This window comes from Pseudomonas sp. IT-P100 (genome assembly GCF_949767185.1).
In the GTDB taxonomy this organism is placed as follows: Bacteria; Pseudomonadota; Gammaproteobacteria; order Pseudomonadales; family Pseudomonadaceae; genus Aquipseudomonas; species Aquipseudomonas fluorescens_B.
The window spans coordinates 1-111700 of record NZ_CATKQK010000057.1; the positions used below are offsets into that span (position 1 = coordinate 1).

The window sequence follows — 111700 nt, forward strand, 5'->3', positions numbered from 1 at the left end:
TTTGTTTACCAAGGAGTTTTCCGTTTCGACTGCGCCGGAAGTGGGGCGAATTATAGACTTCCAGAATCTGCCGTCAACCCCTGATTTGGCTTTTCTATCAATAACTTGCAGAAAGCCAGGAAACAGCCTGTTTTCCTCTATATAGGAGAGGGAAACCACTCCCTCTATATAGAAGAAATCTTCAGAGCACCCCGGCTTCTTTGAAAGCAGCTACCGCACCAGCGTCCAGACCCAACACTCGCAGCAATACCTCCGACGTATGCTCACCCAGCAAAGGAGGAGCATTGCGGTACTCCACCGGCGTCTCGGACAGGCGAATCGGGCTTGCCACCTGCGGCACCATCCCTGCCAAGGAATGAGGCAGCTCGATCGCCAAACCGCGTGCTTTTACCTGAGGGTCGGCAAACACCTGCGCCAGATCATTGATAGGGCCACACGGCACGCCAGCCTGCTCCAGCTGCGACACCCACTCAGCCGTAGTCTTGAACACCGTAGCCTGGCGGATCAACGGAATCAGCACCGCCCGATTGGCGACCCGCAACGTATTGGTCGCAAAGCGCGGATCATCCGCCCACTGCGGCTGCCCGGCCACTTCAGCAAATTTGCGGAACTGCCCATCATTACCCACAGTGAGGATAAAATCGCCATCTGCCGTAGGAAAGTCCTGATAGGGCACGATGTTTGGATGCGCATTACCCAGCCGCTTCGGCGCGTTGCCCGTCGTCAGGTAATTCATCGCCTGGTTAGCCAGACAAGCCACCTGAACATCCAGCAGTGCCATATCAATATGCTGGCCGCCGCCGTCATGATCCCTGTGAGCCAGTGCCGCAAGGATTGCCACAGTCGAGTAGAGCCCGGTCAGAATATCCGTCAGCGCCACGCCGACTTTCACCGGCCCCGCCCCCTCATCTCCTTCCGGCCGACCTGTGAGGCTCATCAGGCCGCCCAAGCCCTGGATCATGAAGTCATAACCCGCGCGCTTGGCATATGGGCCGGTCTGACCAAACCCCGTGATCGAGCAGTAAATCAGATTCGGGTTCGCTGCCCTGAGCGACTCATAGTCCAGCCCATAAGCCGCCAGACCACCGACCTTGAAGTTCTCGATCAGGATGTCCGACTTGGCCGCCAGCTCACGCACCAGCTTCTGCCCCTCCGGGCGCGTAAAGTCGATGGTTACGGATTGCTTGTTGCGATTGGCCGACAAGTAATAGGCGGCCTCGCTGGTGTTCTCGCCATAGGCGTCTTTAAGAAACGGAGGACCCCAGGCGCGCGTATCATCGCCATTACCGGGACGCTCGACCTTGATCACCTCGGCGCCAAGGTCCGCCAGAATCTGCCCGGACCAGGGCCCGGCCAGCACCCGCGATAAATCCAGTACCCGTAGATGCGAAAGCGCGCCCATGGCCGTTCTCCTATTAATAGAACGCCTGGAGGCCGGTCTGCGCACGACCGAGGATCAGCGCGTGGACGTCATGCGTACCCTCATAGGTATTCACCACTTCCAGGTTGACCAGGTGACGGGCCACGCCGAATTCGTCGGAGATGCCGTTACCACCCAGCATGTCCCGCGCCATCCGGGCAATGTCCAGGGACTTGCCGCAGGAGTTGCGCTTCATCATCGAAGTGATCTCCACCGCAGCCGTACCTTCATCTTTCATGCGACCCAGACGCAGGCAGCCTTGCAGCGCCATGGTGATCTCTGTCTGCATGTCGGCCAGCTTCTTCTGGATCAGCTGAGTAGCGGCCAACGGACGACCGAATTGCTGACGATCCAGGGTGTACTGGCGTGCGGTGTGCCAGCAGAATTCCGCAGCACCCAGGGCGCCCCAGGAAATGCCGTAACGCGCAGAATTGAGGCAAGTGAAAGGGCCTTTCAAGCCACGGACGTCAGGGAAAATGTTCTCTTCAGGGACAAACACGTTGTCCATGACGATCTCCCCCGTGATGGACGCACGCAAGCCGACCTTGCCGTGGATCGCCGGAGCGCTCAGGCCTTTCCAGCCTTTTTCCAGAACGAAGCCACGGATGTCGCCCGCGTCGTCCTTGCCCCAGACCACGAACACGTCGGCGATCGGGCTGTTGGTGATCCACATCTTGCTGCCGGTCAGGCTGTAGCCGCCTTCCACTTTGCGTGCACGAGTAATCATCGAGCCGGGGTCGGAACCATGGTCAGGCTCGGTCAGGCCGAAGCAACCAATCCATTCACCCGTTGCGAGTTTTGGCAGGTACTTCTGCTTTTGGGCTTCAGTACCGAATTCATTGATCGGCACCATCACCAAAGAGGACTGCACGCTCATCATCGAGCGATAACCCGAATCGACGCGCTCGACTTCTCGGGCGATCAAGCCGTAGCTGACGTAGTTCAGGCCGCTGCCGCCATACTGCTCAGGAATGGTTGCACCCAGCAGGCCGACTTCACCCATCTCGCGGAAGATTGCCGGATCGGTTTTCTCATGGCGGAATGCTTCAAGAACACGCGGCGCGAGCTTTTGCTGAGCGAATTGCTCGGCGGTGTCGCGGATCATGCGTTCTTCTTCGGTGAGCTGTTGATCCAGCAGCAGGGGATCAATCCAGTTGAAGCTAGCTTTACCGCCCATGAGTGTGTCCTCTCGTATCGGGTCAAATAACGTGGACTGATCCTAGGCCCGCTTCGGCGTCACCGCAAACGAGGATTTTGCATACTGTTGTGCTAATTTCTCACTCCGAAACGTCGCGAAGCAGCTTTAATGCGATGTATTAGTGAGGTTGACGTACATGCGCAGAAAGATTCCCAGCACCACGGCCCTGATCAGCTTTGAAGCGGCTGCACGCCACGAGAGTTTTACCAAGGCAGCCCAGGAACTTTCACTCACCCAAGGAGCGATTTGCCGACAGATCGCCAGCCTGGAGGAGTTCCTAGGCGTGGAATTGTTCCGACGCTCCCGACGTGGGGTCAAGCTGACGGAAGCAGGACTTTCCTACAGCCGCAGGGTCGCCACCCAGCTGGATGCCGTTGAGCGTGACACGTTGTCGGTCATGGGCCAGCAAGGTGCCAACGTGATCGAGCTGGCGGTTGTGCCGACCTTCGGCACCCAATGGCTGTTGCCAAGACTCAAGGACTTCCAGCAAAAACATCCGGAAGTGACGGTCAACCTCACTAACCGCACCCGCCCCTTCCTGTTTGCCGACACCGATTTCGATGCGGCGATCTATTTTGGTGATGCGGACTGGTCAGGCACTGAATCCCACAGGCTGATGGGCGAAAATCCGATGCCCGTGTGCAGCCCCACCCTACTGGGTAAAAAGACAAACCTTACCCCCACTGAAATTGCCGAACTGCCCCTGCTGCAACAAACCACCCGCCCCTACGCCTGGCGCCAATGGTTCAACTCGCAGAACCTTAATATCCCGCGAGACATGACAGGACCGCGCTACGAGCTATTCTCCATGCTTGCCCAAGCGGCGATGCACGACATGGGGATCGCCTTGATCCCGCCGTTCCTGATTCAGCGCGAACTGGCGGAGAAGCGACTGGTGATTGCGAACACACAGGCACTGTCCAGCATCAAGGCGTATTACTTGATGATTCCTGAGCGAAAGGTCGAATCGGCGTCCTTGAAGGCATTTCGCGACTGGCTAGTTAATCAGGCACAGAGCTACAGCCTAGAGGAATAAAGGCTTATCGGCATTAGCTGACCTCGTAGTCAGCAATTTAAAAGCCCTACAGATGTAAATTTTTGTCGCATATTCGCAGACTGTACCTAGAAGCGGTACAAACGTCCCACAAGCGCCTGAAAACGTGGCCTTGAGCCGCTATTCAATGGCAATACCAACCCATTCACCGTGCCGATGTGTAAATTCTTGTATTTCGGCCAGAATCCTTACAAGGCACGGCCTGCAAGGGATTGAACCGGTTGGTTGCGACATTCGGTCACGGGGTGACTTGTAGTTAATTTTCCGTCACCCGTCATAATCCCTTGAAGGGCACAAAGTTCGCCTGCAAAATGCCGCGCCCCGCCCTGATTTGGCGGGATCGTGCTGATCGGCCGCCCCAGCTGCACCATCCGAAGTGCCTGGGTTTAATCAATAAGATCACGCAGGAGATTTGACGTGCACATTGGTGTTCCTCTCGAAACCCAGACGGGTGAAACACGGGTTGCTGCAACCCCGGAAACCATCAAGAAGCTGATCGGCCAAGGTCATAAGGTCACTGTGCAAAGCGGCGCCGGCATTAAGGCCAGTGTTGTCGACAGTGCTTATGAAGCGGCAGGCGCAATTATTGGCAGCGCCAACGATGCGTTTGGTGCCGAGCTGATTCTCAAGGTGGTCGCCCCCAGCGACAGCGAGCTGACGCTGATTAAAAGCGGCACCGTTGTGGTGGGCATGCTCAACCCGTTCAGCAATGAAACCATTGCCAAGCTGGCTGAGTGCGGCATTACCGCCTTCGCACTGGAAGCTGCGCCGCGCACCTCCCGCGCCCAGAGCCTGGATGTGCTGTCCTCACAGGCCAACATCGCCGGTTATAAATCCGTGTTGCTGGCCGCTCACCACTACCCACGCTTCATGCCGATGCTGATGACCGCTGCGGGCACCGTGAAAGCGGCGCGCGTGCTGATTCTCGGCGCGGGTGTAGCCGGCTTGCAGGCAATCGCTACGGCGAAACGTCTGGGTGCGGTGATCGAAGCGTCTGACGTGCGTCCTGCGGTTAAAGAGCAGATCGAATCCCTCGGCGCCAAGTTCGTCGACGTGCCTTACGAGACCGATGAAGAGCGTGAATGCGCCGTCGGTGTTGGCGGTTACGCACGCCCAATGCCTGCGAGCTGGATGCAGCGCCAGGCCCTGGCGGTGCACGAGCGCGCCAAACAGGCTGACATCGTCATCACCACCGCACTGATTCCGGGCCGCAAGGCACCGACGCTGTTGAGTGCGGAAACCGTGGCGCAAATGAAGCCAGGCTCCGTGGTCATCGACCTCGCCGCGGCCCAGGGCGGCAACTGCCCGCTGACCGTGGCGGATCAGGTGGTGGTCGAGAATGGCGTGACCATTTGCGGCCCGACCAACCTGGCCGGTGAAGTCGCGGCAGATGCTTCGGCACTGTATGCACGCAACCTGCTGGACTTCCTGAAGCTGGTCTTCAACAAAGAAGGCCAGTTCGAAGTGAACCTCGAAGACGACATCGTCGCCGCGTGCCTGATGTGCCGCGACGGCCAAGTCATCCGCAAAAACGCCTAAGCAGGGATTCAGACGATGGAAGAGCTTATCTCCCCCGGTATCTACAACCTGATCATCTTCGTGCTGGCGATTTATGTCGGTTATCACGTGGTCTGGAACGTTACGCCTGCACTGCACACGCCATTGATGGCCGTGACCAACGCCATCTCGGCGATCGTGATCGTCGGCGCCATGCTGGCAGCGGCGCTGACCGTCACGCCTCTGGGCAAGACCATGGGCACCCTGGCGGTGGCTCTGGCAGCGGTGAACGTTTTTGGTGGCTTCCTGGTGACTCGCCGGATGCTTGAGATGTTCAAGAAGAAAGCCCCGAAAGCGGTAAAAGAAGAGGCGTCCAAGTAATGAGCATGAACCTTGTAACGACGCTCTACTTGATCGCGTCCATCTGCTTCATCCAGGCCTTGAAAGGCCTGTCGCACCCGACCACGTCACGGCGCGGCAATCTGTACGGCATGCTCGGCATGGCATTGGCGATCCTCACCACCGTGGGTCTCATCTATAAGCTGGGCGCAGAGCTTGCCACCGCCGGCATCGGTTACGTCATCGTCGGCCTGCTGGTCGGCGGCACGGCCGGTTCGATCATGGCCAAGCGCGTTGAAATGACCAAGATGCCGGAACTGGTCGCCTTCATGCACAGCATGATCGGGATGGCCGCGGTATTCATCGCCATCGCGGCGGTGGTCGAGCCGCAATCGCTGGGCATCGTCAAGCAACTGGGCGATGCGATTCCTGCCGGTAACCGCCTGGAGCTGTTCCTCGGCGCGGCCATCGGTGCAATCACCTTCTCCGGTTCGGTGATCGCGTTCGGCAAGCTCTCGGGCAAGTACAAGTTCCGTCTGTTCCAAGGCGCACCAGTACAGTTCAGCGGCCAACACAAGCTGAACTTGCTGCTGGGTCTGGCAACGCTCGCACTGGGCATCACCTTCATGATGACCGGCAACCTCGGCGCTTTCGCGTTGATGCTGGCCCTGGCCTTCGTGATGGGCGTGCTGATCATCATCCCGATCGGCGGCGCAGACATGCCGGTGGTGGTATCGATGCTCAACAGCTATTCCGGCTGGGCAGCAGCGGGGATCGGTTTCTCGCTGAACAACTCGATGCTGATCATCGCCGGCTCGCTGGTGGGTTCGTCCGGTGCGATCCTCTCGTACATCATGTGCAAGGCGATGAACCGCTCCTTCTTTAATGTGCTGCTCGGTGGTTTCGGCAACACAGCCGAAGCCGGTCCTGCAGGCGCCAAGGAAGCCCGTCCGGTGAAATCCGGCTCGGCTGACGATGCGACCTTCCTGCTGACCAACGCCGATACGGTGATCATCGTTCCGGGCTACGGCCTGGCGGTAGCGCGGGCACAGCACGCACTGAAAGAACTGACCGAGAAGTTGACCCACCGCGGCGTGACCGTGAAGTACGCGATTCACCCGGTGGCCGGTCGGATGCCTGGCCACATGAACGTCTTGCTGGCCGAGGCCGAAGTGCCTTATGACCAGGTGTTCGAGATGGAGGACATCAACTCCGAGTTCGGTCAGGCCGACGTGGTGCTGGTGCTCGGCGCGAACGACGTGGTCAACCCGGCCGCGAAGAACGATCCGAAATCGCCGATTGCCGGCATGCCGATTCTTGAAGCGTTCAAAGCCAAGACCATCATCGTAAACAAGCGTTCGATGGCCAGCGGTTATGCCGGCCTGGACAACGAACTGTTCTACCTCGATAAAACCATGATGGTATTCGGCGACGCCAAAAAGGTCATCGAAGACATGGTCAAAGCCGTCGAGTAAAACCTGCTCCAACGCAATACCCAAAACCTCAGCCTTTAGTAGGCTGGGGTTTTTTTATTCCCCGTGAAACCCGACCAAAGGCTCTAAATCAGGGCTCGGCATTCGACCATGGTAGCGGGACGGATTTTTTTCAAGCCACTAGACTGCACACCTTGCTTCCGTTACCCGAGATAACAACCCATGTACCGTGATCGTATTCGCTTGCCTTCGTTGTTGGATAAGGTGATGAGCGCCGCCGATGCTGCCGCTCTGATTGAGGACGGCATGACCGTCGGCATGAGTGGTTTCACTCGCGCCGGTGAAGCCAAGGCCGTGCCTCACGCATTGGCCGAACGCGCCAAAGTCACCCCGCTGAAAATCACATTGATGACCGGTGCCAGCCTGGGCAACGACCTCGATAAACAGCTCACCGAAGCCGGCGTTCTGTCGCGACGCATGCCATTCCAGGTCGATAGCACTTTGCGCAAGGCAATCAACGCCGGCGAAGTCATGTTCATCGACCAGCACCTCTCGGAAACCGTGGAGCAATTGCGCAACCAGCAGCTGAAGCTGCCGGACATCGCCGTCATCGAGGCCGTGGCAATCACCGAGCAAGGCCACATCGTACCGACCACTTCCGTGGGCAACTCGGCCAGTTTCGCGATTTTTGCCAAACACGTGATCGTCGAGATCAACCTGGCGCACAACCCGAACCTCGAGGGTTTGCACGACATCTATATACCGACGTACCGCCCGACCCGTACGCCGATTCCATTAGTGAAGGTCGATGATCGTATTGGCAGCACCGCCATTCCGATCCCGCCGGAAAAGATCGTCGCGATCGTGATCACCAACCAGTCCGACTCGCCTTCGACCGTGCTGCCACCGGACGTCGACACTCAGGCCATTGCCGACCACCTGATCGACTTCTTCAAGCAGGAAGTGGCGGCCGGGCGAATGACCAACAAACTCGGCCCACTGCAGGCCGGCATTGGCACCATCGCCAACTCCGTGATGTGCGGCCTGATCGACTCGCCGTTCGAAGACCTGACCATGTACTCCGAAGTGTTGCAGGACTCGACCTTCGACCTGATCGACGCCGGCAAGCTGAGTTTTGCCTCAGGCAGTTCGATCACCTTGTCGAGCCGTCGTAATGCCGATGTGTTCGGTAACCTGGAGCGCTACAAGGACAAGCTGGTCCTGCGTCCGCAGGAAATTTCCAACCACCCGGAAGTGGTGCGCCGGCTCGGGATCATTGGCATCAACACCGCGCTGGAGTTTGATCTGTACGGCAACGTCAACTCCACCCACGTCTGTGGCACACGGATGATGAACGGCATTGGCGGTTCGGGCGACTTCGCGCGCAACGCGCACCTGGCGATCTTCGTGACCAAGTCGATCGCCAAGGGCGGCGCGATCTCCAGCGTGGTGCCAATGGTCAGCCATGTCGATCACACAGAGCATGACGTCGACATCCTCGTAACCGAGGTGGGTCTGGCGGACTTGCGTGGCTTGGCCCCAAGGGAACGGGCTCGCGTCATCATCGATAATTGCGTGCACCCGGACTATCGCCAAGCCCTGAATGATTACTTCACCGCCGCCTGTGCACTTGGCGGACACACCCCGCATATCCTGCGTGACGCACTGAGCTGGCACATGAATCTGGAAGAAACCGGGCGGATGCTCGCCGTGTAATTGATACAGATAGCGGCTGACGCAAACACAGTTTCGTCAGCTTGCTACTGTCAGGCAGATAAGTGTTTAAAACTGTACTGCTGTACCGGTCATTTCCTACCGTAATTGCCTACCTTTCCGACCAAAATCCCAATAAATGCACTATATAAGTGCAGATAGGTACAGTTGCCTCAATTTTGACCAGTACACCACTCTTTAACAGTTAACTGGTCCCTCACAATACAGGTGAACTGTATCTAGAGAGACTGGCCAAACGAGAGGATCATTGGCATCAGTTAAACCACTACCTAATCCCGCCACAAGCGGAAGGATGAAAACCATGGAACGTACACTCAGTTCCGATCTGTTCTTCGAAGACACCGCTGCAAAAACCCAGGCTTCCATGCCTCTTCGCGTTATCGCCAACCTGATGCTGTGGCAGCGCCGCATCTCCAGCCGCCACCAACTGGCCCGTCTGGATTCGCGTCTGCTGGCTGACGCCGGGATTAGCGAAGCACAACGCTACGAAGAGCTGAGCAAGCCGTTCTGGCGCTAAGTTAGCGTCGCTGGCTCTGATCCTTAAGATCAACCGCCAGCACCCGAATTGAACAAACAAAACCCGTCGTGGGAAACCGCGACGGGTTTTGTCGTTTTTGGGCCGGAAAATCCCCCCAAACAATAACCCTACCTTTCAACAGGTACAGTTAACACTACAATACAACTGAACCAGTACAATTTCACTTGAGTGAGTCTGTTCCGGGATATCCGGCGGGATCATCATGAAATCCCGACCTGCCCGCAAAAGGACTGCACCATGAATCATCTACTGGAACTTGCCGCTGACACCCCGCAATCGACGCCCCGATTTACCTGGACAAGAAGAATGTTCAGAAGCCTCGCCGACAGCATCGAGAGAGCCAGAACCCGGCGTTTACTGGCGCAACTCAATGGCAGGCAGCTGTCTGACCTGGGCATCAGTCATTCCGATCGTGTCAGGGAACTGGATAAACCGTTCTGGCGCTGAAGTCTCACCTGAACAGACGGGACTGTGCGAACCGCTGTCTACAGGCCTAATATCAATCCAGAACGTGGCGATGACTGCGCGACAGGCGTCTGACTCAACAGATACCGCGCCACCTCTCAATCGGTTCACCCAAAGGAGTTACACCATGTCCCGTCTTCGTCTGCTCAGCGCTGCAGCCCTGCTTGCCGTGGCTGCCAATTCCCACGCCACCAGCTTCATCGTCACCACCGATGCTGTCGTCGGTGCACTCAAGGCCACGTCCGACGCCACTTCCGATGTCACGTCGTCCTTTCGGGATGACAAGATCGTCCGTGCCGCCCGCGATGACGCGGCCAGTTTTGTCGCCAGCGAAGGCGCCATTCGCGGCGTGAAACTGGAAAGCGCACTCGACCACATTCGCCATCAGGCGCCGGGGTTGAATGCAACGGATGCTCAACTGGCTCAGGCTATTCTGACGATCTAAAACGTCATTTCTTCTTGGGACACGCCCAACGTGTCCCAATGTTTCGGCGCTGGCTCTAAACCGGGCGTTGCGCTAGCCTTTGGACTCGCTTTCAACTGTCGAGTCCCATGCGTTTTCCTACACATCTACTGATTACACCGGTTTTCATGGCGGCCTGCTGGGCAGGCACGGCCCATGCCTTTGACCTGACGACACAGGGTCTCGTGGCCACAGGCTACGCCACCAGCATGGTGACCTCCGCCCCTTTCGACCGTAAGCTGCTGCTGGCCGCCCGGGATGACGCCGCGTCATTCATTGCCAGTGACGGCCAATTGCGAGGAGCACAACTGGAATCCGCGTTGGTTTACCTGCGTCGGGTCCAGCCAAAACTTCATGCAAGCGATCTTGAACTGGCACAGGCTATTCTCGTCCAATAGTTATCCTTGTTCCTCCGGAGTCGTTCCATGCGTAGCCCGCTGATTGTCGCCACCCTTGGCCTGCTGTTATTGGCCGATCTGGCCCAGGCGCACACCCTGGTAGCCACCAGTAACATCATCATCAACGCCACCCAGCGAACACTCGATTTCACGTCCGACACCACGACGTCGATCCGTGATTCGAAAATCGTTCGTGAAGCCCACGACGATGCAGCCAGTTTCGTCGCCAGTGAGGGTGAAATCCGTGGTGCGCACCTTGAAGCGGCCTTCAACACATTGCGCACCCGCGTACCGGAAGCCCGGGACGCCAGTGACCAGGTACTCGCCGAAGCCATCCTCGCACTGTGAGGTCGATAAGTGCCTGGCTCCTGGCCGGGGTCGTGTTGCTGCTCGGCAATACGGCCCAGGCCGGCCTGCAATTACATCTCAAGACAGAAGGTTTGAGCCCTGCGGAACAACAGGCCAGCCAGGCGCTGCTTGATGAAGCCATGCAGGCGCTACCGCCGCGGTTCATCGAACAACTCGACCGGCGCATCGACGTCGGCTGGACCGATGACATGCCGAGCAACGCCTACGGCCAGGCATCGCTGGTGTCCGAGCTCGACCTCAACCGCAACCTGCTTGCCAGCCTCACCGATGGCAGCGCTGCAACCAAAAAGACTTATCGTCCTCACGGCACCGTCCGCCGCGAAATGCTGGCCACGGTGCTGCACGAACTCACCCACATTTATGACCGCTCGCGTTTTTGGCCAGCTGCCGAACGCACGCTGATCCAACGCTGCACCCGACGTAACAACAGTTCCGGACTGGTCGGCATTCCGGATGAATGCCGTGGCCAATCTTCCCGACGCTTTACCCTTAGCGATGACCCGCGTCTGCTCGACCTCGCGGGCTGGCCGCAATACGTCGGCCGTCGCGGCGAACGCGAACAGAACAATCGACAGATCGCCCGCAGCCCGGATATTTACGAAACGAGCAGTCCCAAAGAGTTCGTCGCGGTCAACATGGAGTACTTCCTCCTCGACCCGAGCTACGCTTGTCGCCGTCCTGCGCTGTACCGCTACTACAAAGAACATTTCGGCTGGGCACCTGCCGCCAAAGATACTTGCGGCAAATCCTTCGCCTTCCTCAACGCCGGCAACGATTTCGCAAAACAACCCCTGGGCCAGGTCGACCCGGAACGGGTGTATGCCGTGGACTATCTGCTGGCCGAAGCCAACCAGAACTGGGTCAGCCGCTGGGGCCACAGCATGTTGCGCCTGGTGATCTGCGCACCGGGCCGGCCACGCGGGCCGGATTGCCGGCTGGATCTGGATCAGCACCTGGTGTTGTCCTACCGGGCCTTCGTGGGTGACGTACAGCTGTCGAGCTGGGACGGATTGGTCGGCAAGTACCCGTCGCGCCTGTTCGTCCTGCCGCTGGCCCAAGTGATCGACGAGTACACCAAGACCGAATTGCGCAGCCTCGCCTCGGTGCCGCTGAATTTGTCGCGCAACGAGATTGAAGACGTGGTGGAACACGCCGCCGAGATGCACTGGAGCTACGACGGCAATTACTTCTTCCTGTCCAACAACTGTGCGGTGGAAGGCCTGAAGTTGCTACGCAGCGCCACCAACAACGCAAAGCTGGTCGGGCTGGACAACATCATGCCCAACGGCTTGCTGGAAGTGCTCAAGGGACGCGGACTGGCGGATACCAGCGTGCTGGATGATCCTCGCGAAGCGCTGCGGCTTGGCTATCGCTTCGACTCTTTCCGTGATCGTTATCAAGCGATGTTCGAAGTGCTGAAGAAGCACTTGCCGATCAAACAGGACAAGGTCGAAGACTGGCTGGCATTGAAGGCCGAAGAGCGCCGCAAATGGATTGATCAGGCTGACCTGCGCACCAGCGCGGCGTTGCTGTTACTGGAACAGGCCGCCTTCCGACAACAACTGGTGCTGGCTCAGGACGAAGTGAAACAACGCTACCTGGGCGCTAGGGAGTTGAAGAACGGCGGCATGGACAAAGCCAACGCGACGTTGCAGCAGATCCTCGCCAACAGCGGCTTCCTTAGCCGTCCGGCGGAGCTGCTCGGCACTGGCGGTTATGGATTGCCGCAGCCCAGCGAATGGCAACGCCTGGAGTCGGAAAGCAGCCTGCGGCAGAAACAGCTTCAGGCATTGACCGGCGATCTGGACAAAGAAGTGAGAGCGTTGCTCGAACCGAGCCGAGCCGCAGAGATGGCCGCCAACGAAGCCAACCTGAAACAGGTTGGCGAACATTTGCGGAAACTGCATAAAGCATCGGGTGGGTTGGAGTTGCCGTGAACTTCAAAAGATCTCATTCTTCGGCAGCTCCTACACGGGATTGCGATCCTGTGTAGGAGCTGCCAAAGGCTGCGATCTTTTTTGGCATTACGCAAAAGCGCGTCCCTCCAGCACTACAAAACCCCTTCCAGAATTTCATAGACGATGCCGGTACCCACCGCGATCAGCACAATGTCGCCACCCGCGCGCCGCCATTCGTAACCCGGGTAATACGGCAGTCGGCTCAACGCGCGATGATCCAGACGCTCTCCGTAATAACCGCGCGGCAAAGGCCGACCACGTACGAGATGAATGCCGGGAGGTGGCGGCGCGCCGCGTACGAAATAGCCATGATTGTCACGGATCGTCTGACGCACCGGGCCAAAGTCCCGTGGCGGAGGGCCGCCGCGATGGTTGTCCTGCGGGCCGCGATGATCATCGCCGTGGTTGTCGTAATGGCCTTGTTGCTGGCCGCCGCGGTCGTGATCGTCGCGCTGATCGGCGCTGGCGTGCAGCAAAGGGGTGGCACTGAGCATCAGTACGCCCAGGCTGGCAATCAGACGTTTCGGCATTTTCATCAGGTCTTTCCTCACTGCACCTACAGCAAAAAGGGCTTCAGAACGTAGTCCTGAAGCCCTCGGTCTTGCTGTTTAGTCTGTGCCGAGAGGCTCTAATTCCTCTGTATCAGGAACTTTACCTTCAGCTGACGCGGGCCTTACGCACGCCATCGGCCAGCGCCGAGCAAAGACTCAACACGCCATCAATCGCCTGTTCTGGCGTCGATGCATTAGCGATGTGATCGATCAACGCCGAACCCACCACGACACCGTCGGCCAGACGCGCGATAGACGCCGCTTGCTCGGGTGTACGAATACCGAAACCGATGCTGATCGGCAGATCAGTGTGGCGACGCAGACGCGCAACCGCTTCTTCAACGTGCTCCAGCGTCGCCGCGCCGGCACCGGTCACACCGGCCACAGACACGTAGTAGACGAAACCGGAGCTGCCGTTCAGGACTGTCGGCAGGCGTACATCGTCGGTTGTCGGGGTGGTCAGACGAATGAAGTCCAGACCAGCAGCCTGGGCGGGGTCGCACAGTTCACCGTTATGCTCGGGCGGCAGGTCGACCACGATCAGACCATCCACGCCGGCCTCTTTGGCGTCAGCGATGAAACGTGGCACGCCGTACATGTGGATCGGGTTGAAGTAACCCATCAGCACCAGTGGCGTATCACTGTTGCCTTCACGGAACTCGCGCACCATTTGCAGGGTTTTCGCCAGGTTCTGTTTGGCACCCAGGGCACGAATGTTGGCCAGCTGGATCGCCGGGCCGTCGGCCATAGGATCGGTGAAGGGCATGCCCAGCTCGATCACGTCGGCGCCAGCACCGGGCAAGCCTTTGAGGATCGCCAGGGACGTGTCATAGCTCGGGTCGCCGGCGGTGACGAAGGTCACCAGGGCGGCCCGGTTTTGTTCCTTGAGTTCGGCAAAACGCGTTTGCAGGCGGCTCATCAGTGTTTCTCCTGCTTTGATTGTTCCATGTGGTGCATCACGGTTTGCATGTCTTTGTCGCCACGGCCGGACAGATTGACCACCATCAGGTGATCTTTAGGCAGGGTCGGTGCACGTTTGAACACTTCGGCCAAGGCATGGGCGCTTTCCAGTGCCGGAATAATCCCTTCAAGACGGCAGCATTTATGGAATGCGTCGAGGGCCTCGTGATCGGTCACCGAGGTGTATTGAACGCGACCGATGTCATGCAACCAGGCGTGTTCCGGGCCGATGCCTGGATAGTCGAGGCCGGCGGAGATCGAATGCGCATCGATGATCTGGCCGTCGTCATCCTGCAGCAGGAAGGTACGGTTGCCGTGCAGTACGCCCGGTACGCCGCCATTCAGGCTGGCCGCGTGCTTGCCGGTTTCGATACCGTAACCGGCCGCTTCGACACCGATGATCTCGACGCTCTTGTCATCAAGGAACGGGTGGAACAGGCCCATGGCGTTGGAGCCACCGCCGATGCACGCCACCAGGCTGTCCGGCAGACGGCCTTCCTGGGCTTGCAGTTGATCACGGGTTTCCTTGCCGATAACGGACTGGAAGTCGCGGACCATGGCTGGGTAAGGGTGCGGACCGGCCACGGTGCCGATCAGGTAAAAAGTGCTGTCGACGTTGGTCACCCAGTCACGCAGCGCTTCGTTCATCGCATCTTTCAGGGTGCCGGTGCCGGCGACCACCGGAATCACTTCGGCGCCCAGCAGTTTCATGCGGAATACGTTGGCTTGCTGGCGCTCGATGTCGGTGGTGCCCATGTAGATCACGCAGTCGAGGCCAAAACGCGCGGCCACGGTGGCGGTCGCCACGCCGTGCATGCCGGCGCCGGTTTCGGCGATGATGCGTTTCTTGCCCATGCGCCGGGCCAGCAGGATCTGCCCGATGCAGTTGTTGATCTTGTGGGCGCCAGTGTGGTTCAGCTCTTCACGCTTCAGATAAATCTTCGCGCCACCGCAGAACTCGGTCAGGCGTTCGGCGTAATACAGCGGGCTCGGACGTCCGACGTAGTCGCGCTGGAAGTAGGCCAATTCCTCTTTGAATGCCGGATCTTCCTTGGCCGCTTCATATTCGCGAGCCAGATCGAGGATCAACGGCATCAGGGTTTCGGCGACGTAGCGGCCACCGAACGAGCCGAACAGGCCGTTGGCGTCGGGGCCGTTGCGCAGATTAGTCTGGGTCATGGGTCGCTCCAGTTGAATGCGTGAGATGACAATGGAGTCAACTCTACCCCTGACGCCTCAGCCTGAAAACCGATAAGATCGCCACAACCTGTCAGGAAAACTCACAGATCCCATGAGCCACGATCTTCCCCCGCTGAACGCGCTTCGCGCATTCGAAGCCACTGCCCGCCTGAACAGCGTCAGTCAGGCTGCCGAGCAACTGCACGTCACCCATGGCGCAGTCAGCCGACAATTGAAAGTGCTGGAAGCGCATCTCGGCGTGAGTCTGTTCATCAAGGATGGTCGCGGCCTTAAACTCACAGATGCCGGTGTGCGCTTACGCGATGCAAGCGCTGAAGCCTTCGAGCGATTGCGCACGGTCTGCGCTGAACTGACCCAAAGCACCGCCGACGCCCCGTTCGTGCTCGGCTGTTCGGGAAGTCTGCTCGCGCGCTGGTTTATCCCGCGGTTGGGCCGGTTGAATGTTGATCTACCGGACTTGCGCCTGCACCTGTCTGCCGGAGAAGGCGATCTCGATCCCCGTCGTCCGGGGCTGGACGCTTTGCTGGTGTTCGCCGAGCCGCCATGGCCTGCGGACATGCAGGTTTACGAATTGGCCAGCGAACGCATCGGCCCGGTCATGAGCCCACGCTTCGCCGGTTACCAACGGCTTCAACAGGCGCCGGCCAACGCATTGCTGAGCGAGCCGTTGCTGCACACCACTTCACGCCCGCAGGCATGGCCAAGCTGGGCGCAGCAAAGCGGCCTCGACGGCAAAGCGTTGAAGTACGGGCAGGGTTTCGAGCATTTGTATTATTTGCTGGAGGCGGCAGTGGCCGGGCTGGGCGTGGCGATTGCCCCTGAACCGCTGGTGGCCGAAGACTTGAAGGCCGGTCGCCTGGTTGCGCCCTGGGGCTTCAGTGAAACCCCGGCGCAACTGGCGTTGTGGCTACCCAAGCGCGCCGCGGACGGACGCGCTCGGCAACTGGCGCAGTGGCTCAAAAACGAACTGCGCCAAGCAGATTAATCGCCGCGTTTGCACAGCAGGTAAGCCGCGAGCAGACCCAGCGCACCTACAGCGACACCGGCTGTAGTCCAAGGATGTTCCTGGGCGTAGTCCCGAGTGGCAATCCCGGTTTCACGGGTTTTGACTTTGACTTCTTCGTACGCATCGCTGAGCAGATGACGCGAATGCTTCAGGGCGCTCTCGGCGTTGGCTTTCAAGGCCTTGAGGGTTTTACGCGACTCGTCCGAGGCGTCGTCCTTCAGGTTTTCCAAAGACTTCAGCAGACTCTCGATCTCGGCTTCCATGCTTTGCAATGAGGCTTTACGTAAAGAGGTGTTGGCCATGGTGGCTCTCCTGCATTGGTGATGAGTGGCGTGTGTTGGTTGGGACTCCAGGGGTTCGAGAAAGTGCAGTAAATCTGAACTTCTGCGTGGAAGTAGCCGACAGAAGTAATAGGAAAAATCACTGCTAGGCTGTATTTCATACCCCAAGGAGAACGCCCATGACTGACCATCACACTTACAAGAAAGTCGAGCTTGTCGGCTCATCCACCAGCAGCATTGAAGACGCCATCAACAACGCACTGGCCGAAGCCAACAAGAGCATCAAGCACCTGGAATGGTTTGAAGTGACCGAAACCCGCGGGCACATCAAGGACGGCAAGGCTGCACACTTCCAGGTAACGCTCAAAGTCGGGTTCCGGATTGCCAGCAGCTGAGTTTGAGCGAGTCTTCTGAACTTGCGCGCTGGCCGAGTGCCATACGGAATGGCAAAGCGCTACATGAGTGCATCCGGCTGATGGCTGGATGCTCCCTTTGATCCGACCAGAGAGTGCGACCGATGAAGATGTTTATGTTGGCGGTAGGTTTGTTGAGCCTCGCGGGTACAGCGTTTGCTGACGGCAAGCCATGTGAAGAGCTGAAAGCCGAAATTGCAGCGAAGCTCGATGCCCAAGGCGTTTCTGGCTACTCACTGGAAATCGTTGATAAAGGCACGTCCACTGACGGAAAAGTCGTCGGCACCTGTGAGAAAGGTTCCAAGGAAATCGTCTACAAGCGGTAGATGGATTCCGTCGATAACGAAAAAAGCCGACGCGATTGCGTCGGCTTTTTTGTGCGCTGCTTGCGTGTCAGCCTTTCATGACCTGCGCCAGCAGCTCGTAGGAATGCACGCGATCGGCATGTTCGTACAGGTCGCAGGTAAAAATCAGCTCGTCCGCCTGGGTCTGCTCAATCAACACGTCCAGTTTGGCGCGGATTTTCTGCGGGCTGCCGACCATCGCCAGCCCCAGGAAATCATGGACCGCGTCTTTCTCATGGGGCAGCCACAGGCCGTCCATGGTTTTCACCGGCGGACGTTGCACCAGGCTTTGGCCACGCATCAGTGCGAGGATGCGCTGATAGACCGACGTTGCCAGATATTCGGCCTGCTCGTCGGTGTCAGCCGCTACCAGCGGAACACCCAGCATCACATAAGGCTTATCCAATACCGCCGAAGGCTTGAAGTGATTGCGATAGACCCGAATCGCCTCATGCATGAAACGCGGTGCGAAATGGGAAGCGAAGGCGTAGGGCAAACCGCGCTCACCCGCCAGCTGTGCACTGAACAAGCTTGAGCCCAGCAACCAGACCGGGACATTGGTGCCCGTGCCCGGCATAGCAATGATCCGTTGATCCGGTGTGCGTGGGCCGAGGTAACGCACCAGCTCCGCCACATCTTCAGGGAAATCGTCCGCACTGCCGGAGCGCTCACGGCGCAAGGCGCGGGCGGTCATCTGATCGGAACCGGGGGCGCGGCCCAGACCGAGGTCGATCCGGCCCGGATACAGGCTTTCGAGCGTGCCGAACTGCTCGGCAATCACCAGCGGCGCGTGGTTGGGCAACATCACGCCACCGGAGCCGACCCGAATGGTGGACGTGCCGCCGGCCAGATACCCAAGCAGCACCGAGGTCGCCGAACTGGCGATGCCATCCATGTTGTGGTGCTCGGCGACCCAGAAACGGTTGTAGCCGAATTTTTCGACGTGCTGCGCCAGGTCCAGAGAGTTACGCAGGGACTGGGCTGCGCTGCCATTCTCGCGCACGGGCACAAGGTCAAGGGTCGAGAATTTGATATCGGACAGTCGTTTCATAAACCTGCTTCTCCAAATTGAGGACGCAGGTTTTTTCTTGTAAACGAAAACCTGCCGAATCCATAAGCGTGTTTCATGCAATGAGGGCATATACCCGAGTTTCAATAGCCAAGGCAAAAAATCCTACGTAAACGGTAGGATTTATGAGATCAGGTGAACTTTGCACCACCGTCTATCCTCAGAACCCTAGCAACCGAAAACCACGAAGGCGCGACGCTTCGCGCTGGATCCTGAGGAGGCAGACATGGCTATTACCAAGAAAGCATCGGCGCATTGGGAAGGTGATCTGAAAACCGGCATCGGCTCGATTTCCACGGAAACCGGTGTTCTCAGAGAAGCGCCCTACGGCTTCAAGGCTCGTTTCGAGGGCGGCAAGGGCACTAATCCGGAAGAGCTGATCGGCGCGGCCCACGCCGGTTGTTTCTCCATGGCATTTTCTATGATTCTCGGCGATGCCGGTCTCAAGGCTGACAGCATCGATACCAATGCCGAGGTCACGCTGGACCAAGTGGACGGCGGGTTCGCGATCACGGCGGTGAAATTGATCCTCAAGGCGAAAATTCCTGGCGCGACCCAGGAGCAGTTCGAGGAGCTGAGCAATAAAGCCAAAGAAGGCTGCCCGGTGTCCAAAGTGCTGAATGCGAAGATCAGTCTGGATGCCACACTGGTCAGCTAGATCCGCGTTGTCGCGATAAGTGATCGCAGCCTTCCACAGGCTGCGATTTTTTTGCGCTGAAACAAAACCCGGCTGGCGTGACTGTGGTCGAATAAATGACAGCAGCGAAAACGCATCAACCTGCGTGCTGCCTCAAAGGAGCTTCAACCATGAAACGTTTTGTCTTGGCAATTATCTGCGGTGTGCTTACGACCTCAGCGTTTGCAGCGCCCAAAGATTGCGAAGAACTCAAGAATGAGATCGAAGTGAAGATTCAGGCGAATGCCGTGCCCTCCTACACGCTGGAAATCGTGTCGAAGGAAGAAGCCGACAAGCATGACGCCGCGATGGTCGTCGGCACGTGCGACTACGGTAGAAAAGCCATCATCTACCAGAAAAACGAGCGCTGATACGCTTCACATGAGGCAATAGGATTCTCGGTCTTCAGCGACGATTTCGCGCTTGGCGTTATACAACCGAGCGCCGGGCGTGAACGCTATCGAGCGGCCTTCCAGCACATAACGCTGGCCTGCTTCGAAATGCTCGTAGTGGATGGTCAGGTAGCACAACCGCTCCGAAGGACCATTCATCACACCCAAGCCCCCGCCACCGGGCACTTCAAAGTCGAAACGAACGACCAGCTCATGGCTGCCGGGCGTCACCTGGAAGAAACGCCCATCGCGCAATCGCTGCTTGTCCAGTCGCTCCGCCATCAGCAACTTATCGTTGGGGAATGGCGTCGAGAATTCGACCCACGCCATCTGTGGATTGACCGCCGGCAACGGGCTCTGGCAACCGGCGATGGCGCCTGCCGCGAGCAATAGCAACAACCTGCGCATGATGAATGTCCAGAGGATTGGTCATTCAGCATAGCGCTGATCAAGTGCGTTGGCAGCCTGCGGGTGTGCCCTGGCCTATCACTTTTCGCTGTTGGTCGTAGAGCTTGGCCCACGGCCGAAAACCGATATTCCCTGCTTGCAGCTGATATTTCTCACCCGCATGGAAGCCGTTGAATTTCACATTCAGCTGGCAATCGCGCCACAGCGGCTCGGCGTCAGGCCCGATGTTGCTCGGCTCGACCGGGAATTGATAACGCACCGTCAACTCATGGCTGCCGGGTTGCACCTCAAAATAGCGCTTGTCGGTGGAGGCCTTGTCATCGACTTCCAGCGCTTGCAACGCGGTGTCTTGTTGCTGCGTATGGAGATCGATCCACGCTTGAGCGGGATCAGGGTGGGGTAATCCGAATCCTGCACAGCCTGTCAGCATCAACAGGCCTCCCGTCAGCATCATCTTGCGCATAGCGGAGCTCCAGTCAGGCGGGATAGTCTTGCGGGCAGACTCTCCAGGGATGATTTTATTTTGATCAGGCCGCTTCCAAGCCTTGGGTTACTTGATCGCGTTTTGCGCGTTTTGTTTCCGGGTGTGTTGTTTTTGTTGCTCAACGGCTGCGCCAGCTTCAGCTATTACGGCCAATTGGCCAGTGGTCAGCTGCAATTGCTGCGGGCTCGGGAACCGGTTACCGAGGTGATTGCCGACCCTGCTCGCGATCAGAAGCTGCGTGCGCATCTGGCCCAGTCGCAAAAGGCAAGAACGTTCGCCAGCCAGCATCTGCATCTGCCGGATAACCAGAGCTACCGCTTGTACGCTGACATTGGCCGCCCGTTCGTAGTCTGGAACGTGTTCGCCACGCCGGAATTTTCCCTCACACCGCAAAACCATTGTTTCCCCATCGCCGGTTGCGTGGCCTATCGCGGCTATTACAGCCAGAGCGCGGCCCGTGGCGAGGCAGCATTGCTGCGACTGCAAGGTATGGACGTGTCGATCGGCGGTGTCGAGGCCTATTCGACGCTCGGCTGGTTCAACGATCCGATCATCAGTTCGATGATGGGTTGGGGCGATGAGCGGTTGGCGACCTTGATCTTCCATGAGTTGGCGCATCAGCGTTTTTATGTGAAGGACGACACCGAGTTCAACGAGTCTTTCGCCACGTTCGTGGAACAGGAAGGCACTCGGCAGTGGCGTGCCCATCGCGGGTTGGCGCCGGACAATGGCGCCCTGGCGCAGCGGCGGGATCAGTTTATTCAGTTGGTGCTGGACACTCGTACGCGGCTTGAACAGCTATACGCACAGCCGCTGGCCAGCGAGCTGATGCGTCAACGCAAAGCAGCCGAGTTCGAGCGGTTGCGCACCGAATACCGGCAGTTACGCGATAGCCAATGGACGGGTGACAAACGCTACGACGCCTGGATCAACGCACCGATGAACAACGCCCGGTTGTTACCGTTTGGTTTGTACGACCAATGGGTACCGGCGTTTGCGGCGTTGTTCAGGCAAGTGGATGGGGATTGGGTGAAGTTTTATGCAGCGGTAGAGAAGCTGGGTGCATTGCCCGTTGGTGAGCGTAAGACAGCGCTAAAAAAACTGACGGGCACGTAATTCTGTGGCGAGGGAGCTTGCTCCCGTTCGGCGGCGAAGCCGTCGCAGTGGCGTTCTTGCCGATCTTGGGGCCGCTACGCGACCCAACGGGCGCAAGCACCCTCGCCACATTTGAGTGTCAGTGCCGCAAAAACGCCTGATGCATCTCATCCAGCGTTTCAAAGTGATACGTCGGCGCTTCTGCGCTCAACTCTTCCCGGCTGCCAAAACCATAACCCACCGCCGCGGCATCCAGTCCGTTGCTGCGCGCGCCGATGAGGTCGTGTTTGCGATCGCCGATCATCAGGGTGTTCGCCGGGTCCAGGTTTTCTTCGGCCATCAGGTGGGCAATCAGCTCGACCTTGTTGGTCCGCGTGCCATCCAGTTCGCTGCCGTAAATGACTTTGAAGTGTTTGGCGAAGTCGAAGTGCCGGGCGATTTCCCGGGCGAAGACCCACGGCTTGGAGGTCGCGATGTACAGCTGGCGCCCTTGCCCTCCGAGGGTTTCCAGCAGCGGCGTAACGCCATCGAATACGCGGTTTTCATACAGGCCGGTAACCTTGAAGCGCTCGCGATAGAAACTCACCGCCTCCCAGGCTTTGGGTTCGTCGAAGTCGTAGAACTGCATGAACGCCTGCAACAACGGCGGGCCGATGAAATGTTCGAGTCGGGTCAGGTCGGGCTCGTCAATTCCCAGCTTGCTCAGGGCAAACTGGATTGAGCGGGTGATGCCCTCCCGCGGATCGGTCAGGGTGCCATCAAGGTCGAACAAAATGGTTTGGTAATGCATGTTGAATCCTGAATATGGGCGTCGAGGTCAGATCTGGTCGTAGCCTTCAGCCAGATGCAGATCCTTGAGCTTCACGTAATTCGCCGCGCTGTAGGTGAAAAAGGCTCGTTCCTTGTCAGTCAGCGGACGGATCTGTTTCACCGGGCTGCCGACATACAGAAAGCCGCTGGCCAGGCGTTTGCCCGGCGGAACCAGGCTGCCGGCGCCGATGATCACATCGTCGTCGACCACAGCGCCGTCCATGACGATGCTGCCCATGCCAATCAGCACCCGACTGCCCACGCTGCATCCGTGAAGCATGACTTTGTGCGCGATGGTCACGTCATCACCGATCAAACACGCAAAGCCATCAGGGTTGAACGGCCCGGCGTGGGTGATGTGCAGCACGCAGCCGTCCTGCACGCTGGTGCGTGCGCCAATACGGATGCGGTGCATGTCGCCACGGATCACCGTCAGCGGCCAAACGGAGCTGTCATCGCCGATTTCGACGTCGCCGATCACCACCGCCGAACTGTCGACAAAAGCGCCTTTGCCCAGCAGTGGCGTGTGGTTCTGATACTTGCGAAGGGTCACGATAGGGTTTCTCTCTGTTGCCGATAGCTGCGGTGAGCGTCGATTGTAATTAAGATGGCGGCATGTTTCTTCCAGCCAAGGTGCCAACCGTGAGCGTGAACAACCCTCTTCTGCAGTCCTACGACCTGCCTCCGTTCTCGGCGATCCGTGCCGAACACGTGCAACCGGCCATTGAACAGATCCTGGCTGACAACCGCGCCGCGATTATCGAGATCCTCAAAACCCAGGGCAAACAACCGACCTGGGCCGGCCTGGTGCTGGCGATGGACGAACTCAACGATCGTCTGGGCGCTGCCTGGAGCCCGGTCAGCCACCTGAATGCCGTGTGCAACAGCGCCGAATTGCGCGAAGCCTACGAATCCTGCCTGCCCGCCCTGAGTGCCTACTCTACCGAGCTGGGCCAGAACCGCGAATTGTTCGAGGCCTTCGAAGCCTTGGCCAGCAGCCCGGAAGCCGCCGGTTTCGACGTGGCGCAAAAAACTATCCTGGAACACTCCCTGCGTGACTTCCGTCTGTCGGGTATTGATCTGCCAGAAGCCGAGCAACAGCGTTACGCCCAAGTGCAAAGCAAATTGTCAGAGCTGGGCAGCCGCTTCTCCAACCAGCTGCTCGATGCGACCCAAGCCTGGACCAAGCACGTTACCGACGAAGCGGCCCTCGCCGGCCTGACCGATTCGGCCAAGGCGCAAATGGCCGCCGCTGCCCAGGCCAAGGGGCTGGAAGGCTTCCTGATCACCCTGGAATTCCCGAGCTACTACGCGGTGATGACCTACGCACACGACCGAGCCCTGCGCGAAGAAGTCTACGCTGCCTACTGTACCCGTGCGTCGGACCAAGGCCCGAATGCCGGTCAGAACGATAACGGCCCGGTGATGGAAGAAATTCTCGACCTGCGTCAGGAGCTGGCAAAACTCTTGGGCTTCGCCAGCTTCTCGGAGCTGAGCCTGGCCACCAAAATGGCCGAATCCAGCGATCAGGTGCTGAGTTTCCTGCGCGACCTCGCCAAACGCAGCAAGCCGTTCGCCGTCCAGGATCTGGAACAGCTCAAGGCCTATGCTGCCGAACAAGGCTGCCCGGACCTGCAAAGCTGGGACAGCGGTTTCTACGGTGAAAAACTCCGCGAACAACGTTACAGCGTTGCCCAGGAAGCCCTGCGCGCCTACTTCCCGATTGATAAAGTGTTGAGCGGCCTGTTCGCCATCGTTCAACGTCTGTACGGCATCGAAATCGCCGAGCAAAAAGGCTTCGACACCTGGCACCCGGACGTTCGCCTGTTCGAGATCAAGGAAAATGGCCAGCATGTCGGCCGCTTCTTCTTCGACCTTTACGCCCGCGCCAACAAGCGCGGCGGCGCCTGGATGGACGGCGCCCGCGACCGTCGCCGCACCGCTGAAGGCGCACTGCAAAACCCGGTGGCCAATCTGGTGTGCAACTTCACACCGGCCGACAGCGGCAAGCCTGCGTTGCTGACCCACGACGAAGTGACCACCCTGTTCCACGAATTCGGTCACGGCCTGCATCACCTGTTGACCCGCGTCGAACACGCGGGCGTCTCCGGCATCAACGGCGTGGCGTGGGATGCGGTCGAGCTGCCAAGTCAGTTCATGGAAAACTGGTGCTGGGAGCCGGAAGGCCTGGCGCTGATTTCCGGTCATTACGAAACCGGTGAGCCACTGCCCCAGGATCTGCTGGAAAAAATGCTCGCGGCGAAGAACTTCCAGTCCGGCCTGATGATGGTGCGCCAGCTGGAATTCTCGTTGTTCGACTTCGAACTGCATGCCACCCACGGCGATGGCCGCAGCGTGCTGCAAGTGCTCGAAGGCGTGCGCGACGAGGTCTCGGTCATGCGCCCGCCGGCTTACAATCGCTTCCCGAACAGCTTCGCCCACATCTTCGCTGGCGGCTACGCGGCGGGTTACTACAGCTACAAATGGGCAGAAGTGCTGTCCGCCGACGCGTTCTCGAAGTTCGAAGAGGACGGCGTGCTCAATGCCGAAACCGGTCGCGCCTTCCGCGAAGCGATCCTGGCCCGCGGCGGTTCTCAGGAACCGATGGTGCTGTTCGTCGACTTCCGTGGCCGTGCGCCGTCGATTGACGCACTCTTGCGCCACAGCGGCCTGAGTGAGGACGCAGCAGCATGAGTGAGGCGCCTGTGAAGACGAAAAAACGCTTCATCGCCGGGGCGGTCTGCCCGGCGTGCAGCGAGCCGGACAAGTTGATGATGTGGAACGAAGACGACGTCCCGCACCGCGAGTGCGTGGCCTGCGGGTATTCAGACACGTTGAATGAACAAGGCCTGTCCGTCCCCAAGGAATTGGGAACGCGGGTCAATGTTTCGGCGCTGAAGGTACCGGACGCCAAGGTTCAGGCCGTACAGTTTTTCCCGAACCCGAAGCTGAAGAAAAAGCCTGACGAACAGCACTGAGTCCAGTGATCACCTCCCACAGCGCAATGCCGTGGGAGGTGCTGTTTACTCGACATGGGCGGACTTGAACCAGTTTTTCATCGAACACGCAGCGAACGGGCTCGTGCTGCACTCCCCGTTGGCCAGCGCTGTGCGCAGCTTCTCGGCATCGGCCTGCATCATGTAACGAACACCGTCCCTGAAGTGTGTGCTGTCACCAAAGCCGCCCTGAGTCATCTCGCTCAGGGCGTCCTCCTTGCTCCATCCCTGCACAACCACCCGGTACATGGCGGCCATCAGGCCAGTACGGTCCGAGCCGTGTTTGCAATGCATCAGCACCGGGCCTTTGGCTTCGGCGCTCTGAATGGCACGAAGGGCCGTGAGGACTTGCGCATCATCCACGTGATTGGTGCGGTAGGGCAGTTGCACCTGTTCGATACCGGGTGTGGCCAGCCAGCTTGAATCGGACTCGGGCAGGAAGTTGATCACCGTGGCGACCTTGAGTTTTGCCAACAAGGGAACGGCTCCGCGATCGGGTAATGCGCTGCGGTAGAGAGTCGGGGACATCTGGAAAAGGTTGTACTGAACCCCGACCGGTTGAGCCCACTCCGCAGGACGGGGCACGACTGTCTCATCAGCGTGAGCAAACGTCAGGTTGAACAGTGCAACCAGCGACAAACACATCGCAGGAATAAGGCGTGGGGACATGCTTGACGACCGTATTGGGAGGCGGGGTGACGACGCCACAATGAGCGTCGAGCGGTCAAAGGTCCGTGAGCCATCTGTCAAAGAATCGTGAATCCGCTCCCTTTGAATTTGTGCTTTCCAACAATACCTGCGACGGCTGATTCAACTCGCACTTCACAACTAAACCTGCGCGGCACTCTCACAGGTTTAGTGAGTAACCAGGCTTACGGATTGACGATACTGGAATAAGCTTTGGCCAGAGCCAGCAGTTTTTCCTTGTCGTCGCTGTCGATATCGCCGTCACCGTCCACATCACTTTTGACTTTTTTGATATCGAACGAACGACCGCCATCAACTGAAGTTGCAGTCATGTAGACAGAATCCACCAGGGCCTCGGTCTGCACTTCATTTTCGGCATCAAAACCCAATTCCATACGGGCAAGCTGTATTGAAACGAGCGTGTTTGGTTCCGAAGCACTTGGCTGCATAAGTTGTAAAAAGATACCGCGCTGATTAAAAATCGACATTAATGAAATCCATTTAATTAATTAAGACACGAAACTTCGTGCGAGACGGATACTACTTATTAATTTAGTCTCCAAGCTATTCGTCATATGTTTCCCGGAATGTCACCAGGTTGAACTCGCCGGCCAACTTCATTGCCAAGAAGTTTCCTGCCCTGTCGGAGTGCCGAACGGCACTGGCCGGCTCGTTCATCCTTCGATACTGTATGCACATACAGCAAAGAGTATTGATCGATGAGCACTCCCTTGCCTCCCCGCGGACGCGGCACCGCCACCAACCCGCACAACCGCTTCGCCCCGAACCACTCAGTGGCGGAGGACGATGGCTGGTATCAGGAAGCGCCGATGACCCAGGGCACCGAGGTGCGCATCGAGACCGCGAAAACCATCATTACCCGCAACAACTCGCCGGACCTGCCCTTCGATCGTTCGATCAATCCCTATCGCGGTTGCGAGCACGGCTGCATCTATTGCTATGCACGACCCAGCCACGCTTATTGGGACATGTCACCGGGGCTGGATTTCGAAACAAAACTGATTGCCAAGACCAATGCCGCCGATGTGCTGGAGGAGCAACTGTCCAAACGCGGCTATCAGTGCGCACCGATCAACCTGGGCTCCAACACCGATCCATACCAGCCCATCGAACGGGAACACAAGATCACCCGCAAAACCCTGGAAGTGCTGCTGCGTTACCGTCACCCGGTGACGATCATCACCAAGGGCTCGCTGATTCTGCGCGACCTGGACCTGCTGGCTGAACTCGCCGAACAACGGCTGGTAGCGGTGATGATCAGCCTGACCACCCTGGACGATGAACTCAAACGCATCCTCGAACCCCGCGCCGCTGCGCCCAAGGCCCGTCTGCGGGCGATCCGCGTAATGCGCGAGGCCGGGATTCCGGTGGGCGTTCTGTGTTCACCGATGATTCCAATGATCAACGACAGCGAGCTCGAAAGCCTGCTGACCGAGGCGCAGGCGGCCGGAGCACAAAGTGCGGCCTACATGATGTTGCGCCTGCCGCTGGAAGTGGCACCGTTGTTCGAGGAATGGCTGGCGGCCCACTATCCTCAAAGAGCAGCCCATGTGTTGAGTCTGATTCGCCAGAGCCGCGGCGGTGAACTGTATGACAGTCGGTTCGGCACCCGAATGCGTGGCGAAGGTCCGTTTGCCGATCTGTTGGCGCAGCGCTTTGCCAAAACCATCAAACGCCTGGGGCTCAATCGACGGGAAGGTTTCAATCTGGATTGCGACGCCTTTTGTCCGCCGGGTCGCCAGATGTCGTTGATTTGAGGACAATTGGCCTATGGTTGAGTAGTAGGAAACGTGCGACATAATTAGCCTGGTCACATTTTTTGTAACCTGTAACGCACGTTCTAGAGCAGTTGATTCAGTTTGAGTTAAGTTTCGGCAGCTACCTTGTTCATCGAGTGACTGACGGGTCGAGATTTCCGACCTGGATGTTTTTTAAACAGCCACTGGCTTCACACCGGACAAAACGGGAAAATTCCCTGACTCCGCCAATGAGGATGAATTCATGAGTGACAAGGATAAACAGCCGTTGGCTGCGTCGGCTTCAGCCCAACCCGAGGCGGAAACCGCCGATGCAGCGTTGAAGCATATCGTTGATGGTTTTTTGCATTTTCATCATGAGATCTTTCCGCAGCAGGAAGAGCTCTTCAAAAAACTCGCCACCGCCCAACAGCCAAGGGCGATGTTCATTACCTGCGCCGACTCGCGCATCGTGCCCGAACTGATCACCCACAGTTCGCCTGGCGATCTGTTCGTGACTCGCAACGTCGGCAACGTCGTACCGCCTTATGGCCAAATGAACGGTGGTGTTTCCACCGCCATCGAGTACGCGGTGCTGGCGCTGGGCGTGCAACACATCATCATCTGCGGCCACTCCGATTGTGGCGCGATGCGTGCCGTGCTCAATCCCGACAGCCTGGAAAAGATGCCCACGGTCAAAGCCTGGCTGCGGCATGCGGAAGTCGCGAAATCCATGGTGCACGACAACTGCAACTGCACCGACGAAAACGAAACAATGCACATCCTCACCGAAGAGAATGTCATCGCCCAACTGCAGCACCTGCGTACTCATCCCTCGGTAGCCTCGCGCATGGCGAACGGTCATCTGTTCATCCATGGCTGGGTCTATGACATCGAAACCAGCGCAATCAAAGCTTATGACGCCGATCAGGGGCGTTTCCTGCCGCTCGATGGCAGCCATCCGATTCCGGTGGCGACGCCCAAAGCGCGCTTCTAAATCTTCCTAAAAATCTGTGTGGTTTGACCCTGGCCGCTGTTTCAGCGGCCAGGCCACGCCATGCCTGAAGAAATCTTCGGGAGAATCACCATGCGTGCTGCGCAACTCAAAGCTGTTCTGCCACGGGAGCTGCTCGCTTCAGTGGTTGTGTTTCTGGTCGCCCTGCCCTTGTGCATGGGCATTGCCATCGCTTCGGGATTACCGCCGGCCAAAGGCCTGATCACCGGCATCATCGGTGGTCTGGTCGTGGGTTGGCTCGCGGGGTCGCCCCTGCAAGTCAGCGGTCCGGCGGCGGGTCTGGCTGTTCTGGTGTTCGAACTGGTGCGCCAGCACGGCATCGCCATGCTCGGGCCGATTCTGCTGCTGGCGGGGTTTCTGCAATTGGTGGCCGGACGTTTGAAACTGGGCTGCTGGTTTCGGGTAACAGCGCCGGCGGTGGTTTACGGCATGCTCGCCGGGATTGGCGTGCTGATCGTATTGTCACAGGTGCATGTGATGCTCGACGCCGTGCCCAAACCGTCGGGGCTGGATAACCTGGCGGCCTTTCCGGCTGCCGTGGCGCAAGCCTTGCCTTCTTTTGGTTGGCAGGCCGGCCTGCTCGGGCTCGCAACCATAGCGGTGATGTACCTGTGGGAAAAATTGCGCCCGCATTCCCTGCGCTTCATTCCGGGAGCGCTCCTGGGTGTAGGCCTGGCGACTGTCGCCAGCCTGATGCTCGCCTTGCAGGTCAAACGCGTGGAGGTCCCGGCCAATCTGGCGGAAGCCATCGACTGGCTGAAACCGGCGGACTTGCTCAATCTTGCTGATCCGACCTTGCTGATCGCGGCCTTTGCTGTCGCCTTCATCGCCAGTGCCGAAACCCTGCTGTCTGCCGCTGCGGTAGACCGCATGCACAGCGGTCAACGCTCGGACTTCGACCGGGAACTCTCGGCACAAGGCGTCGGCAACATGCTCTGCGGCCTGCTCGGTGCGTTGCCCATGACCGGCGTGATCGTGCGCAGCTCGGCCAATGTGCAGGCTGGCGCCACCACACGACTGTCGACGATATTCCATGGCCTATGGCTGCTGGCGTTCGTGTTGCTGCTGTCCAGCGTGCTGCAGAGCATTCCGGTGGCAAGTTTGGCGGGTGTGCTGGTTTACACCGGTTTCAAACTGGTCGACCTCAAGGCCTTCCGCAGTCTGGGCCGTTATGGCCGGATGCCGATGTTCACCTACGCCGCGACAGCGCTGGCGATTGTCTTCACCGACTTGTTGACCGGCGTCCTGATCGGCTTCGGCCTGACCCTGGCCAAACTGGCGTGGAAAGCCTCGCGGTTGAAGATCAGCCTGATCGATCTGCCCAAGGACGGTGAAATGGAGTTGCGCTTGATCGGGGCTGCGACCTTTCTCAAGGTGCCGGCGTTGACTCAGGTGCTGGGGACCATTCCCGCCGGTGCAACGGTGCATGTGCCGCTCAATAACCTGAGCTATATCGATCACTCGTGCCTGGAGTTGCTTGAAGAATGGGGTCGGGCCAATGCGGCCAAGGGTTCGACGCTGTTGATTGAAGCGCGGGGGTTGAAGCGCAGGCTTGAAGGGCGGTTGCGGACTACCACCGGAGTAGGTTCTACGGCCTGAACATAGACAATGTGGGAGCGGGCTTGCTCGCGAAGGCGCTGAGTCAGTCGACATTAATGTTGAATGACCCACCGCCTTCGCGAGCAAGCCCGCTCCCACAGGGGTTTGGTTTTTCAGTTGGATCAGGCGGCGGGCTGATCCAGCTCCAGCCCTACGCCCAACCGGCGTGACATGCACGGCCAGCGCTTCCACGCAGCACCGGTATCGGGGCTGCTGAGTTTCTCGCGATAGGCTTCCACCGACTCCAGCGCAAAGCTTTCATCGTTGAGCATCTCGTCCACGGCGTGATGCACCGCCTCATCCAGTTGGTTGGCAAATTCCTCACCGATCAGTTGGTGAGCAATCAGGTTGGCGACAGTCATGTCCAATGGGATCAGTGGCTGGCCAAAGTGCTTGATGTACAGGTCGTTGACCTCTTCGACAAACCGATGCGCCAGATAGGCTTCGTCCAGCAGGCTGTCGAGCCCGATGTGACCCGCCATGATGGTCGGCGGCTGAAGGAAGTACTGCTCGGCAATTTTCAGCACCGGTTTGATCTGTGACTCGATACCCGCTTCCCTGGCGACTTCATTGGCTGCATCCAGCAGATCAGGAACTTCATCGATGTAGGCGGCGACAAAACGCGTCAACACGCCGTTGGCATCCGCCTCCGGCAATTGGATCGTTGGGTGTAGATGAGGCAGTTTGCTTTCCAGCTGACGCGTCAACAGGCCGGTCTCGGCCTCGTGTTGTTGGGCTTTTTGGATCTGCTCGCGCAATGCGGCGGTGTTCATGAAAACTCCAGGAAACAAAGGCAATGAAATAGGGAAGACATAACTTAGCTTGCATACGAAAAAGGCTAAGACGCATTTGTCATAATTGTTTCATCCTTGAGACATCACAGTTATATCCATTTGCCACCACTCGTCTGCATCCTTCTCCATTCGGGACCTTGAACGCAAGTCCCAGCTGTTTCAGATCATTTACGCCGTCACGTTGCGAGGTGGCAGTCGCTGTCTATACTCGGGTGGGAATGGAGTTAGCTGATGACGCCCGACTGCACACGCAGCAAGGCCCGGCGATTCAAGTTCGTAGTCTGAAATGCCGCTCCCTTGCCGCAGGTGAAAGCCGGCGGGATAACAAGAACGATAAGGGGAACCCGCAATGATGCGACATCCACACGTCTGGATGGGCCTCCTGTTGTGGTCGATTTTCGGTCAGGCGCACGCCGCCTGGACTGTGAATATGGCGCCGGGAGCGACTGAAATCAGTCACGCAGTATTTGACCTGCACATGACCATTTTCTGGATCTGTGTAGTGATCGGCATCATCGTCTTCGGCGCCATGTTCTGGTCGATGATCCTCCACCGTCGCTCGACCGGGCAGGTGGCCGCAAAATTTCATGAAAGCACCACCGTCGAAATCCTCTGGACCATCGTGCCCTTCGTGATCCTGGTGGCCATGGCGGTTCCTGCCACGGCGACCCTGATCAAGATGTACGACGCCAGTGAGCCGGATATCGATATCCAGGTCACCGGTTATCAGTGGAAGTGGCATTACAAATACCTGGGTCAGGACGTCGAGTTCTTCAGCAACCTGGCCACGCCCGCCGACCAGATTCACAACAAGGAAACCAAGGGCGAGCACTACCTGCTGGAGGTCGACAAGCCACTGGTGCTGCCGATTGGCGCCAAGGTGCGCTTCCTGGTGACCTCCGCCGACGTTATCCACTCCTGGTGGGTGCCGGCCTTCGCGGTCAAGCGCGATGCGATTCCGGGGTTCGTCAATGAAGCCTGGACCCGCATCGACAAACCTGGCATCTACCGCGGGCAGTGCGCCGAGTTGTGCGGCAAGGACCACGGTTTCATGCCGATCGTGGTCGAGGTCAAGGAAAAGGCGGATTACGAAAAATGGCTGGGCGAGCGCAAGGCCGAGGCCATGCAGCTCAAAGAGCTGACCAGCAAGGAATGGACCCTCGACGAGCTTAAAGAGCGTGGCGACAAGGTTTATCACACCACTTGCGTGGCCTGTCACCAGGCCGAAGGCCAAGGCTTGCCGCCGATGTTCCCGGCACTCAAGGGCTCGAAAATCGCCACCGGCCCAATCAAGGATCACTTGGGCATTGTCTTCCACGGCAAGCCTGGCACCGCCATGGCGGCGTTCGGCAAGCAGCTCTCGGAAGTCGATATCGCGGCGGTCGTGACCTACGAACGTAACGCCTGGGGCAACAACAAAGGCGACATGGTCACTCCTAAAGAAGTGCTGGAGCTGAAACAGGCGGAAAGCCAATGACCCGGCCTATTGCGCAACCAAGGAACCGGTCGGGGCAGCGCGCCCCGGCCTGCCCAGCCCATCTGTTTGCAGGAGACACGCCATGAGCGCCGTCATTGATGATCATGGTCATGCTACCGATCACGCCCACGGCCCTGCCAAAGGTCTGATGCGCTGGGTGCTGACCACCAACCACAAGGATATCGGCACGCTGTACCTGTGGTTTGCGTTCTCCATGTTCCTCTTGGGCGGTACGTTCGCGATGGTGATTCGCGCCGAACTGTTCCAGCCGGGGTTACAGATCGTCCAGCCGGAATTCTTCAATCAGATGACCACCATGCACGGTCTGGTGATGGTGTTCGGTGCGGTAATGCCGGCGTTCGTCGGCCTCGCCAACTGGATGATCCCGCTGATGATCGGCGCACCGGACATGGCCCTGCCGCGGATGAACAACTTCAGCTTCTGGCTGCTGCCGGCGGCGTTCATCCTGCTAGTGTCGACCCTGTTCACCCCCGGTGGCGGGCCGAACTTCGGCTGGACGTTCTACGCCCCGCTTTCGACGACCTACGCGCCGGAAAGCGTGACGTTCTTCATCTTCGCCATCCACTTGATGGGGATCAGTTCGATCATGGGCGCGATCAACGTGATCGCGACCATCCTCAACTTGCGCGCCCCCGGCATGACGCTGATGAAAATGCCGTTGTTCGTCTGGACCTGGCTGATCACCGCATTCCTGCTGATTGCGGTGATGCCGGTGCTGGCCGGTTGCGTGACGATGATGCTGATGGACATTCACTTCGGCACCAGTTTCTTCAGTGCCGCCGGTGGCGGTGATCCGGTGTTGTTCCAGCACGTGTTCTGGTTCTTCGGTCACCCTGAGGTGTACATCATGATCCTGCCGGCCTTCGGTGCCGTCAGCTCGATCATTCCGGCCTTTTCGCGCAAGCCGCTGTTTGGCTACACCTCGATGGTTTATGCCACGGCCAGTATCGCGTTCCTGTCGTTCATCGTCTGGGCGCACCACATGTTCGTGGTCGGCATTCCGCTGGTGGGCGAGCTGTTCTTCATGTACGCCACGCTGCTGATCGCGGTGCCCACCGGAGTGAAGGTGTTCAACTGGGCGAGCACCATGTGGCAAGGCTCGCTGACCTTCGAGACGCCGATGCTGTTCGCGGTGGCGTTCGTGATCCTGTTTTCCATTGGCGGGTTCTCAGGGTTGATGCTGGCCATCGCCCCGGCAGACTTTCAGTACCAGGACACCTACTTCGTGGTCGCGCATTTCCACTATGTGCTGGTGCCAGGTGCAATCTTCGGGATTTTCGCGTCGGCCTACTACTGGCTGCCGAAATGGACCGGCCACATGTACGACGAAACCCTCGGCAAGCTGCACTTCTGGCTCTCGTTCATCGGCATGAACATGGCGTTCTTCCCGATGCACTTCGTGGGGCTGGCGGGCATGCCGCGGCGGATTCCGGACTACAACCTGCAATTCGCCGACTTCAACATGGTGTCGTCGATCGGCGCGTTCATGTTCGGTGCCACGCAGATCTTCTTCCTGTTCATCGTGATCAAGACCATCCGCGGCGGCCCGCCAGCACCGGCCAAACCGTGGGATGGAGCGGAAGGCCTGGAGTGGAGCATCCCGTCACCGGCGCCGTATCACACGTTCACCACGCCGCCGGAAGTGAAATGAACACCTTCGCCCCTGTAGGAGCGAGCCTGTGTGGCGAGGGAGCTTGCTCCCGCTCGGCTGCGAAGCAGACGCAAAACTTTTGGGGCCGCTTCGCGACCCAGCGGGAGCAAGCTCCCTCGCCACAAAGGCCCACTCCTATCGGGTCATGCGTAGAGGCTGGATCCCATGGCTGACTCGATTTCGATGAAGAAGCTGGTCACCCGCCTGCTGCTGGTAGTGGTGGCGATGTTTATTTTCGGGTTTGCCCTGGTGCCGATCTACGACGTGATGTGCAAGGCATTCGGCATCAATGGCAAGACTGGCGGCCAGTATGAGGGCGAACAAACCGTCGATACCTCGCGGCAGGTCCGCGTGCAGTTCCTGTCGACCAACTCGGCTGACATGTCCTGGGATTTCTACCCCAAGAGCGACGAGCTGACGGCCAACCCGGGGGCGGTGAACGAGATGATCTTCATCGCGCACAACCCCACTGACAAGCCGATGAGCGCGCAAGCGGTGCCGAGCATCGCGCCGAGCGCCGCGGCGGCGTATTTCCACAAGACCGAATGTTTCTGCTTTACCCAGCAAGTGCTGCAGCCCGGTCAACGGATCGAGATGCCGGTACGTTTCATCGTTGACCGTGACATGCCCAAGGATGTGAAGCACCTGACGCTGTCCTACACGCTGTTCGATATCACCGCCCGACATCCACCGGTGGCTGTAAATACTGGCGGCTGAGCGTGCCCGATAAGGAGAACAATAAATGGCAACTCATGAACATTATTACGTTCCGGCCCAGAGCAAATGGCCAATCATCGCCACGGTCGGGATGTTCGTCACCGTGTTCGGCCTGGCCACCTGGTTCAACGATCTGAAAGCGGCGCGGCCGGAATCCCACGGCCCGCTGATTTTTTTCGTCGGCGGCCTGCTGCTGGCGTACATGCTGTTCGGCTGGTTCGGCACGGTCATCAAGGAAAGTCGCGGCGGCTTGTACAGCGCGCAGATGGACCGCTCGTTCCGCTGGGGCATGAGCTGGTTCATTTTCTCGGAGGTGATGTTCTTTATCGCGTTCTTCGGTGCGCTGTTTTACGTGCGCCACGTTTCCGGTCCGGCCCTCGGCGGTGAAGGTCCCAAAGGCATCGCACATATGCTCTGGCCGAACTTCGAATTCGTCTGGCCATTGCTGAACAACCCTGATTCCAAACTGTTTCCGCCGCCGAAGGAAGTTATCAGTCCCTGGGGCTTGCCGCTGATCAATACCATTCTATTGGTGAGCTCCAGCGTCACCGTGACCATCGCCCACCACGCCTTGAAAAAAGGCCACCGCGGCGCATTGAAAATCTGGCTGGCGATCACCGTGTTGCTGGGCTGCGCGTTCCTCGGTTTTCAGGCCGAAGAGTACCTGCATGCTTACCACGAACTGGGCCTGACCCTGGGTTCGGGCATCTACGGCGCGACGTTCTTCATGCTCACCGGTTTCCACGGCGCTCACGTGACTATCGGCACCATCATTCTCTTCGTGATGCTGATGCGGGTCATGCGTGGGCATTTCGATAACGAGCACCAGTTTGGCTTCGAGGCGGCGAGTTGGTACTGGCACTTCGTGGACGTGGTGTGGATCGGACTGTTCGTTTTCGTCTACGTGCTCTGAGGCTTACCAGGGCACATGCGACACCAGCTGGCCGCTGAAAAAACCCCAGGCGATCAAGCCGACGGTGATGGCGGCCAGGGCAACACGAACACTCAAGGCAATGACGAGGCGGTTCGAGCTGCTGTCGTCCTTGACCAGAAAAAACAGGCCGCTGAACAGGCTGACAACCGTGGCAATCAGCATCAGGACGATGGCTGCTTTGAGCATGGTGGGACTCCGGGGGAAAGGCGATGCACTTGAGTATAGCTATCGCGACTACCGACTTTCTGGCGAAGCCATGAAGCGCTTTCGGCCGGGCATCGTACCGACGCTGGTGGTCGCGCTCCTGCTGCCGCTGCTGGTCTCGCTCGGCTTCTGGCAACTGAGCCGGGGCGCGGAGAAAAGCGCGTTGCTGCACACCTATGCCGAGCGCCGTGCCGCCGCGCCGATGGCCAGCACCGAGCTGCAACACACCGAAGATCCGGCGTTTCGCCGGGTTCGCCTGCACGGCCAGTTCGATGCGGCGCACAGCCTGTTGCTGGATAACCGCCAGCGCGACGGCAAAGTCGGCGTCGAGCTGCTGCAACCGTTTCAGGAGCAGGCGACCGGACTGTGGCTGCTGGTCAATCGCGGCTGGCTGCCGTGGCCGGACCGGCGCACACCGCCGCAATTCACCACGCCGACTCAGGCCTTGAGCCTGGATGCCTGGGTCTACGTCTCGCCCGGCGCGACCTTTCAATTGCAGGCCGATCCGAGCACCACCACCTGGCCTCGATTAGTCACCGCGGTCGAACCTTCCAAGCTCTGGGCGGCGCTGGACCGTGACGGGTTCGCCTACGAATTACGCGCAGAAACCGGCCCCGCGTCCTACCAGGCCGATTGGCCGGTAGTGGCCATGGGGCCGGAAAAACACATCGCTTATGCCGTGCAGTGGTTCGCCATGTCGATCGCCCTGCTCGGCCTCTACGTCTATCTCGGTTGGCACAACGCAAAGGAGAAACACCATGGGAGCGGCCATGAATCCACCCAGCATGTCTGAGGCGAAAACGCCGGCGAACCGGCGCAAGGGTCGCTTGCAGCTGCTGCTGATCCTGCTTGGGGTGATCGGTCCGATGATCCTCGCCACCGGCATGTACAAGTTGCAGTTCTGGGTGCCGGAAGGTCGCAGCTATCACGGCGAGCTGATCGGCAACGGCCAGACCCGCGCCGACCTTGGCGTGCAGGCGCAGGAGGACCGCTGGCAATTGCTGGTCACCGCGCCCAAGGAGTGTTCGGTTGATTGCCAGCAGTTGGTGTATCTGGCGCGACAAGTCCAGATCGGCCTTGGCCGTGATGCCGGGCGCGCCAGTCACGCCCTGGCTGCCGCGCAACCGCTGAACAGCGACTACGACGCCAAGCTGACCCGCGAATACCCGCAGTTGCAGCGTTATCCCATGGACCTGACCACATTCAGCAAGACCACTGGCGATCAAACCGTGCCGCAGCTGTGGATCATCGACCCGCACGGCAATCTGGTGCTGCGCTACGACCCAACCGTGAAAGGCAAGGACTTGCTCAATGACCTGCGCCATTTGCTGAAACTGTCGAACATCGGATAAGGGCATCGTCATGGCCAAACCTGGATTTCGCCTCGCGCTGTTTGCCACCTTGCTGGCACTGATCGTGGTGTTGCTCGGTGCCTACACCCGCCTGACCCACGCCGGCCTCGGTTGCCCGGACTGGCCGGGCTGCTACGGCTTTATCAGCGTGCCGAAAAGCGAAGCCCAGCTGGCTCATGCCGAACTGCATTTTCCCGATGCCCCGGTCGAGGCGCACAAGGGCTGGAACGAAATGGTCCACCGCTACTTTGCCGGCACACTGGGGTTGCTGATTTTGGTACTGGCCGGGCGCGCCTGGGTGCATCGTCGGCATCCGGGGCAACCGGTGAAGCTGCCATTGTTCCTGTTGGCGGTGGTAATCGCCCAAGCGGCGTTCGGCATGTGGACAGTAACGCTCAAGCTTTGGCCACAAGTGGTGACCGGGCATTTGCTCGGGGGTTTCGCAACGTTGAGCCTGTTGTTTCTGCTGACCTTGCGCCTGTCCGGCGTACTGCCGGCGCTGACGGTGCCGCGGCGTTTGCAGTACTGGGCGACGGCCGGATTGCTGTTGGTGATCCTGCAAATCGCCCTCGGTGGCTGGGTCAGCTCCAACTACGCGGCGGTGGCTTGCATCGACTTTCCGACCTGTCACGGGCAATGGCTGCCGCCCGCTGATTTCGCCAACGGCTTTCATCTGACCCAACACATCGGCCCCAATTACCTGGGCGGGCAGCTCGACAGCGATGCGCGCACGGCGATTCACCTGACTCACCGCATTGGCGCGCTGTTGGTGACGCTGGTGCTGTTCGGTCTGGCGTGGCAACTGAAAGTCGTCGGCATGACACGCCTGGCGGGCCTGGTGCTGATTGCTCTCGCCGCACAGATCACCCTCGGCATCAGCAACGTGCTGTTTCACCTTCCGCTGCCGGTGGCTGTCGCGCATAACGCCGGCGGCGCAGCGCTGTTGCTGACAATGGTGCTGGTCAATTACCACGCCCGGACCAGTCTGGTTCGGGTCAAACAACCGACGCGCTGGCGCTTCAGCCCGCGCAAACACTCAGCCGGGCCCATAACAATAAAAGGAGAGATGCCATGGCGACTCTGATCGGCGCACGTCACAGCCAGGCGATCTGGCGTGACTACCTGGAGCTGACCAAGCCGAAAGTGGTGGTGCTGATGCTCATCACCTCGCTGGTCGGCATGTTCCTCGCGACCCGCGCCGGGGTGCCATGGACGGTGCTGGTGTTCGGCAATCTGGGGATCGCGTTGTGTGCCGGCGGGGCGGCGGCGGTCAATCATGTGGTGGACCGGCGGATCGATGCGGTGATGGCGCGCACACACAAACGGCCCTTGGCCGAAGGCCGGGTGTCACCGAAGGCTGCGCTGACATTTGCATTGGTGCTGGCGGTGCTGGGTCAGGCGTTGTTGCTGGCGTTCACCAATCCACTGACGGCGTGGCTGACCCTGGCTTCCCTGCTCGGTTACGCCGTGGTCTATACCGGTTTCCTCAAACGCGCGACGCCACAGAACATCGTCATCGGCGGCCTGGCCGGTGCCGCCCCGCCGCTGCTCGGCTGGACCGCAGCCACCGGTCACGTCAGTGCCGAACCGCTGCTGCTGGTGCTGATCATCTTCGCCTGGACCCCGCCGCACTTCTGGGCGCTGGCGATCCATCGCAAAGAGGAATACGCCAAGGCCGATATTCCGATGCTGCCGGTGACCCATGGCGAGCACTACACGAAAATTCATATCCTGCTTTATACCTTCGCGTTGCTGGCCGTCAGCCTGATGCCGTACGTGATTCACATGAGCGGCGTCCTCTACCTGATTTGCGCCGTCGGGCTTGGCGCGAGGTTCCTGCAATGGGCCGTCGTGCTGTACCGTGGCACTCGGCCGCACGCGGCGATCAGCACGTTCAAGTACTCTATCTGGTACTTGTTCCTGCTGTTTATCGCGCTGCTCGTAGACCACTACCTACTGTTGAACCTATGACTCGAACCCAGAAAACCGTCTTCATCCTTGTCGCCCTGATCGCGCTGGTCCTGGGCCTGACCATCAACAAAGTGCTGTCCGGCAAAGGCCAGGGTGACCCTACGGCACTGATCGACGCCGGGATTATCCTGTTGCCGCAAAGCCGCAACCTGCCGGACGTGACGATGACCGATCAGGACGGCAAACCGGTGGCGGTCAATGCGTTGAAAGACAAGTGGTCGTTGCTGTTCTTCGGCTACACCTTCTGCCCGGACATCTGCCCGACCACCCTCGCCCAGCTGCGCCAGATCAAGAGCGAATTGCCGCCGGAGGCTGTGGATAAATTGCAGATCATCCTGGTAAGCGTCGATCCGAACCGCGATACACCCAAGCAGCTCAAGCAATACCTGGGTTACTTCGACCCGCAGTTTCAAGGGCTGACGGCGGCCTCGGTCGAGGACATTCAGAAGCTGGCCAACGCGGTGAGCATTCCGTTCATTCCGGCGGACACCAGCAAGCCGAATTACACGGTTGATCACAGCGGCAACCTGGCGGTGATCGGGCCGGACGGGACGCAGCGCGGGTTCATCCGGGCGCCGTTGAACAACGCCAAGTTGGTGGCGCAGTTGCCGGTGATGCTTAACCGCAAATAACACCCGGCTCCTGCAGGGTCCGTGTTTCAGGCATAAAAAAATGGGGCGCATTTGAATGCGCCCCATTTTTCGTTACAGCTTCAGATCAGAACGCCGGCACTACCGCGCCTTTGTACTTCTCGAGAATGAAGGCTTTCACTTCCGGGCTGTGCAGCGCGGCAACCAGCTTCTTCATGTCTTCGCTGTCCTTGTCGTCCGGACGGGCAACGAGGATGTTCACGTACGGCGAGTCGCTGCCTTCGATAACCAGCGCATCCTTGGCCGGATCAAGCTTGGCTTCCAGCGCGTAGTTGGTGTTGATCAGCGCCAGGTCGACCTGGGTCAGTACGCGCGGGAGGGTCGCGGCTTCCAGTTCGCGGAATTTCAGGTCCTTGGTGTTCTCGGTGATGTCCTTGACGGTCGACAGGATGTTGTTCGAATCCTTCAACTTGATCAGGCCAGCCTTCGCCAGCAGCAACAGCGCGCGGCCGCCATTGGTGGCGTCGTTAGGGATCACTACGTTGGCGCCGCCCGGCAGTTCGGTCAGCGCTTTGTACTTGCTCGAATAAGCGCCCAAGGGTTCCAGGTGCACACCGGCCACGGAAATCAGGTTGGTGCCCTTGGCCTTGTTGAACTCATCGAGGTACGGCTGGTGCTGGAAGAAGTTGGCATCCAGGCGTTTCTCGGCCACTTGCACGTTCGGCTGGATGTAGTCGGTGAAGACTTTGACTTTCAGGTCCACGCCTTCCTTGGCCAGGGCCGGTTTCACGAATTCGAGGATTTCTGCGTGCGGGACCGGGGAGGCCGCAACGGTCAGGGTGCCGGCGTGGGCGGAAAAAGCTGCAACAGCAGCGAACGCGACGAGTAGTTTTTTCATTCAGCAAACTCCTTGTGAGGCGCATGGCGCCTGCCAGCGAATGGCCGGCTCATGACTTATTTACGCGAGAAGTGTACGACCAGCTTATCGCCAACGGTTTGCAACACTTGAACCAGAACCAGCAGCAATACCACGGTGACGACCATCACATCGGTCTGGAAACGCTGGTAGCCAAAACGGATCGCCAGGTCACCCAGACCACCCGCACCCACCACGCCGGCCATCGCCGTGTACGACACCAGTGTAATAGCTGTCACCGTAATCGCCGCGAAGATGCCCGGGCGGGCTTCTGGCAGCAAGGCATTGGTGATGATCTGACGTGTCGTCGCGCCCATGGCCTGTGTCGCTTCGATGATGCCGCGATCCACCTCACGCAGGGCGGTTTCCACCAGTCGTGCGAAGAACGGCGTGGCACCCACCACCAGCGGAGGAATTGCACCGGCAACACCTAGCGAAGTGCCGGTGATCAACACGGTGAACGGAATCATCACGATCAGCAAAATGATGAAGGGCAGCGAACGCAGAATGTTCACCACCAGCGACAACATTGCGTATACGCCTTTGGCTTCCAGCAACTGACGCGGGCTGCAAAGGAACAACAGCACGCCTAGCGGAAGGCCCAGCAGCACGGTGAACAACAGCGAACCGCCGAGCATCAGCAGGGTATCGCCAGTGGCCAGCCAGATTTCGAACCAGTCGATATTGGCGAAGAAACTTGTCAGGGCTTCCATCAGCGCAGCACCTCCATGTGGACATCAGCCGCGGTGAAGCGGGCAAACGCCGCCTCCATGTCGCCGCCGGTGACCGCCAGGGTCAATTGCCCGTAGGGGATGTCTTTGATGCGGTCGATACGACCGGCCAGGATGCTGTAGTCCACGCCCGTTTCCCGAGCGACAGTCCCCAGCAATGGCGCGTAGGTCGCTTCGCCCTGGAAGGTCAGGCGCACGATACGGCCTGGCACGTGAGCAAAATCGTCGCGCTGTTCGCTTTCGTCGATCTGCTCGTCTTCCTGCACGAAACGCTTGGTAGTCGGGTGCTTGGGATGCAGGAACACCTCGGCCACCGAACCTTGCTCGACGATCACACCCGCGTCCATGACCGCAACCTGGTCACAGACGCGACGGATCACATCCATCTCGTGGGTGATCAGGACGATGGTCAGCTTCAGCTCGCGGTTGATCTCGGCCAGCAATTGCAGGACCGACGCTGTGGTCTGCGGGTCCAGGGCGCTGGTGGCTTCATCGCACAGCAGGATTTTCGGCTTGGTGGCCAGCGCACGAGCAATCCCGACGCGCTGCTTTTGGCCGCCGGACAACTGCGCCGGGTACTTTTTGGCGTGATCGGACAAGCCAACCCGCGCCAGCAACTCGGCCACACGCTGGTCGATCTCGCTGCGCGACAATTCGCCCGCAAGGGTCAGCGGCAACGCGACGTTGTCGGCAACGGTCTTGGACGCCAGCAGGTTGAAGTGCTGGAAAATCATCCCGACCTGCTGACGAAAACGTCGCAGGCTGTTGGCGTCGAGCGCCGTGACTTCTTCGCCGTCGACGATGATCTTGCCGCCACTGGAGTTCTCCAGGCGATTGATCAGACGCAGCAGAGTACTTTTTCCCGCACCGGAATGACCGATCAGGCCGAAGACCTGACCGTTTTCAATCGTCAGACTGGTCGGGTGCAGGGCGGGAATATCCTTACCGGCGACGCGGTAGGTTTTATGGACGTTTTGAAACTCGATCACGTAGCGAACCTTGTGGGGCGCGTTAGAAAAGGATCAGCGGTTAGCCGGGCGCGCATTTTAGCCTGTCCGTATAGAGGTTATTAGCATTTATTCCGCATTCAACCTTTCATTTGGCAATAACGCGATCAAAGGTCATAAAAAAGGAACGGCTAAAAACCCCATCAGTCACTAATAAGGCAACTCGAAAACGCCCCCCGGTGCCGTGCCTGGGGAATACATAAGAGTCCTGGCTACGGCAGGAATCGCAACGAGGAGTTAACGACTGATGAGTACTAAAAAGCCTGCCGCACCTAAAAGCGCAATGGCCGGGACCGACACACTGGACCGCGGCAACACCAATGCCAAGCTCGACAGCCTGGAAAAATTTCGCTCCGACGCCACCGAACAGGCCCTGCGCACTAACCAGGGCGTGAAGGTTTCGGACAATCAGAACACGTTGAAAGTCGGCGCCCGCGGGCCATCGTTGCTGGAAGATTTCATCATGCGTGAAAAGATCACGCACTTTGACCATGAACGGATCCCGGAGCGCATCGTCCATGCCCGGGGCACTGGGGCTCATGGTTTTTTCCAGACCTATGAAAACCATTCCGTACTGACCAAGGCCGGTTTCTTACAGGACCCGGGTAAGAAAACCCCGGTCTTCGTACGATTTTCCACAGTGCAAGGCCCGCGCGGGTCAGGCGATACCGTGCGCGATGTACGCGGTTTCGCCGTGAAGTTCTTCACCGACGAAGGCAACTTCGACTTGGTGGGGAACAACATGCCGGTGTTTTTCATACAGGACGCGATCAAGTTTCCTGACTTCGTTCACGCGGTAAAACCGGAGCCACACAACGAGATTCCTACGGGCGGTTCGGCGCACGACACCTTCTGGGACTTTGTCTCGCTGGTTCCGGAATCAGCGCACATGGTGATGTGGGCAATGTCCGACCGAGCGATCCCGAAAAGCCTGCGCAGCATGCAGGGCTTTGGCGTGCACACATTCCGGCTGATCAACGCCGAGGGCAAATCACGCTTCGTCAAATTCCACTGGCGCCCTTCCGCCGGGACCTGCTCGCTGGTCTGGGATGAAGCCCAGAAGCTCGCCGGTAAAGACACCGACTACCACCGCCGCGATCTCTGGGAATCAATCGAGATGGGCGATTACCCGGAATGGGAATTGGGCGTACAGGTCGTCGAGGAGGAAAACGAACATGCCTTCGATTTCGACATTCTCGACCCGACCAAAATCATTCCCGAGGAAATCGTACCCATCACCCCACTGGGCAAAATGGTGCTCAACCGTAACCCGGACAACTTTTTCGCCGAAACCGAGCAGGTCGCTTTCTGCCCGGGGCACATCGTGCCGGGGATCGATTTCTCCAACGATCCGTTGCTGCAAGGTCGGTTGTTTTCCTACACCGATACGCAAATCAGCCGACTCGGCGGGCCGAATTTTCACGAGATCCCGATCAACCGTCCGGTCGCCCCCTTCCATAATGGCCAACGGGATGCGATGCACCGCACCACCATCGACAAGGGTCGCGCGTCCTACGAGCCGAATTCCATCGACGGTGGCTGGCCGAAGGAAACACCGCCCGCCGCGCAGGATGGAGGTTTCGAGACGTATCCAGAGCGCATCGATGCCAACAAGATCCGCCAGCGCAGCGAGTCGTTCAGCGATCACTTTTCTCAAGCGCGACTGTTCTTTCACAGCATGAGCAAACACGAGCAGGAACACATCATTGCGGCCTACAGCTTTGAGCTGGGCAAGGTTGAGCGGGAATTTATCCGTGCGCGCGAAGTGAATGAGATCCTTGCCAACATCGACCTGGAACTGGCCAAGCGTGTGGCGCAGAACCTTGGCTTGCCGGCACCGAAGGCCGGGACGGTCGATGTACCGAAAATATCCCTGGACCGTTCACCCGCCCTGAGCCAGGCCAATTTGTTGCCCGGCGATATCAAAACCCGAAAAGTCGCGATTCTGGCGGCCAACGGTGTCGATGGCGTTGCAATCGATGCCATGAAGAAAGCGCTGAAAGCTGAAGGCGCGCACGCCAAGTTGCTCGGCCCGACGTCCGCCCCGGTGACAACGGCCGATGGCAAGTCGCTGCCGGTGGATGCCTCCATGGAAGGCATGCCATCCATCGCCTTCGATGCGGTCTTTGTGCCAGGTGGCGCGGCATCCATCAAAGCGTTGAGCGGTGATGGCGTGGCGCTGCATTACGTGCTGGAGGCGTATAAGCATTTGAAGGCTATCGCGCTGCAAGGCGAGGCCAAGCAACTGCTGGATATGTTGAAACTGGAAGCTGATGCGGGGTTGATCGTGGGGACGGACGCGAAGTTGATCAAAGCGTTTTTCGCGGCGATCGGGCAGCATCGGGTTTGGGATCGGGAACCTAAGGCCAAGGCGATTCCGGCTTAGGTTGTGAATCAATAGCAAGGACGCTATCGCGAGCAGGCTCGCTGCCACAGGGTTATGGGTTCACCACAAATAAAGGGTCACCTCAATCCACTGTGGGAGCGAGCCTGCTCGCGATGCTTTTAAGGTTTACGCGGACTCAAGACAATCTGCGCCGGAATGTTGCGCACGATCTGCTTCTGAAGATTCAGATCGAAATTCGAGTCCAGCTTCTTCACCCGCTTGGTCAACAACGTCGCCAACCAAGGATAATCCTGCGTGCGCGGCGCCTGTATGCTCACGTCGCACTGGTAATTCACTACATCGGCCGCGATCGCATCCAGTTGCCGACGAAGTTTGCCCATATCGGTGAGATTCAGCGCTACCGTGGTGCTTTCAGCGGTCGGATCAATCACCTTCGCCTGCGGTTTAGCCTCGGCAGCCAGCAGCGCCGCTTCAGCTCTATCGAGCTCTGCCTTGCGCGCATTGACGATCGCGTTGTTGACCCCACCGGTCAGCGCCGGCGCCTTGGGCATCAGTGCCCGCGCCCGGCTCAGGGCGGTGGCAGCAGCATTCACATCGCCTTTTTGCAGCACGATCTGGCTGCGTTGCAGATAGGCTTCGGCGAGTTGCCGTTGGTACTGCACAAGCGATGGGTCGTTTGGCGACCCGGCCTGCAAGGCAGCCAGTTGATCTTCAGCAGTGGCCAGCTCGCTGCTGGCGAGGCTTTGCTCGAGCTGTGCGATGGCCGTGGCCTGCGCATCAGTGACCTCGGTGGCCGCTGGTGGCGTGCTTTGACAGGCGCCCAGTAGCAGCGAAAATGCAACAAGGAGCAGATAACGGGAGGCTAACAGCTTCATTCCTGCGACTCTCTATTTGCGCAAAAAACGAGCAAGTCTACACCCCTCGACGGGGCAGGACAAAACTCAGCAGAAACAGCGCGGCGGCCGTCACCACGATCGACGGGCCTGCCGGGGTGTCCTTGAACCATGACAATGCCAACCCGCCACACACCGCGAGCATGCCCAGCAGGCTCGCCCCCAGTGCCATCTGTTCCGGCGACCGGGCGTGACGTTGTGCCGCAGCCGCAGGGATGATCAACAGCGATGTAATCAACAACACACCGACGATTTTCATCGCCACCGCGATCACCACGGCGATCAGCAACATCAGGGTCAGGCGCAGCGCCGGCACCGGCAAACCTTCCACCCTGGCCAGCTCTTCATGCACCGTGATCGCCAGCAAAGGCCTCCACAGCGTCACCAGCAGGGCCAGAACGGCCGCGCTACCGCCGAGAATCCACGCCAGATCGGTCGGGCTTATCGCCAGCAAGTCGCCGAACAGATAGGCCATCAGGTCGATCCGCACTTCGTGCATGAAGCTTAGTACCACCAAGCCCAAAGAGAGCGTGCTCGGTGCGAGAATTCCCAAAAGCGTGTCGGATGCCAGTGGCTGACGCTGTTGCAAGGTCACCAGCAACACCGCCAACAACAAACAGCCGACGGTAACGGCTACCGTCGGGCTGACATCCAGCAGAAAGCCCAACGCCACGCCGAGCAAGGCTGCGTGAGACAGGGTGTCGCCAAAATAAGCCATGCGCCGCCAGACCACGAAAGATCCCAACGGACCCGCCACCAGCGCCAGGGCCAGGCCTGCAAGCAGGGCGTAGAGCAGAAAATCAGCCATGCTTGCAGCTATCTCCATGAACGTGGGGTTGGGCCGTCGGGGCCGTGGTGACCACCGAACCATGCAGATCATGGGCGTGGTCGTGATGGTGGTGATAAATCGCCAGGCTTTGTGCGTTCTTTCCGAACAACTCGACGAAAGCCGGATCGCCGCTGACCTGCTCGGGATGACCGGAACAGCAGACATGACGGTTGAGGCAGACCACTTGATCGGTGGTGCTCATGACCAGATGCAAATCGTGGGAAACCATCAACACGCCGCAACCGTGACGATCACGCAGACGGGTGATCAGGCTGTACAACTCGGCCTGCCCCGCTACGTCGACGCCCTGCACCGGCTCATCCAGCACTAGCAATTCAGGCTCGCGCAACAGCGCCCGAGCCAGCAGCACGCGCTGCATTTCACCACCGGAAACGCTTTGCACCGGGCTGTCGATCACCTGTTCGGCGCCCACTTCCTTGAGTGCCGCCAACGCACGCGTGCGATCCACACCGGGCACCAGCCGCAAGAAGCGCAGCACCGACAACGGGAGCGTCGGATCGACATGAAGTTTTTGCGGCATGTAACCGACCCGCAGTTTCGGCTTGCGCCACACACTGCCGCTGTCCGGCTTCAACAAGCCGAGCACCGCCCGCACGAGGGTGGTTTTGCCTGCACCGTTGGGACCGATCAGGGTAACGATCTGCCCCGGTTCGACGCTCAGTTCGATGTTATCCAGCACGTTTTGCCCGGCAAAGGTGACGGCAACCTGCTCAAGGCGGATCAGCGCGTTGCTCATCAAGCCCCCTGGCAACCCGAACAGACGCCGACCACTTCAACGGTCTGGCTTTCAACGACGAATCCGACATCCCTGGCGCTGCCGATGATCGCGTCGCTGATGGACTTCTGCTCAAGTTCGATGGCGGCGTGGCATTCACGGCAGATCAGGAACTGGCCCTGGTGGGCGTGTTCCGGGTGATTGCAGCCGACGAAGGCGTTCAGCGAGGAGATGCGGTGCACCAGACCGTTTTCCAGCAGGAAATCCAGCGCGCGGTACACGGTCGGTGGCGCGGCGCGGCGGCCATCCTGCTCGCTGAGCACGGCAAGAATGTCGTAGGCACCCAGCGGCTTGTGGCTTTGCCACACCAGTTCCAGCACCCGCCGGCGCAAGGCGGTCAGGCGCAGGCCTTGACGTGCGCACAGGGCATCGGCCTCAGACAGTGCGCTGTGAACGCAATGAGAGTGGTCGTGGGGACGGCTGGCAATCGGTGTTTTAGGCATGAGCGGCGACGAGTTTTGTGAGAGACGTTATTATGTTACCCGTTCTCGCCTCTTCGAGTGGTCATCGTGTCCCGACTTTTTTCTATCTTTGTCGCATTTGTCGCCAGTTTTCTGTTGATTGGTTCTGCTCAAGCCGACGTCAAGGTCCTCACCAGCATCAAGCCGCTACAGCTGATTGCCGCTGCGGTGCAGGACGGCGTGGCGATCCCCGAGGTACTGCTTCCGCCGGGGGCCTCCCCACATAACTATGCCTTGCGCCCTTCCGACGTACGGAAGGTTCAATCGGTGGATCTGGTTTACTGGATCGGTCCGTCCATGGAAGGTTTCCTGCCTCGCGTGCTGAATGGTCGTACGTTGCCGAGCGTGGCCGTGCAGGATCTGCCGGGTCTGAAATTGCGTCGCTTCGCCGAAGACAGTCACTCCCACGCCGAAGAAGCCGATGAGCATGATCACGATCACCGTCCGGGCAGCCTGGATGCGCACCTGTGGCTGTCGCCGGTCAATGCTCGGGTGATCGCGACGAAAATGGCCGCTGATTTAAGTGCTGCCGATCCGGCCAATGCGGCGCGTTATCAAAGCAATCTCAAGGCGTTCGATGAGCGCCTGGATGCGCTGGACCTCCGCTTGAAGGCGCGGCTGGCGGGTATCGCGGGCAAGCCGTACTTTGTGTTCCATGAAGCCTTCGACTACTTCGAAGACGCTTACGGCCTGAAGCACACGGGTGTGTTCAGCGTCGCCGCCGAAGTCCAGCCGGGTGCCCAGCATGTGTCGGCAATGCGCACGCGGTTGCAGGAAGTGGGCAAGACCTGTGTGTTCAGTGAACCGCCATTGCGTCCGCGCCTGGCGGAAACACTGGTGGCTGGCCTGCCGGTGAAACTGGCGGAACTGGATGCGCTGGGCGGATACACGCCGGCAACTGCTCAAGGTTATGAGCAGGTGCTGGAGAAATTGGGAAATGATTTGGCGGGGTGTCTGGAGTCGCTGTAACACTGCGATACCCTGCGGCGAGGGCGCTTGCTCCGCCGGGCAGCGAAGCGGCCCCAAGATGGGCCTGCTGCACGCCAGCGGGAGCAAGCTCCCTCGTCACAATTCAGAGGGCGAAAGGTAGCGGCGTGCTGACCTTCTGCCGCTGTGCCAACCGCTGCTGAAATTCCATCGGATCGTGAATCAACACGTCCTGCCCGGCGAAAGACTCTGCGGCAATCAACCGCGACAACCAGAACCGCACGCACGCCACCCGCAGCATGGTTGGCCACAACTCCGCCTCGGCAGCGGTGAATGGCCGCAACGCTGCATACGCTCCAAGCAACGCCCGAGCTCGCGGCCCATCGATCAACCCGTCGTCATCCGAACACCAGTCATTCAGCGCAATCGCCACGTCGTAGAGCATCGGCCCCGAGCAAGCATTGTAAAAGTCGATCAATCCCGTCAGGTGCGTGCCTTCGAACATCGCGTTGTCGCGGAACAGGTCCGCGTGGATGTTGGCCCGGGGCAACGCCAGGATCTTCTCTTTCTGTTGAGTGATCTCATCCAGCGCCCGCTGCAGCAAATCGCTCTGCTCGGCATTCAGGTGCGACAACAACTGCGTGCCCTCTTCCTGCATCCAGTCCAGCCCACGATCGGTCTTGCGCTTGATCATGTTGGCCTGGGTTGCCAGATGCAGGTGCGCGAGCAACTCGCCCACTTGGGCGCAATGCTGTGCGTTGGCAATCTTGATGTGCTTGCCGGGCAGGCGCGGCTGCAACAGCGCAGGCTTACCGGCCAGTTCGCGCAAGGCGACGCCATCGGTGGTGCGCAAGGCATAAGGCACCGGAAGGTCGGCCTCATGCAACACGTCCAGCAGTTCAATGAAGAACGGCATTTCCTGAACCGGACCGCGCTCAACCAGGGTCAGGACAAATTCGCCCTGTTCCAGGCTGATAAAGAAATTGGTGTTTTCGCTACCGGCGGCAATCCCTTGGAAATCAAGCAGGCGGCCGAGCCCGTATGGGGCGAGAAAGGTTTCCAGCTCGGGCCGAGCCAGCGGGGTGAACACAGACATGTTTTAGCTGCCAGTACGGGCGCCGCTGATTGAGCCAGCGCCGATTGAAATTAAGAACCTACTTCCATTCAAAGATCTTCCACGACGGAATCAGCATATCCGGCTGATCCGAGCGGATGAAGTTACCGTCCGATCCATCCGCGCGGACCAGAAAGTACGGTTTTCCGACCTTCGGAGTGACCTGAATGGCATACAGGAAGCCGTTCTGGCGGTACTCCTTGATCATATTGTCGCCTTCGGTGCGGATGGTCACATCCGGTTCCGGCGATGGCGCATCGTCCGCCGCCATGACGGCCAATGGTGCGATTGCAAACAAGCCAGCCAGCAACAGGCGATTTAGTGTGCGCATGATAACCTTGTCCCTTTGTCGTCAACGGTCCCGCTATTCTAGCGCCTGACCCGCCGAAAAGGTTGATCCTGCTCATGAGCCAAGCCCCCCTCGTCCTGGTGGACGGTTCTTCTTACCTGTACCGCGCCTTTCACGCCCTGCCACCGCTGACCACTTCCAAAGGTCTGCCGACCGGAGCGGTCAAAGGCGTGCTGAACATGCTCAAGAGTCTGCGCAAGCAGTACCCGGACAGTCCGTTCGCCGTCGTATTCGACGCCAAGGGCGGGACATTCCGGGACGAAATGTTCGCCGAGTACAAGGCCAACCGCCCGAGCATGCCCGACGACATGCGCGTGCAGATCGAACCGCTGCACCAAAGCGTGATCGCTCTGGGCTTCCCGCTGCTGTGCGTCGAAGGCGTCGAGGCCGATGACGTGATCGGCACCCTGGCCCGCAGCAGTGCGGCGGCTGACCGCCCAGTGATCATCTCCACCGGCGACAAAGACATGGCGCAGTTGGTCGACGGCCACATTACCTTGGTCAACACCATGACCGGTAGCGCGTTGGACGTGGAGGGCGTGAAGGAGAAATTCGGCGTCGTTCCCGAGCAGATCATCGATTATCTGGCACTGATGGGCGATTCGTCCGACAACATTCCGGGCGTTCCGGGCATCGGCCCCAAGACCGCTTCCGGCCTGCTGGTCGGCGTAAACGGCGGCCTGACCGAGCTGTATGCCCAGCTCGATATCGTTCCGACCCTGCCGATTCGCGGCGCGAAAACACTGCCGGCCAAGCTCGAAGAGCACAGGGAGATGGCCTTCCTCTCCTATCAACTGGCGACGATCAAGATCGACGTGCCACTGGACATCGGCCTCGACGACCTGCAAATGGGCAAGCCGGATCACGACAAACTGGCCGAGCTCTATACCCTGCTGGAATTCAAGAGCTGGTTCGAAGAAAACCAGCGCGACGCCAAGCGCTCCGGCCAGGAAGTCACCGCACCGGTAGCTGAAGAAGCCGCGGTCGAGACCGAACTCAAGTACACGACGATTCTCACTCAGGCGGATTTCGACCTCTGGCTTAAAAAACTCAATGACGCCACGCTGATCGCCTTTGATACCGAAACCACCGGCATCGATGCGCAGCAGGCGCAGCTGGTCGGCCTGTCGTTCGCTGTACAGGCCAACGAAGCGGCCTACATCCCGCTGACCCATTCCTACATGGGCGTTCCAGAGCAACTCGATCGTGACACCGTGCTGCGCGCGCTGAAACCGATCCTGGAAGACCCGAAGAAACTCAAGGTCGGCCAGCACGCCAAGTTCGACATGAACATCCTGGCCAACTGCGCCATCGGCGGCGATCAGAGCTGCGGCATCACCGTGCAAGGCATCGCCTTCGACACCATGCTCGAATCCTACGTGCTGGATTCCACCGCGACCCGTCACGACATGGACAGCCTGGCGCTCAAATACCTGAATCACACCACCACCAGCTTCCAGGACATCGCCGGCAAAGGCGCCAAGCAGCTGACCTTTGACCAGATTTCCCTGGAACTGGCCGGACCGTACGCCGCCGAAGACGCCGACGTGACGCTTCGCCTGCATCAAACCCTGCAGGAAAAGCTCAATGCGATTCCGAGCCTGAGCAAAGTCTTGAGCGACATCGAAATGCCACTGGTGCCGGTGCTTGCGCGAATCGAACGCCAAGGCGCGTTGGTCGATACCAACCTGCTGGGCATCCAGAGCGTTGAGCTGGGCGAGAAAATGGTCGCGCTGGAGCGTGAGGCATTTGCCATCGCTGGCGAAGAATTCAACCTTGGCTCGCCGAAACAACTGGGCGTGATCCTGTACGAAAAACTCGGCTTGCCGATTCTCAGCAAAACCGCCAAAGGCCAGGCATCTACCGCCGAAGCGGTGCTGGCGGAACTGGCCGAACAGGATTACCCGCTGCCCAAAGTGCTGATGCAATACCGCTCGATGAGCAAACTGAAAAGCACTTACACCGACCGCCTGCCGGAGCAGATCAACCCTCGCACCGGGCGGATTCACACGTCTTATCATCAGGCTGTCGCGGCGACGGGGCGTTTGTCGTCCAGCGATCCGAACCTGCAGAACATCCCGATCCGCACCGCCGAAGGTCGGCGGATTCGCCAGGCGTTCGTGGCGCCCAAAGGCTACAAGCTGCTGGCTGCGGACTACTCGCAAATCGAACTGCGGATCATGGCGCACCTGGCCAAGGATGAAGGCTTGCTGCACGCCTTCCGCAATGACCTGGACGTACACAAAGCCACCGCCGCCGAAGTGTTCGGTGTCGAGCTGGCAGACGTCACCACTGATCAGCGTCGTAGCGCCAAGGCGATCAACTTCGGTTTGATCTATGGCATGAGCGCGTTTGGCCTGGCCAAGCAGATCGGCGTCGATCGCAAACAGTCCCAGGCGTACATCGACCGCTATTTCGCTCGCTATCCAGGCGTCCTGGAGTACATGGAGCGCACCCGCGCCCAGGCGGCCGAGCAAGGTTTCGTCGAGACCCTCTTCGGTCGTCGTCTGTACTTGCCGGAAATCAACGCGAAAAACCCGGCCCTGCGCAAAGGCGCCGAACGCACGGCGATCAATGCGCCGATGCAAGGCACGGCGGCGGACATCATCAAGAAAGCCATGGTGGCTGTGGATAACTGGCTGACCTCATCGGGCCTGGACGCCAAAGTCATCCTGCAGGTGCACGATGAACTGGTGCTTGAGGTGCGTGAAGACCTGGTCGATCAGGTTCGCGAGGAGATTCGCACCCACATGGCCGATGCCGCGAAGCTTGATGTGCCGCTGCTGGTCGAGGTTGGCGTGGGCAATAACTGGGACGAAGCTCACTGAGCCGTCTGAAACAGGCGGTGTCTGCTGCGGCATAGTGCCGCGGCAGAAGGGTCGAAGGGCGCTTATTTCGGTTGGCGATCCGGCTTATTTCAAATGGTTTCTGTAACCCCGGAACTAAACCTGTGAACTGCCACTCAGAGTAACTGAATGGCTGGTGAAGCCCTTCGATGCTCCTATGTTGTGTTAAGTGTTGGCAGATAATCTGGACCCCGCCCTAGCGGTCCGGAACTTGAACCCCGGAACTTCCCCCTCCCCATAAGAAGTCCGGGGTTTTTTTTGCCCGCGATTTGTTATTCCGCGAGTTCGGAGCCTTTGTCAGCCAGTTCCATCCAGCCCGCCAATACAGTGTAGGCGTCTTCCAGGCCCATGCGTTTTGGCGCCGAAAACAGCTGAATGCTGATCGCATCCCCCCAGCCTTTACGAATGTCTGACTGAACCTTGAGCAGCACGTTTTTCGCGGCGCCGTAGGTCAGCTTGTCCGCCTTGGTCAGCAGAATGTGCATCGGCATGCCACTGGCGACGGCCCAGTCGAGCATCAACAGGTCGAAGTCGGTCATTGGATGACGGATGTCCATCATCAAAATCAGACCCTTCAAACTCTCGCGACCACCCAGATAAGCTTCCAGGTGACGCTGCCAGTGCAGCTTCAACGGGATCGGTACTTTCGCGTAACCGTAGCCCGGCAGGTCGACCAGACGACGATCATCGTCTAGCTTGAAGAAATTCAAGAGTTGCGTGCGACCCGGAGTTTTCGAGGTCCGCGCCAGGCTGGCATGCGTCAGGGTGTTCAACGCGCTGGATTTACCAGCGTTGGAACGCCCGGCGAAGGCCACTTCAAAGCCTTCGTCGTCGGGACATTGGTCGACTTTGGCAGCGCTGAGCATGAAGGTGGACTGTTGGCACAGGCCGAGGATGGGGTTCTTGAGTTGCATGGGATTTCCGATGTGGGCGGCGCCGGGAATGGACGCGGCAAGCGGTGTCGTTTCCGTTTCAGTGACGCCAGTATATAATGCCGCAGATTTTGTGTGCGCTTTGTCCCAGCGTAGGATGAAGTTCACGAGAGCGATTGACCTTGATTGCGCACTAGAACGCAGAACGCTCTCAACCCTGAAAAGGTCGTTTTATGACGAAATGGCTGCTAGCTGCCGGTGTCTTGATGCCGCTTTACAGCGCTCAGGCTACACAGGATCCGGAAGCTGTGTACAACCGTGTGTGTGGTGCCTGTCATTCCGGCCAACTCCCCATGGCGCCCCGAAAGGGCGATCAGGAAGCTTGGACGCCGAGGTTGGCGAAAGGTATGGAGACGCTGGTGCAACACGTGACCCAGGGTTTCAAGGCGATGCCGCCGCGTGGTTTGTGCATGGACTGCAGTGCCGAGGATTACCAAGCCATCATCCAGTGGATGAGCGAGTGATCCCGGTCCATAACTCTTTAACCCTTAGCCGTAGTTGGATTAGCTGATGAACAAATTGATCGTGAGTCTGCTGTTGACCGTGGGGATCTCCGGCATAGCCCATGCTGCAGGTGATGCAACTGCTGGTCAGGCGAAAGCCGCAGTATGTGGCGCCTGTCATGGCCCGGATGGCAACAGCATGGCGCCTAACTTTCCGAAACTGGCAGGTCAAGGCGAGCGTTATCTGAACAAGCAGCTGCACGACATCAAGTCCGGCAAACGCACGGTACTGGAAATGACCGGCCTGCTGACCAACCTGAGCGATCAGGACATGGCCGATATCGCTGCCTACTTCGCCAGCCAGAAAGGCAGCGTTGGCGCCGCCGACCCTAAAGTCGTGGCTCGCGGTGAAGCACTGTTCCGTGGCGGTGACCTTGCCAAGGGCTTGCCAGCCTGCACCGGCTGCCACTCGCCAAACGGCGCAGGCAATGCGGCCGCCGGCTTCCCGCACCTGGGTGGCCAGCACGCTCAATACATTGCCAAGCAGCTGACCGATTTCCGCAAGGAAGAAGGCGGTCGCAACAACGACGGCGACACCAAAACCATGCAGACCATTGCCAAACGCCTGAGCGACGAAGACATCGCTGCGGTGTCCAGCTACATTCAGGGTCTGCACTAGGACCGGCGGATAGAGCGATATGCGAGATGTACATCTCCTGCAACGTTAACGCTCTATTAATCCGTCGCAGCAAGTATAAAAAGGGTGGCTCAGGCCGCCCTTTTTTGTGCCTGCTGCCGTTACACTACAGAACTCAAGCCCGCCATGACCTGTCTGAAAACAGGTCGCGCGAGGCGACCCGAATTGTCCAGGAGTAAAGCATGCGTAATCTGATCATCAGCGCCGCACTCGTCGCTGCCAGCCTTTTCGGCATGACTGCCCAAGCCGCCGAGGCACCCGCCGCCCCTTATGTCGAACTGAGTAATCCGGTTCCGGTAGCCGTGCCTGGCAAGATCGAAGTGGTGGAGCTGTTCTGGTACGGCTGCCCGCATTGCTACGCTTTCGAGCCGGTGATCAATCCCTGGGTCGAGAAACTGCCGTCCGACGTGAATTTCGTCCGTATTCCAGCCATGTTCGGCGGCCCATGGGACGCACACGGCCAAATGTTCCTGACCCTGGAAGCCATGGGCGTCGAGAGCAAGGTTCACGCTGCCGTGTTCAACGCCATTCAGAAGGAACACAAAAAGCTGACCGATAAAAACGAAATGGCCGACTTCCTGGCGACTCAAGGCGTAGACAAGGACAAGTTCCTGGCGACCTTCGATTCCTTCGCCATCAAGGGCCAGATCAACAAAGCTCGCGAGCTGGCCAAAAAATATGAAATCTCCGGCGTTCCAACCATGATCGTCAACGGCAAGTATCGCTTTGATGTGGGTTCTGCCGGCGGCACCGAGGAGGCGTTGCAACTGGCCGACAAACTGGTCGACAAAGAGCGAGCGGCTAACAAGGCTGCTGCCAACTAAGCGCGGCAACTGCCATGCGCCGCTGGGGAACTGAACGCGTCGTTGGCCTGCATGATCCGCGGGTCAACGAACATCACCTGGAATCGACGGGCCTGCCCGCAGACAGCCGTCTGCGCTTGCTCAGCTTCAACATTCAGGTCGGTATCAGTACCGAGCGCTATCGGCACTACCTGACCCGGGGCTGGCAACACCTGTTGCCGCACACCGGACGTGCTGACAATTTGCAAAAGATCGGCAATCTGTTGGGCGACTTCGATCTGGTCGCCCTGCAGGAAGCCGACGGCGGCAGTCTGAGATCCGGCTACGTCAATCAAGTTGAACACCTGGCGCAACTCGGTGCCTTCCCCTACTGGTATCAACAACTCAATCGCAATCTCGGTCGCCTCGGCCAGCACAGCAATGGCGTGCTCAGTCGCCTGCGCCCGTGGGCGATTGAAGATCATCCGCTGCCGGGGCCCAAGGGTCGCGGTGCGATCCTGGTGCGTTTCGGTGAAGGTCCGGAAGCGTTGGTGGTGGTCATGATGCACCTGGCGCTGGGCGCCCGCGCCCGGAGCATGCAACTGGCTTACATCCGCGAACTGATCGGTGGTTATAAACATCAGGTGCTGATGGGCGACATGAATACCCACGCCAGTGACCTGCTGCAAAATTCGCCGTTGCGCGACCTCGGCCTGCTGGCGCCGCAATTGGAAGCAACCTTCCCCAGCTGGCGCCCGCAGCGCTGTCTGGACCACATTCTGCTGAGCCCGACGCTGACGCTGGAAAAGGTCGAAGTGCTGGCACAACCCATTTCCGATCACCTGCCGGTCGCGGTTGAGATTCGTCTGCCGGGTTCGCTCACGGCCGATGCATTGCCCGCGTTGAGTCCTGCCCCTCGCGGAACCCATGAATGAGCGACGAAACACAGCGCTGGAAAGAGAAATACCTTAAAAGCATCGAACAACAGGAAAAGCTCGAACGTCGTTGGGATGCCCGGCTCGACCTGCTGCGGCGCGGACTGGTGCGCAGTACGCTGGCGGCCGAGGGCACCGACCGCGCGGTTGATCAGTGCATGAAAGAAATGCGCGAAGTCATCCGCACCAATGACATGGACGCCGGCCTGGCGGCACTGCTTCCGCGCCTGGAAAAAGCCGTACTCGACTCAGAACAGCGCCGCGAGACCCGGGTCAATCAGACCAGCGCCGCACTGACCGCGCTGGTGGCGCAACTGCAGACATTGCCGCTGCCCCGCGAAGTGAGCCGCCCACTCAAGAACTTCGCCAAGACACTGGACGGACGCGTCAGCCAGGCGCGCGAGATCCCGTTGCTGCTCAGCGAGCTGAGCGGCCTGCAAGGGAAAGCCCTGAGTCAGCTGGAGAACCCGGCGGAACCCGGTCGCCCAGGCTTGTTACAGCGCTTGTTTGGCAATCGTGAAACGGAAGATGCGGTACAGCGCGTGGTTCCCCCGGAGGCGCAAGCGCCCACCCCGCCGCCTGTCGAAGAGATTGCGGCGGCGCCTCAGGAACTGCCGCAACTGATCGTCGATCCCGTGCCCGTTGCCGACGAGCCGCCCGTGACGCCGCCTGCCGATCATCCTGCCCCGCCCGATCCAGAGATGATCGAAGCGCCCGCAGCGACGACGCCCATCGCTGAAGTCGTGGCTTTTATACCGCCAGTCCATGAACCTCAGCGAGCGCCTGTTCCTTCTGTCCAAACAGAGAGTGAACAGCCAGAGCAACCGGCACCAGTCGCCTCACCAGCCGTCATCACTGCGGTATCCGAGACTCAGCTGGCGACCAATCCAGACGAGTTGACCCCAGCGGTATTTCTCGATGGCGCATTGGCCGCCATCGATCCGGAACAATCCGAACACGATATTCTCTACGCCCTGCCGGACTCGCCGGAGCCGTCCTACAGCTCCGTCGCCAAGCACATCGAAGACACGCTTCTGGGCCTGCTGGACGACCTGTCACTGCCAGAGCGTTATCGCCCACAAGCCGAAGCGATGCGCGATCGTCTGCAAAACGGCTTGAATTGGTACGAGTTGCTGCCGATTCTCGACGATCTGGCGACCTTGATGCTGGCAATAAACAACAGTGGCCAGCACGAATTTGAAGTCTATTTGCAGCAACTCAATGAGCGCCTCGAGTCATTCCAGAGCAACCTGCAAGCCGCCAGCGATGGCCATGCGGACAACCGCTCGGCTGCGCGGGACATGGACACGCAGATCCGCGAGCAGGTCGACGGCCTGCAGAGCAGCATGCAAGAGGCAGCGGACCTCGAAGACCTCAAGCACGTTCTGGAGAACCACCTCGAAGGCCTGCTCGGAACCATGGATCAGCACCAGAAGCAGCGCGATGCGCGAGAACAGGAAGTGGCAGCTCGCCTTAAAGGCCTGGCAGAACGCGTGGCGCACATGGAGCAGGAAGCCCAAGGCTACCGCGAGCATCTTGAAGAGCAGCGCCAGAAAGCCTTGATCGACCCACTGACCGGACTGCCCAACCGTGCGGCCTGGAGCGAACGGCTCGATCACGAAATCAGCCAGTGGCAACAACACGGCAACACCCTGTTGCTGGCCATGCTCGACCTTGATCACTTCAAGCGCATCAATGACAACTATGGCCACCTGGCGGGCGACAAGGTACTGAAAATCATCGCCAGCGTGTTGCGCAAGCGCCTGCGCGGGACCGATTTCATTGCGCGGTTTGGCGGTGAAGAGTTTGTCCTGCTGATGCCAGGCACTGTGCCGGCGACGGGGGCAAAACTGCTGGAAAACCTGCGCGCGTCCATCGAAGCCTGCCCATTCCACTTCAAGGGGGAGCCGGTGACCATCACCGTTTCGATGGGAATGACTGCATTCAAACCCGGAGAGCACAGCGATATGGTACTTAAAAGAGCCGATCAGGCTTTGTACCGCGCCAAACATGCAGGCCGCAATCGGGTGGAACTCGGCTAGGCCAATTGTTCCATTTTGTTTAAATGGGGCCGCTAAGCGTCGTCGCGCAAGGCAGTACGTTACACTGTTGCATTACTGTCTTGCGTGTACTGCCTCTACCATGAAATTTCTCGCCCTCATCGTGTCGCTGGTTCTATTGGCCGGCTGTACCAGCGGTCCCCGGTTCGACACCAGCCATCCATCAGCCAATCACGACAGCCGTATTCAGTTCGTGGTGGTGCATTACACCTCCGCCTCTCTGGAACGTTCGCTGCAACTGCTGACCCACGGCGAAGTCAGCAGCCACTATCTGATCGGCGACGATAAAAACGCCACCATCTACAAGCTGATGGATGAAAACCTGCGGGCATGGCACGCCGGGGAAAGTGAGTGGCAGGGTCGGACCTGGCTGAACTCCAGCTCAATCGGCATCGAAATCGTCAATCCAGGATTCAAGGAAACCCCCACCGGAGGGCGTTACTGGTATCCCTACAGCGAAGCCCAGATCCAGTCGTTGATCGTCCTGCTCAAAGACATCAGCAAACGTTACGCCATCACCCCCCGCAGCATCATCGGCCATAGCGACATCGCCCCACTGCGCAAGCTGGATCCGGGGCCGCTTTTCCCTTGGAAACGGCTAGCCGCCGAAGGCCTTGGCGTCTGGCCGAACGAACAGGCGGTGGCGCGCCAACAAGCGCAGTTCAATACCGAACTGCCGAGCATCAGCTGGTTTCAGGGACAGCTAGCTCGCCTGGGCTATGCCACGCCGCAAACCGGTGAGCTGGATGTTGCAACACGTCACGTGATTGCAGCCTTCCAGATGCATTTCCGGCCGTCCCGCTTCGACGGCATGCCGGATGCGCAAACGGCAGCACTTCTTCTGGTATTGAATCAGACAAAATAATGACGCCCGCCCGACGGTCCGCGCTTTTTCCCAATCAGCAGCTATAACTCATTGGTAATTCTTCGGATATTCCAATATGGCCGCTGCTCGAGAGACGCTACGTAGCTGGTTCTATCGCCCCTGGTTTTTGGCGATGCTGGCGGCTGTCCTGAGCAGCGTATTGCTCCTGGCGCTCAGCCTGTTCGTGGCCGTTCGTCAGATCGAGCAGAACGAAAGTGCGGAAATGAACGCGCAAGGTGAGCGATTTCTTGCGCGCCTGGAGCAGTTGTTCGGACAACTGCGCGAAAGTCTCGATGATCTGGAGGCCCAACCGCTGCGAACCTGCGACAAAGAAATGATCGCCACTTTGCAGCAGGTCACTTTCAATTACCGGTTCGTGTACGAGGCTGCGTATATGGATGCCTCGAAGATCTGCTCTAACCGTCCGCGCCAGGCAGGATTATCTTTGACACGGCCACCGGACATCAAAGACCCCACTTACAGTTACTGGTTGAACACCACTACCGAACCTGACGAGAACCGGGCCGCGCTCATGCTCGGGCGTGGCAATTTCCGTGTCGCGACCTCTCGCGGACATTTGACCGACATGGTCGACTTGTCGCCGGGCAGCAGCCTTTTGGTGATACTCGACCACGGCACTCGGGCGATTCCGGTGCTGGGCTCCCCGCAAGCCTGGCCGCCGACCGTGCCTTGGCCACCGAAAGGCAGCGATGTCTTGCAAGTCACCCCGACTCGCTTGATTTACCTCATGCCAACCAAAAGCCCTGAATACCAATTGGTGCTGATCACCCCGCGCACCGGCGTGAATGTGCCCGCCGCCTGGTGGTGGCTGGTGCCGGCTAGCCTGGCGCTGGGCGTAGTAGTGGGCTTCCTGGTGTTTCTGCTGGTGCGCCAGCGACAGTCGTTGGATGCCGAATTGTCCGGCGCTATACGGCGAGGCGAGTTGCAGGTGTTGTACCAACCCATCTTCGACCTCGACAGCCGCAATTGTGTCGGGGCTGAAGCCTTGCTGCGCTGGCGCCGGCCGGACGGCACCCTGACCAGCCCGGAGCTTTTTATTCCGATGGCGGAAAACACCGGCCAGATCCGCCAGATGACCGACTTCGTCCTGCAACGCCTGCTGGAGCAGCTTGGGCACTTGTTGCGGGCCAATCCGCAGCTGTACATCTCAGTCAACCTGGCGGCCTGCGATGTCATGGTGCCGCGTATCGGCCAGGTCATGGCGCGGCTGTTGCTCCTGCACCGGGTCGCAGCCAAACAGATTGCCTTTGAAGTGACCGAGCGCGGACTGATCGACGTGGTAGTGGCCCGGGAAAACCTTCAGTCCTTGCGCGACGTCGGGCATCAGGTGCTGATCGATGACTTTGGCACCGGCTATTGCAGCCTCGCCTACCTGCAGACCCTGCCTGTGGATTGCCTGAAAATCGACAAGGCGTTCATCGATGCGCTTGGACATGACGCCGCCAGCAGTGGCGTGGCACCGCACATCATTCACATGGCCCAGGCGCTACAACTCAATGTGATTGCCGAGGGCATCGAACATGAAGCGCAAGCGGCGTTTCTGAGCAGTGAAGGAGTGAAATTCGGTCAGGGCTGGTTGTTCGCCCATGCATTGAGCGCCGTTCAGTTCATCGAGCTGATCACCCGTGGCCGGCGCCTGGCCAGCAGACGCCTGGATGACGAAGCGTAAACGCGCGTTAAACCGCCAGCGCCATGTAGAACTGAGTGCCCTGCCCCGGCCGCGAATAGACCCCCATCCGCCCACCGTGCAACTGCACGATTTCCTTGCACAACGCCAGGCCAAGCCCCGCCCCCCCCTTCTTGCGCCCGACCTGTACAAACGGCTCGAAGATCCGCCCCTGCTGGCCATAAGCGATACCTTCGCCATTGTCCTCGACACTGATAATCACCCGCTCGCCGTGGCGTCGCGCCTGCAAGCGGATCTGTCCATCAGCGCCGGTATGACGCAACGCGTTGTCGATAAGGTTATCGAGCACCCGGTCCAGTTGAGGCTGATCGGCCTGTAACCACGGCAATGGCCCCTGCACTTCGACCAGCAAGTCGATGCCCTTCTCTTGCGCTGAATCGGCAAACCGCGAACGGGCCTGCTCCAGCAGTTCCTCGATGGAACACGGCGCCAGTGAAAGTTTCTGCAAACCGTTCTGGTAGCGCGAGAAGTTCAGCAGGTCGTTGATCAACTGCATCAGGCGCTGCATTTCTTCATTCACGGTGTCCAACAGGTCGGCTTCTCGCGAGTCCGCGGCAAAATGCGCGCGCTCGCGGAACAGGCCGAACGCCATGTGCATCCCGGTGACCGGCGTGCGCAGCTCATGGGAGGCGCGCAATACAAATTCGCTGCGCACCCGTTCGAACGCCCGCTGTTCGGTGACGTCATGCAGCACCATCACCGCCCCCAGAATATGGCCCTGGGTATGACTGACAGGCGTCAGGCTGTAAGTGAGCAAGCGCGATTCACCATCGACCTCGATACTCAGGTCCTCCGGTGCGCGCTCCAGCGTGCCTCCGCGCAGGACCAGTTGCAGCTGTTGATCCAGCTCGGGACGTTCGAGCGCCGAGCCCAGCCCTTGGCCGAGACGGTCGGTGTCCCAACCCAACTGGCGCTGCGCCACCGGGTTCAAGTGTTCGAGATGACCGTCGCGGTCGATCATCAACAAACCATCGTCAATGCTGTCGAGTACCGCCTGCAGACGCTGCTGGCCGGCGAGCAACTCGTCGATATTGGTCGCCTGGTGCTGACGCAGTGCCTCGGCCATGATCCCGAAGCGCTTGGTCAGCAGATTCATTTCCACTGCCGATGAAATCGGCAGGGTCACTTCGAAGTTGCCCTGGCCGATGTGGTCTGCGGCCTGAGCCAGGGCTTCGATCGGCTCACCGAAGCGTCGAGCGATCGCATGGGCCGTCACGAATCCGATAATCAACACTGCCAGCCCGACCAACCCGAGCAGGCCGGCAATGAGCAGCGCCCGATCCCGGGCCTTGCGTTGCGTTTCATTGATGCTGTCCAGCGCGTGCTTGTGCTCGGTAATCAGCCCGTTACGCAGCACGTTGAATTTTTCGGTGAGCTCTTCGTTGCCACTCAGCACATGGGACGGATCACCCGACAGGGCCAACGCCTGAAGAAAGCTCAGGTAATCGTTCTTGGCCTGCAAAAAGCCGTACTGGCGACCCTCGCCCCCCTGATCATGGGCGATGCCTTCATCCAGCAACTGGAGATAATGCTGCTTGGACGCTTCGAACGCCGCCGGATCGGGCTTGTCATCCATCATCAACATCAACTGGTCGCCCAAGGTCTGGCGCAGTTTCAGACCCAGATCCAGGGTGACGAAATTGTTGCGCACCAGTGTTTCCTGGGTTCCGGCCATCTGCATCACGCTAACCAGCCCGAGCAACAGCCCAAGCAGCGCAACGGTGATCAGTGCGGAAATACTCAGGAAAAGCCGAGTACGCAACTTCATCGCCAGTTTCATCGGGCAAGACTCACAGGTTGTACTGCTTGCGTTTGCGGTACAGCGTCGAAGCATCGATCCCGAGCGTCTTCGCAGCCTGGTCCAGCGTGTCGGCGGTGGCCAGTACCGCGCCGATGTGCGCCTTCTCCAACTCGTCCAGACTCAGCGCAGCACCAATGCGCGGCGCATTGTTCACCGGGGGCTCGGCCATCCCGAGGTGGCTGATCTCGACACGCTCCTGAGGACAGATGATGCTCGCCCGCTCAACAACGTTGCGCAACTCCCGAATGTTCCCCGGCCAGCGATAACCCAGCAGCGCTTCACGCGCCTCGTCGCTGAAGCCTCGCGCCGGGCGCGCGTATTCCTTGACGAACCGGGCCAGGAAGCGGTCAGCCAGGTTCAGGATATCCTCCCGGCGTTCGCGCAACGGCGGCAGATGCAAGGTGATGACGTTCAAGCGATAGAGCAAATCTTCACGGAAACGACCGTCGCGCACCATGTCTTCAAGATTGAGGTTGGTGGCAGCCAGGATGCGTACATCGGCGCGGCGGGTCACGGGGTCGCCGACCCGCTCGTATTCCTTGTCCTGAATGAAACGCAACAACTTTGGTTGCAATGTCAGGGGAAAATCGCCGATCTCGTCGAGAAACAGCGTTCCTCCGTCCGCCTGATTCACCCGCCCCAGCGTACTTTCGCTCGCGCCGGTGAACGCCCCACGGCTGTGGCCGAAGAGTTCGCTTTCCATCAATTCGGCCGTCAGCGATGGGCAGTTGATGGTGACGCAGGATTTCTTCGCGCGTTTGCTCCAGCCGTGAATGGCCTGGGACAGTTCGCCTTTACCGGTGCCGGATTCGCCGAGAATCAAAATATTGGCATCGGTGCTGGCCACCTGGCGGGCAGTTTCGAGCACGACTTTCATGGCCGGGCTGTGGGAATCCAGCCCATCCTTGGGTTTGCGCACTTCACCTTCCAGCGCTTCCAGGCGGGCTGACAATTGCCGCACTTCCAGTTGCTTGGCGGTGGCCAGGCGCAATTGATCGGGGCTGCACGGTTTGACCAGGTAATCAGCGGCGCCCGCCTGGATCGCATCCACGGCGGTGTCTACGGCCGAGTGGGCAGTGACAATGACAACGCGCATCCAAGGTGCCTGAATGCGCATCTGGGCCAGGACATCGAGGCCGTTGTCTTCACCCAGGCGTAAATCGAGGAAGCACAGATCAAACACCTGGCGTTGCAACAACGCATCGGCCTGCGCTGCGCTGTTGGCCGTGGCGACGCTGTAGCCCTCGTCTTCGAGGCAGTAACGGAACGTTCGCAGGATGGCAGACTCGTCGTCCACCAGCAGAATGCGGCCCTGATGCTCGGTGGCTGATTCCATTTTCCTACGCTCCTTAACGAATGATCTTGGTTAGTCCCGGAAAAATCGGGCAAGTTGCATGGTTGATTCTGGTCGATTCCGACCACATCAGGGTAGTTATCTACTCACCCTACGGCTAATCATCTGATTTTGTTGTTTTTTTATCGGATCGCTGGTTTTCAGGTGCACTCTCGACTTCCTCTGTGACATCTACGCCCTCCCCGCAATTCAAAAATTCTGAAACTTCCTACGAACTTATCGTGCATTACGCACGACGCCAAAGGGGTCATCGTGCAGGATGCGTCCCACCTGTTTCCTGCATCAAACATAACTTATTGATTTATATGTATTTTTTCTTATGAAAAAGCTGGCATGCGGGCTGCAATAGTCTGATTAACCAAGGGCATCGCAACCGTCGCCCTCAACAAGATCACCACAGTGTGGGAGGAGCTTCAGGATGAGTCGCCAACGTGCCGCCCAATTGCGTATCTCGCCACTGCATATCCAGCAAGGTCTGTTTGCTGTCCTGGCGCTATTGATCACCTTGATCGGCGGCCAGCAGTTTCAGCGCTGGGAGCAGAGTCAGGAGCAAGAAGTGCCACGCCTGTCCATCCAGCATCCGACCCAAACCCACTTCAGCGCCGTCAGCAGCACTGCTGTCGACAGCGCACCGATGCGAATGATGGACGTCGACCAGGCTCAGCCTGCGGATGAGATGCCACGTCAGGAGCGCTGGGTGTTCTAGACACACGAACTTGGCGCATTCGATGCGCCGGGACATGCACCACAAGCATCACCTCTAAATAGAAGCGTAAGGAGAATCACCATGTTGAGCTGGGCAATCACGTTCTTGATCATTGCCATCATCGCTGCAGTACTGGGCTTCGGTGGTATCGCGGGCACCGCCACGGGTATCGCCAAGATTCTCTTTGTCGTGTTCCTGGTGATGTTCATTGCTTCGTTCTTCTTTGGCCGTCGCGGTCGAGGTTGAAGATGATCGTTTTACTGAAAACGATGGCAGCCGCCCTGCTTCTGGGCGGCAGTGCCACCGTGATGGCGGCCAATGACGGCCAGGCGCGGGTCAACGAGTTGTTAAGCGCAGACCCGCAGTTTCATGACACTTGGCAAGGCGTGGTGAAGAAGGAAGAACGCCTGCCGGAATGGGTGATGAATCTGTCCGGTGACGCCGAGCAAATGAATGCGGTGGAAGAAGATGGCGACAAGTATCTGGTGGGGCCGCTCTGCGAAACGCATGACACATGCCTAAACAAACGCCTGATCGTTGCCGTCAGCTTCGACAAGAAGGATGCCTACGCCATGCTGGTCGAAGTGCCTGCAGGGTTGCCGGCCGACAAGTCGCCCACGCGGCATGCCGATTACCGCTTCCTGGGCAAGCCTGACCAGGGCATGCAGGACCTGTTGATGGAACAACTGAAGAAAGATCCTAACTGGTACTGAATCTGTCACAAGAAAGAAGCAGCATTGTTTCTTTCCAATGCGCTACCTGAGGAAGGTAGTCGCATGACCAAGGGGTCGGGACGTTCTGCCTGTTTCAGGGGCGGAGTGACCTACGGGTACAGGGAGTGCCTGCGCAAGGGCCGGGTCAGGTAAAAGCTGCGACGCAAGTTCGCCGTCCCGTGATGGGGCGACGGACTTGCGGAGAGCTTATGCGCGCAATGTGTTGAAACACAGCGAACCACTCGGTTTCGCTGCCCTGCTCTCCATTCGCACGAATGATCACCGGAGAATAATTTCCCGGTGTTTCTTGCGTGACCGTACATCGAGAAAAAACCACCTGATTTTGCAGCGATTTTTCGCCTCTCATGGTCGGATTTTTCTGAAATACCCCTCCCGCAAAAATGATCAAAAAACACCCACCCTGCCCGGAAATGGCCGGTTCACGGCACTTATGCCTGCCGAAATGTCACATTCGAACCGTTTGCGACGTCGGTTTCAGTAAAAAAACCTCATGCCGATTCGGCATAGGGTAGGCGTTTACGGCATTAGACGTCGCTTCCTTGCATCGGAATAGTTGCGCCTTTTTTCGCCTGCCAGAGAGCCATGAATAATCGCTCCGGGGCACCTTATACGGGGGCAGATGCTCAAGACTTTTTCGCCACAAGCGTTCCAGTTCCTGCATCTGCCCGAGTCAAACGCAAGTAAGGGTAAAGATATGAAGAAGGCAAAGCTCAGCCTCGCCTGGCAGATCCTCATCGGTCTGGTATTGGGGATTGCAATCGGTGCGCTGCTTAACCATTTCAGTGCCGAGAAGGCCTGGTGGATTGGCAACGTCCTGCAACCGGCAGGCGATATCTTTATCCGTCTGATCAAGATGATTGTGATCCCGATCGTGATCTCCTCGCTGATCGTCGGTATCGCGGGTGTCGGTGACGCGAAGAAACTCGGCAGCATCGGCCTGAAGACCATCATCTACTTCGAGATCGTTACCACGATCGCTATCGTTGTCGGTCTGGTGTTGGCCAATGTGTTCCATCCGGGCGCCGGCATCGACATGAGCACCCTCGGTACCGTGGATATTTCCAAGTATCAGGCCACGGCGGCCGAGGTACAGCATGAACACGCGTTCATCGAAACCATCCTCAACCTGATCCCGTCGAACATCTTCGCCGCCATCGCTCGCGGTGAAATGCTGCCGATCATCTTCTTCTCCGTGCTGTTCGGCCTCGGTCTGTCGAGTCTCAAGCCCGAGTTGCGCGACCCGCTGGTGACAATGTTCCAGGGCGTTTCGGAAAGCATGTTCAAGGTCACCCACATGATCATGAACTACGCCCCGATCGGCGTTTTCGCACTGATCGCAGTGACCGTCGCCAACTTCGGCTTCGCTTCCCTGCTGCCGCTGGCCAAACTGGTGATCCTGGTTTACTTCGCTATCGCCTTCTTCGCCTTCATGGTGCTGGGCCTGATCGCTCGCCTGTTCGGTTTCTCGGTGATCAAACTGATGCGCATCTTCAAGGATGAGCTGGTGCTGGCCTACTCCACCGCCTCCTCCGAAACCGTGCTGCCGCGTGTGATCGAGAAGATGGAAGCCTACGGCGCGCCGAAAGCCATTTGCAGCTTCGTGGTGCCGACCGGTTACTCATTCAACCTCGACGGTTCGACGCTTTATCAGAGCATCGCGGCAATCTTCATTGCCCAGCTCTACGGCATCGACCTGTCGATCAGCCAGCAATTGCTGCTGGTGCTGACGCTGATGGTCACCTCCAAAGGCATCGCCGGTGTTCCGGGTGTGTCCTTCGTGGTGCTGCTGGCGACCCTGGGCAGCGTGGGTATTCCGCTGGAAGGCCTGGCGTTCATCGCCGGTGTCGACCGCATCATGGACATGGCGCGTACCGCACTGAACGTGATCGGCAACGCCCTGGCTGTATTGGTCATCTCCCGCTGGGAAGGCATGTACGACGATGCCAAAGGGCAGCGCTACTGGAACTCGCTGCCGCACTGGCGCAGCAAGGAAAAACTGCCGGCCGGTGAAACCTCCAGCAACTGATAGCTGACCCCTGTGGAGTCTGGCTTTTATGTAGGAGCCAGGCGGTCGGCGATAGCGGTGCATCAGACAACAGAGATGTTGAACGTGCCGGCCTTATCGCCAGCAGGCTGGCTCCCACAGTGACCTGAGCAAGCCGCACGAACAGACCCCGGAGAAATCCGGGGTTTGTCGTTTCTGGTGACCCCGCTATCATTCGCCACATTCTTCGGGGGATTCAACTGATGCTCAATGGCCTGTGGCTTGGCTTCTTCATCGTGGCGGCCGTTTCGGCGTTGGCGCAATGGCTGATCGGGGGTAACGCCGGGATCTTCGCGGCGATGGTGGAAAGCATTTTCGCCATGGCCAAGTTGTCGGTCGAGGTCATGGTCCTGCTGTTCGGCACCCTGACCCTCTGGCTGGGTTTTCTGCGCATCGCCGAGAAGGCCGGGATCGTCGAATGGCTGGCGAAGGCACTTGGCCCGTTGTTCCTGCGCCTGATGCCGGAAGTGCCGGCCGGTCATCCGGCCATCGGCCTGATCACCCTGAACTTCGCCGCCAACGGCCTGGGCCTGGACAACGCCGCCACCCCGATCGGCCTTAAAGCCATGAAGGCGCTGCAAGAGCTCAACCCCAGCGACACCATTGCCAGCAACGCGCAGATCCTGTTCCTGGTACTCAACGCCTCCTCCCTGACCCTGCTGCCGGTGACGATCTTCATGTACCGCGCCCAGCAAGGCGCGCCGGATCCGACGCTGGTGTTCCTGCCGATCCTGCTCGCCACCAGTTGTTCGACGCTGGTGGGATTGCTGTCGGTGGCGTTCATGCAGCGCCTGCGCCTGTGGGACCCGGTGGTGCTCGCCTACCTGATCCCCGGTGCCCTCGCCCTCGGCGGCTTCATGGCGTTGCTGGGTACGCTCTCGGCGACCGCTCTGGCCGGCTTGTCCTCGATCCTCGGCAACGTGACGCTGTTCGGGCTGATCATGCTGTTCCTGGTGATCGGCGCGCTGCGCAAGGTGAAGGTTTACGAGGCGTTCGTCGAAGGTGCGAAAGAAGGCTTCGACGTGGCCAGGAATCTGCTGCCGTACCTGGTGGCGATGCTGTGCGCGGTGGGCGTGCTGCGCGCGTCCGGGGCGCTGGACTTTGGCCTCGACGGGATTCGTCATCTGGTGGAGTGGGCCGGTTGGGACACGCGCTTCGTCGATGCGTTGCCGACGGCGATGGTCAAGCCGTTCTCCGGCAGCGCGGCCCGGGCGATGTTGATCGAAACCATGAAGACGTCCGGGGTAGACAGCTTCCCGGCGTTGGTCGCGGCGACGGTTCAGGGCAGTACGGAAACGACGTTTTATGTGCTGGCGGTGTATTTCGGCGCCGTGGGGATCCAGCGGGCACGGCATGCGGTGGGGTGTGCATTGCTGGCGGAGTTCGCCGGGGTGCTGGGCGCAATCGGGGTTTGCTACTGGTTCTTCGGTTAAGCACGCATCCCCTGTGGGAGCGGGCTTGTGTGGCGAGGGAGCTTGCTCCCTCGCCACAAAGGCCCTGAGTGTATTCAAGGGCGGGGAGGCGGTGCGACTTTCTGTCCTTGCTCCACCGCCCAGCTGACGACTTGTGCCGTCAACTGATCACTCGCCTGGCCAAACCCGGCCACCACCGCTGGCACCTTCACATCGCTCAGCGGCTGACTCACTTCAAAGCGGCGGCTGGCGAGGATGCGCTGGTCATAACCGCGCACCAACAACGCATCCAGACGCACTACGACACTCGCCGTGGTGCCTTGGTATTCAGTCTGGAACGCCTGCAAACTCCCGCCCAACTCCAGGTCCGCCTGGAAATTGCTGTCGTCGGTGCTCAGCAACGCCACCCGACCGTCACGCTGAAAACCATCCAGCAGTCGATTGCGCAGCAGTACCGGCGCCGGGTCGCTCCAGCGGGAAGCCTTGTAGCTGCTAATCAGGTCGCCTTGAGGAATCACGGCAATCTGCGGACTGTTCAACGCCTCGCTGGCCTGCAGTTTGGTCAGGCGCAGGGACCAGCGCTGCGGCGTGCCGTGACTGGGAGAAACGCTCTGGGCCGAAGGCAACCGATACACATCAGACGGCTCGGACGTGGGAAGGATCGAGCAGGCGCTGGTCAGCGCAAAAGCGCCGAGGAGGGCGATGTGAGTCAGCTTCATGGCGTGAACTCCTTGTTCTTGTCATTGCCCAGCAGATAACCGCTGGGGTTGGCTTCCAGACGCTGGGAAATCGCCCGCAACGACGTCAAGGTATCGCGCAACTCGCGCACCGCCGGGGCCAGTCCGTTGAGGCCTTGCATGCCGCTGTTGAGGGAATCCTGATTCCGGGTCAGCAACGTATTGATCGTCGCGCTGCTTTGCTCCAGCGACTTCATCGCCTGCTCGGCGCTGCCGAACATCTGCTTGCCTTGATCGTTGAGCAAACCGTTGGCGTTGCGCATCAGCGCCGACGTCTGCTCCAGCATCGCACCGGCCTGCTTGCCGACCGACGCCAGTTGCTGCATCGCCTGACGGATGTCACCGCGCTGATCGGCGATGGTGCCGGTGGTTTGTTCCAGGTGTTCGAGGGTCTTGCTGATGCGCTCGACGTTCTCCGCGGAAAACATCTGATTGGCGTTGTGCATCAAGACGTTCACGCCAGCCATCAAATCGTTGCTGTCGTTGAGCAGCCGGGCGATAGGTGAGGGCGATGCGACGATCGTCGGCAGATCACCGCCCTTGCCCTTGAGCGTCGGGCTTTGCGGCGTACCGCCACTGAGCTGGATGATCGACGTTCCGGTGATCCCGGTCAGCGCCAGTTTGGCCTGGGTGTCTTCCTTGATCGGCGTATCACCGCCCAGGCGAATCCGGGCCAACACCCGGCGCGGGTCTTTCGGGTCCAGGCGCAACGTCACCACGTCGCCGACCTTGATCCCGCTGTACTGCACCGCGCTGCCCTTGGACAGGCCGCTGACCGCCTCGTTGAAGACGATTTCGTAATCCTTGAACTCGGTGTCGACGCTGGACTTGGCCAGCCACAAGCCAAAGAGCAGGGCGCCCGCCACCACAATCACGGTGAACAGGCCAATCAATACATGATGGGCTCGGGTTTCCATGTCAGACCTCATTCAACTGTTGGGCGGCCGTCAGCGCCGCGCGGCCGCGAGGGCCATGGAAGTATTCGTGAATCCACGGGTCGTCGGTTTCCGAGACCTTGTCGATGGCGTCCGCCACCAGCACTTTCTTCTGCGCCAGCACCGCCACCCGATCGGTGATGGTGTAGAGCGTGTCGAGGTCATGGGTCACCAGAAACACACTCAAACCCAGCGCATCGCGCAGGGTCAGGATCAACTGATCGAAGGCCGCCGCGCCGATCGGGTCGAGGCCGGCGGTGGGTTCGTCGAGAAACAGGATGTCCGGGTCCAGTGCCAACGCCCGGGCCAGTGCCGCGCGCTTGATCATCCCGCCGGACAGCGAAGCGGGGTACTTGTCAGCGGCCGATAGCGGCAACCCGGCCAACGCCAGTTTGACCGCCGCCAGGTGTTCGGCATCGTTGCGGCTCAGGCCCGCGTGTTCGATCAGCGGCAGGGCGACGTTTTCGGTCACGGTCAGCGAAGAGAACAGGGCGCCTTTCTGGAACAGTACACCGAAGCGCCGCTCGACCATCGAACGCTCGTGTTCGGACAGCGTCGGAAGGTTCTTGCCGAACACCTTCACCACCCCTTCGCTGGGCTGGCGCAAGCCGACAATGCTGCGCAACAGTACCGATTTACCGCTGCCGGAACCTCCGACCACGGCCAGGATTTCGCCCTTGTACAGATCCAGGTCGAGGTTCTCGTGCACGCTCTGACGGCCAAAGCGATTGCACAGCCCTCGGACTTCGATCACCGCCTCGGAGGGCGCTCGGGGTAGACGACTCACCAGCCCATCTCCATGAAAAACAGCGCGGCCACGGCGTCGAGCACGATCACCACGAAAATCGACTGCACCACACTCGACGTGGTGTGCGCACCCACAGATTCAGCACTGCCGCTGACCTTGAAGCCTTCAAGGCAACCAATGGCGGCGATGAGGAACGCAAAGATTGGCGCTTTGACGAGACCGACCAGAAAATGCTGAACGCCGATGTCGGTTTGCAGCAGCGAGAGGAACATGGCCGGCGAGATATCCAGCGCCACGGCGCACACCACACCACCGCCGACAATCCCCGAGAGCATCGCCAGAAAGGTCAGCATCGGCAGCGCCACCAGCAGCGCGAGCACGCGCGGCACCACCAGCAACTCCATCGGATCGAGGCCCAAGGTGCGAATGGCATCGATCTCTTCGTTGGCCTTCATCGAGCCGATCTGCGCGGTGAAGGCACTTGCGGTTCGACCGGCCATCAGGATGGCGGTGAGCAGCACGCCGAATTCCCGCAGAAAGGAGAACGCCACAAGGTCCACGGTGAAGATGCTCGCACCGAAACTCTTCAGCACCGTCGCCCCGAGAAACGCGACGACGGCGCCCACCAGAAACGTCAGCAAGGCAACGATGGGGGCGGCGTCGAGGCCTGTCTGTTCGATGTGCGCAATCATTGGCGTGATGCGCCAGCGTTTGGGGCGCAACAGGTTGCGGGCGATGGTTTCCAGGATCAGGCCGACGAAGCCCAGCAGTTGCAGGGTGTCTTGCCAGATGGCGTCTACCGCGCGGCCAATGCGCGTCAGCAGCTGAATGCCGACGCCGATTTCCGGCTCCTTGATCGGCACGCAGAAGTCGGTCATCGAGCAATAAACAGTCTGCAACAGGGCACGATCGGCGACGGACAACGTGCAGTCGGGATGTTCGGCGGATTTGCCCAGGCGGTCCGACCCGAGCAACTCCACCAACAACGATGCGCCGGCGGTGTCGAGCGCGCCGAGGTTGTTGAGGTCGATGTGGGTGCTGTCGTCGTATTGCCCGCGGAGCTTTTCGCTCAAATTCTTGAGGTCAGCGTAATGGGCAAGCGTCCAGTCACCCGTGACGTGCAATTGCGCAGGGGTGTGCGAGGTGTCCAGTGAGGCACTGCCGGGCATTGTGCTGCTGGTCATAAGCTCCGTGCTTGTTCGGCTATTACGCAGAGTTACGTAATAGCACGAACCGCATTACTTTTCTTTGATCGGTGTGCTGTCCGTGATCTTGAAGCGCAACACACCGATCAACTGACCGTCCTCGGTCAGCACCCGAACCTGCCACTTGCCAGCCGGGTTACCGGGGAAGTTCTGCTTGTGGGTCCAGGCGCGATAGCCTTCCTTGCGCCCGCCATGGATGTCCAGTGCGATGCGATCGACTTCCTTGCCGTTGAACTGCCAGACATGGTAAATCCGCTCGTCCAGACCGCGCGGCGCGTTGATCGCCGTGTAGGCGTACAGACCGTCGCCACGAATCTGCTCGGCGCTGACTTCTTCCAGGCTTTTGCCTGGCGTGCGGTCCTGCATCTGGGTGCTGATCGCGACATCGGTCATCCATAGCGTGGCCGGCGGCACCCATGAGCGCAACACCCAACCCACGCCACCGATGCCGACGGTGATGCTCAGAATGGCCAGCGCGTTGCGCACCGTCCGGATCGGGAATATCGACGCCAGGCTCGGGAACGACAGGACGACGGCTGTGCCCAGGGCCAGTTTGAAACTCTGGGACGTGGTCAGGTGCAGGATGACGGGCAGGGCCGTCAGCAGCGCGGCAAACAGCGTCAGGGTGTGCAGCGCCAGAAACGCCCAGCGCCGGGGTGCCAGCCATTTGTAGTAGAGCGGGTCGGTAATGGAAATCAGCGCGGCGATGCACAGCAGCCCGGTGAAAAAAAACTGGCCGCTGTTCCAGGTGGTGGTGATGAAAAAGAAAGGCAGAACGAAAAACAGACTTTCCTGATGGATCATCTGCGTGGCGTAGCGCAGCAGCGGCTGGGGGATTTCGCGCTTGAAGATTCGGGTGAAGAGCTTGGTGAGGCTGTTTTCCAGCATCAGCCAGATCCAGCTGAGCACCATGATAATGGTGATCCAGGTCGCCAGGCCTTGCTGGCGATCGACCAGCATGAAGCTGCCGACCCCGGAGATGAAACCGCCGAGCGCAATGACCCCTGGGTAGCGCTTCATCAATTCGAGGATGCGCTGTACGAACAAGGTCAGGGTAGGCATTCGGCGATTCACAATAGTCGTAGGAAAAATCCCCGACAGGTTACCGCCCGTGGGGCAGTGTGGCGAGGGGGATACGTCCGTTTGACCCAACACGGCACTGTGACGGGGGAGCTTGCTCCCGCTGGGGTGCGAAGCGCCCCAAAAACCGGAAAACCGCATTCTTTCAACTAATACGCAGGCGGCGGCTGCGCAGCCGAACGGGAGCAAGCTCCCTCGCCACAGGGGAACCGTTACTTTCTGCGATAAACACGCCAGGCCAATAACCCGAACACCAGCAGCCCCAATCCCCCCGCGACCACCCACATCACCTGGTCATAACTCATCAACGGCTTCTCGATCCGCAGATAACCCGGTTGCAACAGCAACTCACGCATGGCCTTGTTGGCCTCTGCCAGCGTCACGCCCTGCAGTTCTCTGGCCGGGTCAGCGAAACGACCTTCCTCGTAGTCTCCCAGCGCGCTCCAGTAGTAGTCGGCCAGTGCGCTGTTGCCTTGCACGGCCCAGGCCTGGCGAGCGATGGCGGCCTGCTTGAGGCGGTTGAAGGTGTCGACGTCCAGTCCGTTCTTGAGCAAGTCAGCCTTCAATTCATCCAGGACTTGCTCGGCCTCGGGCACATCGTCGCGCTCAAGGTCGGCGTTGAGGCTCATGAAACCCACGCCGCCAAACACCTCGCGTTCGGCCGAGGGGCCGTAGGACAAACTGTGCGCCAGACGCAGCTGGCGATAGAGCGCCCAGTCCAGATAGTCCTTGAGCAGGTCGAAGGTTTCGTCATGCTGGTCTTCCAGCACCGGCTCCGGCACCAGCCAGTGCAACTTCGCTCCGCCGCCGACAAAGCCGTGACTCAACGTGCGCTCATGGGCCGCGCTGGCCTGGATTTGCGGCAGTGGCGGATGCTCGCTCGGGTCAACGGCCTGAAGTGCGCCCCAGGCCCGTTCCAGATAAGCCGGCAGCAAGCGGTCGAGGTCGCCGACCATGATCAGTGTCATGTTGTTCGGCGCGTACCAGGCCTTGCGTACCGTCTCCAGTTGTTCGCGGGTCAGGTTATCGACCTCGGCCCGCTCCGGGCACTTTAGCCCCAGTTCCACCGCCAGTTGATTGCTCGCCGTGTGGCCCAGATCCTGACGATCCAGCCAGCGTTGCAAGTGTGAGTAATGACCGCCGTCCTCGCGCTCGACCACCTGTTTGGCGGCGTTGATGGCGTTGTCGTCGATTCGGGTCTGGGTCAGAAGAGCCAGCAGCAGGTCGAGGACCTTGCGCTGGTTTTTCGCCGGCGCTTCGATGACAAATGTGGTGTCGGCGTTGCTGGTGTAAGCGTTCCACTCACCGCCGAGCGTCTGCATGCGTTCTTCAAGACCGCCTTCGCCGGTGGCATCGATGCCGCTGAACAGCAGGTGTTCGAGCAGATGCGGCAGTTCTTTTTCGGCGCAGCTGAAATCATCGATACCGACGCCGACCACCAGTCGAATCGCTACATGCCCGCGTTCGGTGCCGGGTTTGAGCAGCATTTGCAGGCCATTGGGCAGCGTATAGCCCTCGACCTGAAAACGATCCAGGGCAAACGAGGGCAGCGATCCGAGCAACAGGCAGGCGAACAACAGACAACGCATAGCAAGCTTCCAGGCAATCAATCGAAGATCCGTGTCGTCCTTTAGGCCGCTATCGCGGGCAAGCCCGCTCCCACAGTGATCTTTTGTGTAACTGGGATTATGTCCGACCCGGATCACCTGTGGGAGCGGGCTCGCCCGCGAAGACGGTCTTGAGGCTGAACCACTGTAACTGACTGACCACACTGCCAGACGTTCAAGGCGAATGCGTGATGTCAGACAAATCATCGACGATGAGCGCGCCGGTGTCAGACGTTTCCAGCACCACATACGCACTGCTGCAGAACAATGAATTCAGGCGCTTCATGTCGGCAATCAGCTCCAGGTGCAGCGAGCTGGTCTCGATACTCTGCACGATCTTGCGTTGCAACCGGCTGACATGCGCATGGGCCAGGCGCCGCTCCTGTGCGCGAAAGCGACGTTTCTCCCGCAGCAACTGACGGGCACTTTCCTTGTCGGCGCTGAGGAACACCGACAATCCCAGGCGCAAATTGGAAATCAGCTGACTGTGCAGCCCCGCCAATTCGTCCAGACCGACCTCAGAAAAAGACCGGCGCTGCGAGGTTTTCTGTTGCTGCACTTTGCGCAGCATGCGCTCGATCAGGTCGCTGGCGAGTTTGAGGTTGATCGCCAGTTCGATGATTTCCGCCCAGCGCCGACTGTCGTGTTCACTAAGGTCTTCGCGAGGCATCTGCGCCAGATAAAGCTTGATCGAGCTGTAGAGCGACTCCACATCATCGGTCAGGCGACGCATTTCCTGGGTGACGGCGGTTTGCTTGCCGCGCAGCACGTCGAGCATGGCCTCGAGCATATTGTCGATCAGATCGCCAATGCGCAGGGTTTCCCGGGCAGCGTTGGCGAGCGCCAGGCTGGGGGTCACCAGCGCCGTCGGGTCAAGGTGCCGAGGTTTGGCGGTGCCGTTGGTTTCCGGCCGCTCCGGCAGCAGCCACGCACAAAGCCTGGCCATCGGCCCGACGCTTGGCAGCAGGATCAGGCAACGCACGGTGTTGTAGAGCAGGTGGAAGCCGATGACCATTTCCTGTGGGCTGAAATCCAGACTGTCGATCCAGTGCACGAGCGGGTCGAGTACGGGAATGATCAGCAACAGGCCGATCAGCTTGTACAGCAGGCTCCCGAGCGCCACCTGACGGCCCGCGGCGTTCTGCATGCTGGTGCTCATGAACGCCAGAATACCGCTGCCGATGTTGGCACCGATCACCAGGCCGATGGCCACGGGCAAGCTGATCACACTGGCGCCGGCCAGTGTCGCGGTCAGCAGGACGGCGGCGAGGCTGGAGTAGGAAATCATCGCGAACAACGCGCCGACCAGGGCGTCGAGCAGGATGTCGCCGGTCAGCGAGGCGAAAATCACTTTGACCCCTTGGGCATGGGTGATCGGCGCAGCCGCTTCGACAATCAGTTGCAGCGCCAGAATGATCAGCCCGAGGCCGATGCTGACGCGGCCCATCTGCCCGAGCCGCGTCTGTTTGCGCGACAGAAAGAAAATCACCCCGAGGAAAATCAGCAGCGGCGACAGCCATGACAAATCGAAGGTCAGGACCCGTGCCATCAGCGCCGTACCCACGTCGGCACCGAGCATGGTCGCCAACGCCGGCATCAGCGCCATCAGGCCCTGGCCGACAAAGGACGTGACGAGCATGGCGGTGGCGTTACTGCTCTGGACCATGGCGGTCACGACAATGCCCGCGATGAATGCCAGCCAGCGCTTGGACATGTTCTGGCCAATCACATGGCGCAAGTTGGAACCATAGACCCGCAGAATGCCGGTTCGGACGATGTGCGTGCCCCAGATCAACAAGGCCACGGCAGAAAGCAAATTGAGCAGGGTGAGCATACGGGCCCCCTGTGGTGGTAGCGCCCCAAAGGAGCAAGTTGACGGTGCCGCGCGACTTTCTACGTTGTGTACTTAAGCTGTAGTTGGCTAACGGTCTGGGCGCCAGCATCGCATAGCTAAAGAGGCGATTGAAACAAAACTGTCATGAAAACAATTTGATGCAGACAAAGAAAAAGGGACCCGAAGGTCCCCCCGCACTTCCTGTAAGAGCCCGTGTGCGGCGAGGGGATTTATCCACTCGCCACAACAAGCTCACGGCCACAAGTGTTACTGGCCCGGAATGTCCTTGCGCAGTTTCACCGGATCCTGCTGTTTTTTCTTTTTCGCCATCGCGGTGCGCATCTTGATGTTGATCGCTTCCACCGCCAGCGAGAACGCCATGGCGAAGTAGACGTAGCCTTTTGGCACGTGCACGTCCAAGGATTCGGCAATCAGCACGGTACCGACGATCAACAGGAACGACAGCGCCAGCATCTTCAGCGACGGGTGCTTGTCGATGAACTCGCTGATGGTGCCCGAAGCCCACATCATCACCAGCACAGCCACGATGATTGCCGCGACCATGACCGGAACGTGGGAGACCATGCCGACGGCGGTGATCACCGAGTCCAGCGAGAACACGATGTCGATGATCGCGATCTGGATGATGGTGTAGATGAAGCTGCCGCCCTTGCCCGAAGGCTCTTCATGGGTTTCGTCTTCACCTTCCAGCGCGTGGTACATCTCTTGCGAGCTCTTCCACAGCAGGAACAGACCACCGAAGAACAGGATCAGGTCGCGTCCGGAAATACCCTGGCCGAACACTTCGAACAGGTCTGCGGTGAGGCGCATGACCCAGGTGATCGACAGCAGCAACAGAATCCGCGTGATCATGGCCAGCGCCAGGCCGAAAATCCGGGTGCGCTGCTGCATGTGTTTGGGCATGCGGCTGACCAGGATCGAAATCATGATGATGTTATCGATACCCAGGACGATTTCCAGGGCGGTCAGGGTAAAGAAGGCAACCCAGATTTCAGGGTTGGTCAGCCATTCCATGTGTATTCCTTTGAGCGAGTGTTAAACCAGAACGGGCCCGGGCTTCAAACAGCAAAGCCTGGACCCGTTGTGGTGAGTCTTGGGCTTATAGAGTGCTGAACAGCGGAAAGATCCCCATCAGCAACGCGGCGACCAGTATGCACATGCACACCAGCACTGCCCATTTCAGGGTAAAGCGCTGATGGTCACCGAAGTCGATACCGGCCAGGGCCACCAACAAATAGGTCGATGGTACCAGCGGGCTCAGCAAGTGGACGGGCTGACCGACGATCGAGGCACGTGCCATTTCAACCGCGGTTATACCGTAATGACTGGCGGCTTCGGCAAGTACTGGTAACACGCCGTAATAAAATGCGTCGTTCGACATGAAGAACGTGAACGGCATGCTCACCAGCGCGGTGATCACGGCCAAGTACGGGCCGAGGAAATCAGGAATCACCGCCAGCAGGCTTTTCGACATCGCATCGACCATGCCGGTGCCCGACAGGATACCGGTGAAAATGCCCGCCGCGAAGATCAAACCGACCACCGCAAGTACGCTGCCAGCGTGAGCCGCGACGCGATCCTTCTGCTGTTGCAGGCAAGGATAGTTGACGATCATCGCGATACTGAACGCCACCATGAACAACACCGGCATCGGCAACAGACCGGCAATCAGGGTGCACATCAGGCCCAGGGTCAGGGCGCCGTTGAACCAGATCAACTTCGGACGACGGGCATCCGGGAATTGCGAAACACTGATTTCACTGTGGTCGATTTCATCGCCCACCAGGTGCAGCTCACCCAGACGCGCACGCTCGCGTTTGCCGTAGAAGTAGGCAATCGCCAGGATTGCCACCACGCCGAACGCCATCGCCGGAATCATCGGAACGAAAATGTCGGACGGGTCCACGTGCAGCGCACTGGCCGCACGGGCAGTCGGGCCGCCCCATGGCGTCATGTTCATCACGCCACCGGCGAGGATGATCAGGCCGGCCATGATCCGCGGGCTCATGCCGATGCGGCTGTAGAGCGGCAGCATGGCGGCCACGCAGATCATGTACGTGGTCGCGCCGTCACCGTCGAGGGAAACGACGAGCGCCAGTACGGCGGTGCCGACCGAAACCTTCAGCGGGTCGCCCTTGACCAGTTTGAGGATCTTGCGCACGGCCGGGTCGAACAGGCCGGAGTCGATCATCAGGGCGAAGTAGAGAATGGCGAACATCAGCATCACGCCGGTCGGCGCAAGCTTGGTGATGCCTTCGAGCATCATCGGGCCGATCTTCGGCGCAAAACCGCCGAACAGAGCAAAGACGATCGGGATGATGATCAGGGCGATCAGCGCGGACAGGCGCTTGGTCATGATCAGGAACATGAACGTGATGACCATGGCGAAGCCAAGGAAAGTCAGCATGGGAATACTCCAGGCGTAGCGCGGCTAGGGAATGGGCGAACCGGGTGGGTCAGCGCAGAACGGGAAGCACGAGGCGTACGGGCGGAGTTGCAGCGAAGCGGCGGGTTGCAAAGGACATCAGGGTCACCATTGTTGTTGTTAAATGGGCTGTGCGAGCGATAAAACACTGGCATTGGCCGACCGGTCTGTTGCCGGTAGTGGGGCGATCCTAATCGGGGAAGCTTTCACCGAGCTTTCGCTGATGAAAGCATTGATGGGATGTACAACCGGTCGTCGGACCGGGGCAGGAAGGGAAACCGGGTTGGGGCCATCGCCGGCAAGCCGGTCTCACTCCCACATTGAAATGAGTTCTCTGTGTGGAGCGGGCTGCCCGCGATGGCGTCCGTGATATCGCAACAGGAGGAAAGGTCATGAGCGACATTCACACCGGCGGCTGCCACTGCGGACATCTGCGCTATCAATTCAGCGGCCCCTTGCGCGACATCGCCCACTGTCACTGCTCGATTTGCCGACGGGTCAGCGGCGGGATCGTGACCACCTGGATCACCGTGCCCGCGTCCGCCTTCGAGTGGGTGAAAGGCACACCGGCGCAGTACGCCTCGTCTTCCAGCTGCATACGCTATTTCTGCCCGACCTGTGGGGCTCAGATTGCGTTGGTCACGCAGCTCAGTCCCGAGAGCATCGACCTGACCATCGCCACCCTCGATCATCCTGAGCAGGCCCCGGCGGAGCGGTACATCTGGACCGACAGCCGTCTGCCATGGCTGCATCTGGACGAGCACTTGCCGGGTGAAGCCGAAGAAACCCTGTGATCAAAAAACAGACAGGTCCAGTGTCCGGATCGCGCCCATCCAGATTGCATGTTCCGTGTGGTCAAGCAGATCGTCGCCGGTGTCCGGGTGCAGGAACACCACCAGTCCCTTGCGGTTGAGGGCCAACCACGGCAACACGTCGCCGATGAGCTCCGGCCCGAACGCCAACTGGCAGCTCCAGTCCGGGTGCGGACCCACCGGACGTTCGTGCACGCGGCCCATTTTCAGCGGAAACAGGTTCGCCGCTTGCTCACACAACGTGCGCGCCTGATCCATGTGGGCGGCATCGAAATACACATGGGCGTGATAGCCCTTGATCTGTTGCATCTGAATCCCTCTGAAACCCGGTCGAACCCTCACCGATTCCTGCAGGTCACACGCCATATACATAGGAAAGTGCGGAGTCCAGCCATGAAAAATGCCGAAACCCCAGTGGTAAAAGTGGTGCTGTATGGTGCCATGAGTAGCCTGGGCAGTGCGCTGATGGCTGAAATGCTGCGGCGCCAACATGAAGTGATCGCGATTCTCGACGACCTGACGGCGCTGGCACCACGCCCCGGTCTGCGCACCAAGACCGGTGATCTGTTTGATGCCGAGCGAGTCAAGCAAAGCGTAGCGGGCTGCTCGGCCGTTATCTGTCTACTGGATGCACCCGGGTTACCGTTTAATAGCGAGCACGTAGAAAAATCCATCCTGCTAGGTCCGGTTGAACAAGTACTGGCGGTCGATGCACTTGTCGATGGCATGGAGGCCGCCGGCATCGCCAGACTGTTTCTGGTGGGCGACTTCGAGGTGCTGGACGATCCGCAGATCGAGGATCAACTGCAACGCCACGCCGCCGAGGAAATCCGCGAGGCGCTGCAAGGCAGTGCGTTGCACTGGACGATGGTCAATGCGCCACGCGGCGTTGCCGGGCTGACAATCGAGCACTTCAGTCAAGTCAGCAGCAGCCTGGAACCAGGGCTGGCCGAACCCCTTCAGCGGTTGAGCCGCGTCGCGGTGGGGATTGCCGATGAGTTGCACTTGAATCTGCACGTTGGCGAACACGTTAATTTCATCGCGACTTCATAGCAGTAAAAGATCGCAATCGAAGGCAGCTCGACCTTGGAATGTGTTCCCAGGTAGGCGCTGCCGAAGGCTGCGATCTGTTAACTTTCACACCGCAATCGAAGGCAACGGCAGACCATTGAGCGATTGTGCGTTGCTGGCCTGCTCGGCCATTAACCAGTCCACAAACTGTTGAATCAATGCCCCGCGCCGTTTGCGCTGCGGCAGGACCACGTAATAACCCAGCCGGGACATCACCGTGTCAGCAATCGGTCGACACAACAAACCTTGCGCGAGCAAGTTATCCACAAGGTGCCGCCAGCCAATCGCCACTCCCTGGCCGCCAATCGCCGCTTGAATCAGCAGGGTGTAATTGTCGAACCGCAGTTGTCCGGGCGCTGGCGCCGACGTGATCCCTAACTCGCGAAACACGCCGCTCCAGTCGAACCAGTTGCTGCTGTTTTCGCCGCGCAGGTGCAGCAGCGGAAATTCCAGCAGCGACTGTGCAGGCAAGGGCAGGGCACGATCCTTCAACAGCAGCGGACTGCACACCGGAAACACTTCTTCGCTGAACAGCCAGTGGCTTTCGCCCTGCTTGAAACGCCCGTCGCCAAACAGCACCGCCACATCAATGTCGGTGCGCAGCATATTGAGGCTGCGCTCGCTGGTGACCAGGCTGACGTCCACTTGCGGATTGGCGGCGTGAAAGCGGTGCAGACGGGGCATCAGCCAATAGGCGGCGAAGGCGAAATCGGTGGCCACCTGCAATACTTCATGCTGATGCTGTGCACTGATTGCGCTCAACCCTGCGTCGATATTCTGCAAACCGAGCTGAACTTGCTCAAAAAGAATCGTCCCAGCCTCGGTCAGCTCAATGCCGCGATAAATGCGATCGAACAGCCGGGTAGCGAGCTGATCTTCCAGTCGTTTGATCTGCTGACTGATGGCCGGTTGCGTGGTGCCCAGTTCAACCGCGGCCGCGGTGAAGCTGCGCTGGCGCGCCGCGGCTTCAAAGGCACGGAGCAGATCAAGGGACAAATCACCCAGAGCGTCATACATAAGCTGTGCTTATCCTAGTCATTGCCTGGCATGGGCTTTACCACAAAGAGCATGGACTCCATGCTCGATCACAGCACTCTCGCATAAATATTCACTATGGAATGCCGCGATCACATGAAGCGCAAGAATATTCTTTTCATCATGGCCGATCAGATGGCCGCGCCAATGTTGCCGTTCTACGGTCCTTCGCCGATCAAACTCCCCAATCTCAGCCGCCTCGCCACCCAAGGCGTGGTGTTCGACGCCGCCTATTGCAACAGCCCACTTTGCGCGCCGTCGCGTTTTACCCTGGTCAGCGGTCAGTTGCCGAGCAAGATCGGCGCTTATGACAACGCGGCGGATTTCCCTGCCGATGTACCGACCTACGCCCACTACCTGCGGCGCCTCGGTTACCGAACCGCACTGTCCGGCAAAATGCACTTCTGCGGCCCGGACCAGCTCCACGGTTACGAAGAACGCCTGACCAGCGACATTTACCCGGCCGACTACGGTTGGGCGGTGAACTGGGATGAACCGGACGTGCGTCCGACCTGGTATCACAACATGTCGTCGGTGCTGCAAGCCGGGCCGTGCGTGCGTACCAATCAACTGGATTTCGACGAAGAGGTGGTGTTCAAGGCCCAGCAATACCTGTTCGATCACATCCGCGAAGATGGCGATCAGCCGTTCTGCCTGACCGTGTCGATGACTCACCCACACGATCCGTACACGATTCCCAAGGCGTTCTGGGATATGTATGACGATGCGGACATCCCGTTGCCCCAGACGCCGTCGCAAACCGAGCTCGATCCGCACTCCCAGCGTTTGCTCAAGGTTTACGACCTGTGGGACAAATCGCTGCCTGTGGATAAAATCCGGGATGCGCGCCGTGCGTACTTTGGAGCATGCAGCTATATCGACAGCAATGTCGGCAAACTCCTGCAAACACTCGAAGAAACGGGGCTGATCAACGACACGATCATCGTCTTCTCCGGCGACCACGGCGACATGCTCGGCGAGCGCGGGCTCTGGTACAAAATGCACTGGTTCGAAATGGCCGCGCGCGTTCCCCTGTTGATAAGTGCGCCGGGACAGTTCGGCGCAGGGCGGGTCAGCGCAGCGGTTTCCACCGCCGACCTGTTGCCGACGTTTGTAGAGCTGGCCGGCGGCTCGCTGGAGCCGGGCCTGCCACTGGATGGCCGCTCGCTGGTTTCGCACCTGCAAGGGCAGGGCGGTCACGACGAAGTCTTCGGCGAATACATGGCCGAGGGCACCATCAGCCCCTTGATGATGATTCGTCGCGGCGCCTACAAATTCATCTACAGCGAAGACGACCCATGCCTACTCTTCGACGTACACAACGACCCGCGTGAGCAGGAAGAACTCAGCCAATCGCCGCAACATCGGCCACTGTTCGAAGAGTTTCTTAGCGAAGCGCGGGCCAAATGGAACATCCCGGCGATACACCAGCAGGTGCTCGCAAGCCAGCGTCGCCGGCGCTTTGTCGCCGACGCGCTGACCATCGGCAAGCTGAAGAGCTGGGACCACCAGCCGCTGGTGGACGCCAGTCAGCAATACATGCGCAACCACATCGACCTCGACGACCTGGAGCGCAAAGCACGTTATCCACAACCCTGCCAAAACCAATAATGTTAAGGGGAAGTCCATGCAAAAGTTATCCACAGTACTGACGGTCGGGCTGCTGGCCCTGGGCAGTGCATCGGCGTATGCCGATCAGAGCTGCGAGACGGTGAAAATGGCCGACCCTGGCTGGAGCGACATCGCCGCAACCAACGCCATCACCGGGTTTCTGCTGGACGGCATGGGCTACAAGCCCAAAGTCGACACCCTCGCGGTGCCGATTACCTTTGGCGGTTTGAAGGATGGTCAGGTTGACGTGTTCCTGGGTAACTGGATGCCTGCGCAGCAGGGTTTCTACGACAAGTTCGTGGCCACCGGCGACGTCACGCAACTGGCGAAGAACCTCGATGGCACCGAGTTCACCCTGGCTGTTCCGGATTATGTGTGGGACGCAGGTGTGCATAACTTTGCCGACCTGAACAAGTTCGCCGACAAATTCGACAAGAAGATCTACGGCATCGGTTCCGGAGCCCCGGCGAACATTTCACTGCAAGAAATCATCAAGAAGAACGACTTCGACATGGGTCAGTGGAAACTCGTCGAGTCCAGCGAACAGGCAATGCTGGCCGAAGTGTCTCGTGCCGTGAAGAAGCAGAAGTTCGTGACCTTCCTCGGCTGGACGCCGCACCCGATGAACGTGCAGTTGAAAATGCATTACCTGAAAGGTGGCGAGAAATACTTCGGCGATACCGGCAGCGTTCACACGCTGACCCGCAAAGGTTATGCACAGGCCTGCCCGAATGTTGGCAAATTGCTCACCAACCTGAGTTTCACTCAGGAAATGGAAAACAGCATCATGGCGGACGTGGTGAACAAGAAGGTCAGCAATGCCGATGCAGCAAAAGCGTGGATCAAGGCTAATCCGGCGGTGCTGGACAAGTGGCTGGATGGCGTGAAGACCGTGGACGGGAAGGATGCGTTGCCGGCAGTGAAAGCCAAGTTGTAAGCATGATCTGTGGCGAGGGAGCTCGCTCCCGCTCGGGTGCGAAGCGCCCGCAGATGTCTAGGGCTGCTTTGCAGCCCAGCGGGAGCAAGCTCCCTCGCCACAATGATCGCGTCGTCCTGTTACCCTGCGCAAAACCCCCGACCGAGAGGACCCATGGCCCTTCCCAGCCGCCATTCACTCTTTCCCTTCCTCACGTGGTTGCCCCGGCAAACCCGCGCCAGCGTCGGCCGTGACCTGATTGTCGGCCTCAGCGGCGCCATTCTCGCGTTGCCGCAATCCATTGCCTACGCGCTGATTGCCGGTCTCCCACCGGAATACGGCTTGTACGCGGCGATCATCCCGGTGCTGATTGCCTGTCTTTGGGGATCGTCGTGGCATCTGATCTGCGGCCCTACGGCGGCCATTTCGATTGTCCTGTACGCCAGCGTCAGTCCTCTGGCCGTTCCCGCGTCCAAGGACTACATCACGCTGATCCTGCTTCTGACGCTCCTCGCCGGTATTTTCCAGTGGCTGCTGGGTTTGCTGCGATTCGGCGCGCTGGTAAATTTTGTCTCGCACTCGGTTGTGCTCGGTTTCACGCTTGGCGCCGCGGTAGTGATTGCCATCGGTCAAATACCCAATCTGCTGGGGCTGGACGTGCCCAACCAAGCCACGGCACTGGACAGTTTTATGATGCTGTTCAGGCATCTCGGCGAGGTAGACCAACCTTCGCTGGTGCTGGGCCTGGCAACTGTCGTCGTGGGGGTGACGCTGAAACTGCTGTTGCCGCGCTGGCCAACGCTATTGATCACCCTGGTCCTGAGCGGATTGCTGGTATGGCTCTGGCCAACGATGTTTGGTCACGTGCAGTTGGTCAGCGCGTTTGTCGGGCGCCTGCCGCCCTTCAGCCCGTTGCCGCTGGACCTTGATCTGATCCTGCGTCTGTTGCCCAGCGCCGTGGCGGTCGGGATGCTCGGGCTGGTGACGAGTCTGTCGATTGCCCGCTCCTTGTCGGCGCGGTCGCAGCAGTTGCTCGATGCGAATCAGGAAGTTCGCGCCCAAGGCTTGTCGAACATTGTCGGGGCGTTTTTTTCCGGCTCGCTGTCAGCCGGGTCCTTCACACGCTCGGGACTGAGTTACGAAGCGGGTGCCTGCTCGCCGCTGGCCGGGGTTTTTTCGGCGATGTGGGTGGCGCTGTTCGCGATCTTCGGCGCCCATCTGATTGCGCATATTCCGATCCCGGCCATGGCCGGCAGCATTCTGTTGATCGCCTGGGGATTGATCGACCATCGCGGCATTCGCGCGTTGCTGCGGGTCAGCCGCGCCGAGTTCGTGGTGATGGCGCTGACCTGTATCGCCACGCTGTTGCTGGAGTTGCAGACGGCGATTTATGCCGGAGTGCTCGCGTCCCTGTTTTTCTACCTCAAGCGCACCTCACAACCTCGTGTGCAGCACTGGCGCGACGGCGATGAAGACATTCTGCGGGTCGGCGGGTCGATCTTCTTCGGCGCCAGCCATTACCTGCAAGTGCGCCTGCAACGGATGCACGGCGCGCGCGTGGTGATCGAGGCGCAGCACATCAACTTCATCGACTATTCGGGTGTGGAAATGCTGCACCAGGAAGCGCGACGGCTGCGTAAGCAGGACCGCAGCCTGACCTTGCGCGGTGCGCGGCCGCCGGTGGTGGAGGAGTTGAGGAAGCTCGAAGGCGCGGAGAAATGCCCGATCCGGTTTGAAGACTGAAACACCGCTTTCTGGACAACCAAATACCTGTGGCGAGGGTGCTTGCTCCCGCTAGGGAGCGAAGCGCCCTCCAGATATCAGGGCTGCTTCGCACCCCAGCGGGAGCAAGCTCCCTCGCCACAAAAGCCTAAAGTGTCAGTTGGCGGCGCAGTTCGGCCAGCACCGGCGCCGTGTCCGGGCGCACGCCACGCCACAGGAAGAAAGCTTCTGCTGCTTGTTCAGCGAGCATCCCCAGGCCATCCATCGACACTGCCGCGCCCTGTTCCGTAGCCCAGCGGCAGAACGAGGTCGGCTCCTTGCCGTACATCATGTCGTAGCAAACGGTCTTGCCCGGCTCGATCAAACTGCTGGCAATCGGCGGTACATCGCCTGTCAGGCTGGCGGACGTCGCGTTGATGATCAGGTCCACCGGCTCTTGCAGCCAATCGAAACCGCTGGCTGACACCGGCCCCAGATCAGCGAACAACTCCGCCAGCAACTCGGCTTTATCCACCGTGCGGTTAGCAATGATCACCGAGGCCGGCTGCTCGGCCAGCAGGGGCTCAAGCGCGCCGCGCACTGCGCCACCGGCACCGAGCAGCAGGATGCGTTTGCCCTTGAGACTGAATCCGGCGTTGACCGTCAGATCCCTTACCAGCCCGGCGCCATCGGTGTTGTCGCCCAGCAGTGTGCCATCGGCGAGTTTGCTCAGGGTGTTCACCGCACCGGCGCGCTGCGCTCGCGCCGTCAAACTGTGCGCCAGGCGAAACGCTTCTTCCTTGAACGGAACCGTCACGTTCGCCCCGCGACCTTCAAGGAAAAACTCCCGGGCAAAGTCGGAAAAATCATCAAGCGGTGCCAGCGAAGTGCTGTAGTCCAGTTGCTGAGCGGTCTGCTCGGCGAACAGACGATGAATCATTGGCGACTTGCTGTGGCTAATCGGGTTACCGAATACGACGTAACGGTCCATCAGGATTCCTCGTTCAGGCCTTGGCCAACCAATCGCGATCTTGCAGGAAGTACTCGGTCAGGCGCGCTTCTTCGCTGCCCGGCTCGGCTTTCCAGTCATAGCTCCAGCGAACCTGCGGCGGCAGCGACATGAGGATCGACTCGGTACGCCCGCCCGATTGCAGGCCGAACAGCGTGCCACGGTCGTAAACCAGGTTGAATTCGACGTAACGGCCGCGGCGGAACTCCTGAAATTCGCGCTGTTTGGCGGTGAACGCATCGTTCTTGCGACGCTGCACGATCGGCAAGTAAGCGTCGATAAAAGCATCACCAATGGCGCGCATGAAGGCGAAGCTGGTGTCGAAGTCCCACTCGTTCAAGTCATCGAAGAACAGGCCGCCGATGCCGCGCGGTTCGTGACGATGCTTGATATGGAAATAGCTGTCGCACCAGGCTTTGTAGCGTGAATAGACATCCGGACCGAACGGCGCGCAAGCCTGCTCGGCGACACGGTGCCAGTGCACGCAGTCTTCTTCGTTGCCGTAATACGGGGTCAGGTCGAAGCCGCCACCGAACCACCAGACCGGCTCTTCACCTTCTTTTTCAGCGATGAAAAAGCGCACGTTGGCGTGGGAAGTCGGCACATGCGGGTTGTGCGGGTGAATCACCAGCGACACGCCCAGGGCCTCGAAGCCACGCCCGGCCAGTTCCGGCCGATGGGCGCTGGCGGACGGTGGGAGACCGCTGCCGAAGACGTGGGAAAAGTTGACGCCGCCCTTTTCGATGACAGCACCGTTCTCGATCACTCGCGTGCGACCGCCACCGCCGGCAGGGCGGGTCCAGGCGTCTTCGACGAACTGCGTGCCGCCGTCTTCGGCTTCCAGGGCAGCGCAAATGCGGTCTTGCAGGTCGAGCAGGTAGGCTTTTACGGCCTCGGTGCGGGTCGTCATGTCATCACCTTGAATCGGGCAAAACTACGCGGCGCTCCCTCGGAGCAGGGCCGACGCAAATGGGCGCGTAGCATAACATCGCAGATGGGCCTGCCGCAGTTGACGGGGATCAAGCTTAGGAGTCCGATAGAGGGCTTGGCGCTACTAATCCAAAAGCTAAGACCTATGGAGAGTTCTGATGGCAAAGCGTATCCAGTTCCGCACCCATGGCGGCCCCGAAGTACTCGAGTATGTGGATTACCAGCCCGCCGAACCCGGCCCGCAGCAAGTTCGCGTTACCAACAAGGCCATCGGCCTGAACTTCATCGACACTTACTTCCGTAGTGGCCTCTATGCGCCACCCGCCTTGCCGTCGGGCGTGGGTTCGGAAGGTGCGGGCGTGGTCGAGGCGGTGGGCAGTGAAGTCACCCGCTTCAAGGTCGGTGACCGCGTGGCTTATGGCAGCGGTCCGTTGGGCGCCTACAGCGAAGTTCACGTGTTGCCGGAGGCCAATCTGGTGCACCTGCCAGACGCGATCAGCTTTGAACAAGCGGCAGGGGTCATGCTCAAAGGCCTGACCGTGCAGTACTTGCTGCGTCAGACCTATGAACTCAAGGGCGGCGAAACCATTTTGTTTCACGCCGCTGCCGGTGGTGTCGGCTCCCTGGCCTGCCAATGGGCCAAGGCCCTGGGCGTGAAGTTGATCGGCACGGTCAGCTCGCCGGAAAAAGCCGCACTGGCGAAGGCCAACGGTGCGTGGGCGACCATCGATTACAGCCATGAAAACGTCGCACAGCGCGTACTGGAATTGACCGATGGCAAAAAAGTCCCGGTGGTGTACGACGGCGTCGGCAAGGACACTTGGCTCACCTCGCTCGACAGCGTGGCGCCTCGGGGTCTGGTCGTGAGTTTTGGCAACGCATCGGGCGCGGTGGATGGGGTGAACCTGGGGGTTTTGGCGGCGAAAGGGTCGTTGTACGTGACCCGGCCGACACTGGCGACCTACGCCAACAACGCCGAAAACCTGCAGCGGATGGCGGATGAGCTGTTCGAAATGATCATCAGCGGGAAGTTGAAGGTGGAGATCAGCCAGAAGTACTCACTGGCTGATGCGGCGAAGGCGCAGACCGAGTTGTCGGCGCGCCGGACTACCGGTTCGACTGTTCTGCTGCCTTGAGGACGCCTTCTCGGGCAAGCCCTCTTCCACAGGTACAGCGTCGTACACAAGTCATGTGAACAACCGGAATCCTGTGGGAGCTGGCTTGCCAGCGATGAACGATGACTCGGTCTCAATCCGGGCGGATGACGTTACCGGTCGCCAGGTCGCGAATCACGCTCGGATTCTTGCGCCCACCGAGGTTGCCTCCGAGGATGAAATCAATCTGCCCCCGGAAATACTGCTCCACGCGAAGCCGCGTCCGCGCCGCTGGCCGTCCTTGAGGGTTAGCGGATGTCGAAACCAGTGGCCCGACCACCGCGCACAAATCCCGCACCAACGGATGATCGCTGACCCGCAACGCCACCGTCTCGTGCACACCCGTAATCCACTGCGGCAGCATATTCTGATGCGGCACCAACCAGGTATTCGGCCCGGGCCAGGTGCTGGCCATGCGATCCATCCACAGCTCAGGGAAGTCCTCGAAGAGAAAATCGAACTGGCGAATGTTGTCGGCGACCAGAATCAGGCCCTTTTCCACCGACCGGCCCTTGAGCATCAGCAGACGCTCTACCGCTTCTTCGTCCCACGGGTCGCAACCCAGGCCCCAGACCGCCTCGGTTGGATAGGCAATCACCGCCCCTGCGCGAATGGCTTGCGCTGCTTGTTGCACACGCCAACTATTGACCATGAAAAACTCTCCGGAATAAGGCTCTGCGCAGTTTACCGATCTTCCTTGTAAAACCTAGCTCACCCGCGCAAACCAGCGTCCGCTTTCGCAGACTGCCCGGCCGTCCATTTCCAGCTCCGTCAACGCCGCCAGCACTTTGGGCAGGGTCCAGCCGCTGCTGTCTGCCAACGCTTCACTGGTCTGCGGCGCCGCATGCAAAAGCATCAGCAGTGGATGAGTCACCGATGGCGTCTCGGTGGACAACGGCAACTGTTGCCAGCCGCGCAAGCCTTCGAGGATATGCTCGATGGTTTCCACCAATACCGCACCGTCACGGATCAGCTGATGACAGCCACGGGCACCGGGATGGTGAATCGACCCCGGAATGGCATACACCTCACGACCTTGCTCCGCCGCCAGCCGCGCGGTGATCAATGAACCACTGGCGACACTGGCCTCCACCACCAGCACGCCGAGGGACAAACCGCTGATGATCCGGTTGCGCCGGGGAAAGTTGCTGGCGGTGGGCCCTGCGTCCAGCGGGAACTCGGAAAGCACCGCACTGCCCGACGCAATCATGGCGTCCGCCAGTCTCCGGTTGCGCTGTGGATAAAACTTTTCAAGTCCCGTGCCAAGTACACCGACCGTTCGCCCGCCCACGTCCAGAGCAGCCTGGTGCGCGGCGGCATCGATGCCCAGCGCCAGACCGCTGGTGATGACAAAACCGGCGCTGGCCAGACTCCGGGAAAACGCCGCAGCGGTGTCCATGCCCGGTCGCGAGGCGCGGCGACTGCCGACCATCGCCAGTTGTGGCTTTTCCAGAATCCCCGGATCGCCCGCCACGAATAACAGCGGCGGCGCGTCGCTGATTTCCGCCAGCAATGCCGGGTAGTCAGGCTGGTCCCACATCAGTAAATGCTGGCCCGGACGCTCTAGCCAGGCCAATGCGTGGCTTGCGCCATCGCGAATTTCGCTCGAGCGCCTGGCCTCTGAACATGCAAACGGCAAACCCAATGCACGCCAGGCACTGGCCGGCGCGCTGATGGCTTTGGACGCCGAGCCAAAGGCTTCAAGCAATTTCTTGAAACGCGCAGGGCCGAGTTCCGGCAAACGATGCAGGCGTAAACGAGCTTCCAGTTCCGCAGGCGAAACCGGTGTTAAAGCAGACAGCGACATGGATCATCCTTGATCGTTATGAGCCCCGTTCAAACGGGAATAAGCTGTGGATAACTCTGTTGGTAACTTGTGGAGCCTGCTTACGGATTTCGCACTTTGTCCATCACCGCCAACGAGCGCGATGCGTTGAGCACCAGCCCGTAGCTGAGCTTGTCGTAGGTACGGAAAACCATCAGCAAACCGGCGCGTTCATCAGGAATCTTCAGCGGCTGGCCGGTGATCCGGTCACGCACGGTTTCGCCGGTTTTCATCACCACCAGCACGTTGCCTTCGGCCAGGCCATCACGCTGCCCCTTGTTCAGCGTGACAACATCCATCGCGCCAATCTGAGTAACCCCGCGCGGCACGTCGATGATCAGCCCGTTTATGTCGGTTGTTGGCGCGCTGGGCATGAAGGTCGAGTTGATGGATCGTTCTTCAGTGCTGAACAAACGGTCGCCAAGACGCACTTCCTGAGTCGTGCGCTGCAGGGCGAGGGTAGCGACATCGCCCTCAGTGGCCACGATTTCGCCGCCCCCGATGTCGTCCGCATTGATCCCCAGGAACTCTTTACTGTCGGGGTCGGTGTAGACCTTGCCCTGGCGGAAGATGCCGTAAACCGGCTGGCTCGGGTCGAACTGGCCACGGGCGAAGATCCGGTCACCGGTACCGCTGAGCACCCGTTCGGCATCGCCCGCGACGATATAAGGCGCCTTGTCAAAATCCTCCACCTTGTCGACGATGCGGTTACTCAGCAGGAAGCTGTTGATGGCTTGCAGCGGAATACTCGGGATGGCATCCGCCACCGGCGAGCTGCGCACCCGTGGAGAGAGCTTGATAGTGCCCCTGGATTCCCCGCGATTGAGCGTCAGACGCGGCTGGCCATTGACGTAGACCAGCGACAGTACATCGCCGGGGTAGATGAGATTGGGGTTCTGGATCTGCGGATTGGCCTGCCAGAGCTCAGGCCATTTCCACGGCTCACGGAGGTATTTTCCGGAGATGTCCCAAAGTGTGTCACCCGTGACAACGGTGTATTGCTGTGGAAAACCTTCCCTGAGTTGCACTTGCCCGTGCGCCAAACCGGCCGAGGCCAGAAGGAGCAAGGCGAGTAGTGATTTCCTCATGCGGTGAATCCCTTTATTATGTGCGTTCGCGTGAAACGCCAGAGCCCTCGTGGCTCGCTCCGGATTCTTGCCAAAAAGAAAAAGGAGCTACGCTTCACAACGGTAGCCTGCATCTCCGGACCTGCCAGGCCATCGACCCCGACTTTACCTCAGACGTGCAGCAATCAAGCTTATGGCCATTTTAGACATCCTCGAATTTCCCGACTCGCGTCTGCGCACTATCGCCAAACCTGTGGCCGTAGTGGACGACGAAGTGCGCCAGTTGGTCGATGATATGTTTGAAACAATGTATGAAGCGCCAGGCATCGGCCTCGCCGCGACCCAGGTCAACGTGCACAAACGTATCGTCGTGATGGACCTCTCCGAAGACCGCAGCGAACCGCGGGTGTTCATCAACCCCGAGTTCGAGTCCCTGACCGACGAGATGGAGCAATACCAGGAAGGCTGCCTCTCGGTGCCGGGCTTCTACGAAAACGTCGATCGCCCGCAGAAGGTCAAGGTCAAGGCCCTGGACCGCGACGGCCAGCCTTACGAACTGATCGCCGAAGGCCTGCTCGCCGTGTGCATCCAGCACGAATGCGACCACCTCAACGGCAAATTGTTCGTCGACTACCTGTCGAACCTCAAACGCGACCGAATCAAGAAGAAACTGGAAAAGCTCCATCGCCAGAACGCTTGATGCCCTCCTTTCAAAGGCTTGCTGCGGCAAGCCTTTTTCTTTTCAGAGATTGTTCCCATGACTGAGCCACTGCGCATCGTCTTTGCCGGCACCCCGGAATTCGCCGCCGAACACCTCAAGGCCCTGCTCGACAGCCCTTATGAGATCGCCGCGGTCTACACCCAACCGGACCGTCCGGCGGGCCGCGGGCAAAAGTTGATGCCAAGCCCGGTCAAGCAGTTGGCACTGGAAAACAACATCCCGGTGCTGCAACCGCCGACCCTGCGCAACGAAGACGCTCAGGCCGAGCTGGCCGCGCTGAAGCCGGATTTGCTGGTGGTGGTCGCTTATGGCCTGATCCTGCCGCAAGTGGTGCTGGATATCCCGCGCCTGGGTTGTATCAACAGCCACGCATCATTGCTGCCACGCTGGCGCGGGGCGGCGCCGATCCAGCGTGCCGTCGAAGCCGGCGACAGCGAAAGCGGCGTGACCGTGATGCGCATGGAACTGGGCCTCGACACCGGGCCGATGCTGCTGAAAGTCACCACGCCGATCAGTGCTGAAGACACTGGCGGCAGCCTTCATGACCGTCTGGCGAAAATCGGTCCACCGGCAGTATTACAAGCCATCGCCGGCCTCGCTGCCGGCACCCTGGAAGGCGAAGTGCAGGATGACACCCTCGCCACTTACGCTCACAAATTGAACAAGGACGAAGCGCGCATTGACTGGAACCGGCCGGCCATTGAGCTCGAACGTCTGGTTCGCGCCTTCAATCCCTGGCCGATCACCCACAGCACACTGAACGGCGAAGCACTGAAAGTGCTGGCCGCGAATCTCGCTGAAGGGCAGGGCGCTCCAGGGGAAATCCTCAGCGCCAGCAAGGACGGTCTGATCGTTGCGTGCGGTGCGCAGGCCCTTTGCCTGACCCGTCTGCAATTGCCCGGCGGCAAGGCGCTGAACTTCAGCGATTTGTTCAACAGCCGTCGTGAGAAATTTGCCGTCGGCACCGTGCTCGGTCAAACGGCGGACGCTCAATGAATCCACGTCTGGCTGCCGCCAAGGCACTTGCTGCTGTTCTTAACGGAAAAGCCTCACTCAACAGTTCGCTGCCGACACAAATGGACAAGGTTGAAGACCGTGATCGCGGCTTCACCCAGGACCTGGCCTTCGGCACGGCACGCTGGCAACCACGTTTGTCGGCGCTGGCGGCCAAGCTGCTGCAGAAACCCTTCAAGGCTGCGGACGCCGATGTCGAGGCGCTGTTGCTCGTCGGCCTCTACCAACTGCTTTACACCCGCGTCCCGGCCCATGCCGCTATCGGCGAAACCGTCGGCTGTGCCGACAAGCTGAAAAAACCGTGGGCCAAGGCATTGCTGAACGCCGTATTGCGCCGCGCCCAACGTGAAAGCGAAGCGCTACTGGCCGAACTGGAACATGACCCGGTGGTGCGCACCGCGCACCCGCGCTGGCTGCAAAAATCCCTGAAAGCCTTCTGGCCTGAGCAATGGGAAGCCATTTGCGCGGCGAACAACGCGCATCCGCCGATGATTCTGCGGGTCAACCGTCGCCATCACACTCGCGATGCCTACTTGCAGTTGCTGACCGAAGCGGGCATCGCCGCCACGCCATGTGTCTACAGCCAGGACGGCATCATTCTCGACGCCGCTGCCGATGTGCGCAGCCTGCCGGGCTTCGCTGAAGGCTGGATCAGCGTGCAGGACGAAGCGGCGCAACTGGCCGCTGATCTGCTGGACCTGGCGCCGGGGCAACGGGTGCTCGACGCGTGCTGCGCACCGGGCGGCAAAACGTGCCACATCCTTGAAGCCGAGCCTGCATTGGCCGGCGTCGTCGCCGTAGACCTGGAAGCCAAACGTCTGGTGCGCGTACGGGAAAACCTCGCACGCCTGGGCCTGAGCGCCGAACTGATCGCCGCCGACGGTCGCGACACCGCAACCTGGTGGGACGGCAAACCCTTCCAGCGCATCCTCCTTGACGCGCCATGCTCGGCCACCGGCGTGATCCGTCGTCACCCGGACATCAAGCTGACGCGCCAACCGGACGACATCGCCGCGCTGGCGGTGCTGCAAGGCGAATTGCTCGATGCCATGTGGATAACTCTGGAGGTCGGCGGGATTCTGCTTTACGCCACCTGCTCCACGTTGCCGACCGAGAACACCGAAGTCATCGAAGCTTTCCTCGCCCGCACGCCGGGCGCCCGTGAGCTGGACCTCGCCACAACGGCCGGGATCAAGCAACCCCATGGTCGCCAGTTGCTGGCCCAGGAAGGCGGCCACGACGGGTTCTACTACGCCAAGCTGATCAAGATCGCCGCCGCGCGCGGTTAACCGGTTTTTAAGGGAGTGACTGGATGAAAATCATCATCCTCGGAGCAGGGCAGGTCGGTGGTTCGCTGGCGGAACACTTGGCCAGCGAGGCCAACGACATCACCGTGGTCGACACCGACGGCGAACGCCTGCGCGATCTCGGCGACCGGCTGGACATCCGCACCGTGCAGGGCCGCGGCTCGCTACCGACGGTGCTGCGTCAGGCCGGCGCGGACGACGCCGACATGCTGGTCGCGGTGACCAACAGTGACGAAACCAACATGGTGGCCTGTCAGGTTGCCCATACCCTGTTCCACACCCCGACAAAAATCGCCCGGGTCCGCGAAGCGGCGTACCTGACGCGCTCCGAGCTGTTCGATAACGAAGCGATTCCGGTGGATGTGCTGATCAGCCCGGAACAAGTGGTCACCAACTACATCAAGCGCCTGATCCAGCATCCGGGCGCGCTTCAAGTGATCGACTTCGCCGAAGGCAAAGCGCAGCTGGTCGCAGTGAAGGCTTACTACGGCGGACCGCTGGTGGGTCAGCAACTGCGTCAGTTGCGCGAGCACATGCCGAACGTCGAAACCCGCGTTGCGGCGATTTTCCGGCGTGACCGGCCGATACTGCCCCAGGGCGATACGGTGATCGAGGCCGACGACGAAGTCTTTTTCATCGCCGCCAAGGCGAATATTCGCGCAGTGATGAGCGAAATGCGCCGCCTCGACGAAAGCTACAAGCGCATCGTCATCGCCGGTGGCGGGCAGATCGGCGAGCGTCTGGCCGAGGCCATCGAAAGCCGTTATCAGGTGAAGATCATCGAGATGAACCCGGCCCGCTGCCGCCATCTCTCCGACACCCTCGACAGCACCGTGGTCCTGCAGGGCAGCGCCTCCGACCGCGATTTGCTGATGGAGGAGAACATCGCCGACGCCGACATCTTCCTCGCCCTGACCAACGACGACGAAGCCAACATCATGTCGTCGCTACTGGCAAAGCGCCTGGGCGCGAAGAAGGTGATGACGATCATCAACAACCCGGCCTACGTCGATCTGATTCAGGGCGGCGACATCGACATCGCCATCAGCCCGCAACTGGCGACCATCGGCACCTTGCTGGCTCACGTACGGCGTGGCGATATCGTCAGCGTGCACTCGTTGCGTCGCGGCGCGGCGGAGGCCATCGAGGCGATCGCCCATGGCGATGCGAAATCGAGCAAGGTGATTGGCAAGGCTATCGAAAACATTGGACTGCCGCCGGGTACGACGATTGGCGCGATCATTCGCGATGAAGAAGTGATCATTGCCCACGACGACACGGTGATCGAGGCGGGTGACCATGTGATTCTGTTCCTTGTGGATAAGAAGCATATTCGCGATGTGGAGAAGTTGTTCCATGTGGGGCTTAGCTTCTTCTGATCCGAAGGTGGTTTCGAACTTCACCCAATAACCCAAGGTGTCCCCCATGATTGAATCCCTGGAAAAAATGCTCGCCAAGGGTGTGGATAACTCATTGCTGCGCTTCGGCCTGGGCAAGGGCTACCTGGATCTTGGGGAAAACGCCAAGGCCGCCGAACATTTTCAGCGTTGCGTCGAATTCGATCCGAAGTATTCAGCGGCGTGGAAACTGTTGGGCAAGGCGCATTTGGCGTTGGCCGACTATCCGGCCGCACGCCAGGCGTGGGAGCAGGGTCTGGAAGCTGCTCGTGCTCACGGCGACAAGCAGGCGGAAAAGGAGATGACGGTGTTTCTGAAGAAGCTGGAGCGTCAGGCGCCCTGATTAGAGATAGCGCAGGCCAATACCGTCGGCGTCCACCAACACCACTTCCATGCGCACCCGCGGCGCCCCTGTGGGTAAATCCTGGACCTGACCATACACCACGGCGCCTTTAGGCAACGCAGACAAGCCCGGATGCTTGACGTAGACGCCCGTGGTCGAGAGGTTGCGGGTTTGGCCCAGGCATTCGCCAAAGCTTTCATGGCTGATTTTGATACGAAATGATTTTCTGTGTTCGGACATCTTCTGCGCCCTTTTCTGAACAGTTGTGGATAACCCTGATTGCGAGGTTATCCACAGATCGTGCCAATCCACTCAGTACCAGCGTTCTTCACCCGGTGGACGCTTCTTGAAGCGTTTCATGCTCCACATGTACTGGCTCGGATAAGCCCGCACGTAGCGTTCGACCACCTTGCTCATGGCCGCGCAGGACGTTTCGGTATCAGTGCTGTACATGGCCTCTGGCGCGGCTTCGAGGATCACTTTGTAGCCTGAGCCGTCCGGCAGGCGCAGGGCGTGCAGGAATACGCCGACGGCTTTGCCGCCAGCGAGCATGTTCGGTACAAACTTGCTGGTCAGGGCCTGGGTGGCGAAGAACGGCACGAAGATCCCGGCGGATTCGGACGGTTCAGGGTCAGCGGGGATGCCCACTGCACCACCTTTGCGCACTTCCTTGATGACACTGAGAATGCCTTCCTTGGTGGAAGCTGCAACCTTGTTACCCAGTTGCACCCGCTGCTTGCGCAGCAATTCATCCACCGCCTTCAACTTCGGCGGACGATAAAAAATGATCGGTTTGCACTGACTGCAATAGAAGTGGTTCAACACTTCCCAGTTGCCCAAGTGGCTGGTGATGCCTACGACACCTTTGCCAGAGGCGAGGGCGTCTTTCAAGACGTCGAGCCCTTCGACTTCCCGCACCAGGTCAATGGAGCGCTGCGCCGGCCAGATCCACGCGCACGCACTTTCGGTCAGCGACTTGCCGATGTCTTTCAGGCTCTGGCCGACCAGACGCTCGCGCTCGACAGGGTCCATCTCGGGAAAGCACTTGGCCAGATTGATCCGCACCACGTCGCGGGAACGGTTAGGGGTTTTCCACATCACCCAGCCGATGGCCGAGCCAACCGCCTGCACTGCTCGCCAAGGAAGCAAGGCAAACAGCCGCAGAGCGCCTACCAGCAAGGCGCCTTTCAACTTATCCACAGGTCACTCCTGATCTTGTGCTGTGCGCGAGGCGGCTATTCTAACCGCCGATCGACAAGGTCGCGTAGCGATCGCAATCCCGGGTGTGGTCCATGACCATGCCCGAGGCCTGCATCAACGCGTAGCAAATGGTCGGGCCAACGAAGGTAAAGCCGGCTTTTTTCAGGCCTTTGCTCATCTCCACAGCGACCGGCGTGACCGCCGGCACTTCGGTGCGATCCTTGAAATGATTGATCACCGGTTGGCCACCCACGAAGGACCAGAGAAACGCCACCGGGTCCTCCAGCGCCAGCCAGGCCTGGGCATTGCGCCTGGCCGCATTGAGTTTGAGGCGATTGCGAATAATGCCGGGATCGAGCATCAATTCATCGATTTCAGCGTCGCTCATCTGCGCCACGCGCTGTACGTCGAAGCCGAACAGCACCTCGCGGTATCGCTCACGTTTACGCAACACGGTGATCCAGGAGAGGCCGGCCTGGAACCCTTCGAGCAAAAGCAACTCGAACAATCCCTGCGCATCGCGTAGCGGCGTGCCCCACTCCTGGTCGTGATAAGCCATGTACAGCGGATCTTCGGAACACCAAAAGCAGCGTGGCATAAGGCTCCAGGGGGCGTGCGCAGCAATGAATCGGGTATACTCCCGCTCTTTAAATCGCAGCCCAAGAAACAGGTGAATTTCGTGAGCCAGCCTACGCCAGCCGTGCGTACCTTCCAAGACTTGATCCTCGCCCTCCAGCAATACTGGGCCGAGCAAGGTTGCGTGGTACTTCAGCCCTACGATATGGAAGTAGGCGCCGGGACTTTCCACACTGCCACGTTTCTGCGCGCCATCGGCCCGGAAACCTGGAACGCCGCTTATGTGCAGCCCAGTCGTCGCCCAACTGACGGCCGCTACGGCGAAAACCCGAACCGCCTGCAGCACTACTACCAGTTCCAGGTAGTCCTGAAGCCGAACCCGGACAACTTCCAGGAACTGTACCTGGGCTCCCTCAAGCATGTCGGCCTGGACCCGCTGGTCCACGACATTCGCTTCGTCGAAGACAACTGGGAATCGCCGACGCTCGGCGCCTGGGGTCTGGGCTGGGAAGTCTGGCTGAACGGCATGGAAGTGACACAGTTCACTTACTTCCAGCAAGCGGGCGGCATCGAGTGCTACCCGGTAACCGGCGAGATCACCTACGGTCTCGAGCGTCTGGCCATGTACCTGCAGGGCGTGGACTCGGTCTACGACCTGGTCTGGGCTGATGGTCCGTTCGGCAAGGTGACCTACGGCGACGTGTTCCACCAGAACGAAGTGGAGCAATCGACCTACAACTTCGAACACGCCAACGTCGAGAAGCTGTTCGAACTGTTCGACTTCTACGAAAGCGAAGCCAAGCGCCTGATCGAACTCGACCAGCCGCTGCCGTTGCCGAGCTACGAAATGGTGTTGAAGGCCTCCCACACCTTCAACCTGCTGGATGCGCGCCGGGCGATCTCGGTGACTGCGCGTCAGCAATACATTCTGCGTGTGCGCACCTTGGCGCGTTCCGTTGCGCAAGCCTACCTGCTGGCTCGCGCCAAGCTGGGCTTCCCGATGGCGACCCCGGACCTGCGTGATGAAGTACTGGCCAAGCTGGAGGCTGCACAATGAGTGCTCAAGATTTTCTGGTTGAACTGGGCACCGAAGAACTGCCACCCAAAGCCCTGAACACCTTGGCCGAGGCCTTCCTGGCCGGTATCGACAAGGGCCTGCAAGCCGCTGGCCTGAACTACGAGACCAAAACCGTCTATGCCGCGCCACGTCGTCTGGCAGTGCTGATCACCTCGCTGTCCACCCAGCAACCGGATCGCAGCATCAACCTCGATGGCCCGCCACGTCAGGCCGCGTTCGATGCAGACGGCAACCCGACGCAAGCGGCGTTGGGCTTCGCCAAGAAGTGCGGTGTAGAGCTGAGCGAAATCGATCAGAGCGGCCCGAAGCTGCGTTACAGCCAGAGCATCGCCGGCAAGCCGACGGCAAGCCTGCTGCCGACCATCGTCGAAGACTCTCTGAACGACCTGCCGATCCCGAAGCGCATGCGCTGGGGCGCTCGCAAGGAAGAGTTCGTTCGTCCGACCCAATGGCTGGTGATGCTGCTCGGTGACCAGGTCATCGATTGCACGATCCTCGCTCAGAAGGCCGGTCGCGATTCTCGTGGTCACCGCTTCCATCACCCGGAAAGCGTGCGTATCACTTCGCCCGCCAACTACCTGAGCGATCTGCGTGCCACTTACGTGCTGGCCGACTCCAACGAGCGTCGCGCGATCATCAGCAAGCGCACCGAAGAGCTGGCGACGATGCAGGAAGGCACGGCAATCGTTCCGCCAGCCCTGCTCGACGAAGTGACCGCTCTGGTTGAATGGCCAGTGCCGCTGGTGTGCTCGTTCGAGGAGCGTTTCCTCGACGTGCCGCAAGAAGCGCTGATCACTACCATGCAGGACAACCAGAAGTATTTCTGCCTGCTGGACGCCGACGGCAAGTTGCTGCCACGTTTCATTACCGTGGCCAACATCGAAAGCAAAGACCCGCAGCAAATCATCGCCGGTAACGAGAAAGTGGTTCGCCCACGCCTCACCGACGCCGAGTTCTTCTTCAAGCAGGACAAGAAGCAGAAACTCGAAGATTTCAACCTGCGTCTGCAGAACGTGGTGTTCCAGGAAAAACTCGGCAGCGTCTACGACAAGGCCGAGCGCGTTTCCAAACTGGCTGCATTCATCGCACAACGCATCGGCGGCAACGCGGCATGGGCTTCCCGTGCCGGCCTGCTGTCCAAGTGCGACCTGGCAACCGAGATGGTCGGTGAGTTCCCGGAGATGCAAGGCGTCGCCGGTTACTACTACGCCCTCAACGATGGCGAGCCGGAAGAAGTCGCTCTGGCACTGAACGAGCAATATATGCCGCGCGGTGCCGGCGCAGAGCTGCCGACCACCCTGACCGGTGCGGCCGTGGCCATCGCCGACAAACTCGACACACTGGTTGGCATCTTCGGTATCGGCATGCTGCCGACCGGTAGCAAAGACCCGTATGCCCTGCGTCGTGCTGCACTCGGCGTGTTGCGCATCCTGATCGACAAGAAGCTCGACCTTGATCTGAATGACGCCGTGGCGTTCGCTGTGAATGCGTTCGGTGCCAAGGTCAAGGCGGCTGGCCTGGCCGACTCGGTACTCGAATTCGTATTCGACCGACTGCGTGCTCGCTACGAAGACGAAGGCGTTGATGTCGGGACTTATCTGTCGGTACGGGCATTGAAGCCGGGTTCGGCGCTGGACTTTGATCAGCGTGTACAAGCGGTGGAAGCGTTCCGTAAATTGCCGGAAGCTGCTGCCCTCGCCGCAGTGAACAAGCGCGTTTCGAACTTGCTGAGCAAGGTTGAAGGCTCTGTTCCATCGGTCGTTGAAGCCAAGTATTTCGACAATGCCAACGAGTTTTCCCTGTACTCGGCGATTCAGCAGGCGGACCAGGCTGTTCAGCCAATGGCTGCTGCGCGTCAGTACAGCGAATCTCTGGCGCGCCTGGCGGCCTTGCGCGAGCCGGTGGATGCCTTCTTCGAAGCCGTGATGGTCAACGCGGATGATGCCAACGTGCGCGCCAACCGCTATGCACTGCTGTCGCGTTTGCGTGGGTTGTTCCTCGGCGTCGCCGACATTTCGCTGCTGGGGTAAGACTGTTTGAAACTGCTGATTCTCGATCGGGACGGGGTGATCAATTACGACTCCGACGCTTACATCAAGTCGGTGGAGGAGTGGATACCGCTCCCCGGTTCGATCGAAGCCATCGCGCAGTTGAGCAAGGCTGGCTGGACGGTAGCGGTCGCTACCAACCAGTCGGGCATCGCTCGCGGCTATTACGACATCGCCACCCTGGACGCCATGCACGAGCGCTTGCGTTCGTTGGTGGCGGAGCAGGGCGGTGAGGTCGGGCTGATCGTCTATTGCCCGCACGGGCCGGACGAAGGCTGTGTTTGTCGCAAGCCAAAACCCGGGATGCTGAAAACCATCGCCGCGCATTACAACGTATCGCTGACTGATCTATGGTTCGTCGGCGACAGTCTTGGTGACCTGGAAGCCGCCAAAGCCGTCGATTCTCAGCCAGTTTTGGTAAAGACCGGGAAAGGCGCAAAGACGTTGGGCAAGTCCCTACCGGTAGGCACCTTGATATTTGACGATCTCGCGGCGATTGCCGCAGAACTTATCCACAATTAGAGTGCTTTCGAATTTCCTGACCAAGGATTGATCGGGAGTGCGCTTTATATAGACGGGCAGAGCCCGCACGGTAAACGTCGCCATGTCGATACTGCAGGCCATCAGAACCTTCCTCTTTTACCTGCTGCTGGGCACCAGCTCGTTGCTCTGGTGCAGCCTGAGCTTTTTTATCGCGCCTTTTCTGCCGTTCAAGGCGCGCTATCGATTTATCAATGTGTATTGGTGCCGCTGCGCCTTGTGGCTGAGCAAAGTCTTTCTGGGCATCAGCTACGAAGTGAAGGGCGCCGACAACGTACCTGACCAGCCCTGCGTGATTCAATCGAACCACCAGAGCACTTGGGAGACGTTCTTCCTCTCGGCCTACTTCGAGCCGTTGAGCCAGGTACTGAAACGCTCATTGCTGTTTGTGCCGTTCTTTGGCTGGGCCATGGCCATGTTGCGACCGATCGCCATCGACCGCGACAACCCAAAAGCGGCGCTCAAGCATGTGGCGAAGAAGGGCGATGAACTGCTGAAAGATGGCGTCTGGGTGCTGATCTTCCCTGAAGGAACGCGAGTGCCTTACGGCACCATTGGCAAGTTCTCTCGGGGTGGTACCGCGTTAGCGGTCAACGCCGCGCTTCCGGTGCTGCCGATTGCTCACAATGCCGGCAAGTTCTGGCCGAAAACCGGTTGGGCGAAGAAGCAGGGTGTCATCACTGTGATCATCGGCGAGCCGATGTATGCCGAAGGAAGCGGGCCGCGAGCCATTGCCGATCTAAACGATCGTGTTCAGGCCTGGAATGAGCAGATGCAGCGTGATATGGGCTCGCTTCCGCCTGCTCCGCAAGCTCCGGTTGCAAATGATCAGGTGGCTGTCTGAGATTCTGTGGATAACCTGTGTACCGTTTTGCTCAAAAACGACGTGATATATTCGTAAGATTATGATTTATATACATATTTCTTAAGCTCATAAAATGTCGGAAAAGGTGCATAAGTTTTTTTCGGACGTAAAAAAACCGGCTGATATAGCCGGTTTTTTTATGCCTGCGATTTGGGTCGGGAGTCCTAGCTGATAAGCGGAGCACGCCAGTCATCTGAACCGGAAGTACCGCAGACTTCGTGAGTCCAGGTTATTTTTCGGTAGGTGAAGTACACGTCCTCCAGATGTGTAAAGTGGGCCATGGCCGGATCCTGGCAGCTTGGCATTCTTGTCTGCACATCTACGATCACTGCGTCTTCCAGCTCTATGCTGAAGTAATGTTCTTGTTTTCCGGCCGCCGAGGTCCGATACCAAGCGATATGGCAGTTATCCAATACTTCTCCGCTCGTTAACGCGGTTAAGATCAACGGTGACGATTTATCAAATACTTTTGAGATCATCAGCGGTTTATGCACGCGCTGGCCCGTTGGCTGACCCGATTGGGGATCTCTCGGAATAATTATTTGGTGACTGAATGCCTGGACCAGGATTTGGTTTTCGTGACCCTCCTGGTAGACATTACCAACCGACTCCGGAGTAAATGTTCCGGCAGTAATCATTCCTTGCCGGTTTCCATTTATAACTAAATACGCGGGTGTTGGCATAACAGCATTCCCTGTTCGATATCCCAAAAATGATAGCTCCCCGCCAGTCATGCACTTGACGAGAAGGCTGTAGGATAAAGAGCACCAGGGATGTCGTATGTAGGATTTTTCTGTGAGGTGCCGAGGCATAAAGCCCGCGTTCTATACGATTAAGTTCCTGTGAATAAGCGAACAAAGTATTCAAGGAAATAAAAAAGGCCAGCGCAATGCGCTGGCCTTTTTGTCTGGCAAGTCCGCTGGATCAGAAGTCCAGGTTGGACACCGCCAAGGCGTTGCTTTCGATGAAGTCACGACGAGGTTCGACCGCATCACCCATCAGGGTGTTGAAGATCTGGTCCGCGCCAATGGCGTCTTCGATGGTCACTTTGAGCATCCGGCGCTGGCTCGGGTCCATGGTGGTTTCCCACAGCTGATCCGGGTTCATCTCACCCAGACCTTTGTATCGCTGGATGGTGTGACGCTTGGTACTTTCAGTCATCAGCCATTCAAGAGCTTCCTTGAACTCGGTAACCGGCTTCTTGCGCTCACCACGTTGGATGTACGCGCCTTCGTCCAGCAAGCTGCTCAGCTGAGCGCCCAAAGAGACAACGGTCTTGTAATCATTGCTGCCGAAGAAGTCGCGGTTGAACGTGACGTAGTTCGACAGACCGTGGGAGATCAGTTCGACCTCTGGCAGCCAGACGTTACGTTCACGGTCTTCACGCAGGCTGGCTTTATAGACCAGGCCAGACTTCTCGACGGTGCGCAGGCGAACTTCGTACTTGGCCAGCCAATCCTGCATCGCAGCGTGATCGGACAGCTGCTCCATGCTCACCGCTGGCAGGTAAATGAAGTGCTCGGTCAGCTCCTGTGGGTACAGGCGCGACAGACGCTTGAGGGTCTTCATCACCAGACGGAAGTCATTCACCAGGCGCTCGAGCGCTTCACCGGAGATCCCTGGGGCTTCTTCGTTCAGGTGCAGGCTCGCGTCTTCCAGGGCCGACTGCGTCATGTACTCTTCCATGGCGTCGTCGTCTTTGATGTATTGCTCTTGCTTGCCTTTCTTGACCTTGTACAGCGGTGGCTGAGCGATATAGATGTAGCCACGCTCGATCAGCTCCGGCAACTGACGGAAGAAGAAGGTCAGCAGCAGGGTACGGATGTGCGAACCGTCGACGTCAGCATCGGTCATGATGATGATGTTGTGATAACGCAGCTTGTCGATGTTGTACTCGTCGCGGCCAATGCCACAGCCCAGCGCGGTGATCAAGGTGCCTACTTCTTGCGAAGAGATCATCTTGTCGAAACGCGCCTTCTCGACGTTGAGGATCTTGCCCTTCAGCGGCAGGATGGCCTGGGTGCGGCGGTTACGTCCCTGCTTGGCGGAGCCGCCAGCAGAGTCACCTTCCACGAGATACAGTTCGGACAGGGCAGGGTCTTTTTCCTGGCAGTCAGCCAGTTTGCCCGGCAGGCCGGCGATATCCAGCGCGCCTTTACGACGGGTCATTTCACGGGCTTTACGCGCCGCTTCACGCGCACGTGCCGCGTCGATCATCTTGCCGACGACCAGTTTGGCTTCGTTCGGGTTTTCCAGCAGGAAGTCGGAGAAGTACTTGCCCATTTCCTGTTCGACCGCTGTCTTCACTTCGGAAGAAACCAGCTTGTCTTTGGTCTGGGAGCTGAACTTCGGATCCGGTACTTTTACCGAGATGATCGCGGTCAGGCCTTCACGGGCATCGTCACCGGTGGTCGCGACTTTGTGCTTCTTCGCCAGACCTTCAGCTTCGATGTAGGTGTTCAGGTTACGCGTCAGTGCGGAGCGGAAACCCACCAGGTGAGTACCGCCATCGCGCTGTGGAATGTTGTTGGTGAAGCACAACAGGTTCTCGTTGAAGCTGTCGTTCCACTGCAGGGCGATTTCCACGCCGATGCCGTCTTCACGCTGGATGTTGAAGTGGAACACCTGGTTGACCGGAGTCTTGTTGGTGTTCAGGTATTCAACGAACGCACGCAGGCCACCTTCGTACTTGAACAGCTCTTCCTTGCCGCTGCGCTCATCCTTGAGGACGATGCCGACACCGGAGTTGAGGAAGGACAGTTCACGAATCCGCTTGGCCAGGATGTCCCAGCTGAAGTGGATGTTCTTGAAGGTTTCAGCCGAAGGCTTGAAGTGAATCTGGGTACCCGTGGTTTCGCTCTCGCCAACGATTTTCATCGGCTCTTGCGGAACACCGTGGACGTAAGTCTGTTCCCAGATCTTGCCGCTGCGGCGAACGGTCAGGATCAGTTCTTTGGACAGTGCGTTAACAACCGACACACCTACACCGTGCAGACCGCCGGATACTTTGTAGGAGTTGTCGTCGAACTTACCGCCGGCGTGCAACACGGTCATGATGACCTCTGCAGCCGAAACACCTTCTTCTTTGTGCACGTCTACCGGGATGCCACGGCCGTTGTCACGAACGGTGATGGACTCATCCGGGTGAATGATGATGCTGATGTCGTCGCAGTGGCCGGCCAAAGCTTCGTCGATCGAGTTATCGACCACCTCGAACACCATGTGGTGCAGACCGCTGCCATCGTCGGTGTCACCAATGTACATACCGGGACGTTTGCGTACGGCATCCAGGCCTTTCAGCACTTTAATGCTCGTTGAGTCGTACGTATTTTCTTCGCTCAATGCCTTCACTCCCGATGGTCGTGGGTCTGGGTGATACGGCCCTGTTCCACGTGGAACAGAGCGACTGGCGTTTCCGTCTGCCAGCCTTCCCTCAATAATTCGTGATCTACACAGGTGATGAACACCTGGCAGCGTAAGTCTTCCAGCAAGCGGCAAAGCGCGCGACGGTGGTGCTCGTCCAGTTCGGACGGCAGGTCATCCACCAGATAAATACACTGCCCGCGTCGGGCCTGGCTGACCAGGTGCCCTTGAGCAATCCGCAATGCACAGACCACCAGCTTCTGCTGACCGCGAGACAAGATGTCCGCGGCATTATGTGCGCCCAATCTGAGGCGCAAATCTGCGCGTTGTGGTCCGGCCTGGGTATGACCCATTTGCTGATCCCGCTGAACGGACCCAGCGAGTACAGCGCTCAATTCGCGGTCCTTGTCCCAGCCTCGGTAATAGCTCAGCGTCAAACCCTCAAGCTCAACCAGTTCGCTCAAGGTCTGTTCAAAGACTGGTTTCAAGGCTTTGATGTAAGCACGGCGGTATTCATCGATTTCAGCACTGGCCTGGCACAGTTCCCTGTCCCAAACCGCTTGCGAAACGGCGTCAAGTGTACCATGCCGCAGCCAAGAGTTTCTCTGGCGCAGGGCCTTCTGCAAGCGTTGCCAAGTGGACATGAATCGCGGTTCCACGTGGAACACGCCCCAGTCGAGAAACTGTCGACGTATCTTCGGTGCACCTTCCAGTAAGCGGAAACTGTCAGGGTTGATGAGTTGCAGAGGCAGGATTTCAGCCAGTTGCGCGGCGCTACGGGCATTTTGACCGTCAATGCGAATCTGGAACTCACCTTGGCGATCCCGAGATATCCCCAATGCGCTATGCCCGCCCTCAGCCAATTCGACTTGGCCAAACACCGTGCACGCCACTTGCTCGTACTGAATGACCGGCAGCAGGCGGGTGCTACGAAACGAGCGGGCAAGCCCCAGCAGGTGAATGGCTTCCAGAACACTGGTTTTGCCGCTGCCGTTGGCGCCGTAAAGAATGTTGATTCGGGAGGAGGGGGAGAGGGTCACCGGGTGCAGATTGCGCACCGCGGTGACCGAGACGCGACTTAAGGACATCTAGCTTCTGCTGAGCATGATTACAGACGCATCGGCATGACGACGTAGGCCGAGTCGTCGTTGTCGGACTCTTGCACCAGCGCACTGCTGTTGGAGTCGGACAGGATCAGACGGACCTGCTCGGTGGTCATCACGCCCAAAACGTCGAGCAAGTAGCTCACGTTGAAGCCGATCTCCAGATTGCCGCCGTTGTATTCAACGCCGACTTCCTCTTCCGCTTCCTCCTGCTCAGGGTTGTTGGCCTGGATCTTCAGTTGACCATTGGCCAGTTGCAGACGGATGCCACGGTACTTCTCGTTCGACAGGATCGCTGTACGGCTGAACGCTTCACGCAACGCCTGGCGATCACCGAGTACCAGCTTGTCACCGCCCTTCGGCAGAACGCGCTCGTAGTCCGGGAATTTACCGTCAACCAGTTTCGAGGTGAAGGTGAACTCGCCCGTGGTAGCGCGGATGTGGTGCTGACCCAGGACGATGCTGACGATGCCGTCCGGCTCGGTCAGCAGGCGCGCCAGCTCAAGGATACCCTTGCGCGGCACGATGACCTGGTGGCGATCCGGTTGACCGATGTCGGCCTGCATCGAGCACATGGCCAGACGGTGACCGTCGGTGGCCACGGCGCGGATGATACCGGCCGAGACTTCCAGCAGCATGCCATTGAGGTAATAACGCACGTCCTGCTGGGCCATGGCGAAGCTGGTGCGTTCGATCAAACGACGCAGCTTGCTTTGCTCCAGGCTGCAGGTCAGCGAACCCGGGCCTTCTTCTACAGTCGGGAAATCGTTGGCCGGCAGCGTCGACAGGGTGAAGCGGCTACGGCCAGCCTTCACCACCAGCTTCTGCTCGTCGACCTTGATGTCGATCAGCGCGTCGTTCGGCAGGCTTTTGCAGATATCCATCAACTTGCGCGCAGGCACAGTGATGGAACCCGGGTCCGCCGGTTCTTCGAGTTGCACACGACCGACCAGCTCGACTTCCAGGTCGGTACCGGTCAGCGACAGTTGCTGGCCTTCGACAACCAGCAGCACGTTGGAGAGCACCGGCAAGGTCTGTCGGCGCTCGACGACGCCTGCGACCAGTTGCAGGGGTTTCAACAGGGCTTCGCGTTGAATGGTGAAATGCATGGTCTAGTCCCTTGCCTTAATAAGCTGCGCTGGTATGCATCAAGTGGTCAGTGTACGCAGCAGGTTCTTGTAGTCCTCGCGGATGTCCGCGTCGGATTCCTTAAGTTCGTTGATCTTGCGGCAGGCGTGCAAAACGGTCGTATGGTCGCGGCCGCCAAACACATCGCCGATTTCCGGCAGGCTGTGGTTAGTCAACTCTTTGGACAACGCCATGGCAACCTGACGCGGACGAGCGACCGAGCGCGAACGACGCTTGGACAGCAGGTCGGAAATCTTGATCTTGTAATACTCGGCGACAGTGCGCTGAATGTTATCCACAGAGACCAGTTTGTCCTGCAACGCCAACAGGTCTTTCAAGGATTCGCGAATCAGCTCGATGGTGATATCGCGGCCCATGAAGTGCGAGTGGGCGATCACGCGCTTGAGCGCGCCTTCCAGCTCACGGACGTTGGAACGAATACGCTGGGCAATAAAGAACGCCGCATCGTGGGGCAGATCGACTTTGGCCTGGTCGGCCTTTTTCATCAGGATCGCTACACGGGTTTCCAGCTCCGGCGGTTCGACGGCAACCGTCAGCCCCCAGCCAAAGCGGGATTTCAGGCGTTCTTCAAGGCCTTCGATCTCTTTAGGGTAGCGGTCACTGGTGAGAATGACCTGCTGGCCACCTTCGAGCAGGGCGTTGAAGGTGTGGAAAAACTCTTCCTGGGAGCGTTCCTTGCGGGCAAAGAACTGGATGTCATCGATCAGCAACGCATCCACCGAACGGTAGAAGCGCTTGAACTCGTTGATTGCATTCAGTTGCAGCGCCTTGACCATGTCGGCCACAAAACGCTCCGAATGCAGGTACACAACCTTGGCATTCGGGTTCTTCTTTAATAGATGGTTACCCACAGCGTGCATCAAGTGGGTTTTACCCAAACCAACACCGCCATAAAGGAAGAGCGGGTTGTAACCGTGCTTGGGATTGTCTGCCACCTGCCAGGCCGCTGCGCGGGCCAGTTGGTTGGACTTGCCTTCCACGAAGTTTTCGAAGGTGAACGTGCGATTCAGGTAACTGGTGTGCTTGAGCGCACCTTCCACCTGCACAGTGCGCTGCTCGGAACGCACCGGGGCCTGTTGAGAACTCGCACCGGCCATCGGGTCGAAACTGTCACGCGATGGCTCTTCACTGACGTCGGCAACTTTCTGTGTCGAACGCTTGGTCGGCGTAGCCGTCGGGGCAGGTGCCGGAGCACTGACAGGTGCTTGCGCCGCCTGTGCCTGGGACGCGGCAGCAGCCAATGGCGCATTCGGAGCGGCACGCG

The 111700-nt window shown here is 59.3% G+C and carries 112 protein-coding genes (1 of these 112 cut by a window edge); 61 read left to right on the top strand and 51 right to left on the bottom strand.

All coding sequences use genetic code 11. The annotated features are described in order from the left end of the window. Window positions 1–181 precede the first annotated feature (181 nt). A complete protein-coding gene (locus ACM6IQ_RS26795) occupies window positions 182–1402 on the bottom strand; it encodes a CaiB/BaiF CoA transferase family protein (RefSeq protein ID WP_017335810.1) in 1221 nt (406 codons plus the stop codon). 13 nt (window positions 1403–1415) lie between these two features. Next, complete coding sequence (locus tag ACM6IQ_RS26800) at window positions 1416–2597, bottom strand: acyl-CoA dehydrogenase (protein WP_017335809.1); 1182 nt, start codon at window positions 2595–2597, stop codon at window positions 1416–1418. 157 nt (window positions 2598–2754) lie between these two features. Here ACM6IQ_RS26800 and ACM6IQ_RS26805 point away from each other — a divergent pair, with 157 nt between their 5' ends. The 11 genes from ACM6IQ_RS26805 to ACM6IQ_RS26855 all read left to right on the top strand — a co-directional run bounded on the left by ACM6IQ_RS26805 (window position 2755) and on the right by ACM6IQ_RS26855 (window position 12845). Then, the gene (locus tag ACM6IQ_RS26805) at window positions 2755–3654 is read left to right on the top strand and encodes a LysR family transcriptional regulator (protein ID WP_017335808.1); all 900 of its coding nucleotides are present in this window, start codon (window positions 2755–2757) and stop codon (window positions 3652–3654) included. A 435-nt stretch (window positions 3655–4089) separates the two neighbouring features. Beyond that, window positions 4090–5211: a Re/Si-specific NAD(P)(+) transhydrogenase subunit alpha gene (locus ACM6IQ_RS26810; protein ID WP_017335807.1), complete on the top strand. Its 1122-nt coding sequence runs from the start codon at window positions 4090–4092 to the stop codon at window positions 5209–5211. A gap of 15 nt (window positions 5212–5226) precedes the next feature. After that, window positions 5227–5550, top strand: a complete 324-nt coding sequence (locus tag ACM6IQ_RS26815; RefSeq protein ID WP_017335806.1) for an NAD(P) transhydrogenase subunit alpha — start codon at window positions 5227–5229, stop codon at window positions 5548–5550. Further along, complete coding sequence (locus tag ACM6IQ_RS26820; protein ID WP_017335805.1) at window positions 5550–6983, top strand: NAD(P)(+) transhydrogenase (Re/Si-specific) subunit beta; 1434 nt, start codon at window positions 5550–5552, stop codon at window positions 6981–6983. The genes ACM6IQ_RS26815 and ACM6IQ_RS26820 overlap by 1 nt, the downstream gene beginning before the upstream one ends. Window positions 6984–7163: 180 nt before the next feature. Further along, window positions 7164–8657: an acetyl-CoA hydrolase/transferase family protein gene (locus tag ACM6IQ_RS26825; protein WP_017335804.1), complete on the top strand. Its 1494-nt coding sequence runs from the start codon at window positions 7164–7166 to the stop codon at window positions 8655–8657. A 319-nt stretch (window positions 8658–8976) separates the two neighbouring features. Then, the gene (locus tag ACM6IQ_RS26830; RefSeq protein ID WP_007947887.1) at window positions 8977–9192 is read left to right on the top strand and encodes a DUF1127 domain-containing protein; all 216 of its coding nucleotides are present in this window, start codon (window positions 8977–8979) and stop codon (window positions 9190–9192) included. A 258-nt stretch (window positions 9193–9450) separates the two neighbouring features. Continuing rightward, window positions 9451–9660, top strand: coding sequence for a DUF1127 domain-containing protein (locus tag ACM6IQ_RS26835; RefSeq protein ID WP_017335803.1), 210 nt, complete (start codon window positions 9451–9453; stop codon window positions 9658–9660). Window positions 9661–9805: 145 nt separating this feature from the next. After that, window positions 9806–10123: a DUF2388 domain-containing protein gene (locus ACM6IQ_RS26840; protein WP_017335802.1), complete on the top strand. Its 318-nt coding sequence runs from the start codon at window positions 9806–9808 to the stop codon at window positions 10121–10123. Between the two features lie 107 nt (window positions 10124–10230). Continuing rightward, window positions 10231–10539: a DUF2388 domain-containing protein gene (locus tag ACM6IQ_RS26845; RefSeq protein WP_017335801.1), complete on the top strand. Its 309-nt coding sequence runs from the start codon at window positions 10231–10233 to the stop codon at window positions 10537–10539. 27 nt (window positions 10540–10566) lie between these two features. Further along, entirely contained in the window at window positions 10567–10887 is a 321-nt protein-coding gene (locus ACM6IQ_RS26850) for a DUF2388 domain-containing protein (RefSeq protein ID WP_017335800.1), read from the top strand. After that, complete coding sequence (locus tag ACM6IQ_RS26855) at window positions 10884–12845, top strand: DUF4105 domain-containing protein (RefSeq protein WP_414880269.1); 1962 nt, start codon at window positions 10884–10886, stop codon at window positions 12843–12845. Before ACM6IQ_RS26850 ends, ACM6IQ_RS26855 begins: the two co-directional genes overlap by 4 nt. A 113-nt stretch (window positions 12846–12958) precedes the next feature. Here ACM6IQ_RS26855 and ACM6IQ_RS26860 read toward each other — a convergent pair whose 3' ends face one another. The 3 genes from ACM6IQ_RS26860 to trpB all read right to left on the bottom strand — a co-directional run bounded on the left by ACM6IQ_RS26860 (window position 12959) and on the right by trpB (window position 15556). Then, entirely contained in the window at window positions 12959–13402 is a 444-nt protein-coding gene (locus ACM6IQ_RS26860) for an anti-virulence regulator CigR family protein (RefSeq protein WP_017335798.1), read from the bottom strand. A gap of 121 nt (window positions 13403–13523) precedes the next feature. After that, window positions 13524–14336, bottom strand: coding sequence for a tryptophan synthase subunit alpha (gene trpA / locus ACM6IQ_RS26865; RefSeq protein ID WP_414880270.1), 813 nt, complete (start codon window positions 14334–14336; stop codon window positions 13524–13526). After that, complete coding sequence (trpB, locus tag ACM6IQ_RS26870; RefSeq protein WP_017335796.1) at window positions 14336–15556, bottom strand: tryptophan synthase subunit beta; 1221 nt, start codon at window positions 15554–15556, stop codon at window positions 14336–14338. The genes trpA and trpB overlap by 1 nt, the downstream gene beginning before the upstream one ends. A 112-nt stretch (window positions 15557–15668) precedes the next feature. On the opposite strand from trpB, the gene ACM6IQ_RS26875 reads away from it, so the two are divergent. Continuing rightward, window positions 15669–16562 (top strand): LysR family transcriptional regulator, encoded by an 894-nt coding sequence (locus tag ACM6IQ_RS26875; RefSeq protein ID WP_414880271.1) that lies wholly within the window; start codon window positions 15669–15671, stop codon window positions 16560–16562. Here the strand turns inward: ACM6IQ_RS26875 and ACM6IQ_RS26880 are convergent. After that, window positions 16559–16885, bottom strand: coding sequence for a DUF883 family protein (locus ACM6IQ_RS26880; protein ID WP_008027738.1), 327 nt, complete (start codon window positions 16883–16885; stop codon window positions 16559–16561). The two genes, ACM6IQ_RS26875 and ACM6IQ_RS26880, sit on opposite strands and share 4 nt — an antisense overlap. A 158-nt stretch (window positions 16886–17043) precedes the next feature. Between ACM6IQ_RS26880 and ACM6IQ_RS26885 the strand changes: the two genes are divergently transcribed. Next, on the top strand, window positions 17044–17259 hold the full coding sequence (locus ACM6IQ_RS26885; protein WP_010465710.1) for a dodecin: 216 nt from the start codon (window positions 17044–17046) through the stop codon (window positions 17257–17259). A gap of 122 nt (window positions 17260–17381) precedes the next feature. Further along, window positions 17382–17603: a DUF1161 domain-containing protein gene (locus tag ACM6IQ_RS26890; protein WP_017335794.1), complete on the top strand. Its 222-nt coding sequence runs from the start codon at window positions 17382–17384 to the stop codon at window positions 17601–17603. A 67-nt stretch (window positions 17604–17670) separates the two neighbouring features. On the opposite strand, the gene ACM6IQ_RS26895 is transcribed toward ACM6IQ_RS26890, so the two are convergent. Then, window positions 17671–18672, bottom strand: coding sequence for an LLM class flavin-dependent oxidoreductase (locus ACM6IQ_RS26895; protein ID WP_008027732.1), 1002 nt, complete (start codon window positions 18670–18672; stop codon window positions 17671–17673). Between the two features lie 244 nt (window positions 18673–18916). On the opposite strand from ACM6IQ_RS26895, the gene ACM6IQ_RS26900 reads away from it, so the two are divergent. Beyond that, the gene (locus tag ACM6IQ_RS26900) at window positions 18917–19348 is read left to right on the top strand and encodes an OsmC family protein (RefSeq protein ID WP_414880272.1); all 432 of its coding nucleotides are present in this window, start codon (window positions 18917–18919) and stop codon (window positions 19346–19348) included. Between the two features lie 149 nt (window positions 19349–19497). Then, window positions 19498–19737 carry a DUF1161 domain-containing protein gene (locus ACM6IQ_RS26905; protein WP_414880273.1) on the top strand — a complete coding sequence of 80 codons (240 nt, stop codon included), beginning with the start codon at window positions 19498–19500 and terminating at the stop codon, window positions 19735–19737. 6 nt (window positions 19738–19743) lie between these two features. On the opposite strand, the gene ACM6IQ_RS26910 is transcribed toward ACM6IQ_RS26905, so the two are convergent. Both ACM6IQ_RS26910 and ACM6IQ_RS26915 read right to left on the bottom strand, forming a co-directional pair. Beyond that, window positions 19744–20166, bottom strand: coding sequence for a hypothetical protein (locus tag ACM6IQ_RS26910; RefSeq protein ID WP_414880274.1), 423 nt, complete (start codon window positions 20164–20166; stop codon window positions 19744–19746). Window positions 20167–20206: 40 nt separating this feature from the next. After that, entirely contained in the window at window positions 20207–20629 is a 423-nt protein-coding gene (locus tag ACM6IQ_RS26915; RefSeq protein WP_017341791.1) for a hypothetical protein, read from the bottom strand. A 60-nt stretch (window positions 20630–20689) separates the two neighbouring features. On the opposite strand from ACM6IQ_RS26915, the gene ACM6IQ_RS26920 reads away from it, so the two are divergent. Continuing rightward, the gene (locus ACM6IQ_RS26920; protein ID WP_414880275.1) at window positions 20690–21766 is read left to right on the top strand and encodes an aminopeptidase; all 1077 of its coding nucleotides are present in this window, start codon (window positions 20690–20692) and stop codon (window positions 21764–21766) included. 118 nt (window positions 21767–21884) lie between these two features. On the opposite strand, the gene ACM6IQ_RS26925 is transcribed toward ACM6IQ_RS26920, so the two are convergent. Both ACM6IQ_RS26925 and ACM6IQ_RS26930 read right to left on the bottom strand, forming a co-directional pair. Next, a complete protein-coding gene (locus ACM6IQ_RS26925; RefSeq protein ID WP_414880276.1) occupies window positions 21885–22535 on the bottom strand; it encodes an HAD family hydrolase in 651 nt (216 codons plus the stop codon). A gap of 27 nt (window positions 22536–22562) precedes the next feature. Continuing rightward, window positions 22563–23108 (bottom strand): gamma carbonic anhydrase family protein, encoded by a 546-nt coding sequence (locus ACM6IQ_RS26930; RefSeq protein ID WP_414880277.1) that lies wholly within the window; start codon window positions 23106–23108, stop codon window positions 22563–22565. 62 nt (window positions 23109–23170) lie between these two features. Between ACM6IQ_RS26930 and prlC the strand changes: the two genes are divergently transcribed. Both prlC and ACM6IQ_RS26940 read left to right on the top strand, forming a co-directional pair. Next, window positions 23171–25249 (top strand): oligopeptidase A, encoded by a 2079-nt coding sequence (gene prlC / locus ACM6IQ_RS26935; protein ID WP_414880278.1) that lies wholly within the window; start codon window positions 23171–23173, stop codon window positions 25247–25249. Beyond that, complete coding sequence (locus ACM6IQ_RS26940; protein ID WP_017341786.1) at window positions 25246–25533, top strand: YheV family putative zinc ribbon protein; 288 nt, start codon at window positions 25246–25248, stop codon at window positions 25531–25533. Before prlC ends, ACM6IQ_RS26940 begins: the two co-directional genes overlap by 4 nt. 45 nt (window positions 25534–25578) lie before the next feature. Here the strand turns inward: ACM6IQ_RS26940 and ACM6IQ_RS26945 are convergent, their stop codons facing one another. Continuing rightward, a complete protein-coding gene (locus tag ACM6IQ_RS26945) occupies window positions 25579–26220 on the bottom strand; it encodes a tyrosine-protein phosphatase (RefSeq protein WP_031319209.1) in 642 nt (213 codons plus the stop codon). A 203-nt stretch (window positions 26221–26423) separates the two neighbouring features. Further along, the gene (locus ACM6IQ_RS26950; RefSeq protein WP_031319208.1) at window positions 26424–26726 is read right to left on the bottom strand and encodes a hypothetical protein; all 303 of its coding nucleotides are present in this window, start codon (window positions 26724–26726) and stop codon (window positions 26424–26426) included. Window positions 26727–26957: 231 nt separating this feature from the next. Between ACM6IQ_RS26950 and ACM6IQ_RS26955 the strand changes: the two genes are divergently transcribed. The 3 genes from ACM6IQ_RS26955 to ACM6IQ_RS26965 all read left to right on the top strand — a co-directional run bounded on the left by ACM6IQ_RS26955 (window position 26958) and on the right by ACM6IQ_RS26965 (window position 30609). Continuing rightward, window positions 26958–28016, top strand: coding sequence for a PA0069 family radical SAM protein (locus tag ACM6IQ_RS26955; protein WP_414880279.1), 1059 nt, complete (start codon window positions 26958–26960; stop codon window positions 28014–28016). Window positions 28017–28260: 244 nt separating this feature from the next. After that, window positions 28261–28992, top strand: coding sequence for a carbonic anhydrase (locus ACM6IQ_RS26960; protein WP_017341781.1), 732 nt, complete (start codon window positions 28261–28263; stop codon window positions 28990–28992). A 90-nt stretch (window positions 28993–29082) separates the two neighbouring features. Continuing rightward, a complete protein-coding gene (locus ACM6IQ_RS26965; protein ID WP_414880280.1) occupies window positions 29083–30609 on the top strand; it encodes a SulP family inorganic anion transporter in 1527 nt (508 codons plus the stop codon). A 122-nt stretch (window positions 30610–30731) separates the two neighbouring features. Here the strand turns inward: ACM6IQ_RS26965 and ACM6IQ_RS26970 are convergent, their stop codons facing one another. Continuing rightward, on the bottom strand, window positions 30732–31382 hold the full coding sequence (locus tag ACM6IQ_RS26970) for a hypothetical protein (RefSeq protein WP_017341779.1): 651 nt from the start codon (window positions 31380–31382) through the stop codon (window positions 30732–30734). Between the two features lie 370 nt (window positions 31383–31752). Here ACM6IQ_RS26970 and coxB point away from each other — a divergent pair, with 370 nt between their 5' ends. The 4 genes from coxB (at window position 31753) to ACM6IQ_RS26990 (ending at window position 36182) form a co-directional block, all read left to right on the top strand. Further along, the gene (coxB, locus tag ACM6IQ_RS26975; protein WP_017341778.1) at window positions 31753–32880 is read left to right on the top strand and encodes a cytochrome c oxidase subunit II; all 1128 of its coding nucleotides are present in this window, start codon (window positions 31753–31755) and stop codon (window positions 32878–32880) included. Window positions 32881–32962: 82 nt separating this feature from the next. Next, the gene (gene ctaD, locus ACM6IQ_RS26980) at window positions 32963–34552 is read left to right on the top strand and encodes a cytochrome c oxidase subunit I (RefSeq protein ID WP_017341777.1); all 1590 of its coding nucleotides are present in this window, start codon (window positions 32963–32965) and stop codon (window positions 34550–34552) included. 165 nt (window positions 34553–34717) lie between these two features. Continuing rightward, window positions 34718–35269: a cytochrome c oxidase assembly protein gene (locus ACM6IQ_RS26985; RefSeq protein ID WP_017341776.1), complete on the top strand. Its 552-nt coding sequence runs from the start codon at window positions 34718–34720 to the stop codon at window positions 35267–35269. 25 nt (window positions 35270–35294) lie between these two features. Beyond that, window positions 35295–36182, top strand: coding sequence for a cytochrome c oxidase subunit 3 (locus ACM6IQ_RS26990; protein WP_017341775.1), 888 nt, complete (start codon window positions 35295–35297; stop codon window positions 36180–36182). A 3-nt stretch (window positions 36183–36185) separates the two neighbouring features. Here the strand turns inward: ACM6IQ_RS26990 and ACM6IQ_RS26995 are convergent, their stop codons facing one another. After that, the gene (locus ACM6IQ_RS26995; protein ID WP_008152470.1) at window positions 36186–36389 is read right to left on the bottom strand and encodes a twin transmembrane helix small protein; all 204 of its coding nucleotides are present in this window, start codon (window positions 36387–36389) and stop codon (window positions 36186–36188) included. A 70-nt stretch (window positions 36390–36459) separates the two neighbouring features. Between ACM6IQ_RS26995 and ACM6IQ_RS27000 the strand changes: the two genes are divergently transcribed. From ACM6IQ_RS27000 to ACM6IQ_RS27020, 5 genes are read left to right on the top strand one after another with little or no spacing between them, the layout of a single operon-like run. Continuing rightward, window positions 36460–37200, top strand: a complete 741-nt coding sequence (locus ACM6IQ_RS27000; RefSeq protein ID WP_017341774.1) for an SURF1 family protein — start codon at window positions 36460–36462, stop codon at window positions 37198–37200. Then, window positions 37166–37759, top strand: a complete 594-nt coding sequence (locus ACM6IQ_RS27005; RefSeq protein ID WP_031319206.1) for a hypothetical protein — start codon at window positions 37166–37168, stop codon at window positions 37757–37759. Before ACM6IQ_RS27000 ends, ACM6IQ_RS27005 begins: the two co-directional genes overlap by 35 nt. Before the next feature lie 10 nt (window positions 37760–37769). Continuing rightward, on the top strand, window positions 37770–38843 hold the full coding sequence (locus ACM6IQ_RS27010; protein ID WP_017341772.1) for a COX15/CtaA family protein: 1074 nt from the start codon (window positions 37770–37772) through the stop codon (window positions 38841–38843). Beyond that, window positions 38831–39730 carry a heme o synthase gene (cyoE, locus tag ACM6IQ_RS27015; RefSeq protein ID WP_017341771.1) on the top strand — a complete coding sequence of 300 codons (900 nt, stop codon included), beginning with the start codon at window positions 38831–38833 and terminating at the stop codon, window positions 39728–39730. Before ACM6IQ_RS27010 ends, cyoE begins: the two co-directional genes overlap by 13 nt. Then, on the top strand, window positions 39727–40362 hold the full coding sequence (locus tag ACM6IQ_RS27020) for an SCO family protein (RefSeq protein WP_017341770.1): 636 nt from the start codon (window positions 39727–39729) through the stop codon (window positions 40360–40362). The genes cyoE and ACM6IQ_RS27020 overlap by 4 nt, the downstream gene beginning before the upstream one ends. Window positions 40363–40447: 85 nt before the next feature. Here the strand turns inward: ACM6IQ_RS27020 and ACM6IQ_RS27025 are convergent, their stop codons facing one another. The 3 genes from ACM6IQ_RS27025 to ACM6IQ_RS27035 are packed head-to-tail and all read right to left on the bottom strand — an operon-like array spanning window position 40448 to window position 42956. Continuing rightward, window positions 40448–41218, bottom strand: a complete 771-nt coding sequence (locus ACM6IQ_RS27025; protein ID WP_084317508.1) for a MetQ/NlpA family ABC transporter substrate-binding protein — start codon at window positions 41216–41218, stop codon at window positions 40448–40450. Window positions 41219–41274: 56 nt separating this feature from the next. Beyond that, window positions 41275–41949 (bottom strand): methionine ABC transporter permease, encoded by a 675-nt coding sequence (locus ACM6IQ_RS27030; RefSeq protein WP_008002212.1) that lies wholly within the window; start codon window positions 41947–41949, stop codon window positions 41275–41277. Continuing rightward, window positions 41949–42956 carry a methionine ABC transporter ATP-binding protein gene (locus ACM6IQ_RS27035; RefSeq protein ID WP_017341768.1) on the bottom strand — a complete coding sequence of 336 codons (1008 nt, stop codon included), beginning with the start codon at window positions 42954–42956 and terminating at the stop codon, window positions 41949–41951. Before ACM6IQ_RS27035 ends, ACM6IQ_RS27030 begins: the two co-directional genes overlap by 1 nt. Before the next feature lie 265 nt (window positions 42957–43221). On the opposite strand from ACM6IQ_RS27035, the gene katE reads away from it, so the two are divergent. Next, window positions 43222–45360 carry a catalase HPII gene (gene katE, locus ACM6IQ_RS27040; protein WP_414880281.1) on the top strand — a complete coding sequence of 713 codons (2139 nt, stop codon included), beginning with the start codon at window positions 43222–43224 and terminating at the stop codon, window positions 45358–45360. 119 nt (window positions 45361–45479) lie between these two features. On the opposite strand, the gene ACM6IQ_RS27045 is transcribed toward katE, so the two are convergent. Genes ACM6IQ_RS27045 through zur form a run of 4 tightly spaced genes read right to left on the bottom strand, consistent with a single transcriptional unit; the run spans window position 45480 to window position 48282 of the window. Then, complete coding sequence (locus tag ACM6IQ_RS27045; protein ID WP_017341766.1) at window positions 45480–46196, bottom strand: PA5502 family lipoprotein; 717 nt, start codon at window positions 46194–46196, stop codon at window positions 45480–45482. A 37-nt stretch (window positions 46197–46233) separates the two neighbouring features. Further along, on the bottom strand, window positions 46234–47022 hold the full coding sequence (gene znuB, locus ACM6IQ_RS27050) for a zinc ABC transporter permease subunit ZnuB (RefSeq protein WP_017341765.1): 789 nt from the start codon (window positions 47020–47022) through the stop codon (window positions 46234–46236). Then, window positions 47015–47800, bottom strand: coding sequence for a zinc ABC transporter ATP-binding protein ZnuC (gene znuC / locus ACM6IQ_RS27055; RefSeq protein WP_017341764.1), 786 nt, complete (start codon window positions 47798–47800; stop codon window positions 47015–47017). The genes znuB and znuC overlap by 8 nt, the downstream gene beginning before the upstream one ends. Continuing rightward, on the bottom strand, window positions 47800–48282 hold the full coding sequence (gene zur / locus ACM6IQ_RS27060; RefSeq protein ID WP_017341763.1) for a zinc uptake transcriptional repressor Zur: 483 nt from the start codon (window positions 48280–48282) through the stop codon (window positions 47800–47802). The genes znuC and zur overlap by 1 nt, the downstream gene beginning before the upstream one ends. Window positions 48283–48348: 66 nt before the next feature. Here zur and ACM6IQ_RS27065 point away from each other — a divergent pair, with 66 nt between their 5' ends. Further along, window positions 48349–49269: a zinc ABC transporter substrate-binding protein ZnuA gene (locus ACM6IQ_RS27065; RefSeq protein WP_031319205.1), complete on the top strand. Its 921-nt coding sequence runs from the start codon at window positions 48349–48351 to the stop codon at window positions 49267–49269. Window positions 49270–49372: 103 nt separating this feature from the next. Here ACM6IQ_RS27065 and ACM6IQ_RS27070 read toward each other — a convergent pair whose 3' ends face one another. Together ACM6IQ_RS27070 and ACM6IQ_RS27075 are read right to left on the bottom strand one after the other, a co-directional pair. Continuing rightward, window positions 49373–50323: a homoserine kinase gene (locus ACM6IQ_RS27070; RefSeq protein ID WP_017341761.1), complete on the bottom strand. Its 951-nt coding sequence runs from the start codon at window positions 50321–50323 to the stop codon at window positions 49373–49375. A 58-nt stretch (window positions 50324–50381) separates the two neighbouring features. Then, a complete protein-coding gene (locus ACM6IQ_RS27075; RefSeq protein WP_414880282.1) occupies window positions 50382–50672 on the bottom strand; it encodes a DUF2782 domain-containing protein in 291 nt (96 codons plus the stop codon). Window positions 50673–50746: 74 nt separating this feature from the next. Here ACM6IQ_RS27075 and polA point away from each other — a divergent pair, with 74 nt between their 5' ends. After that, window positions 50747–53518 (top strand): DNA polymerase I, encoded by a 2772-nt coding sequence (gene polA, locus ACM6IQ_RS27080; protein WP_414880283.1) that lies wholly within the window; start codon window positions 50747–50749, stop codon window positions 53516–53518. Between the two features lie 290 nt (window positions 53519–53808). Here polA and yihA read toward each other — a convergent pair whose 3' ends face one another. Next, window positions 53809–54450: a ribosome biogenesis GTP-binding protein YihA/YsxC gene (gene yihA, locus ACM6IQ_RS27085; RefSeq protein ID WP_017341758.1), complete on the bottom strand. Its 642-nt coding sequence runs from the start codon at window positions 54448–54450 to the stop codon at window positions 53809–53811. Window positions 54451–54641: 191 nt separating this feature from the next. Between yihA and ACM6IQ_RS27090 the strand changes: the two genes are divergently transcribed. The 7 genes from ACM6IQ_RS27090 (at window position 54642) to ACM6IQ_RS27120 (ending at window position 61940) form a co-directional block, all read left to right on the top strand. Further along, window positions 54642–54932 (top strand): c-type cytochrome, encoded by a 291-nt coding sequence (locus ACM6IQ_RS27090; RefSeq protein WP_017341757.1) that lies wholly within the window; start codon window positions 54642–54644, stop codon window positions 54930–54932. A 46-nt stretch (window positions 54933–54978) separates the two neighbouring features. Continuing rightward, a complete protein-coding gene (locus ACM6IQ_RS27095) occupies window positions 54979–55590 on the top strand; it encodes a c-type cytochrome (RefSeq protein WP_017341756.1) in 612 nt (203 codons plus the stop codon). Window positions 55591–55790: 200 nt separating this feature from the next. After that, a complete protein-coding gene (gene dsbA, locus ACM6IQ_RS27100; RefSeq protein ID WP_414880284.1) occupies window positions 55791–56432 on the top strand; it encodes a thiol:disulfide interchange protein DsbA in 642 nt (213 codons plus the stop codon). A 14-nt stretch (window positions 56433–56446) separates the two neighbouring features. Beyond that, the gene (locus ACM6IQ_RS27105; RefSeq protein WP_017341754.1) at window positions 56447–57325 is read left to right on the top strand and encodes an endonuclease/exonuclease/phosphatase family protein; all 879 of its coding nucleotides are present in this window, start codon (window positions 56447–56449) and stop codon (window positions 57323–57325) included. Beyond that, window positions 57322–59367 (top strand): diguanylate cyclase, encoded by a 2046-nt coding sequence (locus ACM6IQ_RS27110; RefSeq protein ID WP_414880285.1) that lies wholly within the window; start codon window positions 57322–57324, stop codon window positions 59365–59367. Before ACM6IQ_RS27105 ends, ACM6IQ_RS27110 begins: the two co-directional genes overlap by 4 nt. A gap of 100 nt (window positions 59368–59467) precedes the next feature. Then, window positions 59468–60250, top strand: coding sequence for an N-acetylmuramoyl-L-alanine amidase (locus ACM6IQ_RS27115; RefSeq protein WP_017341752.1), 783 nt, complete (start codon window positions 59468–59470; stop codon window positions 60248–60250). 76 nt (window positions 60251–60326) lie between these two features. Next, a complete protein-coding gene (locus ACM6IQ_RS27120; RefSeq protein ID WP_017341751.1) occupies window positions 60327–61940 on the top strand; it encodes an EAL domain-containing protein in 1614 nt (537 codons plus the stop codon). 7 nt (window positions 61941–61947) lie between these two features. On the opposite strand, the gene ACM6IQ_RS27125 is transcribed toward ACM6IQ_RS27120, so the two are convergent. Together ACM6IQ_RS27125 and algB are read right to left on the bottom strand one after the other, a co-directional pair. Then, a complete protein-coding gene (locus ACM6IQ_RS27125; RefSeq protein ID WP_414880286.1) occupies window positions 61948–63738 on the bottom strand; it encodes a KinB sensor domain-containing domain in 1791 nt (596 codons plus the stop codon). Between the two features lie 10 nt (window positions 63739–63748). Next, window positions 63749–65095 (bottom strand): sigma-54-dependent response regulator transcription factor AlgB, encoded by a 1347-nt coding sequence (algB, locus tag ACM6IQ_RS27130; RefSeq protein WP_017341749.1) that lies wholly within the window; start codon window positions 65093–65095, stop codon window positions 63749–63751. A 436-nt stretch (window positions 65096–65531) separates the two neighbouring features. Between algB and ACM6IQ_RS27135 the strand changes: the two genes are divergently transcribed. From ACM6IQ_RS27135 to ACM6IQ_RS27155, 5 genes are all read left to right on the top strand, one after another. After that, window positions 65532–65819: a hypothetical protein gene (locus tag ACM6IQ_RS27135; RefSeq protein WP_017341748.1), complete on the top strand. Its 288-nt coding sequence runs from the start codon at window positions 65532–65534 to the stop codon at window positions 65817–65819. A gap of 81 nt (window positions 65820–65900) precedes the next feature. After that, window positions 65901–66065 carry a DUF1328 domain-containing protein gene (locus ACM6IQ_RS27140; RefSeq protein ID WP_003177151.1) on the top strand — a complete coding sequence of 55 codons (165 nt, stop codon included), beginning with the start codon at window positions 65901–65903 and terminating at the stop codon, window positions 66063–66065. A gap of 2 nt (window positions 66066–66067) precedes the next feature. Further along, the gene (locus ACM6IQ_RS27145; RefSeq protein ID WP_414880287.1) at window positions 66068–66532 is read left to right on the top strand and encodes an inhibitor of vertebrate lysozyme family protein; all 465 of its coding nucleotides are present in this window, start codon (window positions 66068–66070) and stop codon (window positions 66530–66532) included. Window positions 66533–67247: 715 nt separating this feature from the next. Beyond that, window positions 67248–68579, top strand: a complete 1332-nt coding sequence (gene gltP, locus ACM6IQ_RS27150; protein WP_414880288.1) for a glutamate/aspartate:proton symporter GltP — start codon at window positions 67248–67250, stop codon at window positions 68577–68579. 221 nt (window positions 68580–68800) lie between these two features. Beyond that, the gene (locus ACM6IQ_RS27155; protein WP_017341745.1) at window positions 68801–70030 is read left to right on the top strand and encodes a nucleoside recognition domain-containing protein; all 1230 of its coding nucleotides are present in this window, start codon (window positions 68801–68803) and stop codon (window positions 70028–70030) included. A 74-nt stretch (window positions 70031–70104) separates the two neighbouring features. Here ACM6IQ_RS27155 and ACM6IQ_RS27160 read toward each other — a convergent pair whose 3' ends face one another. The 9 genes from ACM6IQ_RS27160 to ACM6IQ_RS27200 form a co-directional block, all read right to left on the bottom strand. Further along, complete coding sequence (locus ACM6IQ_RS27160) at window positions 70105–70728, bottom strand: ABC-type transport auxiliary lipoprotein family protein (RefSeq protein ID WP_017341744.1); 624 nt, start codon at window positions 70726–70728, stop codon at window positions 70105–70107. Beyond that, window positions 70725–71663: an MlaD family protein gene (locus ACM6IQ_RS27165; protein WP_017341743.1), complete on the bottom strand. Its 939-nt coding sequence runs from the start codon at window positions 71661–71663 to the stop codon at window positions 70725–70727. The genes ACM6IQ_RS27160 and ACM6IQ_RS27165 overlap by 4 nt, the downstream gene beginning before the upstream one ends. Before the next feature lies 1 nt (window position 71664). Beyond that, window positions 71665–72468: an ABC transporter ATP-binding protein gene (locus tag ACM6IQ_RS27170; RefSeq protein ID WP_017341742.1), complete on the bottom strand. Its 804-nt coding sequence runs from the start codon at window positions 72466–72468 to the stop codon at window positions 71665–71667. Then, complete coding sequence (locus ACM6IQ_RS27175; RefSeq protein ID WP_414880289.1) at window positions 72465–73613, bottom strand: MlaE family lipid ABC transporter permease subunit; 1149 nt, start codon at window positions 73611–73613, stop codon at window positions 72465–72467. The genes ACM6IQ_RS27170 and ACM6IQ_RS27175 overlap by 4 nt, the downstream gene beginning before the upstream one ends. Before the next feature lie 54 nt (window positions 73614–73667). Beyond that, window positions 73668–74696, bottom strand: a complete 1029-nt coding sequence (locus ACM6IQ_RS27180; RefSeq protein WP_017341740.1) for a DUF5924 family protein — start codon at window positions 74694–74696, stop codon at window positions 73668–73670. 230 nt (window positions 74697–74926) lie between these two features. Then, complete coding sequence (locus ACM6IQ_RS27185) at window positions 74927–76303, bottom strand: M16 family metallopeptidase (RefSeq protein WP_414880290.1); 1377 nt, start codon at window positions 76301–76303, stop codon at window positions 74927–74929. Between the two features lie 193 nt (window positions 76304–76496). Then, window positions 76497–78155 (bottom strand): Na/Pi cotransporter family protein, encoded by a 1659-nt coding sequence (locus ACM6IQ_RS27190; RefSeq protein ID WP_017341738.1) that lies wholly within the window; start codon window positions 78153–78155, stop codon window positions 76497–76499. Window positions 78156–78422: 267 nt separating this feature from the next. Further along, complete coding sequence (locus tag ACM6IQ_RS27195; RefSeq protein ID WP_017341737.1) at window positions 78423–79190, bottom strand: TerC family protein; 768 nt, start codon at window positions 79188–79190, stop codon at window positions 78423–78425. 85 nt (window positions 79191–79275) lie between these two features. Beyond that, entirely contained in the window at window positions 79276–80583 is a 1308-nt protein-coding gene (locus tag ACM6IQ_RS27200) for a CitMHS family transporter (protein WP_017341736.1), read from the bottom strand. Window positions 80584–80993: 410 nt separating this feature from the next. Between ACM6IQ_RS27200 and ACM6IQ_RS27205 the strand changes: the two genes are divergently transcribed. Then, entirely contained in the window at window positions 80994–81395 is a 402-nt protein-coding gene (locus ACM6IQ_RS27205; RefSeq protein WP_414880291.1) for a GFA family protein, read from the top strand. On the opposite strand, the gene ACM6IQ_RS27210 is transcribed toward ACM6IQ_RS27205, so the two are convergent. Then, on the bottom strand, window positions 81396–81722 hold the full coding sequence (locus ACM6IQ_RS27210; RefSeq protein ID WP_414880292.1) for a DOPA 4,5-dioxygenase family protein: 327 nt from the start codon (window positions 81720–81722) through the stop codon (window positions 81396–81398). An 84-nt stretch (window positions 81723–81806) separates the two neighbouring features. On the opposite strand from ACM6IQ_RS27210, the gene ACM6IQ_RS27215 reads away from it, so the two are divergent. Next, window positions 81807–82466 carry an NAD(P)-dependent oxidoreductase gene (locus ACM6IQ_RS27215; RefSeq protein WP_414880293.1) on the top strand — a complete coding sequence of 220 codons (660 nt, stop codon included), beginning with the start codon at window positions 81807–81809 and terminating at the stop codon, window positions 82464–82466. 84 nt (window positions 82467–82550) lie between these two features. Here the strand turns inward: ACM6IQ_RS27215 and ACM6IQ_RS27220 are convergent, their stop codons facing one another. Continuing rightward, window positions 82551–83501 (bottom strand): choline sulfate utilization transcriptional regulator, encoded by a 951-nt coding sequence (locus ACM6IQ_RS27220; protein WP_017341732.1) that lies wholly within the window; start codon window positions 83499–83501, stop codon window positions 82551–82553. Between the two features lie 114 nt (window positions 83502–83615). Here ACM6IQ_RS27220 and betC point away from each other — a divergent pair, with 114 nt between their 5' ends. The 3 genes from betC (at window position 83616) to ACM6IQ_RS27235 (ending at window position 87789) form a co-directional block, all read left to right on the top strand. Continuing rightward, on the top strand, window positions 83616–85130 hold the full coding sequence (gene betC / locus ACM6IQ_RS27225) for a choline-sulfatase (RefSeq protein ID WP_414880294.1): 1515 nt from the start codon (window positions 83616–83618) through the stop codon (window positions 85128–85130). Window positions 85131–85146: 16 nt separating this feature from the next. After that, window positions 85147–86067 (top strand): choline ABC transporter substrate-binding protein, encoded by a 921-nt coding sequence (choX, locus tag ACM6IQ_RS27230; RefSeq protein ID WP_017341730.1) that lies wholly within the window; start codon window positions 85147–85149, stop codon window positions 86065–86067. Window positions 86068–86220: 153 nt separating this feature from the next. Beyond that, entirely contained in the window at window positions 86221–87789 is a 1569-nt protein-coding gene (locus ACM6IQ_RS27235) for a SulP family inorganic anion transporter (protein WP_017341729.1), read from the top strand. Between the two features lie 127 nt (window positions 87790–87916). On the opposite strand, the gene aroE is transcribed toward ACM6IQ_RS27235, so the two are convergent. Both aroE and hemF read right to left on the bottom strand, forming a co-directional pair. Next, window positions 87917–88738 (bottom strand): shikimate dehydrogenase, encoded by an 822-nt coding sequence (aroE, locus tag ACM6IQ_RS27240; RefSeq protein ID WP_017341728.1) that lies wholly within the window; start codon window positions 88736–88738, stop codon window positions 87917–87919. A gap of 13 nt (window positions 88739–88751) precedes the next feature. Beyond that, a complete protein-coding gene (gene hemF, locus ACM6IQ_RS27245) occupies window positions 88752–89666 on the bottom strand; it encodes an oxygen-dependent coproporphyrinogen oxidase (protein ID WP_008155665.1) in 915 nt (304 codons plus the stop codon). A 178-nt stretch (window positions 89667–89844) separates the two neighbouring features. On the opposite strand from hemF, the gene ACM6IQ_RS27250 reads away from it, so the two are divergent. Next, on the top strand, window positions 89845–90822 hold the full coding sequence (locus ACM6IQ_RS27250; RefSeq protein ID WP_414880295.1) for an NADPH:quinone reductase: 978 nt from the start codon (window positions 89845–89847) through the stop codon (window positions 90820–90822). A 112-nt stretch (window positions 90823–90934) separates the two neighbouring features. Here the strand turns inward: ACM6IQ_RS27250 and ACM6IQ_RS27255 are convergent, their stop codons facing one another. The 3 genes from ACM6IQ_RS27255 to ACM6IQ_RS27265 all read right to left on the bottom strand — a co-directional run bounded on the left by ACM6IQ_RS27255 (window position 90935) and on the right by ACM6IQ_RS27265 (window position 93753). Further along, on the bottom strand, window positions 90935–91492 hold the full coding sequence (locus ACM6IQ_RS27255; RefSeq protein WP_017341726.1) for an L-threonylcarbamoyladenylate synthase: 558 nt from the start codon (window positions 91490–91492) through the stop codon (window positions 90935–90937). A 54-nt stretch (window positions 91493–91546) separates the two neighbouring features. Further along, window positions 91547–92647, bottom strand: a complete 1101-nt coding sequence (dprA, locus tag ACM6IQ_RS27260; protein WP_017341725.1) for a DNA-processing protein DprA — start codon at window positions 92645–92647, stop codon at window positions 91547–91549. A gap of 80 nt (window positions 92648–92727) precedes the next feature. Then, window positions 92728–93753 carry a LysM peptidoglycan-binding domain-containing protein gene (locus ACM6IQ_RS27265; protein ID WP_017341724.1) on the bottom strand — a complete coding sequence of 342 codons (1026 nt, stop codon included), beginning with the start codon at window positions 93751–93753 and terminating at the stop codon, window positions 92728–92730. Between the two features lie 172 nt (window positions 93754–93925). On the opposite strand from ACM6IQ_RS27265, the gene def reads away from it, so the two are divergent. The 5 genes from def to ACM6IQ_RS27290 are packed head-to-tail and all read left to right on the top strand — an operon-like array spanning window position 93926 to window position 98514. Next, a complete protein-coding gene (gene def, locus ACM6IQ_RS27270; RefSeq protein ID WP_017341723.1) occupies window positions 93926–94432 on the top strand; it encodes a peptide deformylase in 507 nt (168 codons plus the stop codon). 57 nt (window positions 94433–94489) lie between these two features. Next, the gene (gene fmt / locus ACM6IQ_RS27275; RefSeq protein WP_017341722.1) at window positions 94490–95449 is read left to right on the top strand and encodes a methionyl-tRNA formyltransferase; all 960 of its coding nucleotides are present in this window, start codon (window positions 94490–94492) and stop codon (window positions 95447–95449) included. After that, a complete protein-coding gene (gene rsmB / locus ACM6IQ_RS27280) occupies window positions 95446–96756 on the top strand; it encodes a 16S rRNA (cytosine(967)-C(5))-methyltransferase RsmB (protein WP_017341721.1) in 1311 nt (436 codons plus the stop codon). Before fmt ends, rsmB begins: the two co-directional genes overlap by 4 nt. 23 nt (window positions 96757–96779) lie before the next feature. Further along, entirely contained in the window at window positions 96780–98153 is a 1374-nt protein-coding gene (gene trkA / locus ACM6IQ_RS27285) for a Trk system potassium transporter TrkA (RefSeq protein WP_017341720.1), read from the top strand. Between the two features lie 46 nt (window positions 98154–98199). After that, the gene (locus tag ACM6IQ_RS27290) at window positions 98200–98514 is read left to right on the top strand and encodes a tetratricopeptide repeat protein (RefSeq protein WP_414880296.1); all 315 of its coding nucleotides are present in this window, start codon (window positions 98200–98202) and stop codon (window positions 98512–98514) included. On the opposite strand, the gene ACM6IQ_RS27295 is transcribed toward ACM6IQ_RS27290, so the two are convergent. The 3 genes from ACM6IQ_RS27295 to tag form a co-directional block, all read right to left on the bottom strand. Further along, a complete protein-coding gene (locus ACM6IQ_RS27295; protein ID WP_008027574.1) occupies window positions 98515–98754 on the bottom strand; it encodes a PilZ domain-containing protein in 240 nt (79 codons plus the stop codon). It lies immediately after the preceding gene. A 72-nt stretch (window positions 98755–98826) separates the two neighbouring features. After that, window positions 98827–99714, bottom strand: a complete 888-nt coding sequence (locus tag ACM6IQ_RS27300) for a lysophospholipid acyltransferase (RefSeq protein ID WP_414880297.1) — start codon at window positions 99712–99714, stop codon at window positions 98827–98829. Window positions 99715–99754: 40 nt separating this feature from the next. Further along, the gene (gene tag / locus ACM6IQ_RS27305) at window positions 99755–100312 is read right to left on the bottom strand and encodes a DNA-3-methyladenine glycosylase I (RefSeq protein WP_017341717.1); all 558 of its coding nucleotides are present in this window, start codon (window positions 100310–100312) and stop codon (window positions 99755–99757) included. An 81-nt stretch (window positions 100313–100393) separates the two neighbouring features. On the opposite strand from tag, the gene glyQ reads away from it, so the two are divergent. From glyQ to ACM6IQ_RS27325, 4 genes are all read left to right on the top strand, one after another. Then, window positions 100394–101347, top strand: coding sequence for a glycine--tRNA ligase subunit alpha (gene glyQ / locus ACM6IQ_RS27310; protein ID WP_003213601.1), 954 nt, complete (start codon window positions 100394–100396; stop codon window positions 101345–101347). After that, window positions 101344–103398 carry a glycine--tRNA ligase subunit beta gene (gene glyS / locus ACM6IQ_RS27315; RefSeq protein ID WP_414880298.1) on the top strand — a complete coding sequence of 685 codons (2055 nt, stop codon included), beginning with the start codon at window positions 101344–101346 and terminating at the stop codon, window positions 103396–103398. Before glyQ ends, glyS begins: the two co-directional genes overlap by 4 nt. A 6-nt stretch (window positions 103399–103404) precedes the next feature. Continuing rightward, complete coding sequence (gene gmhB, locus ACM6IQ_RS27320) at window positions 103405–103938, top strand: D-glycero-beta-D-manno-heptose 1,7-bisphosphate 7-phosphatase (RefSeq protein ID WP_414880299.1); 534 nt, start codon at window positions 103405–103407, stop codon at window positions 103936–103938. An 82-nt stretch (window positions 103939–104020) separates the two neighbouring features. Next, on the top strand, window positions 104021–104800 hold the full coding sequence (locus ACM6IQ_RS27325; protein ID WP_414880300.1) for a lysophospholipid acyltransferase family protein: 780 nt from the start codon (window positions 104021–104023) through the stop codon (window positions 104798–104800). 185 nt (window positions 104801–104985) lie between these two features. On the opposite strand, the gene ACM6IQ_RS27330 is transcribed toward ACM6IQ_RS27325, so the two are convergent. From ACM6IQ_RS27330 to dnaA, 5 genes are all read right to left on the bottom strand, one after another. Further along, window positions 104986–105504, bottom strand: a complete 519-nt coding sequence (locus tag ACM6IQ_RS27330; protein ID WP_017341712.1) for an Hcp family type VI secretion system effector — start codon at window positions 105502–105504, stop codon at window positions 104986–104988. Window positions 105505–105745: 241 nt separating this feature from the next. Continuing rightward, entirely contained in the window at window positions 105746–108163 is a 2418-nt protein-coding gene (gene gyrB / locus ACM6IQ_RS27335) for a DNA topoisomerase (ATP-hydrolyzing) subunit B (RefSeq protein ID WP_031319202.1), read from the bottom strand. Between the two features lie 5 nt (window positions 108164–108168). After that, window positions 108169–109272, bottom strand: coding sequence for a DNA replication/repair protein RecF (gene recF, locus ACM6IQ_RS27340; RefSeq protein WP_414880301.1), 1104 nt, complete (start codon window positions 109270–109272; stop codon window positions 108169–108171). Between the two features lie 20 nt (window positions 109273–109292). After that, complete coding sequence (gene dnaN, locus ACM6IQ_RS27345; protein WP_017341709.1) at window positions 109293–110396, bottom strand: DNA polymerase III subunit beta; 1104 nt, start codon at window positions 110394–110396, stop codon at window positions 109293–109295. A gap of 39 nt (window positions 110397–110435) precedes the next feature. Then, window positions 110436–111700, bottom strand: the 3' portion of a protein-coding gene (gene dnaA / locus ACM6IQ_RS27350; protein ID WP_017341708.1) for a chromosomal replication initiator protein DnaA. 256 nt of this gene lie beyond the right edge of the window; the window shows 1265 of its 1521 coding nt (coding positions 257–1521); its start codon lies beyond the right edge, outside the window; the stop codon is at window positions 110436–110438.

Excerpts from the sequence above, each read along its gene's own strand:
- ACM6IQ_RS26795 (WP_017335810.1), bottom strand. The coding sequence starts at position 1,402 with ATGGGCGCGCTTTCGCATCTACGGGTACTGGATTTATCGCGGGTGCTG.
- ACM6IQ_RS26800 (WP_017335809.1), bottom strand. The coding sequence starts at position 2,597 with ATGGGCGGTAAAGCTAGCTTCAACTGGATTGATCCCCTGCTGCTGGAT.
- ACM6IQ_RS26805 (WP_017335808.1), top strand. The coding sequence starts at position 2,755 with ATGCGCAGAAAGATTCCCAGCACCACGGCCCTGATCAGCTTTGAAGCG.
- ACM6IQ_RS26815 (WP_017335806.1), top strand. The coding sequence starts at position 5,227 with ATGGAAGAGCTTATCTCCCCCGGTATCTACAACCTGATCATCTTCGTG.
- ACM6IQ_RS26820 (WP_017335805.1), top strand. The coding sequence starts at position 5,550 with ATGAGCATGAACCTTGTAACGACGCTCTACTTGATCGCGTCCATCTGC.
- ACM6IQ_RS26825 (WP_017335804.1), top strand. The coding sequence starts at position 7,164 with ATGTACCGTGATCGTATTCGCTTGCCTTCGTTGTTGGATAAGGTGATG.
- ACM6IQ_RS26830 (WP_007947887.1), top strand. The coding sequence starts at position 8,977 with ATGGAACGTACACTCAGTTCCGATCTGTTCTTCGAAGACACCGCTGCA.
- ACM6IQ_RS26835 (WP_017335803.1), top strand. The coding sequence starts at position 9,451 with ATGAATCATCTACTGGAACTTGCCGCTGACACCCCGCAATCGACGCCC.
- ACM6IQ_RS26840 (WP_017335802.1), top strand. The coding sequence starts at position 9,806 with ATGTCCCGTCTTCGTCTGCTCAGCGCTGCAGCCCTGCTTGCCGTGGCT.
- ACM6IQ_RS26845 (WP_017335801.1), top strand. The coding sequence starts at position 10,231 with ATGCGTTTTCCTACACATCTACTGATTACACCGGTTTTCATGGCGGCC.
- ACM6IQ_RS26850 (WP_017335800.1), top strand. The coding sequence starts at position 10,567 with ATGCGTAGCCCGCTGATTGTCGCCACCCTTGGCCTGCTGTTATTGGCC.
- ACM6IQ_RS26860 (WP_017335798.1), bottom strand. The coding sequence starts at position 13,402 with ATGAAAATGCCGAAACGTCTGATTGCCAGCCTGGGCGTACTGATGCTC.
- trpA (WP_414880270.1), bottom strand. The coding sequence starts at position 14,336 with ATGAGCCGCCTGCAAACGCGTTTTGCCGAACTCAAGGAACAAAACCGG.
- trpB (WP_017335796.1), bottom strand. The coding sequence starts at position 15,556 with ATGACCCAGACTAATCTGCGCAACGGCCCCGACGCCAACGGCCTGTTC.
- ACM6IQ_RS26875 (WP_414880271.1), top strand. The coding sequence starts at position 15,669 with ATGAGCCACGATCTTCCCCCGCTGAACGCGCTTCGCGCATTCGAAGCC.
- ACM6IQ_RS26880 (WP_008027738.1), bottom strand. The coding sequence starts at position 16,885 with ATGGCCAACACCTCTTTACGTAAAGCCTCATTGCAAAGCATGGAAGCC.
- ACM6IQ_RS26885 (WP_010465710.1), top strand. The coding sequence starts at position 17,044 with ATGACTGACCATCACACTTACAAGAAAGTCGAGCTTGTCGGCTCATCC.
- ACM6IQ_RS26890 (WP_017335794.1), top strand. The coding sequence starts at position 17,382 with ATGAAGATGTTTATGTTGGCGGTAGGTTTGTTGAGCCTCGCGGGTACA.
- ACM6IQ_RS26895 (WP_008027732.1), bottom strand. The coding sequence starts at position 18,672 with ATGAAACGACTGTCCGATATCAAATTCTCGACCCTTGACCTTGTGCCC.
- ACM6IQ_RS26900 (WP_414880272.1), top strand. The coding sequence starts at position 18,917 with ATGGCTATTACCAAGAAAGCATCGGCGCATTGGGAAGGTGATCTGAAA.
- ACM6IQ_RS26905 (WP_414880273.1), top strand. The coding sequence starts at position 19,498 with ATGAAACGTTTTGTCTTGGCAATTATCTGCGGTGTGCTTACGACCTCA.
- ACM6IQ_RS26910 (WP_414880274.1), bottom strand. The coding sequence starts at position 20,166 with ATGCGCAGGTTGTTGCTATTGCTCGCGGCAGGCGCCATCGCCGGTTGC.
- ACM6IQ_RS26915 (WP_017341791.1), bottom strand. The coding sequence starts at position 20,629 with ATGCGCAAGATGATGCTGACGGGAGGCCTGTTGATGCTGACAGGCTGT.
- ACM6IQ_RS26925 (WP_414880276.1), bottom strand. The coding sequence starts at position 22,535 with ATGCATTACCAAACCATTTTGTTCGACCTTGATGGCACCCTGACCGAT.
- prlC (WP_414880278.1), top strand. The coding sequence starts at position 23,171 with ATGTTTCTTCCAGCCAAGGTGCCAACCGTGAGCGTGAACAACCCTCTT.
- ACM6IQ_RS26940 (WP_017341786.1), top strand. The coding sequence starts at position 25,246 with ATGAGTGAGGCGCCTGTGAAGACGAAAAAACGCTTCATCGCCGGGGCG.
- ACM6IQ_RS26945 (WP_031319209.1), bottom strand. The coding sequence starts at position 26,220 with ATGTCCCCACGCCTTATTCCTGCGATGTGTTTGTCGCTGGTTGCACTG.
- ACM6IQ_RS26950 (WP_031319208.1), bottom strand. The coding sequence starts at position 26,726 with ATGTCGATTTTTAATCAGCGCGGTATCTTTTTACAACTTATGCAGCCA.
- ACM6IQ_RS26955 (WP_414880279.1), top strand. The coding sequence starts at position 26,958 with ATGAGCACTCCCTTGCCTCCCCGCGGACGCGGCACCGCCACCAACCCG.
- ACM6IQ_RS26960 (WP_017341781.1), top strand. The coding sequence starts at position 28,261 with ATGAGTGACAAGGATAAACAGCCGTTGGCTGCGTCGGCTTCAGCCCAA.
- ACM6IQ_RS26965 (WP_414880280.1), top strand. The coding sequence starts at position 29,083 with ATGCGTGCTGCGCAACTCAAAGCTGTTCTGCCACGGGAGCTGCTCGCT.
- ACM6IQ_RS26970 (WP_017341779.1), bottom strand. The coding sequence starts at position 31,382 with ATGAACACCGCCGCATTGCGCGAGCAGATCCAAAAAGCCCAACAACAC.
- coxB (WP_017341778.1), top strand. The coding sequence starts at position 31,753 with ATGATGCGACATCCACACGTCTGGATGGGCCTCCTGTTGTGGTCGATT.
- ctaD (WP_017341777.1), top strand. The coding sequence starts at position 32,963 with ATGAGCGCCGTCATTGATGATCATGGTCATGCTACCGATCACGCCCAC.
- ACM6IQ_RS26985 (WP_017341776.1), top strand. The coding sequence starts at position 34,718 with ATGGCTGACTCGATTTCGATGAAGAAGCTGGTCACCCGCCTGCTGCTG.
- ACM6IQ_RS26990 (WP_017341775.1), top strand. The coding sequence starts at position 35,295 with ATGGCAACTCATGAACATTATTACGTTCCGGCCCAGAGCAAATGGCCA.
- ACM6IQ_RS26995 (WP_008152470.1), bottom strand. The coding sequence starts at position 36,389 with ATGCTCAAAGCAGCCATCGTCCTGATGCTGATTGCCACGGTTGTCAGC.
- ACM6IQ_RS27000 (WP_017341774.1), top strand. The coding sequence starts at position 36,460 with ATGAAGCGCTTTCGGCCGGGCATCGTACCGACGCTGGTGGTCGCGCTC.
- ACM6IQ_RS27005 (WP_031319206.1), top strand. The coding sequence starts at position 37,166 with ATGGGAGCGGCCATGAATCCACCCAGCATGTCTGAGGCGAAAACGCCG.
- ACM6IQ_RS27010 (WP_017341772.1), top strand. The coding sequence starts at position 37,770 with ATGGCCAAACCTGGATTTCGCCTCGCGCTGTTTGCCACCTTGCTGGCA.
- cyoE (WP_017341771.1), top strand. The coding sequence starts at position 38,831 with ATGGCGACTCTGATCGGCGCACGTCACAGCCAGGCGATCTGGCGTGAC.
- ACM6IQ_RS27020 (WP_017341770.1), top strand. The coding sequence starts at position 39,727 with ATGACTCGAACCCAGAAAACCGTCTTCATCCTTGTCGCCCTGATCGCG.
- ACM6IQ_RS27025 (WP_084317508.1), bottom strand. The coding sequence starts at position 41,218 with ATGAAAAAACTACTCGTCGCGTTCGCTGCTGTTGCAGCTTTTTCCGCC.
- ACM6IQ_RS27030 (WP_008002212.1), bottom strand. The coding sequence starts at position 41,949 with ATGGAAGCCCTGACAAGTTTCTTCGCCAATATCGACTGGTTCGAAATC.
- katE (WP_414880281.1), top strand. The coding sequence starts at position 43,222 with ATGAGTACTAAAAAGCCTGCCGCACCTAAAAGCGCAATGGCCGGGACC.
- ACM6IQ_RS27045 (WP_017341766.1), bottom strand. The coding sequence starts at position 46,196 with ATGAAGCTGTTAGCCTCCCGTTATCTGCTCCTTGTTGCATTTTCGCTG.
- znuB (WP_017341765.1), bottom strand. The coding sequence starts at position 47,022 with ATGGCTGATTTTCTGCTCTACGCCCTGCTTGCAGGCCTGGCCCTGGCG.
- znuC (WP_017341764.1), bottom strand. The coding sequence starts at position 47,800 with ATGAGCAACGCGCTGATCCGCCTTGAGCAGGTTGCCGTCACCTTTGCC.
- zur (WP_017341763.1), bottom strand. The coding sequence starts at position 48,282 with ATGCCTAAAACACCGATTGCCAGCCGTCCCCACGACCACTCTCATTGC.
- ACM6IQ_RS27070 (WP_017341761.1), bottom strand. The coding sequence starts at position 50,323 with ATGTCTGTGTTCACCCCGCTGGCTCGGCCCGAGCTGGAAACCTTTCTC.
- ACM6IQ_RS27075 (WP_414880282.1), bottom strand. The coding sequence starts at position 50,672 with ATGCGCACACTAAATCGCCTGTTGCTGGCTGGCTTGTTTGCAATCGCA.
- polA (WP_414880283.1), top strand. The coding sequence starts at position 50,747 with ATGAGCCAAGCCCCCCTCGTCCTGGTGGACGGTTCTTCTTACCTGTAC.
- yihA (WP_017341758.1), bottom strand. The coding sequence starts at position 54,450 with ATGCAACTCAAGAACCCCATCCTCGGCCTGTGCCAACAGTCCACCTTC.
- ACM6IQ_RS27090 (WP_017341757.1), top strand. The coding sequence starts at position 54,642 with ATGACGAAATGGCTGCTAGCTGCCGGTGTCTTGATGCCGCTTTACAGC.
- ACM6IQ_RS27095 (WP_017341756.1), top strand. The coding sequence starts at position 54,979 with ATGAACAAATTGATCGTGAGTCTGCTGTTGACCGTGGGGATCTCCGGC.
- dsbA (WP_414880284.1), top strand. The coding sequence starts at position 55,791 with ATGCGTAATCTGATCATCAGCGCCGCACTCGTCGCTGCCAGCCTTTTC.
- ACM6IQ_RS27105 (WP_017341754.1), top strand. The coding sequence starts at position 56,447 with ATGCGCCGCTGGGGAACTGAACGCGTCGTTGGCCTGCATGATCCGCGG.
- ACM6IQ_RS27110 (WP_414880285.1), top strand. The coding sequence starts at position 57,322 with ATGAGCGACGAAACACAGCGCTGGAAAGAGAAATACCTTAAAAGCATC.
- ACM6IQ_RS27115 (WP_017341752.1), top strand. The coding sequence starts at position 59,468 with ATGAAATTTCTCGCCCTCATCGTGTCGCTGGTTCTATTGGCCGGCTGT.
- ACM6IQ_RS27120 (WP_017341751.1), top strand. The coding sequence starts at position 60,327 with ATGGCCGCTGCTCGAGAGACGCTACGTAGCTGGTTCTATCGCCCCTGG.
- ACM6IQ_RS27125 (WP_414880286.1), bottom strand. The coding sequence starts at position 63,738 with ATGAAACTGGCGATGAAGTTGCGTACTCGGCTTTTCCTGAGTATTTCC.
- algB (WP_017341749.1), bottom strand. The coding sequence starts at position 65,095 with ATGGAATCAGCCACCGAGCATCAGGGCCGCATTCTGCTGGTGGACGAC.
- ACM6IQ_RS27135 (WP_017341748.1), top strand. The coding sequence starts at position 65,532 with ATGAGTCGCCAACGTGCCGCCCAATTGCGTATCTCGCCACTGCATATC.
- ACM6IQ_RS27140 (WP_003177151.1), top strand. The coding sequence starts at position 65,901 with ATGTTGAGCTGGGCAATCACGTTCTTGATCATTGCCATCATCGCTGCA.
- ACM6IQ_RS27145 (WP_414880287.1), top strand. The coding sequence starts at position 66,068 with ATGATCGTTTTACTGAAAACGATGGCAGCCGCCCTGCTTCTGGGCGGC.
- gltP (WP_414880288.1), top strand. The coding sequence starts at position 67,248 with ATGAAGAAGGCAAAGCTCAGCCTCGCCTGGCAGATCCTCATCGGTCTG.
- ACM6IQ_RS27155 (WP_017341745.1), top strand. The coding sequence starts at position 68,801 with ATGCTCAATGGCCTGTGGCTTGGCTTCTTCATCGTGGCGGCCGTTTCG.
- ACM6IQ_RS27160 (WP_017341744.1), bottom strand. The coding sequence starts at position 70,728 with ATGAAGCTGACTCACATCGCCCTCCTCGGCGCTTTTGCGCTGACCAGC.
- ACM6IQ_RS27165 (WP_017341743.1), bottom strand. The coding sequence starts at position 71,663 with ATGGAAACCCGAGCCCATCATGTATTGATTGGCCTGTTCACCGTGATT.
- ACM6IQ_RS27175 (WP_414880289.1), bottom strand. The coding sequence starts at position 73,613 with ATGACCAGCAGCACAATGCCCGGCAGTGCCTCACTGGACACCTCGCAC.
- ACM6IQ_RS27180 (WP_017341740.1), bottom strand. The coding sequence starts at position 74,696 with ATGCCTACCCTGACCTTGTTCGTACAGCGCATCCTCGAATTGATGAAG.
- ACM6IQ_RS27185 (WP_414880290.1), bottom strand. The coding sequence starts at position 76,303 with ATGCGTTGTCTGTTGTTCGCCTGCCTGTTGCTCGGATCGCTGCCCTCG.
- ACM6IQ_RS27190 (WP_017341738.1), bottom strand. The coding sequence starts at position 78,155 with ATGCTCACCCTGCTCAATTTGCTTTCTGCCGTGGCCTTGTTGATCTGG.
- ACM6IQ_RS27195 (WP_017341737.1), bottom strand. The coding sequence starts at position 79,190 with ATGGAATGGCTGACCAACCCTGAAATCTGGGTTGCCTTCTTTACCCTG.
- ACM6IQ_RS27200 (WP_017341736.1), bottom strand. The coding sequence starts at position 80,583 with ATGCTGACTTTCCTTGGCTTCGCCATGGTCATCACGTTCATGTTCCTG.
- ACM6IQ_RS27205 (WP_414880291.1), top strand. The coding sequence starts at position 80,994 with ATGAGCGACATTCACACCGGCGGCTGCCACTGCGGACATCTGCGCTAT.
- ACM6IQ_RS27210 (WP_414880292.1), bottom strand. The coding sequence starts at position 81,722 with ATGCAACAGATCAAGGGCTATCACGCCCATGTGTATTTCGATGCCGCC.
- ACM6IQ_RS27215 (WP_414880293.1), top strand. The coding sequence starts at position 81,807 with ATGAAAAATGCCGAAACCCCAGTGGTAAAAGTGGTGCTGTATGGTGCC.
- ACM6IQ_RS27220 (WP_017341732.1), bottom strand. The coding sequence starts at position 83,501 with ATGTATGACGCTCTGGGTGATTTGTCCCTTGATCTGCTCCGTGCCTTT.
- betC (WP_414880294.1), top strand. The coding sequence starts at position 83,616 with ATGAAGCGCAAGAATATTCTTTTCATCATGGCCGATCAGATGGCCGCG.
- choX (WP_017341730.1), top strand. The coding sequence starts at position 85,147 with ATGCAAAAGTTATCCACAGTACTGACGGTCGGGCTGCTGGCCCTGGGC.
- ACM6IQ_RS27235 (WP_017341729.1), top strand. The coding sequence starts at position 86,221 with ATGGCCCTTCCCAGCCGCCATTCACTCTTTCCCTTCCTCACGTGGTTG.
- aroE (WP_017341728.1), bottom strand. The coding sequence starts at position 88,738 with ATGGACCGTTACGTCGTATTCGGTAACCCGATTAGCCACAGCAAGTCG.
- hemF (WP_008155665.1), bottom strand. The coding sequence starts at position 89,666 with ATGACGACCCGCACCGAGGCCGTAAAAGCCTACCTGCTCGACCTGCAA.
- ACM6IQ_RS27250 (WP_414880295.1), top strand. The coding sequence starts at position 89,845 with ATGGCAAAGCGTATCCAGTTCCGCACCCATGGCGGCCCCGAAGTACTC.
- ACM6IQ_RS27255 (WP_017341726.1), bottom strand. The coding sequence starts at position 91,492 with ATGGTCAATAGTTGGCGTGTGCAACAAGCAGCGCAAGCCATTCGCGCA.
- dprA (WP_017341725.1), bottom strand. The coding sequence starts at position 92,647 with ATGTCGCTGTCTGCTTTAACACCGGTTTCGCCTGCGGAACTGGAAGCT.
- ACM6IQ_RS27265 (WP_017341724.1), bottom strand. The coding sequence starts at position 93,753 with ATGAGGAAATCACTACTCGCCTTGCTCCTTCTGGCCTCGGCCGGTTTG.
- def (WP_017341723.1), top strand. The coding sequence starts at position 93,926 with ATGGCCATTTTAGACATCCTCGAATTTCCCGACTCGCGTCTGCGCACT.
- fmt (WP_017341722.1), top strand. The coding sequence starts at position 94,490 with ATGACTGAGCCACTGCGCATCGTCTTTGCCGGCACCCCGGAATTCGCC.
- rsmB (WP_017341721.1), top strand. The coding sequence starts at position 95,446 with ATGAATCCACGTCTGGCTGCCGCCAAGGCACTTGCTGCTGTTCTTAAC.
- trkA (WP_017341720.1), top strand. The coding sequence starts at position 96,780 with ATGAAAATCATCATCCTCGGAGCAGGGCAGGTCGGTGGTTCGCTGGCG.
- ACM6IQ_RS27290 (WP_414880296.1), top strand. The coding sequence starts at position 98,200 with ATGATTGAATCCCTGGAAAAAATGCTCGCCAAGGGTGTGGATAACTCA.
- ACM6IQ_RS27295 (WP_008027574.1), bottom strand. The coding sequence starts at position 98,754 with ATGTCCGAACACAGAAAATCATTTCGTATCAAAATCAGCCATGAAAGC.
- tag (WP_017341717.1), bottom strand. The coding sequence starts at position 100,312 with ATGCCACGCTGCTTTTGGTGTTCCGAAGATCCGCTGTACATGGCTTAT.
- glyS (WP_414880298.1), top strand. The coding sequence starts at position 101,344 with ATGAGTGCTCAAGATTTTCTGGTTGAACTGGGCACCGAAGAACTGCCA.
- ACM6IQ_RS27325 (WP_414880300.1), top strand. The coding sequence starts at position 104,021 with ATGTCGATACTGCAGGCCATCAGAACCTTCCTCTTTTACCTGCTGCTG.
- ACM6IQ_RS27330 (WP_017341712.1), bottom strand. The coding sequence starts at position 105,504 with ATGCCAACACCCGCGTATTTAGTTATAAATGGAAACCGGCAAGGAATG.
- recF (WP_414880301.1), bottom strand. The coding sequence starts at position 109,272 with ATGTCCTTAAGTCGCGTCTCGGTCACCGCGGTGCGCAATCTGCACCCG.
- dnaN (WP_017341709.1), bottom strand. The coding sequence starts at position 110,396 with ATGCATTTCACCATTCAACGCGAAGCCCTGTTGAAACCCCTGCAACTG.